The sequence below is a fragment of the Micrococcus sp. Alg238-R198 genome, assembly GCF_900537135.1.
GTDB classification, from domain to species: domain Bacteria; phylum Actinomycetota; class Actinomycetes; order Actinomycetales; family Micrococcaceae; genus Micrococcus; species Micrococcus luteus.
On the sequence record NZ_UNRH01000001.1, the window covers coordinates 113,207 to 228,549 of the forward strand.

A 115,343-nucleotide genomic window follows, 5' to 3' on the forward strand; every position below is an offset into this window, starting at 1 on the left:
CCGCCCAGGCCCGCACCGGCGTCGGCGCCGGCGGTGGCCTCCTCCTGGAGGGAGCGGCGCACCTGCTCCTTGTGGGCCTCCCAGCGGGCCTGAGCGTCGGCGTACTGCTGCTCCCAGGCGGCGCGCTCGGTCTCGAAGCCCTCCATCCACTCGTTGGTCTCGACGTCGAAGCCCTCGGGGTACTTGTAGTTGCCCTCCTCGTCGTACTCCGCGGCCATGCCGTAGAGCGCCGGGTCGAACTCGGTGCCCTCGGGGTCCACGCCCTCGTTGGCCTGCTTGAGGGACAGGGAGATGCGGCGACGCTCGAGGTCGATGTCGATGACCTTGACGAACAGCTCGTCGTTGACCGACACGACCTGCTCGGCGGTGTCGATGTGGCGCGAGGCCAGCTCCGAGATGTGCACGAGGCCCTCGATGCCGTCCTCCACGCGGACGAACGCACCGAACGGCACGAGCTTGGTGACCTTGCCCGGCACGACCTGGCCGAGGGCGTGGGTGCGGGCGAAGAGCTGCCACGGGTCCTCCTGGGTCGCCTTCAGCGACAGGGAGACACGCTCGCGGTCCATGTCCACCTCGAGGACCTCGACGGTGACCTCCTGGCCCACCTCGACGACCTCGGACGGGTGGTCGATGTGCTTCCAGGACAGCTCGGAGACGTGCACGAGGCCGTCCACGCCGCCCAGGTCCACGAAGGCGCCGAAGTTGACGATGGAGGACACGGTGCCGTTGCGGACCTGGCCCTTCTCCAGCTTGTGGAGGAAGTTGGAGCGGACCTCGGACTGGGTCTGCTCGAGCCAGGCGCGGCGGGACAGGACCACGTTGTTGCGGTTCTTGTCCAGCTCGATGATCTTCGCCTCGAGCTTCTGGCCGATGTAGGGGGCCAGGTCGCGCACGCGGCGCATCTCCACGAGGGAGGCCGGGAGGAAGCCGCGCAGGCCGATGTCGAGGATGAGGCCGCCCTTGACCACCTCGATGACGGTGCCCTCGACGACGCCGTCCTCCTCCTTGATCTTCTCGATGTCGCCCCAGGCGCGCTCGTACTGGGCGCGCTTCTTCGAGAGGATCAGGCGACCCTCCTTGTCCTCCTTGGTGAGGACCAGGGCCTCGACGGTGTCGCCCACGGCCACGACCTCGTCCGGGTCCACGTCGTGCTTGATGGACAGCTCGCGGGACGGGATGACGCCCTCGGTCTTGTAGCCGATGTCGAGCAGGACCTCGTCGCGGTCCACCTTGACGACGGTGCCCTCGACGAGGTCGCCATCGTTGAAGTACTTGATGGTCGCGTCGATGGCGGCGAGCAGGTCCTCGGCAGAGCCGATGTCGTTGATGGCGACCTGCGGGGCGTTGGAAGTGGTGGTCATGTAGGAGGGACTCCGTTGGGATCGGGGGTCACGTCGGGATCGATGCCGCCGGTGGGCGGCATCCGGGCACCAGAGGGGCCCCACCCGGCGTGGGTCGTGATGGACATGTATCAAACGCGCACGAATGTGCTCGTCCAGCGTATCAGAAGCCGACGAGGGTGTGCAGGGGTCGGCTGGGTCGCACAAGCCCGTCGAACGCCTCCGCCGCGCCGGCCCGCAGCTCCGCCACGACACCGGCCTCCGCCAGCACCGCGGCGCCGGCCCCGCGGGAGTGCCCGCCGAGCCAGAGCGCGGAGAACCGGGCCGCGTCGAGCCGGAGCCCCGCGCCCATGCGGACGGCGTCGGCCGCGGGGCCCAGCCGCTCGGCGGCGCCGCGCCCCTGGCGGACGGTGAGCCGCCACGTCCCGTCGATCGCGCCGAGCGCGTCCTCGACGGCGACGACGACCTCCCCGTCGCCCGCCCAGCCACGGGCCGCCATGGCGGCGGGCAGGTTCAGGACCCGCAGGTACAGGTCGTCGGAGCCGCGGTGCCGGCTCACCCGCCGCTCGTCGACGAAGAGCGCCTCGAGCCAACCGGGCTCGGGTGCGCGGCCCCACTCGATCCGCTCGACCAGGTCCAGCCGGGCCAGGTGGTGGACGAGCCCGCGCCGCGCGTCGGCGGTCGCCGCGAGGAACGCGGTGACGGTGATCGTGGGCGGCTCCTTCTCCCAGCCCTCGAACCGATACAGCGCGACGCCCTGGACCCGCCCGTCGTCGTCGCGGTGGACCGCCGCGTACAGCCCCGAGCCGCGCCCCTCGTTCCGACTCGCCTCGCGGTCCTCCCAGCGAGGCACGCTGAACGAGGTCCGCTGGACCGAGCCCGGGGTGGCCGGCAGCACCCGCCCGTACAGCTCGTCCACGAGGCCGGGGATCTCCCGCGGCTCCTCGACCGTGACCCGCCCGCCGGCCGGGGCGCCCGTGAACGCGGGGGCGCCCGAGACGTCGATCCGCACGGCGTGCCACCGGGTGGCGGCCCCGAAGCCGAAGCGGCCGTAGATGGCGGCCTCGGTCGCGGTCAGGGCGGCCGCGCACAGGCCGGCGTCGCGGGCGTCCGCGAGGGACCTGAGCATCATGGCCCGCAGCACGCCGCGCCGGCGGGCGTCCGGCGAGACGGTCACGTCGGTGATCAGCCAGGCGTCGACGGTGCGGCCGGGCGACGTGGTCAGCGGCTGCACGAAGTCCTCGAAGGTGGCGGCGGGGCGGCGGGCCGCCGGGTCGTCCCCCGGCGCGTAGACGCCGAGCCGGCGCCGTCCGTCGGCCGCGTGGGCCTCGAGCTGCTGGCGGAGCGCGGCGCCCGTGGGCACCGTCTCGTAGAAGCCCCGTTCGACCGCGGCCGCGAAGTGCGATGCGGCGGGGTCCTCGGGGCCGAGGACCCCGAGGTCACGCAGCGCGAGGCCGTGCTCGCCGAGCCGGTCCTCGGCGGCGTCGGCCAGCCGCCGCAGCGACGGACCCTCCGGCGCGTCAGTGTGCGGCGTCATGCCAGCTCCTTCCCTGGCCGACGTGCACGTCGAGCGGCACGGAGAGCTCGGCGGCCCGGCCCATCCGCTCCTTCAGGAGCGCCGTGGCCTTCTCGAGCTCGGCGGCCGGGACCTCGAGGATGAGCTCGTCGTGGACCTGCAGCAGCAGGCGCGAGGCCAGCCCGTGCTCCTCGAGGCCGGCCTGCACGTCGAGCATCGCGCGCTTGATGATGTCCGCGGCCGAGCCCTGGATGGGGGCGTTGAGCGCGGCGCGCTCGGCCATGTCCCGCAGCTGACGGTTGTCCGAGCTGAGGTCCGGGAGGTAGCGGCGGCGCCCCTCGATCGTCGAGGTGTACCCGTCCTGTCGGGCCTGCGCGACGACGTCGCGCAGGTAGTCGCGCACGCCGCCGAAGCGGTCGAAGTAGCCCTTCATGAGGCCGCGCGCCTCGTCCACCGAGATCTTCAGCTGCTTGGACAGCCCGAAGGAGGACAGCCCGTAGGCCAGGCCGTAGCTCATCGCCTTCACCTTGGCGCGCTGCTCGGCGGTGACGTCGTCCGGGTCCACGCCGAACACCTGCGAGCCGACGAACGAGTGCAGGTCCTCGCCCTCGCGGAAGGCCTGGATCAGCCCCTCGTCCTCGGACAGGTGCGCCATGATGCGCATCTCGATCTGGGAGTAGTCGGCCGAGAGCAGCACGGCCTGCTCGCCGGCCACCTCGTCCGCCACGAACACCTCACGGATGCGGCGGCCCGCCTCGGTGCGCACCGGGATGTTCTGGAGGTTCGGGTGCAGCGAAGACAGCCGGCCCGTGGCGGCGGCGGTCTGCGAGTAGGTGGTGTGGATGCGGCCGTCCGGGGCGACGGTCTCGAGCAGCCCCTCCACGGTCTGCCGGAGCTTCGTGGCGTCACGGTGGGCCATCAGGTTCTCGAGGAACGGGTGCCGGGTCTGCTCGAGCAGGTCCTGCAGCGAGTCCACGTCCGTGGAGTAGCCGGTCTTCGTCTTGCGCGTGCGCGGCATGTTGAGCCGCTCGAACAGCACCTCCTGCAGCTGCTTGGGCGAGCCGAGGTTGACCTGCATCCCGCCGGTCTCCTCCGCGACGGACGCCCACGCGGACTCCTTGGCGGCGTCGGCGGCGTCGGTGAAGTCCTCGCGCAGGCCGGTCAGGGCGTCGACGTCGACGGCGATGCCGGTCAGCTCCATCCGGGCGAGCAGCCGCGAGAGCGGGATCTCGAGCTCCTGCAGCAGCCGCTGGGCCCCGCGGTCGAGCACCTGGGGCGTGAACTGGGTCGAGAGACGGCGCACCACCCAGGCGGCCCGCACGGCGTCCGCGGCGCGGTCCGCCCGTTCGGCGGCGGCTTGACCTCCGTCGAGGTCGAACGACCCCTGCGCCCGCTGCTGAGCGGACTCGCGCGGGGCGGTGAGGGGGGTGTGCAGATGCGCCTCCGCCAGCGCCTCGAGCGAGGTGTCCCGCCGGTCCGGCTGGATCAGGTAGGCCGAGAGCAGCACGTCGTCCACCACGCCGTCCAGGGCCGCGTCCGGGCCGAGCCCGTCGCCCTCGGTGGGCGCGGCCAGCGCCTTGAGCGTGCGCTTGAGGTCGTGCACGGCCTTGGCCAGTCCGCCCTCGCCCAGGGCCTCGCGCACGGCGGCCACCAGCGCCGGGTCCGGGGCGTCGCCGTCGAGGGTGACGTGCAGGCCCGCGTGCTCGCCCACCAGCGCGACGCCGACGGGCGTGCCGAACGTGCCGGGCACGGGCACCTTGCGGCGGGGCAGCAGGGCCGGGCCCTCGACGTCCACGTGGACGCCGAGCAGGTTGCCGGCCTCGGCGGCGAGGAAGGATCGCACGTCCTCGGCCGTCGTCGCCTCGGTGAACTCCGGGGCGGCCTCGACCTCGGGGGGCGGCGCGTCCTCGCCCACCCGCTCGCCGAACACCTCGAACACGCGCTCCCGGATGCGGTTGAACTGCAGCGCGTCGAACAGCTCCTCCACGGGCTCGCGCTCGGGCATCTCGAGCCGCATTGCCTCGAGCCCGATCGGCAGGTCGAGGTCGCGCACGAGGGCGTTGAGGCGGCGGTTGCGGCGCACGTCCTCGAGATGCTCGCGCAGCGCCTCCCCCTTCTTGCCCGTGATCTCGTGCGCGTGTGCGAGCACGCCGTCGAGGTCCCCGTACTGCTTCAGCCATTTCGCGGCGAACCCGGGACCGACGCCGGGCACGCCGGGCAGGTTGTCCGCGGCCTCGCCGACGAGGGCCGCGAGCTCGGGGTACTGGGCGGGGGCGACCCCGTACTTGGCCATGACGGCGTCCGCATCCATCGGCGGGATGTCGGAGACGCCCTTCTTGGGGTAGAGCACGGTGGTGCGCTCGGAGATGAGCTGGAACGCGTCCCGGTCACCGGAGACGACGACGGCCTCCCACCCCGCCTCCTCGGCGCGCGCGGACAGAGTGGCCACGATGTCGTCGGCCTCGTAGCCCTCCAGCGTGAGCGTGGGGATGCCCAGGGCCTCCATGACCTTCACGGTCAGCTCGATCTGGCCCGCGAACTCCGCGGGCGTCTCGGAGCGGCCGGCCTTGTACTCACCGTACTCCTCGGAGCGGAACGTGGGCCCGGAGAGGTCGAACGCCACGGCCACGTGCGTGGGCCGCTGCTGCCGGATCATGGTCAGGAGCATGGCGGTGAAGCCGTACACGGCGTTCGTGTGCTGGCCCGTGTCCGTGGCGAAGTTCTCGGCGGGCAGCGCGTAGAACGCGCGGAACGCCATCGAGTGCCCGTCCAGGACCAGCAGCCGCTGCGGGGCCTCTGGGGTCGGATCTGCCGCCATGGGTGCTCACGTCTCCTCTCGGCGCGCGGCGCGGGGCGCGCCGGTCGCGTGTGCCAGCCTAGTGCTCATGAGTGAGCACACCGAGACCACCCCCGCCGCCTCCGAGCGCGTGTACCGCCCCGGCGTCACCCCCGAGCTGAGCCCCGCCGAGCTGGAGGCGGCCTGCGCCGAGGCCGGTCTGACGCCCGAGCTTGTCACCGCCCTCGGCGGCGCGGCGATCAGCCCCCTCGCCCAGAAGATGGGTCTGCGCTTCCTCGAGCTCACGGCCGAGCGAGCCGTCGCCACCCTGCCCGTGGCGGGCAACGAGCAGCCCGTCGGGCTGCTGCACGGCGGCGCCCACCTCGTGCTCGCCGAGTCCCTGGGCTCGATGGCCGCGAAGATCCACGCCGGGCCGGACCGCAACGTCGTCGGGGTCGAGATCAGCGCCACGCACCACCGGGCCGTCCGCTCGGGCCTCGTGACCGGCACCGCGACCGCCGTCCACCTGGGCGGCACCCTCGTCACCCATGAGGTGGTGATGACGGACGAGCAGGGCCGGCGGCTCTCGACCGCCCGCATCACCAACCTGGTCCTGGCGCCGCGCCCCTGAGGCGGCACGGCCCGCCCCGGGAGACGGGACGGGCCGGGCCGACGCCGCGTGCGGGCGGTCTCAGACCTCGTCCGGCGCGCGGGGAGCGGGCTCGCCGTGCTCGCGCCCCGGGGTGTCCTCGGCGAGCTCGTCGTAGTGCCCGGGGTTCATGGGCACCCCCGTGAGATAGGCCGAACGGGCCAGGGCCATCGTGGCCACCGAGGCCGAGCCCAGCTGCAGCACCACGATCAGGGCCACCTTCACGAACGCGGCCACCCCCGGGGCCAGTAGCAGGGCGCCCACCACGATCAGGATCATCCCGACGCCGCCGGCGGTGCCCACGGCGGAGACGCGGGTGTAGGGGTCGGGGAACCGGATCAGACCGAGTCCCGCGGTGACGAACGCAAGGGCTCCGATCACCACGAGCACGGAGCCGGCGGCGGTCAGGACGACGTCCACGGGTGCGACCTCCTCAACGCTTGCCGCGCGTGAGCGCGCGGGCCAGGGACATGCCGGACAGGAAGGCCACGACCGCGGCGATCAGGACCAAGTCGAACGTCCACGGGTTGTCCGCCCGGACGCCGAACAGCACGAGCATCCCGAGCACGCTGAACGTGAGCAGGTCGCCCGAGACCGCGCGGTCCGCGTCGAGCGGGCCCACCACGATCCGGTACGCGGACACGAGCGCCGACACGGTCAGCAGCGCGATGGCCAGGTCGATCCCCACCAGGGACCAGTCGTAGGCGAAGGGCATCATGCCACCCCCGTCTTCCGCATCGCGTGGAGCATGCGCGCCTCCATGTCGTGGATCTCCGCGCGCAGGGCGTCGGCGTCGTCAGCGTACAGGCCGTGCACGTAGAGCAGGCGCCGCGCGTCCGGGTCACCGTCCTCGTCACCGACGGCGCCGGCACGCCGGGTGCCCAGCGTCAACGTGCCGGGCGTCAGGGTGATCAGCGCCGAGAGCAGGGTGACCTCGGCGTCCGTGCGGCAGTTGCTGCGCACGCGGGCGATGCCCGAGCGCGCCTGGACGCCGGGGGTGACGAGGTCCTTGATGACCGCCTTCGAAGAGGTCACCAGGGCCCACGCGTACCAGCACCAGAACACGAGCCACCGCCAAGGCCAGGACACGGCGGAGGCCGTGCCGGGCGCCAGGTCGACGGTCCCGTCGGCGGGGGCGACGGTGTGCATGGGGGCGTCTCCTTCCGGAGGCTGCGGGAGTGCGGTGCTCATGGGTTGAGCACCGCCTCGATGTACCTGCTGGGGTCCATCAGGCCCTGAGCCGCGAGGTCGGTGACGGTCCACAGGGCCTGACCGCCGAGCCCGAGGGCGAGGGTGGCCATAGCTAGGACGACGGCGGGGGCGGCCAGCCGGCCTGGGATGCGGGAGCGCGTGACGTCCTCGTCCGGATCCACGGTCACCGGCAGCACGCCCGTGGGCGGATCGAGGGTTTCCTGCGAGGCCCACGACTCGGTGCGCTCGTGGTCGGTGCTCGAGCCGCGGCCGGAGGGCGACGGCACGGAGCCCGCCCGGCCCACGATGGGCATGGCCGCGGTGGCCAGGCGCTCGCGGTGCCCGTGTGGGGCCGTCGGAGCGCCCCAGAACCAGGCGTCCCACACCCGCAGCAGAGCCCACAGGCTCACCAGGGAGGCGCCCAGCACCAGCGCAGCGGTGACACCGCGGCCGGCGTCCAGGCCGGCGCTGACGAGCATGAGCTTGCCCACGAACCCGGAGAAGGGCGGGATGCCGACCAGGGAGAGCAGGCCCACGAAGAAGGCGACGGCGATCAGCGGCTCGCGCCGGGCCAGGCCCTGCAGGTCCGCGAGACGGCCGGTGCCGTAGCGCACCTCGATCGCGCCGGCCGCCATCAGGAGGCAGCCCATCGCCACCATGTGGTGCACGAGGTAGAACAGGCCCGCCGCGAGACCCAGGCGCGTGGAGAGCCCGAGTCCGACGAGGATGCCGCCGATGCCGCTCACCATCTGCCACGACAACACGGCGCGCACACCGTGCTCACCGACCGAGGCGAGCGCACCCACCACGAGGGTGGCGAGGGACAGGACCAGGATGAGCGGCAGCAGACGCGCATCGCCGTCGTACATGACGGAGTAGATCCGGTAGAGCCCGTACACGGCGACCTTGGTGTGCAGGGCGGCGAAGAGGGCCGTCACCGCCGGGGAGGTCGAGGAGTACGCCCAGGCCAGCCAGCCGTGCAGCGGGGCCACCGAGGCCTTGATGGACAGTGCGAACAGCACCATGCCCGCGGCGATCGCGATGCGTGGGTCCGCCGCGGCGGACCCGGCGAGCATCGCGAGGTTCACCGAGCCGGTCAGCCCGTAGACGAAGCCGACGCCGACCAGGAGGATCGTGGAGGTTAGCAGGTTGAGGGTGACGTACAGCCGCGCCCCGTCCACTCGGCGCAGGGGCTCACGGCGGTTGGCGGAGAGGACGTAGAGGCCGTAGCTGGGCACCAACATGACCTCGATGAACACGAACAGGTTGAACAGGTCCGCCGTCAGCAGGGCGCCGTTGACTCCGCCGATGAGGATCAGGAGCAGCGGGGCGAAGAACTGGGAGTTAGCGACGCGGGAGCCGTAGGCGAACGCCGCGCCCACGATCGTGAGGGCGCTCGTGAGCACGAGCATCAGGGCGGACAGCATGTCCGCTGCGAAGCCGATCCCGATGCCCCCGGGCCAGCCGCCCAGCGAGGTGGCGAGCACGGACCCGTCGAGGGCGTGGACGCCCAGGGCCAGCCCGCCGGTGGTGACGAGTCCGAGCACCGCGAACAGGACTGCCCGGTGGAGGCGGGGACGCTCCCCCGCCAGCACGAGCAGACCGGCGGACAGCAGCGGGACGGCGGCGAAGAGGGGCAGCAGCTGGCCCAGCGGGACGGCGCTCATCGACGCACCTCCGGGCCCTGGCCGGCGTAGTGCTGCGCGATCCGGCCGGCCGCGGCGTGCCGCTCCTCGCGCGGGAAGCGTGCGTCGGCGGCGGCCTGCTCCAGGGAGTCGCGGGTCTCCCCCGGCGAGGCCACCGCGTCGTCCGCGCGCCCGGTGACGGCCAGCGCGAGCAGCAGCACGGTGATCGCGAAGGCGATCACGATAGCGGTCAGGACGAAGGCCTGCGGCAGGGCATCGGCCTGCACCTCGACGTCTGAGGTCCCCGCGAAGGGCAGCCCGCGGCGGTCGGTGCCGCCCGCGGCGATGATGGCCAGGTTGGCGGCGTGGCCCAGCAGGACCATGCCGAGGATCACGCGCAGCAGCTCGCGCTTGGAGAACAGGTAGAACGCGCCGAAGGTCAGAAGTCCCACGGTAAGGGCGACGGTCATCGGGTGACCTCCTCTCGTGCAGTCGTGGTGGTCGGGGCCGAGGGATCGGAGGACGGGGCCGCCGGCGCGACGCCGGGGTCACGGCTCGAGGCGCGGAGCGGGTCCTCACCCGGCCGCTCGGGGCCGAGCAGGGAGAACGCGGCCACGATCAGGCCGATCACGGCCAGGTACACGCCCATGTCGAACGCGAGCGTGGTGGAGAGCCCGTAGTCCAGGACCTTCACTCCCGCGGCTCCGAGGAAGCCCTTGCCGGTGAGGTAACCGACGATCCCCGTCGCGGTGCCGACGGCGATGCCCGAGCCGATGAAGGCCAGGTACGGCCACCGCAACTCCGGGGCCGTGTCCGAGTCGGCGGCCAGGTAGAGCAGGGCGTAGCCGGCACCGGCGACCAGTGCGGCGATGAAGCCGCCGCCGGGCTCGTAGTGCCCGCGCAGCAGCAGGAACGCGGACAGCAGGATGATCAGCACGCCGAAGACACGGCCGAACACCCGGATGTGGACGAGGTTCTCGCGCACGTGGGCGAGTGGGGAGCGCATGTCCACGGCGGAGGGCTGTGGAGGCGTCGGCCGACGGTTGAGCAACAGGGCCGCGATGGTCAGCGCCGTCGCCCCGAGCACGGTCATCTCGCCCCACGTGTCCACGGCGCGGAAGTCCACGAGGATCACGTTCACCACGTTGGTCCCCCCAGCCTGGGCATAGCTCTGGGTCAGGTAGAAGTGGGCGATCTCCGACATGCTGGAGCGGCCGGTGAACGCGAGCACGCCCAGGGTCGCGGCGACGCCGGCGACGGAGGCGGCGAGGACCGCCTGCATCCTGCGCGGGGTCGGCTCGTCGCTGAAGCGGGCGGGCAGGCGGCGCAGCAGCAGCACCATGACGCACACCGTGAGCACCTCGACCATCAGCTGGGTCAGGGCCACGTCCACGGCGCCGAGGGTGAGGAACCACAGGGTCATGCCGAACCCTACGACGCCGACCACCACCATGGCGGCGATGCGCGTCTTGGCGCGGATGGTGGCGATCACGCCGGCACCCACCAAGACGACCAGCACCCAGTCGTGCCAGCGCGAGGGCTGGCCGACGACGGCGGGCAAATCCTCGATCGTGGCGACACCGGCCACGGCGAGGAGCCCCAGGACCAGGGCGGGGATGAGGAGGTGGGGGCGGGGAGCCAGGGTGCCGGAGGCGCGCGAGACGACCGCGCCGACGCCGATCAGCCGGTGCCGAACCTCGTCCACCGCATCCAGGGCGGAGAACGGCAGGGCGGCGTGGGAGGCCACGCGCTCCACCGGGCGGCGCAAGGCCACCAGCAGCAGACCGAGCACGATGATGGCGGCGGAGACGAGCAGGGCCGTGTTCACGCCGTGCCACAGCGCCAGGTGCGCGTGCACCTCCGCGCCGGAGGCGGCCTCGGCCGCGTAGGAGACGGGGGTGTCCAGCACACCGGGCAGCAGGCCCAGGGCCACGCCCGCGGCCGCGGCCAGCACGGGCACGCCCCAGAAGGTGGCAGGAGCCTCGTGGACCTCGTCCTCCCGGCCGGTCGGCCACGAATGGGCGGCCCCGTCCGGGCTTGGACCCCAGAGGCCCAGGGCGCCGAGCACGAGACGGCCGGAGTAGGCCACGGTGAACACGGAGGTCAGGGCGATGCCGGCGGTGACGAGGACGGGGAGCCATGCGGGACCGGGGGTCCCGAGAGCGGCCTCGACCAGGCCCTCCTTGGAGATGAAGCCGAACAGCGGCGGGATGCCCGCCATCGACAGGGCGGCGACGGCGATCGCCGTGCCGGTGACCGGCATGCGCACGTGGCGGGCCGCGAGCTCTCGCAGGTCGCGGGTGCCGGCCTCGTGGTCGACCACGCCGATCAGCATGAACAGCGCCGACTTGAACAGCGCGTGCGCCACGGTGTGCACGATCGCCGCGGTAAGCGCGACGGGGGTGCCGATGCCGATGGCGGTCACCAGCAGGCCCAACTGGCTCATCGTGGAGTAGGCCAGCAGACCCTTGAGGTCGTGGCGACGGATCGCGGAGACGGCGCCCAGCAGGGCCGTAATGAGGCCCGAGCCGATCAACAGCGCGGACCACACCGGGTTCCCGGCCAGGACCGGGCTGAACACCAGCAGCAGGAAGATGCCGGCCTTGACCATCGCCGCGGCGTGCAGGTAGGCGGAGACCGGGGAGATGGCCACCATGGAGTCCGGCAGCCACGCCTGGAACGGGAACTGGGCGGACTTGGTGAACGCGGCCACCGCCAGCAGGACGGCGACCGTGGTGGTGAAGCCCGCCTCGGACCACACGTCCGAGGCCAACACCCCGGACAGCGAGGCAGTGCCGGTCCGCACGGCCATGAGGGCGACGGCGGCCAGCAGCGCGAGGCCGCCGCCCACGGTCACGAGCAGGGTCCGGATCGCGGGGTCGCGGGCGTGGTCCCCCGAGCGCCCGATGAGGAAGAAGGAGGTGAAGGAGGTGAACTCCCACGCGACGAAGAGGACCACGATGTTGTCGGCGAGCACCAGCAGCAGCATCGACGCCGCGAACGCGGTCATCAGCAGGTAGAAGGAGCCGGGGCGGCTCTCCGCGCGGTCCCGGCTGAGGTACCGGCTGGAGTAGGCGAGGATCGCCGCGCCGATGACGAGGACGATCATGGCGAACACGAGGGCCAGGCCGTTCAGCCGGAGGTCGAGGTCCACCCCGACCGCGGGGATCCACGGATGGTGCTCCGTCCGGACGCCGCCCGTCCACGCCGCGATCAGCACGCCGGCCGCGGCCAGCAGGGGTGCGGCCAGGACCCAGCCCGCGTCCCTGCCCAGCGCCCGGGAGGCCGGGACGGCCGCCACCACCGAGAGGAGGGTCAGCAGGAGGCTGGTCAGGAGCACAGGACACCACTCATCTCGGGTCGATCGGTCACGGACACGGCGCCCACGGCGGGTGGCCGCGCGCCGACGGTGCCCGAAGTGGGACTCGAACCCACACGCCTCTCGGCACCGCATTTTGAGTGCGGCGTGTCTACCGATTCCACCATTCGGGCAGTGCCGCCCGGAGGCGGGACTCGATCACCCTATCAGCGCCCCGACCCGGCGTCCCCGGCCTTCCGGCGGGGGGTCCCCGCCGCCGCGCCCGCGCCGCGCCCATGGCGCACGGTAGCCTGGTGGACCACCAGCGGCGCCACACCGACGCCGTCCCGGCCCGCACGAAGGAGCTGCCGTGTCCACGCTGACGCCTCCCGAGGAGACCGGCCTGCGGGCCGTCGTCGCCGAGGACGAGACCCTGATCCGCCTCGACCTGGTGGAGGTGCTCACCGGGGCGGGATACCGGGTGGTCGCCGAGGCCGGCGACGGCCGCGCCGCCGTCGAGGCCGTGCGCGAGCACCGCCCGGACATCGTGGTGATGGACGTGAAGATGCCCGTGATGGACGGCATCGCGGCCGCGGGCGAGATCGCCGGGGAACGGCTCGCCCCCGTGGTCATGCTGACCGCCTTCAGCCAGCGCGAGCTGGTGGAGCGCGCCCGGACCGCCGGGGCCATGGCCTACGTGGTCAAGCCCTTCACCGAGGCCGACCTGGTCCCCGCCATCGAACTGGCCGTGGCCCGCTTCGACGAGCTGCGCAGCCTCGAGGCCGAGGTGCGGGACCTGGGCGACCGCCTGGAGACCCGCAAGATCGTGGACCGGGCCAAGGCGCTGCTCCAGGAGCGGATGCGCCTGACCGAGGCCGAGTCCTTCCGCTGGATCCAGAAGACCTCCATGGACCGGCGCCTGACCATGCGGGAGGTCGCGCAGGCCGTCATCGACCAGGTCGGCTGAGCGGCGCCCGCGCGCTCGTCAGAGCGGGGAGCGGGCCGGCCAGAAGCCGACCGGCTCGCGCGTCTGCGGCGAGGCGGCGGACGAGCCGCCCGCGGCGTCGTCGCCCACGCGGTGCACGCGCAGCGTGTTCGTGGAGCCCACGGCCCCGGGAGGGGACCCGGCGGCGATGACCACGAGGTCGCCGTGCTGGGCGATGCCCTCCGATGTGAGCGACTGCTCCACCTGGAGGGTCATCTTGTCCGTGGAGTCCTGGAACGGGACCATCTTCGGGTAGACGCCCCAGGTCAGGCACAGGATGTTGTGCGTGTGCTCGTGGTGGGTGAACGCGTAGATCGGCTGACGCGGCCGCAGGCGGCTGAGCCGACGGGCCGAGTCGCCGGACTCGGTGAACGTGGCGAGGAACGGGATCTCGAGCTGGTTCGCGACCTCGACGGCGGCCCGGGTGATCGCGCCGCCACGCGTGCGCGGACGCGAGCCGAGCGGGTGGATGAGCTCGAGGCCGTGGGTCTCGGTGGACTCGATGATCCGGGCCATCGTCTGGACCGTCTCGACCGGATACGCGCCCACTGAGGTCTCGCCCGAGAGCATGACGGCGTCCGCGCCGTCGAGCACGGCGTTGGCGCAGTCCGAGGCCTCGGCGCGCGTCGGGCGCGGGCTGTCGATCATCGACTCGAGCACCTGCGTGGCCACGATGACCGGCTTCGCCCAGCGGCGGGCGAGGTCCACCGCGCGCTTCTGCACCACGGGCACGTCCTCGAGCGGCAGCTCCACGCCGAGGTCGCCGCGGGCCACCATGACGGCGTCGAACGCGTCCACGATGGCCTCGAGGTTCTCCACCGCCTGGGGCTTCTCGATCTTCGCGATGACCGGGACCCGGCGCTCCTCCTCGTCCATGATCTCGTGCACCCGGTCCACGTCCGCGGCGTCCCGCACGAAGGACAGCGCCACCATGTCCACGCCGGTGCGCAGCGCCCAGCGCAGGTCCCGCTCGTCCTTCTCGGACAGGGCCGGCACGTTCACCGCCACGCCGGGCAGGTTGATCCCCTTGTTGTTCGAGACCATGCCCGGCACCTCGACCTCGGCCAGCACGTCCGTGTCCGTGACCTCGACGGCGCGCAGGCGCACCTTGCCGTCGTCCACCAGCAGCACGTCACCGGGGGCGACGTCCCCGGGCAGCCCCTTGTGGGTGGTGCCCACCAGCTCCCGGGTCCCGGGTACGTCCCGGGTGGTGATGGTGATCCGATCGCCCCTCTCGAGCAGATGCGGGCCGTCGGTGAAGCGGCCGAGGCGGATCTTGGGACCCTGGAGGTCGGCGAAGATCGCGACGGGGCGCCGCTCCTCCACGCTCAGCCGACGCACCCGCTCGTAGGACGTCTCATGCACCGCGTGGTCGCCGTGGCTCATGTTGAGGCGGACGACGTCCGCCCCCGCGCGGATGATGGCGCGGGTGGTCTCGTCGGAGTCGGTGGCGGGCCCAAAGGTGGCGATGATCTTCGCGTGTCGCATGCGACCCACGATAGGGGGCGGGCCCGCCCTCGGTGGAGGGCGGGCCCGCGTGGCGTCGGAAGATGAGACGGAGGACTCAGCCGAGGACGAGGCCGCGGTCGTCCGGGTCCACGGGGTGCGGCAGTCGGGACCAGCGCTCGAGCGACTCGTCGACCTCCTGCGCGCACGCACGCCCCTCGGCGATGGCCCAGACCACCAGGGAGGCGCCGCGCCCGGCGTCGCCGCACGCGAACACGCCCGGCTCGTCGGTCTCGTACCCGTCCTTCCGGGCCACGAGCCCGCGTGTCACGTGCACGCCGAGCTGCTGCGTGAGCAGCCCCTCCTCGATGCCGGTGAAGCCCAGCGCCAGCAGCACCAGGTCCGCCTGGACCTCGCGCTCGGTGCCCGCCTTGGGCCCGCGCGTGCCGTCCTCGCGGTACTCGGTCTCCGCCACGCGCAGGGCGCGCACGCGGCCGTGCTCGTCGCCGAGGAACTCGACCGTGGAGGCAAGGTGCGCGCGGGCGCCGCCCTCGGCGTCGGCCGTGGTCTGCTGGTGGACCTTGGGGATCGTGGGCCACGGCTGGTGGACGGGGCGCTCGACCGGCAGCTGCTGGCCGATCGCCAGCGTCGTCACGGACGCCGCCCCCTGGCGGTGCGCGGTGCCGATGCAGTCCGCGCCAGTGTCGCCGCCGCCGAGGATCACCACGTGGCGCCCCTCGGCGGAGATCTGGTCCGGGACCTCGTCGCCGGCGACCGCGCGGTTGGACTGCACGAGGTAGTCCATGGCGAGGTGGATCCCGTCGAGGCCGCGGCCGGGGACGGGCAGCTCGCGGGCCACGGGGGCGCCGGTCGCCACGATCACGGCGTCGAAGCGGGCCTTGAGCTGGTCCCAGGGCAGGTCGACGCCGATCTCCACGCCGGTGCGGAACCGGGTGCCCTCGGCCTCCATCTGCGCCAGGCGCCGGTCCAGGACGTCCTTCTCCAGCTTGAAGTCCGGGATGCCCAGCCGCAGCAGGCCGCCGAGGCGCTCGTCGCGCTCGTAGACCACCACGGTGAAGCCGGCGCGGGTGAGCTGCTGCGCCGCGGCCAGTCCCGCCGGGCCCGAGCCGACGACGGCCACGGTGTGGCCGTTCAGGCGGGCCGGCACGACCGGCTCGAGCCAGTCGTTGTCGAAGATCTGCTCCGCGATCGCCACCTCGGTCTGCTTGATGGTGACCGCGGGCTGGTTGATGCCCAGGGTGCAGGAGTCCTCGCACGGGGCGGGGCAGATCCGCCCGGTGACCTCGGGGAAGTTGTTGGTCGAGTGCAGTCGCGCGGCGGCCTCGTCCCAGCGTCTCCGCCGGACCAGGTCGTTCCACTCCGGGATGAGGTTGCCCAGCGGGCACCCGGAGTGGCAGAACGGGATGCCGCAGTCCATGCACCGGCCGGCCTGGGTGCGCACGATCGCCTCGTCCTGGCGGACGTACACGTCCTTGAAGTCCATGATGCGCACCGGCACCGGACGCGTGGGGCGCTCGACGCGCTCCCGGTTCTTCAGGAATCCGCGCGGATCAGCCACGGGTCACCTCCAGCAGTCGGTCCCAGACGGCCTCCCCGTCCGGGTCGAGTCCCTCGGCCGTCGCGGCCTGACGGGTGCGCAGCACGAGGTCGTACTGCCGGGGCAGGACGGTCGTGAAGCGGTCCCACGCGGCGTCGGCGGCGTCCCCGCCGGCCCGCAGGTCGGCGAGCAGCGCGGCGGCGACGGCGGAGCCCGTCTCCGCGCGGTGCAGCTCCAGCAGCTCGGCGATCCGCAGCCGGTCCTGCGCGGACGGCGCCTCGAGGATCAGGGCGTCCTCGCGGACGGCGAGTGGGTTCAGGTCCTCCCGGTCCAGGTCCAGCACCCAGGCCCGCCCGCCGGACATGCCGGCGGCGAGGTTGCGGCCGGTCTCGCCGAGGATCAGCGCCTCACCGCCGGTCATGTACTCCAAGCCGTGGTCGCCGATGCCCTCGGCCACCGCGGTGGCGCCGGAGTTGCGCACGAGGAACCGCTCCCCCACGCGGCCGCGCAGGAACAGCTGGCCCGAGGTGGCGCCGTAGCCGATCACGTTGCCGGCCACGGTGTTCTCCTCGGCCACGAACGGGGCCTCGGCGTCGGGGCGGACGATCACGCGTCCCCCCGACAGGCCCTTGCCGACGTAGTCGTTGGCGTCGCCCGAGAGCCGCAGGGTGACGCCGGCGGGCAGGAAGGCGCCGAGGGACTGGCCGGCCTCGCCCGTCAGGCGCACGGTGATCGTGTCGTCGTCCAGCTCGTCGGCGAGCCGCGTGCTCGTGACGTGGTAGCCCAGCAGCGTGCCCACGGACCGGTCCGTGTTCACGACGGCCTCGTCCATCACGACGGGCGTGCCCGTCGTGAGCGTGTCCCCCAGCCGGGCGATGAACCGGTGGTCGATGTGGGAGGCGAGGTCGTGGTCCTGCTCGGTGGTGCGGCGCATGGGCGCGTCCTCGTGGCCCGGACGCCGGCCGACGGAGGGGTCCGCGAGGATGCCCGAGAGGTCCAGGCCCTCGGACTTCCAGTGGTGCAGGGCCGCGTCCACGTCGAGCAGCTCGCGGTGGCCGATCGCCTCGTCGAGCGTGCGGAAGCCCAGCTGCGAGAGCAGCTCGCGGACCTCCTGCGCGATGAACTCGAAGAAGTTGACGACGAACTCGGGCTTGCCCGTGAAGCGCGCGCGCAGCTCGGGGTTCTGGGTGGCCACGCCCACGGGGCACGTGTCCAGGTGGCACACGCGCATCATGATGCAGCCGGAGACCACGAGCGGGGCGGTCGCGAAGCCGAACTCCTCGGCCCCGAGCAGTGCGGCGATCACGACGTCCCGGCCGGTCTTGAGCTGCCCGTCCACCTGGACGGTGACGCGCTCGCGCAGGCCGTTGAGCATGAGCGTCTGCTGCGCCTCGGCCAGGCCGATCTCCCACGGGGTGCCCGCGTGCTTGAGGGAGTTCAGCGGGGAGGCGCCCGTTCCGCCGTCGTGGCCGGAGATGAGCACGACGTCGGCGCGCGCCTTGGCGACGCCCGCGGCCACCGTGCCCACGCCGGACTCGGAGACGAGCTTGACGTGGACCCGCGCGGTCGGGTTGGCCCGCTTGAGGTCGTGGATCAGCTGCGCCAGGTCCTCGATCGAGTAGATGTCGTGGTGCGGCGGCGGCGACACCAGGGAGACGCCCGGGGTCGAGTGCCGCGTGCGGGCGACCCACGGGTACACCTTGGTCCCCATCAGCTGGCCGCCCTCGCCGGGTTTGGCGCCCTGGGCCATCTTGATCTGCAGGTCGGTCGCGGTGGCCAGGTACAGGCTGGTGACGCCGAACCGGCCCGAGGCGATCTGCTTGATCTTCGAGCGGCGCTCCGGGTCCAGCAGGCGCTCGGGGTCCTCGCCGCCCTCGCCCGAGTTCGAGCGGGCGCCGAGGCGGTTCATGGCGATCGCGAGGGTCTCGTGCGCCTCCTGCGAGATGGAGCCGTAGGACATCGCGCCGGTGGAGAAGCGGCGCACGATCGACTCGACGGGCTCCACCTCGGAGACGGGCACCGGCGGCCGCTCGCCCGTGCGCAGGCGCATGAGCCCGCGCAGGGTCATGAGCTCCTCCGCCTGGTCGTCCACGCGACGCGTGTAGTCCTTGAAGACGTCGTAGCGCCGCTCCCGCGTGGAGTGCTGGAGGCGGAACACGGTCTCGGGGTTGAACAGGTGCGGCGCGCCCTCGCGCCGCCACTGGTACTCGCCGCCCACCTCGAGCTCGCGGTACGGGTTGATGTCGTTGCCGTCCGGCGGATACGCGAACTCGTGGCGCGCCTGGATCTCGGCGGCGACGACGTCGATGCCCACGCCGTCGAGCGGGCTCGTGGTGCCCACGAAGTAGCGGTCCACGAAGCGCCGGGACAGGCCGAGCGCCTCGAACGTCTGGGCGCCGGTGTAGGAGGCGACCGTGGAGATGCCCATTTTGGACATGATCTTCTGGACGCCCTTGCCGAGCGCCTTGATCAGGTTCGCCACGGCCTGCTCGGCGGTGACGCCCGAGACCTCTCCCGTGCGCACGAGCTCCTCGGCGGACTCCATGGCCAGGTACGGGTTGACCGCGGAGGCCCCGTAGCCGAGCAGGACGGCCACATGGTGGACCTCGCGCACGTCGCCCGCCTCGACGATCAGCGAGCTCTTGGTGCGGTTGGCCGAGGCCAGCAGGTGGTGGTGCACGGCGGAGGTCAGCAGCAGGGACGGGATCGGCGCCCACTGGGCGGTGGCGCCGCGGTCGGACAGCACCACGTACTCCACGCCGCGGTTGACGGCGGCCGAGACCTGCTCGCAGATCGCCTTCAGCTGGGCGCGGAGCTCCTCGACGCCTCCGGCCACCCGGTACACGCCGTTCACCTTGAGGGTCAGGCGGGTGCCGTCGGCGTCGCGCAGGTGCTGGATGCGGGCCAGCTGGTCGTTGTCGATCACGGGGAACGGGACGTCGACCTGGCGGGTGCGCACCTGCTCGAGGGAGAGCACGTTGCCCTGCGGGCCGATCGCGGTGCGCATCGAGGTCACCTGCTCCTCGCGGATCGCGTCGAGCGGCGGGTTCGTCACCTGGGCGAAGGACTGCACGAAGTAGTCGAAGAGCAGCCGGGGCCGCTTGGCGAGGACGGCGATGGGCGTGTCCGTGCCCATCGCACCGAGCGGCTCGGCGCCCGTCTGGGCCATCGGCCCGACGAGGATGCGCAGCTCCTCCGAGGTGTACCCGAAGATGCGCTGACGCTGCAGGATCGACTCGGAGGTGTGGCGGACGTGCTCGCGCTCGGGGAGCGACTCCAGGTCCAGGAGGTTCTGGCGCACCCAGTCCTCCCACGGCTGGGCGGAGGCGACCTCGGCCTTGATCTCGTCGTCGCCGATGATCCGGCCCTGCTCGGTGTCCACGAGGAACATGCGCCCCGGGGCCACGCGCCCCTTGCGCACCACCGCCGAGGGCTCGATCGGCACGACGCCGACCTCGGAGGCCAGGACGACGAGGCCGTCGTCGGTGACCCACCAGCGGGCGGGGCGCAGGCCGTTGCGGTCCAGCACGGCGCCCACCTGGGTGCCGTCGGAGAAGGCGACGGCGGCCGGTCCGTCCCAGGGCTCCATGAGCATGGAGTGGTACTGGTAGAAGGCGCGGCGGGCCGGGTCCATGGTCGCGTGGTTCTCCCACGCCTCCGGGATCATCATCATGATCGCCTGGGTGAGCGGGCGCCCGGAGAGCATGAGCAGCTCCGCGACCTCGTCGAAGGAGGCCGAGTCCGAGCCGATGGGGCTGATCAGCGGGAACAGGTCCTCGGGGACCTCGCCGAGCATCGGGTGCTTGAGCTGGCCCTGACGGGCGCGCATCCAGTTGCGGTTGCCCTTGACCGTGTTGATCTCGCCGTTGTGCGCGATGGTGCGGAACGGCTGGGCCAGCGGCCACGAGGGGAAGGTGTTGGTGGAGAACCGCGAGTGGACCACGCCCAGCCGGGTGGTGAACCGCTCGTCGGAGAGGTCCGGGTAGAACGGCTCCAGCTGGGCCGTCGTCAGCATGCCCTTGTAGACGATCGTCTGGGACGAGAGCGAGGGGAAATAGACGCCGGCGCGGGACTGGGCGCGGCGGCGCACCCGCCACGCCCGCACGTCCAGCGACTGCCCCGGCTCGGTGCCGTCCTGACCGTCCGCCAGGGACAGGAACAGCTGCTCGAACGCGGGCATGGCCGCCCGGGAGCCGACGCCCAGGGCCGAGGGGTCGGTGGGCACCTCGCGCCACGCCAGGACCTGCAGCCCCTCCTCCTCGGCCAGCCGCTCGACGGCCTCCTTCGCCTCGGCGCGCTCGCCGTCGACGGGCGGCAGGAAGGCGGTGCCGGCGACGTACTCGCCCACGGGGGGCAGCTCGGCGTCGACGACGGCACGGAACAGCTCGTCGGGGATCTGGGTCAGCAGGCCGGCGCCGTCGCCGGTGCCCTCGTCGGCGCCCACCGCCCCGCGGTGCTCGAGCGCGCGCAGGGCGGTCAGCGCGTGCTGGACGATGTCGTGGCCCGGGGTGCCCCGCAGGGTGGCGATGACGGCGAGGCCGCAGTTCTCGGTCTCCCGGGACGGGTCGTAGAGGCCCTGGGCGGCGGGGACGTCCGCATAGCGGACGAAGGGATCCACCGGTCCCCCCGCGCGGGGGGCCGAGGCGGGCGAGGATGCCACGGGCATGGTGCCGTCCTTTCCGGAGAGCAGGGGCTCGGACGGGGACGGCGCTGGCCCCGACGCTCGGGGCCGACGGCCCCGAGGTGGAAGAGACGCTACCGGGCGCGACGTCCCACTGTGCGGAACCGGACGTTCTGTGACACGCCGAATGTCCACCATGTGGGACACCGGGGCCCCGGGCGCCCCTCGCGGGCGCGCCGGGGAGCGGGTCAGCGCCGGACGGCGTCGTCCTCCGCCGCGCCCACGGCGTGGGACCCGGAGCGGCCCGCGGCGACGGCGGCGCCGTCGTCGCCCTCGGGGGCGTGTCCGGCGCGCCACACGCTCTGGTGGGCGTGGGGGCCGGCGGCCGCGCCGCGATGGCGCAGCAGGATCCCGACGATGAACGCGAGGGCGATGACGAACACCAGCAGGGACGTCCACACGTTGAGCCGCTGGGTGACGCCGAAGAGCGTGACCATCTCGGCGTCGTCGATGCGCAGCATCTCGATCCACGTGCGGCCCGCGGTGTACCAGGCGACGTAGGACCACAGCATGAGGCCGTGGCGCAGGTGCAGCGCGCGGTCCACGAGGAGCAGCAGCGCGACCCCGGCCAGGTTCCACAGGCACTCGTAGAGGAACGTGGGGTGGAACAGCGTGTCCGGGGCGTAGCCGGCCGGGAAGTTCGGGCTGGCCGGGTCGACCTCGAGCCCCCAGGGCAGGGTCGTCGGGCCGCCGAAGAGCTCCTGGTTGAACCAGTTGCCCCACCGGCCGATGGCCTGGGCCAGCAGGATGCCCGGCGCGACGACGTCGCCGAAGGCCGTCAGCCGCAGCCCGTAGCGGCGGCACGCGATCCACGCGCCCACGGCGCCGAGGGCGATCGCGCCCCAGATGCCCAGTCCACCGTTCCACACGTACAGGATCTGGATCGGGTCGCCCGTGCCGTCGAAGCCGGGCCCGAAGTACCGGTCCGGTGAGGAGAACACGTGGTAGAGCCGACCGCCCACGAAGCCGAACGGGATGGCCCACAGGGCGATGTCGAGCACACGGTCCTCGGGGCCGCCGCGGGCGCGCCACCGACGCTCGGCGAGCCACAGCGCCAGGACGATGCCCAGGATGATGCACAGCGCGTACGCGTGGATCTTCACCGGGCCCAGCTGGAACCCGTCCCACCCGGGGGCGGGGAAGGCGGCGAGCGGGGCCAGGGCGGCGGTCACCCTCAGCCCTCTCGGACCGTGCCGGCGGCGAGCTCGCGGGTCAGCGTGCCCACGGCCTGCGGCCCGCCGTCCGTCAGCGCGCGCACCAGGGCCGTGCCGACGATCGCGCCGTCGGCGTAGGCGCCGATCTCGCGGACGTGCGCCGCCTGGGAGACGCCGAGGCCGACGCACACGTGCTCCGCCCCGGCATCCTGAGCCCGGCGGACCACGGTCTCGGCGACGGTGGACACCGCGTCGCGGGTGCCGGTGACGCCCATGACCGACACGGCGTACACGAAGCCGCGGGAGGAGTCGACGGTGAGGCGCACCCGCTCGTCCGTGGACGAGGGCGCGGTGAGGAACACGCGGTCCAGGCCGTGACGGTCCGAGGCCTCCATCCAGGCGCCGGCCTCCTCGGGCACGAGGTCAGGGGTGACGAGACCGGCGCCCCCGGCCTCCGCGAGGCGGCGCGCGAACTCGTCGACGCCCATGCGGTCCACGAGGTTCCAGTAGGTCATCACCAGCACCGCGGCGTCGGTGCGCTGGGTCACCCGTCGGATGATGTCGAAGACGTCGGCCACGCGGAAACCCGCCTGCAGCGCCGTCTGGGTCGCGGCCTGGATCACGGGGCCGTCCATCACGGGGTCCGTGTAGGGCAGGCCCAGCTCGATGACGTCGGCGCCGTTCTCCGCGGCGGCGACGACGGCCTCGACGCACTCGTCCACGGACGGGTAGCCGGCCGGCAGGAAGGCGACGAGGCCGGTGCGGCCGGCCGCCTTCGCGGCGTCCAGGGCCGCGGCGGTCTTGGAGTGCACGGTCATGCCGGTCACTGCTCCTCTCCGGGGGTCATCTCCTCGAGCGGGTCCTTCTCCTCCGCGGCCGTGCCGAGGCCGAACCAGGCCGCCGCCGTGGCGACGTCCTTGTCCCCGCGGCCGGAGAGGTTCACGATGATGATCCGCTCCTCCCCCTCCGGGGCGTCCGGCCCCACGAGGCCCTCGTCCGCCCAGCGGCGGGCCAGGCGCAGCGCACCGGCCAGGGCGTGGGCCGACTCGATGGCGGGCGTGATGCCCTCGGTGCGCGTGAGCCGGAGGAAGGCGTCCATGCACTCGGTGTCCGAGACCGGCTCGTAGACGGCGCGGCCCGTGTCGTGCAGGAAGGCGTGCTCCGGGCCGACGGCCGGGTAGTCCAGGCCGGCGGAGATCGAGTGGGAGTCGATCGTCTGCCCGTCCTCGTCCTGCATCAGGTACGTGCGGGCGCCGTGCAGCACGCCGGTGCGTCCGAGCGTGATGGACGCGGCGTGGCGACCGGTCTCGAGGCCCTCGCCCCCGGCCTCGAAGCCGTAGAGCTCCACCTCAGGGTCGTCGAGGAAGCCGTGGAACAGGCCCATCGCGTTGGACCCGCCGCCCACGCACGCCGCGACGGCGTCCGGCAGGCGGCCGGCCTGCGCCAGGATCTGCTCGCGGGCCTCTTCGCCGATCACGGAGTGGAAGTAGCGCACCATGGCGGGGAACGGGTGCGGGCCCGTGACCGTGCCCATCAGGTAATGCGTGTTGTCCACGGAGGCGACCCAGTCCCGCAGGGCCTCGTTGATCGCGTCCTTCAGGGTGCGGGCGCCGATCGCCACGGGCACCACCTCGGCGCCGAGCATCTGCATGCGCGCCACGTTCAGGGCCTGGCGGCGGGTGTCCTCCTCCCCCATGTACACGGTGCACTCCATGCCGAACAGCGCGGCCGCCGTCGCCGTGGCCACGCCGTGCTGGCCGGCGCCGGTCTCCGCGATCAGACGCGTCTTGCCCATGCGACGGGCGAGCAGCGCCTGGCCGATCACGTTGTTGATCTTGTGCGAGCCGGTGTGGTTGAGGTCCTCGCGCTTGAGGAAGATGCGCACCCCGGGGGTGTCCGCGGCGAACCGCGGCACCTCGCTCAGCAGGGAGGGCCGGTTCACGTAGTCCCGGAACAGGGTCCGCAGCTCGGCCTCGAAGGCGGGGTCCTGCCGCGCCTGCTCGTAGGTGCGGGTGAGCTCCTGCAGCGCGGCCATGAGGGACTCGGGCATCCACTGCCCGCCGTAGTCGCCGAAGTAGGGTCCGGCCTGACCCTGATAGGGCCCCTCGAACTCGATCGCGGGCTCGGTGCTCGGACGGTCGGCGCTCATGGCGACCACGCTCCTCGGGTCTGGTTCGGTCAGCGGACGGTGAGGGACGCGGCGCGGAACGCGCGCAGCGCCTCCTCGGGGGCGCCGTGGCGCACGAGGGCCTCGCCCACGAGCACGACGTCGGCGCCCGCGGCGGCGTAGGCCTTGATCTGCTCCTCGGACTCGACGCCCGACTCGGCGACCCGGACGACGTCCTCGGGCAGCCCGTCGGCCAGCGCTGCGTAGCGGGCCGGGTCGACGTCCAGGGTCTTGAGGTTGCGCACGTTGACGCCGAGGATGCGGGCGCCGGCGGCGACGCCGCGCTCGATCTCCTCGGGCGTGTGGGCCTCCACGAGGGCGTGCATGCCCAGGGACTCGGTGAGCTGCAGGAAGCCGGCCAGCTCGGCGTCGTCGAGGGCGGCCACGATCAGCAGGACCAGGTCGGCCCCGTGGGCGCGGGCCTCGTGGATCTGGTACTCGGTGACGGTGAAGTCCTTGCGCAGGACCGGCAGATCGACGGCGGCGCGCACGGCGTCCAGGTCGGCCAGGCTGCCGCCGAAGCGGCGGGCCTCGGTGAGCACGGAGACGGCGCTGGCGCCGCCGCGCTCGTACGCGCGGGCCAGGGTGGCCGGCTCGGGGATCTCGGCGAGCGCGCCCTTGGAGGGGCTCGCCCGCTTCACCTCGGAGATCACCCGGATCCCCGCGGGGTCGGTGCGTCCGCCGTGCAGGGCCGCGTGGGCGTCACGCGGCGCGGGGGCGGCGGCCACCAGCTCGGCCAGGCGCGCCTCGGGCAGGGCACGGCGACGTGGCTCGAGGTCCTCGCGGACGCCGTCGATGATCTCCTGGAGGACGGACACGCGGATCAGTGACCGTGCTGGCCGCGACCCGCGCCGGCCTTGCCGGCGACGATGCCCACGACGACGCCCACGGCCATCAGGGCGAGCCCGATCCACACGACGACGCTCCAGTCGGCGAGCAGGCCGACGCAGCCGGCCACGAAGCCGACGAGCACGAGCGCCACCATGGCCCACGCGCCGGGCGAGTTGCCGTGGCCCGGCAGCTCGAGGTGGGTCGGGTCGTTGAGCACCAGGCCGTCCTCGGTGACGACGACGTCCTCGACGGCGCCGCGGCGGGCGGCGCGACGGGTGGTGGGCTCGGTGTGCGCGGTGTTCGCGGTGTGGCTCATGGCTGTCCCTCACTGGTGCGTGGTGTACATGACGACTGTCCCTCATTGTGCCATGCGGGCACGGGACCGGGCCCGCGTGACCCGGGACGACCCGGGCGGTGCGGGGCGGTCCGAGAGACGGGCGCTCACGTGGGGTCGTTGCCGCGGGACAGCTCGTCCCACGCGTCCATCTGGTCCACGCGCCGGCGCTGGGCCGCCTCGCGGGCGGACTGCGCGGGCTGCTCCCCGGCGGCGGCCGGGCCGGGCTCGGAGGCCGCAGGCGCCTTCTCGTAGCGCCGGGACGAACGCCAGCCACGGCCCGCCAGTGCCGCCACGACGCCGCACAGCGCCGCGAGCACGCCGCCGGCCGCCGCGACCCACGGCCACGCCGTCACGGCGTAGTCCTGCGCGAGCGCAGTGGTCCCGGTCGCGTCGGCGACCGCGGCGGCCGCCGTCGTCGCCGGATCCAGGGCGGCGGTGACCGAGGTCGAGGCGATCACGACCCCAGCCAGCGCCATGAGCACGCCGACGATCACGGCGCCGAGGCGCCGGGCGGTGGTCAGGGCGAGGGCACCGGCCATCACGACCAGGGCCATGGCGGTGGCGACGGGCGCGGCGGCGCCGCCCGACGTCGTCGCCTCGGAGGCGATCCCGCCGGACAGGCCCGTGGCGGTCACCCAGGTGCGGCCCGCCGTGAGCAGCACGAGCCCGCCGGCGGCCAGCGCGGCGAGGACCACGGTGCGGCGGCGCATCACGCCTGCCCCAGCTCGCCCGCGGTCAGCACGGACCGCAGCGGCGCCGTCGCCTTGGTGACGGTCTCGGCGGTCTCGGCGTCGGGATCGGAGTCGGCGACGATGCCGGCGCCGGCCTGCACGTGCGCCTGGCCGCGGTGCAGCGTGGCCGAGCGGATGTTGATCGCCATGTCCATGTTGCCCGCCAGGTCGAAGTAGCCGACGACGCCGCCGTAGGGCCCGCGCTCGGTCGGCTCCCACTCGTCCAGCAGCTGCAGGGCGCGGGGCTTCGGGGCGCCGGACAGCGTGCCGGCGGGGAAGGCGGCGCGGAGGACGTCGAGCGCGTCGACATCGTCGCGCATGCGGCCCTCCACGTGGGAGACCAGGTGGAGGATGTGGCTGAACGCCTCGAGCTCCATGAACTGGGTGACCTCGACGGTGCCGGGGCGGCACACGCGCGAGAGGTCGTTGCGGGAGAGGTCCACGAGCATGAGGTGTTCGGCCCGCTCCTTCTCGTCCTCCAGCAGGTCCTTGCCGAGGAGGCGGTCGTCCTCCGCGGTGGCCCCGCGCCGCCGTGAGCCGGCGATCGGATGGGTGACCACGCGGCGGTCCCGCACGGTGACGAGCGCCTCGGGCGAGGAGCCCACGATCTCGTACGGCTCCCCGTCCGGGGTCTCGAAGGAGAAGAGGTACATGTAGGGGCTCGGGTTCACCATGCGCAGGACGCGGTACACGTCCAGACCGGTGGCGTCCGTGGTGACCGAGAGGCGGCGGGAGACGACGGCCTGGAACACCTCGCCGTCGCGGATCGCCCGCTGGGCCTTCCCGACGGCCTCCCGGAAGCCTTCGGCGCCCCACCGGTCCTCGGCCTGGGCGGCGACCTCGTCCGCGTCCGCCTCGAGCCAGCGGCGCGGGACGTCGCTGACCGGGTCCGCGGCCGGGGCGGTCAGGCGCTCGACCATGGCGTCCAGACGGGCGAGCGCGTCGTCGTAGGCGCGGTCCGCGCCGGTGGCCAGGCCGTTGCCGTTCACCGCGTTGGCGATCAGCGTCACGGTGCCGTCCAGGGCGTCGTGCACGGCCAGGTCGGTGACGAGGTTCATCGCGAGGTCGGGCAGGCCGAGGTGGTCCTCGGGCGGGTGCGGCAGGCGCTCCCACGCGCGGACCGTGTTCCACCCCAGGAAGCCGGCCATGCCGGAGACGAGATGCGGCAGGACGCCTCCGACCTCGGCGCGCACGTCCGTGCTCAGCAGGCGCAGGCACGCCGCGAGCACGTCCAGGGCGCGGCCCTGCGTGGGCAGCCCCTCGGGCGGGGTGCCCTGCCAGTGCGCCTCGCCGTCCCGCGAGGTCAGGGTGACGGCGGAGCCGGCCCCGATGAAGCTGTACCGGGACCACGCCGCGCCCGGGGTGGCGGACTCCATCAGGAAGGTGCCGGGGCGGGAGCCGGCCAGGCGCCGATGGATCGCCAGCGGCGTGAGGCCGTCCGCCAGCACCGTGCGGACCACGGGGATCACGCGGGCGGTGTCCGCCAGACGCAGGAACTCCGCACGGGAGGGAGTGGTGGCGGCGGTCATCGGGCGGCCTCCTCAGGGTCGACGGCGGCCGGCGGCATGACGAGCTCGCGGCCGGTGAAGCAGGTGCGGGTGCCCGTGTGGCAGGCGGGGCCGGTCTGGTCCACGGTGAGCAGCAGGGTGTCGCCGTCGCAGTCCGCGTGGACCGCGCGCACCCGCTGCAGGTGGCCCGAGGTCTCCCCCTTGCGCCACAGCTCGCCGCGCGAGCGGGACCAGTAGGTGGCCCAGCCGGTCTCGAGCGTCGCGCGCAGGGACTCCGCGTTCATCCACGCCATCATGAGCACCTCGCCGGTGCCCTCCTGCTGGGCGATGGCGGGCACCAGGCCCCGGTCGTCGAAGGTCACGGAGGCCACGAGGTCGTCGGGCGGGGAGATGCTCATGGAGGTCCAGTCTAGGGAGCCGGAGCGGGGCGTGGCCGCCGGGGTCAGCGGACGGTGTGCCCCGCCTGCCGCAGGGCGTCCTTGACGCGGGCGAGCATGTCGTCCGGGCCGAAGTGGAACAGGGAGGCGGCGAGCACCGCGTCCGCACCGGCCGCGACGGCGGGTGGGAAGTGCTCGGGCTCGCCGGCGCCGCCGGAGGCGATCAGCGGCACGCGCGTCACGGCGCGCACGTCCCGGATCATCTCCAGGTCGAAGCCCTCGCGCGTGCCGTCCGCGTCGATCGAGTTGAGCAGGATCTCCCCCACCCCGCGCTCGGAGGCCTCCCGGCACCAGGCGACGGTGTCGATGCCGGTGCCCCGGCGGCCGCCGTGGGTGGTGACCTCATAGCCGGAAGCGCATCCCGGGTCCTCCGTGCGCCGGGCGTCGAGGGAGAGCACGAGGACCTGGGACCCGAAGCGCCGGGTGATCTCCGTGATCACCTCGGGCCGGGCCACGGCCGCGGTGTTGACGGAGACCTTGTCCGCCCCCGTGCGCAGCAGCCGGTCCACGTCCTCGACGGTGCGCACGCCGCCGCCCACGGTCAGCGGGATGAAGACCTCCTCTGCCGTGCGGGTCACGACGTCGTAGGTCGTGGCGCGGTCCGAGGTGGAGGCGGTGACGTCGAGGAACGTGATCTCGTCGGCGCCCGCGGCGTTGTAGCGGCGAGCGAGCTCGACCGGGTCGCCCGCGTCCCTCAGGTTCTCGAAGTTCACGCCCTTGACCACGCGCCCGGCGTCCACGTCCAGGCAGGGGATGACACGCACGGCGAGGCTCACGTCGGCTCCTTCGTCTCGGGGGGCTCGGGCGGGACGGCGCGGGCCGTCAGAGGCGGATCGCGTGGATCGCGGAGATCAGGATGCCGCGGGCGCCCAGGGCGTACAGCTCGTCCATGACGCGGTTGGCGTCCGGCTTGCGGACCATGGAGCGCACGGCGACCATCGTCTCGTCCCGCAGCGGGGAGACCGTCGGTGACTCCAGCCCCGGGGTGACCGCGGTGGCCGCCTCCAGCAGGTCACGGCGGATGTCGTAGTCGATCATGACCCAGCGGCGGGCCACGAGCACGCCCTTGAGGCGGCGCAGCAACACGTCGAGGCCCTCGGGGCGCTCCCCTGCGCGGCCGATCAGCACGGCCTCCGAGTCGAGGATGGGCTCGCCGAAGACCTCCATGCCGGCGGCGCGCAGAGTGCTGCCGGTCTCCACGACGTCGGCGATCGCGTCCGCCACGCCGAGCTTGACGGAGGACTCCACGGCGCCGTCGAGGTGGACCACCGTGGCGTCCAGGCCGGTGCGGGCCAGGTAGTCGGAGAGCAGGCCGTCGTAGCTCGTGGCGATGCGCTTGCCGGCGAGCTGCTCGGCGGAGGTGAAGGAGCCGACGGGGGCAGCGAGACGGAACACGGAGCGGCCGAAGCCGAGCGCCATGATCTCCTCGGCGGTGTCCCCCACCTGCGCGTCGCAGAACAGGTCGCGGCCGGTCAGGCCGACGTCGAGGGTGCCCTGGCCGACGTAGACGGCGATGTCCCGGGGACGCAGGTAGAAGAACTCGACGTTGTTCTCGGGGTCCACGAGGACGAGCTCGCGGGAGTCCCGGCGTTGCCGGTAGCCGGCCTCGGTCAGGATCTCACGGGCGGACTCGGACAGGGCGCCCTTGTTGGGCACGGCGATGCGCAGCACGCGTCGGTCTCCTCGGGGATGCGGTGGGGCGGGCGGGGAACGGGGCCGGCGGCCTCAGAGGTGGCGGTAGACGTCGTCAAGGCTGATGCCGCGGGCGATCATCATGGTCTGCACGTGGTACAGCAGCTGCGAGATCTCCTCGGCGGCGGCCTCATCCGACTCGTACTCGGCGGCCATCCAGACCTCGGCCGCCTCCTCGACGACCTTCTTGCCGATCGCATGGACGCCGGCGTCGATCTGGGCCACGGTGCCGGAGCCCTCGGGGCGCTCCTGCACCTTGCGCGTCAGTTCCGCGTACAGCTCGTCGAAGGTCTTCACGGGACCACCCTAGCTGTTGTGGGTCATGAGGTTCTTGCCACGGGGTACGGGCTGAGATGAGACGAGCGGGCCCCTGCCGCAGGATGGAAGTTCCTACACCACCCACCTGCCCGAAAAGACCCACTCATGACTCACGCTAACGCACCCCTGACCCCCACCGGCCGTCTCAGGATGGTCCACCGCCACCTGCACGACGGGATCCCGCAGGCACACGTGGCCGCCGAGTTCCGCGTCAGTCGGCCCACGGTGGCCACCTGGGTCGCCCGCTACCGCGCCGAAGGCGAGGCAGGACTGCAAGACCGGTCGAGCCGGCCCCATCGCTCACCTGCCCGGCTCGACCCCGCGATCGTGGCCGAGCTGGAGGCCCTGCGCCGGGCCGAGAAGTGGTCCGCCCGGCGCATCCATCACCACCTCGTCTCCGAAGGCCACCAGCTGTGCTTGCGCACCGTGGGGAGGTGGATGCACCGGCTGGGCATCTCCCGGTTGCGAGACCTCGCGCCCACGGGTGAGGACCTGCGCCAACGACCACAGAAGATCACCGCCCGCGGCCCGGGGCACATGGTGCACCTGGACGTGAAGAAAATCGGACGCATCCCCGAGGGGGGAGGCTGGCGTGCTCACGGACGGGACTCCGAGAACGCGCGAGCAGCCAAACGCGGGCCTGGCCGACGGGTCGGCTACACCTACCTGCACTCGGCGATCGACGGGTACACCCGCCTGGCCTACACCGAGGCGTTGGAGGACGAGCGGGCGGCCACGACCGTGAGCTTCTACTGCCGGGCGCGGGCGTTCTTCGCCGCCCACGGCATCACCGTGGACCGGGTGATCACGGACAACGGGAACAACTATCGGGCTGCGGACTTCACCGCCAAGGTGGTCTCGCTCGGGGGCCGGCACCACCGGATCCGMCCCTACACCCCGCGCCATAACGGGAAGGTCGAACGCTACAACCGGCTGATGGTCGATGAGGTCCTCTACGCCCGCCCGTACTCCTCAGAGCAAGCTCGGCGTGAGGCCCTGGCGGTGTGGGTGAACCACTACAACTACCATCGGCCTCATACCTCCTGCGGAGACGCCCCGCCGGCCTCACTGGCCCCGACCCGAGTCAACAACGTCATGCCCTCCTACACCTAGTGCGCCCCGGACGCCGACGACGCGCCGCCGCCCGGCCCCTGCCCCGCATCCCGGGTTGAGTTGTCGCGGGTGCGCGGGCCCGTCACCCGCGACAACTCAACCCGCGTTGCGGGAGGGTGGGCCGATGGGCCTGCTCCGCGACCTCCTCACCCGCCGCCCCGCACGCGACCGCTCGTCCGACCCGACGGCGACGCTCGGCCGGCACCTCGACAACGCCGCGGCGATCGTGGCCGCCGCACGCCGGGCGGACGTGCCCCTCCCGGTGGCGGCGGCCCTGGCCGAGCTCGAGTCCGGTGGCCGGAACGTCTTCGGCCACGACGCCGGCGGCGTGCACAGCGCCCCGCGCGGGACGGACGTCCCCGTGACCCGTGAGCGCTACGAGGAGCTCGTGGCCCGGGTGGCGCAGGGGGAGACGTCCAACGGCGTGGGGCCCGCGCAGATCACGTGGCCGCCGTACTTCGCGCAGGCGGCGGAGCGCGGCCTCCGCCTGTGGGAGCCGGAGGACAACCTGGCCTTCGGGCTGGAGATCCTGCGCGGGCACCTGCGCGGCGACCTCTCCGCGGAGGGGATCGCCCGGGCGGGGACGGTCTACAACACCGGCACGCTCGACGCCGACGTCACCGCCTACGGCCGCCGCCTCGCCGCGGCGACCCGCGCGTGGGCCGAACGCCTGGGCGAACCCGCCCCGCCGCCGTCGGGAGCAGATACCGCACAGGGCACGGTGCCCCATCCACGAAACGCTGGTCGAGTGGGGCTGGTCCCGCGGCCCGGCTTCGCGACACGACAACCCGCCTTGCAGGGAAGACGGAGAGCCGCGGCGAACTCGCTCAGGTCAGGCTGGTTAATAAGACCTAGGCGCGCGTGCCGGCGGAAGTCGAGATGAGAGCCCGCTGGCCCAGCCTCGCGGGGCGACAACCCACCGAGTGTTTAGAAGCAACTACGAACGACTACCTCACCAGGCGCAAGCAGGGGCTGCGGAAAACCAGTACCTCGGCCATCAGCGAGCCCCATCATCGACGGCCAGGGCGCCATGTGCAGATCGCCCTTTCGAGTGCACTCAAAAGTGTCCGCCACCGCGTCGCCCACTCGTCCAAATCAGAGGATTGCTCCGCCCGGTCGCGTAGCCACGCACCGGCTTGCTTCTTTTTGGAATCTTCAAAGTCGATTGCCGTTACTTCGTCCGACGCATCAACGATAAAGTGACGAAACCAAGATGGATGTTCGGAGTGAAGCTCTCGAAGAAATTCGTCAGGAAATAAACCTTCGATAGCGAACCCGTTTCGCACGGTCACGTAATCTGCGTTTGGATCGAACCCAGACCCGATCCTTCCCAAGTGACCAGCCAACGCTTTAACAGCACGAACGCCCGCTTCGTCGCCGTCAAAGACTGAGATTGCTACTGTCTCTGGCCGAATGTGAGCGTAGTTAGCATGCAGAAATCCTTCCAGATTCTTTACACCGTCAAAAGAGCGGAAGTCTGCACGATCCAGTTCGGGGTAGTTGCTGGATCCAAGCACCTTGACTGCCCAGCGAATCATTTCAATATCAGAACGGCCTTCTGTAAAAATATTTACGGTTGACAATCCAAAAAAGTCGCCAAACTTGACGCCCAGCGACCCGCGAAGGACGTCCGTAGCTTCTCGGCTGGTCGAGAACCGTCGCACACGCGTATGGCCACTCTTATCTAGGTCAGTCGCCGCAATGGACCACTCAGTCCTCGGAACCATTGTTAGATCGTGAGTCGTTCGAACCACCTGTCCATTCAGCTCCAGGGAGCTGAGAAGCCCAAGAGCAGTCCCATATAGATCGGGATGAAGATATGATTCGGGTTCCTCAATTAACCACAGGGAGTTGAGACCCGCCTCTTTTTCCTTCTCGGCAATCCACACAAAACACGAAAGCATCGCCAGTGCCTGAATTCCGCGACCTTTCATGAACGTTGATGTTCGAGCAGGATCGGAAAGGTAGAAGTCCATGTCAGCCAAAAAAGCTCCCGGGATATGTCCGGGCAAACCGAAATCGACCTCGTAGCCTTCCAAGCCCGCAGAGCAGACAATACTTGTCAGCTTTTGAGACACATTTTTCAATGCGAGTTGGATCGCATCAATCTCCGATGACAGTTCCCTCGCTATAGCACTTTTCACCATGGGTGAGATATGCTCTCTAAAAATATCTTCACTGCTATTCGAAGACGGAATGAAATGTATGCTGGTACTTTCAATAACACTTTCTACCACCTCCTTTAAAAGCTGAGAGTGGCGCGCGCTATTTTCTCGAGGAACCCGGGTTGTTGAATCGGACGATAGTCTGTAGACCGGATTATCATTCCTGGAAAAGATCAACTGGAGAACAATTTCATCGATATCTCGGCTTCTTGGCGGGTCATAAAGAGAGAAGAGTTGATCATATTTTGCAAATACTTCAGCATCCTCTGCTCCAGTGAACTGAAACGTCGCGGTTAGTGTTGTCTGAGCGGAGCCAGAGCCAAACGTCAGGTCGCTAGCTGTAGGAGGGCATGACGTTGTTGACTCGGGCCGGGGCCAACGAGGCCGGCGGGGCGTTCCCGCAGGAGGTATGAGGCCGATGGTAGTTGTAGTGGTTCACCCACACGGCCAGCGCCTCACGCCGAGCTGTCTCTGAGGTATACGGGCGGGCGTAGAGGACCTCATCGACCATCAGCCGGTTGTACCTCTCCACCTTCCCGTTATGGCGCGGGGTGTAGGGCCGGATCCGGTGATGCCGGCCCCCGAGCGAGACCACCTTGGCGGTGAAGTCCGCAGCCCGGTAGTTGTTTCCGTTGTCCGTGATCACCCGGTCCACGGTGATGCCGTGGGCGGCGAAGAACGCCCTCGCCCGGCAGTAGAAGCTCACGGTCGTGGCCGCCCGCTCGTCCTCCAACGCCTCGGTGTACGCCAGGCGGGTGAACCCGTCGATCGCCGAGTGCAGATAGGTGTACCCGACCCGCCGGCCTGCACCACGCTTGGAAGCACGGCCTGCTTCACTTTCACGTCCGTGAGCACGCCAGCCGCCCCCGTCAGGGATCTTCCCGATCTTCTTCACGTCCAGGTGCACCATGTGCCCCGGGCCGCGGGCGGTGATCTTCTGCGGTCGTTGGCGCAGGTCCTCACCCGTGGGCGCGAGGTCTGGCAACCGGGAGATGCCCAGTCGGTGCAGCCACCTGCCCACAGTGCGCAGGCACAGCTGGTGGCCTTCAGAGACGAGGTGGTGATGGATGCGGCGGGCTGACCACTTCTCCCTGCGACGCAGGGTCTGGATCTGGGCCACCACCTCGGGGTCGAGCTGGGCAGGTGAACGGCGCGGACGGCTGGGCCGGTCGAGCAGCCCGGCCTCGCCCTCGGCGCGGTAGCGGGCCACCCAGGTGGCCACCGTGGGCCGGCTCACCCGGAACTCGGCGGCCACGTGCGCCTGCGGGATCCCGTCGTGCAGGTGGCGGTGGACCATCCTGAGACGGCCAGTGGGGGTCAGGGGTGCGTTAGCGTGAGTCATGAGCGGGTCTCTTCTGGCAGGTGGGTTGTTGAGGAACTTCCATCCTGCGGCAGGGGCCCGCTCGTCTCATCTCAGCCCGTACCCCGTGGCAAGAACCTCATGACCCACAACAGCTAGCACGGCTGTATCCATACTGGTTTCCATAACCCGTATAGAACATCCTGATCGCATTCAAAATATTCGTCTTTCCCGTACTGTTCGGGCCGACGATGGTGGCACTCAAGGGGAGATCAATAATCTGGTCTTCACCAATCGTCCTATAGTTTCTTATCCTCAGGCTCTTTAGTCGCAACGCACACTCCTTGGAAAACCAGCGGGCTTCAACTCCTGGCAAAGGGACCGAAATACACAGAAGCCACTGTGACGATCATTACGACGGAGTGTAATCAGGCTACGGCCAGGTTGACCAACAGCACGTAGGCCAGCGTGCCGGCCGCGATCGAGACCAGGGTCCGCCGCCCGGCCAGCAGATGCACGACGACTGTCACCGCCGCCGCGATCACCGCGTGGGCCACCCGCACCCCGTCCACGGGCTCTCCGGGGGCCAGCGCCGCGGCGTCGAGCAGCATCACCCGGGCCAGGATGGTCAGCACGCCGGCGGGCATCCACACCGCCAGCCGCGCGGCGAGCACGGACTCCCGCAACGGCTGCAGCAGGGCGAACGGCAACGCGCGCAGGCAGAAGGTCACGAGGCCCGCGACGACGGCCGCGGCCACCAGGTACGCGGCGCCGGTCATCGGGGGTCCTCCCCGGCGCCGGGCTCGGCATCCGTGCCGGCCCGCTCCCCCGTCGCGGCGACGACGGGCACCGGTCCGGTGACGGGCACGGGCTCGGGCAGCGGCAGGGCGGTCCCGCGTGCGGCGAGCACGTGGAACGCGATCAGCACCGCGGCGTAGAGGGCGAAGGCGACGACGAGCACCTGCGCCGGCGCCAGCAGCAGGGCCACCCCGACGGCGACCGCGGCCGCCAGCACGAGGGGCAGCTGGGCCCGCGTGCGGGCGGCGTCCATGGCGAGCACGATGAAGAGGGCGACGAGCGCGAACTCCAGGCCCTCCACCGGTCCGGGCAGCAGCCAGGCCACGGCCACCCCGGCGAGGCCCCCGAGCACCCAGTACGCATGCAGCGCGACCTGCATGGCGACCAGTCGGGGGCCGGTCCAGCCGCGGGGCTGGGCGGCGGCGATGGCGTAGGCCTCGTCGATCAGGGCGCCCATCGAGTAGATCCGCGCGAAGCGCCCCCGGACCACGCGCAGCGGGAAGCTGAACGCATAGAACACGTGGCGGAAGTTCACCAGGAACACCGTCACGGCGATCGTGAGCAGCGGGGTGCCCGCCACCACCAGCGAGACGAGCAGCAGCTCGACGGACCCGGCGAACACGACCACGGAGAACAGGGGTGCGACCCACGCGGGCAGCCCGGCCTGGACCACGAGCATCCCGAAGGCCATGCCCAGCGGGAACAGGCCGAGGCCGGCGCCCAGCGTCACGGCGACGCCGGAGCGCGCCTCGGCCCACCGCGAGGGCGTAACGGGGGCGCGCAAGGACTCTGTCGAGGAGCTCATGATGGTGAGCATGGTCTCACACGCGCTCGGCGGGCCAGCGACATGACGGGGCGGGGTGTCACGCCATGTCATGGCCGCGCGATCGGTGCACCCGGAGGGACTCGAACCCCCGACCCTCTCGGTGTAAACGAGATGCTCTGACCAACTGAGCTACAGGTGCCGGTGTCCGTCCAGGCTACCGGTGAGCGAGCAGGTCGCGCGTCGCCGCCTCGTGCTCGCCCCGGGTGCGTGCCTGTCCCGGGGCGGCGACCACGCGCGCGACCTCGACCCCGTCCGCGTCGAGCAGCACGGAGACGCGGCGGGGCCGCCCGGTCTCCACGTCGAAGACGTCGAGGGCACGGCAGGCCGCGCCGTGGGGCCAGAAATCGGAGAGCAGGGTGAGCGGCTCCGGCAGTGCCAGCTCCTCGCGGACGCGGCGCAGCACGGGGGCGGCATCACACGAGACCACGCGGACAGCCACATCGTCGACCGCCACGTCCTCGGCGAGCGCCCCGATCCAGCCGAGCTCGTCCGTGCACACCGGCGTGAACGCCCCGGGCAGGAAGACGAGCCACGTGCCCCGCGGCCCGGCGGCGTCCTGGGGCCCGCGCGTCGGCGGCCACGGCCACGTCTGGCCGTGGTCGTCGCGCAGCGCGGGGACGACGTCGGCGCCCCGCGTCCCGCCGGACGGGGGCTCAGCCACCGCGCTTCTGGACGAGCTTCTGAGCGGCCCAGTCCTCGGAGGCACCGGCCCCGGTGGTGGCGTGCAGGCCCGCGGTGGAGGCGGCCTCGGCGACGTCCGCCGGGCTGACGTGGCCGGGGCGCCCCTTGCGGGGGGTCATGATCCAGACGGGGCCGGCATCGAGGGAGCGCTGGGCGTCCACGAGGGCGTCCGCGAGATCCATGACGTCGCCGTCGTCCGCGCGCCACCAGAAGAGGACCGCGTCCGCCGGCTCCTGGTCGTCCTCGGTCAGCAGCTCCTCGCCGAGCGCGTCCTCGAGCGCGTCGCGGAAGGTGACGTCGACGTCGTCGTCGTACCCCCACTCCTGCACCAGGTCGCCCCTCGAGAGGGCGAGCTCCGCCAGCAGGGCGCTGTCCGTCGAGGTCGGCGTCGACCCAGCCTGCATAGTGTCCGGTCCTCCTTGATGGTGGCGGGCACTGCGGCCCGCGCCGTCGAGCGGGTGATGATGACCACCATACGCCGTGGACGCCGCCGTTCCGGGGCCTCCGGCCGGGCGGACGCGGCGGCTCCGGTCTACTCTGGGGAGGAACAGACGCACTCTCCGGGCGACGCGCCCGGCTCGGCGTCGCGGGCCCGGACCGGATCGTCTGCCCGCAGCCCACCGCGGAGCACCCCTCCGCACGAGAACCAGGAGGCACCGTGAGCGCAGCCGAAGAGAGCTCGCAGATCCGCAGCGGTCTGACCGACCAGCTCCCGGACAAGGATCCCCAGGAGACGTCGGAGTGGATCGAGTCCCTCGACGGACTCATCGAGGAGCGCGGCACGGAGCGGGCGCAGTACATCATGCGCTCCCTCATGCAGCGCGCGAGCGCCCAGTCCGTCGCCCTGCCCTACGTGACCACCACGGACTACGTGAACACGATCCCGGCGGACCAGGAGCCGGAGTACCCGGGCGACGAGGAGCTCGAGCGCCGCTACCGCAACTACCTGCGGTGGAACGCCATGGCCCTCGTGCAGCGCGCCCAGCGCGACGGCGTCGGCGTCGGCGGTCACATCTCCTCCTACGCAGGCCAGGCGACCCTCTACGAGGTGGGCCTGAACCACTTCTTCCGCGGCCAGGACCACCCGGGCGGCGGCGACCACATCTTCTTCCAGGGCCACTCCTCGCCGGGCAACTACGCCCGAGCCTTCCTCGAGGGCCGCCTGACCGAGGAGGACCTCGACGGCTTCCGCCAGGAGAAGTCCCGCCAGGGCCACGGCCTGCCCTCCTACCCGCACCCGCGGATGATGCCGCACTTCTGGCAGTACCCCACCGTGTCCATGGGCCTGGGGCCGATGAACGCCATCTTCCAGGCGCAGACCAACCGGTACCTGCACAACAACGGCATCAAGGACACCTCCGACCAGCACGTGTGGGCCTTCCTCGGCGACGGCGAGATGGACGAACCGGAGTCGCGCGGCCAGCTGCACATCGCGGCCAACGACAAGCTCGACAACCTCACCTTCGTCATCAACTGCAACCTGCAGCGTCTCGACGGGCCGGTGCGCGGCAACGGCAAGATCGTCCAGGAGCTGGAGTCCTACTTCCGGGGCGCCGGCTGGAACGTCATCAAGGTCCTGTGGGGCCGCGAGTGGGATCCGCTGCTCGAGGCCGACGACGAGGGCGAGCTCGTGCGCATCATGAACGAGACGCTCGACGGCGACTACCAGACCTACAAGGCCGAGTCCGGCGGCTTCGTGCGCGACCACTTCTTCGGCCGGTCCTCCGTCACCAAGGAGATGGTGGCGGACATGACCGACGACGAGATCTGGGGCCTCAAGCGCGGCGGCCACGACTACAAGAAGGTCTACGCCGCCTACAAGGCCGCCATGGAGCACAAGGGCCAGCCCACCGTCATCCTGGCCCACACCATCAAGGGCTACGGCCTGGGCAAGTCCTTCGAGGGCCGCAACGCCACCCACCAGATGAAGAAGCTGACGGTGGACGACCTCAAGGTGTTCCGGGACCGCCACCGCATCCCGATCTCGGACGAGCAGATCGAGAAGGACCCGTACGACATCCCGTACTACCACCCGGGTGCCGACGCCCCGGAGATCAGGTACATGATGGAGCGGCGCAAGGAGCTGGGCGGCTTCGTGCCGGAGCGGCGCAGCGACTACCACGCGATCCCGCTGCCCCCGGAGTCCGCGTACAAGCAGGCCCGCAAGGGATCGGGCAAGCAGCAGGCCGCCACGACCATGGCGTTCGTGCGCCTGCTCAAGGACCTGATGCGGGACAAGAACATGGGACCGCGCTTCGTGCCGATCATCCCGGACGAGGCCCGCACCTTCGGCATGGACTCGTTCTTCCCGACCGCGAAGATCTACAACCCCAAGGGCCAGAACTACCTGTCCGTGGACCGGGACCTGTTCCTGTCCTACAAGGAGTCCCCGCAGGGGAAGATCTACCACGTCGGCATCAACGAGGACGGCGCCACCGCGGCGTTCAACGCGATCGGCACGGCGTACTCCACGCACGGCGAGCCGATGATCCCGGTCTACATCTTCTACTCGATGTTCGGCTTCCAGCGGACCGCGGACAACATCTGGGCCGCAGGCGACCAGCTCGCGCGCGGCTTCATGATCGGCGCCACCGCCGGGCGCACCACCCTCGCCGGCGAGGGCACCCAGCACATGGACGGTCACTCCCCCGTCCTGGCGTCCACGAATCCGGCCGTGAAGCACTACGACCCGGCGTACTCGTACGAGATCGCCCACATCGTGCGCCAGGGCCTGGAGGACATGTACGGCGATCACGACCGCGGGGACGACGTCCGCAACGTCATCTACTACCTCACGGTGTACAACGAGCCGATCACCCACATCGAGGAGCCCGAGGGCCTCGACGTGGAGGGCCTGCTCAAGGGCATCTACCGTCTCTCCGAGGGCCAGGGCGACGGCCCGAAGGTCCAGCTCCTGGGCTCCGGCGTCTCCGTGCCGTGGGCGCTCGACGCCCAGCGGATCCTCTCCGAGGAGTGGGGCGTGAACGCCTCCGTGTGGTCGGTGACCTCCTACAACGAGCTGTACCGCGACGCCGTCGCGGCGGAGAAGGACGCCCTGAAGGACCCGTCCGCCACCCCGCGCGTGCCCTACGTGACGCAGGCGCTGCAGGGGGCCGAGGGCCCGATCGTGGCCACCTCGGACTACTCCACCTCGTGGACGAACCAGATCCGCCCGTTCGTGCCGAACCGCTTCTCGGCGCTCGGCGCCGACGAGTTCGGCTTCGCGGACACCCGCGCCGCCGCCCGTCGGTACTTCCTCATCGACACCCACTCGATGGTGGTCCGCGCGCTGCAGCTCCTCGAGGAGGAGGGCGAGGTCGAGCGGGGCACGGCCGCGAAGGCGCACGAGAAGTACCGCCTGGACGACGTCAACGCCGGCACCACCGGCATCGCGGGCGGCGACGCCTGACCCGCACGCCGCGGGGAGGCTGACGCCCTTCCGTCCCGACGCCGGCCGCCCGCCTCCGCCACGGAGGCGGGCGGTCGGCGTCGTCGCTGTAGGAACCCCACAACACGCGCCTAGGATGAAGCGCATGCCCGAGCCCCGCCCCGCCGCCCCTCGCCCCGTGAGCACCGACGGGCTGGCCCGCCTCAGGAGCCACCTGGGGGCCCTGAACACGGCGGTGCTGCAGCGGTTGGACGCCACCCTGCCCTGGTACCGCCGACTCACCCCGGACGAGCGCAGCGCCCTCGGGCTCGTGGCCCAGCGCGCCCTGCAGGGCTTCCTCACGTGGTTCGAGCGGCCCACCTCCACGGGCCACGTCCTGCAGGACGTCTTCGGGCCCGCGCCCACCGATCTCACCCGGGCGATCTCGCTGCAGCGGGCCCTCCAGCTCATCCGGACGATGGTGGACGTCGTCGAGACGCGGGTGCCGGAGCTGCTGGCCGAGCGCGACCAGGCGCCCGTCCGCGAGCACATCCTCCACTACTCGCGCGAGGTCGCGTTCGCGCTCGCAGACGTGTACGCCCGGGCCGCGGAGATGCGCGGTGCGATGGACTCGCGGCTCGAGTCGGTCCTGCTGGACGCGGTGCTGCGCGGGCAGGACCCGGACGAGATCCGGCATCGGGCCACGGCGCTGGGCTGGCGTGGGGACCACGACGTGATGGTCATGGCCGGTCTCGCCCCGGGGCAGGACAAGCCCGCGTTCATCCCGGACCTGCGGCGGGCCGCGGCGCGGCTCGACTGCGACCTGCTCGTGGGCGTGCAGTCCGAACGGCTCGTCCTCGTGGTCGGCTCGGTGCGGGACGCGCGGGCGGTGGGCGAGGCGCTCGCGCGCTGGTTCGCGCCGGGACCGGTGATCGTGGGACCCGTCGTGGACTCGCTGATCTCGGCGCACGTCTCGGCCCGGCACACCCTCGCCGGGCTCAGCGCGGCGGCCGCCCATCCCCGGGCGTGCCGGCCCACCCCGGCGGAGGACCTGCTGCCCGAGCGGGCGCTGCTGGGCGACCCCACGGCCCGGGAAGCCCTCGTGGACGGGGTGTTCACGCCCCTGGCCGACGCCGGCACCTCCCTGCTGGAGACCGTGGACGCGTACGGCGCGCTGGGCCACTCGCTCGAGGGCACGGCCCGCGAGCTGTTCGTCCACGCGAACACGGTGCGGTACCGCCTCAAGCGGGTGGCCGAGGTGACCGGCTGGGACCCGCTGGTCCCCCGCGACGCGTACGTCCTGCAGACCGCGATCACCCTGGGCCGGCTCGCGGGGGCGCGGCCGACGACCGGGACAGGCTCGGACTGAGCCGGGGCGGCGCCCCCCACTTGTAGAAACCCTCCAAACCGACTCGCCGTGCTTCGTGGCGCGATCTGTCCGGGATGGCGGCCGATCCTGACACGATGGAGGAATGCTTGCCATCGTGTGCCCCGGACAGGGGTCCCAGACGCCCGGCTTCCTCGCCCCCTGGCTCGAGCTGGACGGGACCCGCGACCTGCTCGCGTCCCTCTCCGACGCCGCGGGCGTGGACCTGATCCGCCACGGCACCGAGTCGGACGAGGAGACCATCAAGGACACCGCCGTCGCCCAGCCGCTGATCGTGGCGGCCGGCCTGGTGGCCGCCGCGGCCCTCGAGGCGGACGCCGCCGCACCGAAGTCGACCGTCGTGGCCGGCCACTCCGTGGGCGAGGTCACCGCGGCCGCCGTCACCGGCGTGCTGTCCCCCGCCGAGGCCCTCTCCCTGGTGCGCGTGCGCGCCACCGGCATGGCCCGGGCCGCCGCGGCCACGCCCACGGGCATGGCCGCCGTCGTGGGCGGGGACCAGGACGAGGTCCTCGCGGCCATCGACGCGGCGGGCCTGGCGCCCGCCAATGTCAACGGCGCCGGCCAGATCGTCGCCGCCGGCACCGCGGAGGCCCTCGGCGCGCTCGCCGAGTCCGCCCCCGCCCGCGCCCGCGTGATCCCGCTCAAGGTGGCCGGCGCGTTCCACACGGAGCACATGCGCCCCGCCGTGGACGACCTCGCGGCCCACGTCGCCGGCCTCTCCCCCTCGGACCCGCGCCTGCCCCTGCTGTCCAACCGGGACGGCGAGGCCGTCGAGTCCGGCACGGACGTGCTCGCCCGGATCGTGGACCAGGTCACCCGCCCGGTCCGCTGGGACCTGTGCATGGCGACCATGGCCACGCGGCAGGTCACGGGCGTCCTGGAGCTGCTGCCCGGTGGCACACTGACCGGACTGGCCAAGCGCGGTCTCAAGGGCACCGCGCAGCTCGCCGTGAAGACCCCCGAGGACCTGGACGCCGCGCGGGCGTTCCTGGCCGAGCACTCGGCCTGAACCCCGCGCACCGCCCGGCAGAGAGAAGCACCATGACCGTCACCCTGAAGCAGCACGAGCGCCCCGCGGCCAGCCGCATCGTGGCCGTGGGCGCCTACCGCCCGGCGAATTTGGTCCCCAACGAGGACCTCATCGGCCCCATCGACTCGTCGGACGAGTGGATCCGCCAGCGCACCGGCATCGTCACGCGCCAGCGCGCCACGGCGGAGGAGACCGTGCCCGTCATGGCCGTGGGCGCCGCCCGGGAGGCCCTCGAGCGGGCCGGCCTGCAGGGCTCGGACCTGGACGCCGTGATCGTCTCGACCGTCACCTTCCCGCACGCCACCCCCTCGGCCGCGGCCCTCGTGGCGCACGAGATCGGGGCCACCCCGGCGCCCGCCTACGACGTCTCCGCCGCGTGCGCCGGCTACTGCTACGGCGTGGCCCAGGCCGACGCGCTCGTGCGTTCCGGCACCGCGCGGCACGTGCTCGTGGTCGGCGTCGAGCGCCTCTCCGACGTCGTGGATCCCACGGACCGCTCCATCTCCTTCCTCCTGGGCGACGGCGCGGGCGCCGTGATCGTGTCGGCCTCGGACGAGCCGGGCATCTCCCCCTCGGTGTGGGGCTCGGACGGGGAGCGCTGGTCCACGATCTCCATGACGCACTCGCAGCTGGAGCTGCGCGACGCCGTGGAGCACGCCCGCACCACGGGCGACGCCTCGGCGATCACCGGCGCGGAGGGGATGCTCTGGCCCACGCTGCGCCAGGACGGGCCCTCCGTCTTCCGCTGGGCCGTGTGGTCGATGGCGAAGGTGGCCCGCGAGGCCCTCGACGCCGCGGGCGTGGAGCCCGAGGACCTCGCCGCGTTCATCCCGCACCAGGCCAACATGCGGATCATCGACGAGTTCGCCAAGCAGCTGAAGCTGCCGGAGTCCGTCGTCGTGGCCCGGGACATCGCGGACGCCGGCAACACGTCGGCCGCGTCCATCCCGCTGGCCATGCACCGTCTGCTGGAGGAGAACCCCGAGCTCTCCGGCGGCCTGGCCCTGCAGATCGGTTTCGGCGCCGGGCTGGTCTACGGAGCCCAGGTGGTCCGTCTCCCCTGAGGCGGCGCCGTCTGATTCACTGTCCACGTACACCCCACACCCCTACCGAAGGAGACGCCCCATGGCTTCCAAGGAAGAGATCCTCGCCGGCCTCGCCGAGATCGTGAACGAGGAGACCGGCCTCGACACCGCCGAGGTGCAGCCGGAGAAGTCCTTCACGGACGATCTGGACATCGACTCGATCTCGATGATGACCATCGTGGTCAACGCCGAGGACAAGTTCGGCGTGAAGATCCCGGACGAGGAGGTCAAGAACCTCAAGACCGTCCAGGACGCCGTCGACTTCATCGACGGCGCCCAGGCCTGATCGGCCCACGACGGCGGCGGTCCCGGCCCGCCCCGTCCCCTCGGTGAGCGCCGGGGGCGCGTGAGCGCCCCCGGCGCCCGACACCCTCGACTTCCGGCACCCCGGCGCGCGCCGCGCGTCGTGCCGACGACACCCCTCCGCCCGATCCCCACTCGAGACCCAGAGGCAGCAGACCCATGACCCGCACCGCAGTGATCACCGGCCTCGGCGCCACCACGCCCATCGGCGGCGACGTGCCCACCTTCTGGTCCCACGCCCTGCAGGGCGTCTCCGGTGCGCGCACCATGGAGCACGACTGGGTGGAGAAGTACGAGCTGCCCGTCACCTTCGCGGCCGAGCTGACCGTGCCCACCTCCGAGGTCCTCTCCAAGGTGGAGCAGAAGCGCCAGGACCCGGCCACCCAGATGGCGACCGTCGCCGCGCGCGAGGCCTGGAAGGACGCCGGCCTCGAGGGCGCGGAGGTCGACGGCGACCGGCTCGCCGTGGCCTTCGGCACCGGCATCGGCGGCGTGTGGACCCTCCTGGACGGCTGGGACACCCTGCGCGAGCGCGGCCCGCGCCGCGTGCTGCCCATGACCGTCCCGATGCTCATGCCCAACGGCGCCGCCGGCGCGCTCTCCCTCGAGTTCGGCGCCCGTGCCGGCGCCCGCACGGTGGTGTCCGCGTGCGCCGCCGGCACCGAGGCGCTCGAGACCGCGCTGCTGCTCGTCCGCTCCGGCCAGGCCGACGTCGTGATCTGCGGCGCCGCCGAGGCCGCCGTGCACCCGCTGCCGATGGCCGCGTTCGCCGCGATGCAGGCGCTGTCCAAGCGCAACGACGACCCACAGGCCGCGTCCCGCCCCTACGACGTGGACCGCGACGGCTTCGTCCTCGGTGAGGGCGCCGGCGTCATGGTGATCGAGTCGGAGGAGCACGCGAAGGCCCGCGGCGCGCGCGTGTACGCCGAGCTGGCCGGCGCGGGCGTCAGCTCCGACTCCCACCACATCACCGCGCCCGAGCCCGAGGGCCTGGGCGCGACCCGTGCGATGCGCGCCGCCCTGAGGTCGGCCGACATCACCCCCGAGGACGTGTGCCACGTGAACGCCCACGCGACGTCCACACCCAAGGGCGACGCCCCGGAGTACCTGGCCATGCGGGCCGTGTTCGGCGACCACCTGGACCAGGTGCAGGTCTCGGCCACGAAGTCCCAGACCGGCCACCTGCTGGGCGCCTCAGGCGCGATCGAGTCGATCCTGTCCGTGCTCGCCGTGCACCACGGCCAGGCGCCCGTGACCATCAACCTGGACCACCAGGACCCGGAGATCCCGCTGAACGTGGTCACCGGCTCCCCCGCCCGCCTGCCCGAGGGGCCGCGCGTGGCCGTGAAGAACTCGTTCGGGTTCGGCGGCCACAACGCGGTGGCCGTGTTCCGCAGCGTCTGAGCCGGAGCGCCGCCGGCCGGGCGAAGGCTCAGACAGCGCGGTGCAGCCAGCGCACGTTGGCGTGGGCGGCGGCCAGCCGGAACGGCTCGAGCTCATCGTCCCAGGCCTCGCCGAGCGCGAGGGAGAGTTCGTGCATCAGCACGCTGGGGTCGCCCGCACCGGCCTCGTAGGCGTACCGGATGCGGTCCTCGGAGACCATGATGTTGCCGGAGACGTCCGTGGTGGCGTGGAAGATGCCGAGGTCCGGGGTGTGGGACCAGCGCGAGCCGTCGACCCCGGCGGACGGCTCCTCCGTGATCTCGAAGCGCAGGTGCGGCCAGCCACGCAGGGCGGAGGCCAGACGCGCGCCGGTGCCGGCGGGCGCCGTCCAGTGCACCTCGGCGCGGTGCTGGCCGGGCGCGACCGGCTGACCCTCCCACTCCACCGAGGTCGCGGGGCCGAGCACGGAGCTCAGCGCCCACTCCACGTGGGGGCAGAGGGCGGTGGGGGCGGAGAGGATGTGGACCACGCCGCGGGTATGGGTGCTGGTCATGGATGCCTCCGAGGGTGCGATGCGGTGCGTCTTCCCCTACGACCACGTCGCGGCTCCGGTGGATCCTGGGGCCATTGTGCACCAGGGATGCTGGGCCGGCAACGAGGCGGCGCGGCGCCCTGCGTGTCGTGGCGGCGCAGGGGACGGGCCGGGGGTGCTCCGGGGAGGCGTCAGGCGCGTGGGTGGGCCTGCCGGTAGCCCTCGCGGAGGCGATCGATCGAGACGTGTGTGTAGACCTGCGTGGTGCGCAGGGACGCATGCCCCAGCAGCTCCTGCACGCTGCGCAGGTCGGCGCCGCCGTCGAGGAGGTGGGTCGCGGCCGTGTGGCGCAGCGCGTGCGGCCCGCGCGCCGCGGTGTCCCCCAGGCCCTCGAGTGCCCGGTCGACGACGGTGCGCGCCTGGCGCACCCCCAGCCGGCCGCCGCGCGCGCCGAGGAAGAGGGCGGGGCCGGAGTCCGGCCGGGCCAGGCGGGGGCGACCGAGCCGCTGCCACTCCTGGAGGGCGCGGCCCGCGGGTGCGCCGTAGGGGACGGTGCGCTGCCGGTCTCCCTTGCCGGTCAGCCGGACGACGCCGCGGCCGGCCTCGAGGTCGTCCACGTCCAGGGCGGAGAGTTCGGCCACCCGGGCGCCGGTGGCGTAGAGCAGCTCGAGCAGGGCGGCGTCCCGCAGGGCCAGCGCGTGGGCGGCAGGGTCGTCGCCCGCGGCGGCGGCGTCCACACGCTCCTGGGCAGCCGCGAGGAGCCGGGTCGCCTGCTGCTCCTGGAGCACGTGGGGCAGCGTCCCCTCGGGTCGGGGCGAGCGCAGCCGCAGGGCGGGGTCGTCCGAGCGCAGGCCCTCCCGGCGCAGCCAGGCCGTGAAGGTGCGGACGGCGGCCACCCGGCGGGCCAGGGTCGCGCGGGCGAGGCCGGCCCCGCTCATGGCCGCCAACCAGCCACGCAGGTCCTCGATGTCCAGCTCGGCGAGGACGTCCGGTGCGCTGGGCACGTGGCGAGCGGGGGCGTCGTCATCCACGGCGGGCGCCGCCGCGGTGCCGGCTGTGCCGGCGACGTGGTCGATGAGGGCGCGCAGATCGGCGAGGTACGCGCGCACGGTCTGGGGGCTGCGGTTCCGCTCGTGGCGCAGGTGCTCCTCGAACGCCTCGAGCCAGGCCGTGTCCCGGGGCGAGGGGGCGCGCGGGACCGGGACGGGACGGACGGAGGACGACGGGGTCATCCCCCCACTCTGCCATCCGCCCCAGGGCGGCGCCGCCCGGGAGCACGCGGCCGGAGGTCATCCCCGCCGCCACCGGTCCTCGACCCGTTCGGCCAGGCCCGCCCGCTGCAGCCGGGACAGGCACGCCAGGACGGTGGGCAGCGCGAGCCCGGCGCTGACGGTGATCCGGTCGACGGGCACCGCCTGGCGCAGGGGCAGCGCCTCGTGGACGAGGGCCTCCTCCATCGTGAGCCCGTCGGTGGGCCGCGCGGCGGACTCGGGAGCTGCCCGGGTGGAGATCCTCCCGCCCGCGCCGCCGCTCCGGGCGGGCCCCTGGCCGAGCAGGGCGAGGGCCTCCTGCTCGGTGGTCACGAGACGGGCGGGGCTCTCCTGCAGCAGACGGTGGCAACCGGCGGAGCTGGGCGAGGTCACGGGGCCGGGGACCACGCCCACCTCGCGGCCGAGGCCGAACGCGTGGCCCGCCGTGTTCTGCGCTCCCGACCGCCAGCGCGCCTCGACCACCAGCACGGCCCCCGCGAGCGCGGCGATGACCCGGTTGCGCTGCAGGAACCGGTACCGCGTGGGACTCGCACCGGGCGGCATCTCGGACACGAGCAGCCCGGCGGCCATCACCGCGCGAAGCAGGTCCTCGTGGCCGGCCGGGTAGAACCGGTCGAGGCCGCCGGCCAGCACCGCCACCGTGGGCGGGACGCCGTCGCGATCCGCCGCGTCTTCCGGTGCGGCGGGCGCCTGCAGCGCGGCCCGGTGGGCGGCGCCGTCGATGCCGTACGCACCGCCGGAGATCACGCACGCGCCCTGCTGGACGGCGTGGGCGGCGCAGCGGGCGGTCACGGTCCGTCCGTACGCGGTCGCCTCCCGGCTGCCGACGACGGCGAGCATCCGGTCCGCGGGAGGCAGCGTTCCGGAGCCGCGGAACCACAGGCCCAGGGGCGCCTCCTCGCCCAGGTCCGCCAGGGCGGCGGGCCAGGCGTCGTCCTCGGGGATCAGCAGGCCTCCCCCGAGCCGGTGCAGAGTCACGAGGTCACGCTCCGGCTCCAGCCGGGCGGCCCGGGGCGCCCAGCGGGCCAGCCCCGCGGCCCAGCGCCGGGGCAGCGTGTCGGGCGCGCCGGCGCGATCGGCGAGCAGATCGCGCTCGGCGGGCTGGATCGTCTCCCGGCCCGTGAGCAGGGCGAGCGCCCGCTCCGGCCCCAGCGCCGTGACGGTCTGCACCGCGAGCGCGTCCCCGGGCTCGACCAGCCGGGTCAGGGCGGCGCGGGCGAGCCGGGCGGCGTCCGGCCGGCGCGGCCCGGCGACGTGGTCTGCCGCCGGGGTGACGTAGGTGGTCATGCGTCCTCCTCGTTCTGGTGGCGCAGCGTGAGTGCCACGTCGGTGTCCTCGGGTGCGGGCCGTTCGGCGCCGCGCAGGTCTGCCAGGGTCCAGGCGAGGCGCAGGACGCGGGCGTGGCCGCGCGCGCTCAGCAGGCCCTGGTCGACGGCGTCGTCCGCGGGCCGGCGGGCCGCCCGGGGCACGGCGTACGGGCCGTGCCGCAGCACCCCGGCGGGGACGTGCGCGTTGCGGCGCAGCCCGGACGGGGCGAGCCCGCGCTCGGCGGCGGTGGCCCAGCGCCGGGCCTGGCGGTCGGCGGCCGCGGCGACCCGGGCGGCCACCTGCGACGTGGTCTCGGACGCGGGCGCCCCCGTGAGCTGCCGCGCTTCGACGGGCCGCACGGTGACCTGCAGGTCGACGCGGTCCAGCAGCGGCCCGGAGAGCCGCTGGGCGTAGCGGCGGCGTTCGGGCACGCTGCACCGGCACTCGACGCCCGTGCCACCGCCCTTGCCGCACGGGCAGGGGTTGGCGGCCAGCACGAGCTGGAACCGGGCCGGGTAGACGACGGCGCCGAGGGCCCGGTGCAGCAGCACCTCCCCGGACTCGAGGGGCTGGCGCAGCGCCTCGAGGGTGCGCCGTTCGAACTCGGGGGCCTCGTCCAGGAACAGCACGCCGCCGTGGGCGAGGGAGGCCGCTCCCGGCCGGGCGAGGCCGCTGCCGCCGCCCACGAGGGCCGAGCGGGACGCCGAGTGGTGGGGTGCCTCGAACGGCGGGGTCCGGTCGATGTCACCGTCGAACCCCTGGGCCGTCCCGCCCCTGCGCCGGACACGGGCGTCGCCGCCGCGGAGGGAGCGCAGGGCGGCGCACTCGAGCGCGGTGCGCCGGTCCAGGGGAGGCAGGATTCCGGGCAGGCGCTCGGCGAGCATGGTCTTGCCCGCCCCCGGGGCGCCCATGAGCAGCAGGTGGTGGGCGCCGGCGGCTGCGACCTCGAGCGCGAACCGGGCCTCGGCCTGTCCGGCGACCTCGGCGAGGTCGGGCACCGCACGGGCCGGCTCCGGTTCCGGGGCTGTCACCTGCCGTCGGGCCGGGCGGTGGGGCGGCTCTCCGTCCGGTTCCCCGCCGAAGGCGCGGATGACGTCGTGCAGATGGGCGAAGCCGCGGACCTCGGCGCCGGGGACCAGTCGGGCCTCGGCCTCCGCATCCTCGGCGACGACCACCTCGGAGCACCCCGCGTCGACGGCGGCCATCACCATCGCCACGGTCTCCGGCGAGCGGTGCAGGGCGCCGTCGAGGCCGAGCTCGGCCAGGAACACGGGCCCCTCGACGTTCCGCACCCGCCCGTCCGCGGCGTAGGCCGCCAGGACGATCGCCAGGTCGTGGCACGCACCCCGCTTGTGCACCCCCGCCGGCAGCAGGTTCACGGTCAGGTGCCGCCGGGTCAGGGGCAGTCCGGCGTTGCGCGCGGCGGAGCGGATGCGGTCCCGGCTCTCCTGCAGCGCCTGGTCCGGCAGGCCGAGGAGGGTGAACCCGGGCAGGGACTGGGCGATGTCCGCCTCGACGTGCACGACCTCCCCGCGCAGACCCGCCAGCGTGATGGAGCGGGTGCGTCCGATGCCGCTCACGGCCGCACGTCCTGCAGCAGATCGAAGCGGATCCCGCCCGTGCGCGGCACCAGCACGGCGACGGCGTCGACGCGCCAGGGCGTCCCCCGGCGGTCCGCGGCGTGGGCCCGCACCCACGCCGCGGTGAGGCGGTGCAGCCGGGTGAGCTTGCGCCGGTCGATCGACTCGAACGGGTCGCCGAAGGCCAGGCCCGAGCGGGTCTTCACCTCGACGCCCACCCACCAGCCCGCGTGGTGGGCCACGATGTCCAGCTCTCCGGCCTCGCCCCGCCAGTTGCGGTCGGCGATCACGTAACCGCGCTCGGCGAGCCAGCGCGCGGCGGCGTCCTCGCCGAACCGGCCCAGTGCCGTGTGCGCGCGGCTGGCGCGCCTGTCTCCGGGCGGCTGCGCCCCGATCCGTTCCGCGGTCCCCGTCATCCCGACCACCTCCTGGGCACCAGGGTGGTCCCGGGCGGGGTCGCCGGGTGGGTGGCGGCGGGGATTGTGCGGGGCCGGACGCCTGTGCAGGAGTGGACGTCGGCGTCCCGCCCTCGGGGCCGATCAGGGGTGGGTCAGCTCGGCAGCTGGCCGTCCGGCGGGACCGTCAGGTCCTCGGTGGGCAGCTCCTCGATGTTCACGTCCTTGAAGGTCAGCACCTTCACGCGCTTGATGAACCGCTGCGTGCGGTACACGTCCCACACCCACGCGTCCTCGAGCAGGATCTCGAAGAACACGTCCCCGTCCGCCTGGCGGGGCGTCAGCCGCACGTCGTTGGCGAGGTAGAAGCGCCGCTCGGTCTCCACGACGTAGCGGAACAGGCCCACCACGTCCCGGTACTCGCGGTAGAGCAGCAGCTCGGCCTCGGCCTCGAAGTCCTCGACGTCGTCTGCGCTCATGACATGCCTCCTCAGTGTTCCCCGCGCACCCGCGACAGTCCGGGCACGCACGGCCTCCATCCTCCCCCGTCCGGGGGTCGCACGTCGAACGGGCGGCCGCGCCCGGCCCCGGGGGCTCAGTCGAACAGCGTGGGCGGCGCCTGCGCGGGCGCGTCCGGCAGCCCGAGGTTCCAGCTGCGCCGGTGCTGCTCGCTCGCCCCGCGCTCGGCCAGGGCGGCCCGGTGCACGGCCGAGCCGTACCCCTTGTTCCCGGCCCACCCATACCCCGGGTGCGCCGCGTCGAGGGCGATCATGACGTCGTCGCGGGCCACCTTCGCGGCGATCGACGCGGCCGCCACCGTCGCGCACCGGTCCTCGGCCCGCACCAGCATCGTGGGCACGGGCGGCAGCGGGCGCGGCGCTGGCACGGGGCCGGCGTCGGGATCGGAGCGGCTCAGCCAGTCGTCCCGGCCGTCGAGCACGAGGGCGACCGGCTCCTGCCCCACCGCGGCGTACAGCGCCGCCCACGCCCGTCGCCCGGCGAGGCCGAGGGCCGCCGAGATCCCCAGCGCGTCGATCTCCGCGGGGCCGGCCTCGCCCAGCGCCACCCCGGCCGCCCAGTCCTCGATCTGCGGGACCAGGGCGCGCCGGCGTCGGTCCGTGAGCGCCTTGGAGTCGCGCACCGGAGGGATCTGCCCGGCGGCGGGCAGCCACGCGGCGCACACCCCGACGACGACGGGCCCGGCCAGCGCGCCCCGGCCCACCTCGTCCATGCCCGCCACCAGCACCCGGTCCGCTCCCCGCGCGGCGAGGGCCGGCGCGGCCAGCCCCGCCTCGACGTCCAGGCCGGCGCGCACCGTCGGCCGGCCACCGCCCCGGCGGGCGGTCACGTGCGAGCCTCCGGCGCGGGCGCGTCCGGCACGGTGGCGAACGCGTCGGGGTCGGTGCCGGCGCCGCCGATCCGGTCCAGCGGCCAGACCACGAACCGGGCGCGGCCCACCACGTCGTCGAGGGCCACGAACCCGCCCCCGGGCCCGGCGCGGTGCGCGCGGGAGTCCGCCGACGCCGAGCGATGGTCACCGAGCACCCACAGTCGCCCCGCAGGCACGGTCACCTCGAACGCCTCCTGCGCGGGCGTCTCCCCCGGCGCGAGGTACGGCTCCTCCACGGGCACCCCGTTCACGCGCAGCGTCTCCTCGCCGGGCGTCCAGGAGACGATGTCCCCCGGCAGCCCGACGGCCCGCTTGATCACGTGGCCGCCCCCGGGCAGCCAGCCCTTCGTGTCTTCGAACACCACCACGTCACCGCGGCGCACCGGGAACGGATCCGGGGTGAGCAGCGTGGCGACCACGCGGTCGCCGGCCCGCAGCCCGGGCTCCATGGACGAGGACGGGATGGCGTACATGCGCGCCAGGAAGGCCCACGCCAGCACGCAGGCGAGTACGGTCACGGCGGCCGCGATCAGCGCGGTGCGGCGCCCCGTCACGGCGTGTCCCCGGAGGGGGCGTCCACGGTCCCGCGGCGGGACAGGGGCCACACGATCTCCGCGGCCCGGCCCTCGACCCGCTCGAGCGGGATCAGCCCGCCGCCGGGGGCGCCCAGCAGTGCGCGGGAGTCCCGGGAGGCGGCGCGGTGGTCGCCCAGGACGACCATGCGCCCGTCGGGCACCTCGAAGGACCAGGTCCCCGCCGCGGCCGGCTCGTCTGCGGTCACGGGCCTGCCGAGATAGGGCTCGTCCAGCGGCTCGCCCTCGCGCAGCAGCCGCCCGTCCGGGGCGCAGCACTCGAGACGGTCCCCCGGCAGGGCCAGCACGCGCTTGACGAACACGTCCTCGGCCGCGCCGACGCCCCACCACCGGGCGACGTCCTCCAGACCGCGCTCCAGCGATCCGGCCGAACGGTACGGCGCCAGGCTGCCGGCACCGTCGAACACCACCACGTCCCCGCGTTGCAGTCCCTGCCCGCCGGCCGCGGCGGCGTCCACCCGCACGCGGTCACCGGGCTGCAGGGTCGGCTCCATCGACCCGGAGGGGATGAGGTAGACGGGCCCGGTGAGGGCGCGCAGCACCGCGGCCACCACGACGGCGGCCACCACGGTCAGGCCGAGCCACGCCCACCAGCGGCTCGCGCCGGAGGCGGGGGCCGCCGTCGTGCCCGGGGAGGAACCGGCCCCGGACGCGACGGAGCCCCGTGACCGGCGGGGGTCACGGGGCTCCGAGGTGCGCATGGGTCGATCACCGGCCGGCGGGGCCGACCGGGATGATCACTTGGCGTCGACGCGCTTCTCGCGGATGCGGGCGGCCTTGCCGTGGCGGTCGCGCATGTAGTACAGCTTCGCGCGGCGCACGTCGCCCTTGGTGACGACCTCGATCTTGTCGATGACCGGGGAGTGCACCGGGAACACGCGCTCCACGCCGACACCGAAGGACACCTTGCGGACGCGGAAGGTCTCGCGCACGCCGTAGCCCTGACGGCCCATGACGTAGCCCTGGAACACCTGGACGCGGGCAGTCTTGCCCTCGATGATGTTCACGTGCACCTTGACGGTGTCGCCGGGGGCGAACTCCGGGATGTCGTCGCGCAGCGTCTTCTTGTCGAACGAGTCGAGAATGTGCATGTCGTCTCTCCTGGCGGATGCCACAGGTCAACCGCGTAGTATGCGGGCGCACGGCCCGTCCACGTCCGCATGACGAGGGGGCCGGGTCCCGAGCCGAGGGCCGGGCTCCGCACGTGGGGTGCGGTCCCGGGGTCCGATCCGTTGACGCGCGCCCCCTGTGGCAGGTCGGGCGTCCGGCGGACACGAGGATCCATTATGCCACAGCCGATGACGCCGCGACGCCCCTCCGGCCCGTCGGGCGCGGCGGGTCAGTCCTCGGAGTCGTACGCCGCCCACAGGTCCGGTCGCCGCTCGCGCGTGCGCTCCTCCTGCTGGGCCCGACGCCAGGCCGCGACCTTGCCGTGGTCGCCCGAGAGCAGCACGGGCGGCACCGCACGGCCCCGCCAGTCCGCGGGCTTGGTGTAGACCGGGTACTCCAGCAGGCCGTCCTCGTGGGACTCCTCGACGAGCGAGGCCGGGTTGCCCACGACGCCCGGCACGAGGCGGCCGACGGCCTCGATCATCGCCAGCGCCGCGACCTCGCCGCCGTTGAGCACGTAGTCGCCCAGCGAGACCAGCCGCACCTCGAAGAGCTCCTCGGCCCAGCCGAAGACGCGCTCGTCGATCCCCTCGTAGCGGCCGCACGCGATCGCCACGTGCTCCCGGCCCGCCAGTTCCCGGGCGAACCGCTGGGTGAAGCGCTCCCCCGAGGGCGTCGGCACGAGCAGCACGGGGCGGTCCCCCGGCTCCGCCGACGACGACTCGGCGGGGGCCGGTGACACGGGCCCCTGGGCCGCCACGTGCTCGAGCGCGAGCGCCCACGGCTCCGGTTTCATCACCATGCCGGCGCCGCCGCCGTAGGGCGTGTCGTCCACGGTGCGGTGCCGGTCGACGGTGAAGTCGCGCAGGTCGTGGACGTGCACGTCCACGAGGCCCTCGCGGCGGGCACGGCCCAGCAGCGAGACGTCGAGCACCGCGAGGTACTCGGGGAAGATCGTGACGACGTCGAAGCGCACCGCTCAGTCCTCCGCATCCGCATCGGCGGGCCCGTCTACGGCGCCCTCGTCCTCGCCGGTGGCGAGCTCGAGCAGCCCCGGCGGCGGGGTCAGCACGAGCACCCCGGCCTCGGGGTCGATCTCCGGGACGATCTCCTCGACGAAGGGCACCAGGGCCTCCTCCTCGACGCCGTCCAACGCGACGTGCAGCAGATCCTGGACCGCCCCGGTGGTCAGGGCCGTGACGACGCCGACGCGCTCGCCGTCGACCCGCACCTCGAGGTCCACGAGGTCCTCCTCGTACCACTCGTCGGACTCCTCGGGCGCGGCGGGAACGGCGAACAGCTGGGCGCCGCGCAGGGTCTCGGCGACGTTGCGGTCCGGCGACTCCGCGAAGCCGACCACGAGGATCTGCTTGTTCCACCGGGCCCGGGTGACGGTGAGCTCCGCCGGCAGGCCCGGGGCGCCGTCGCGCACCACGAGTCGCTCCCCGGGGGCGAAGCGGGCGTCCGGGTCGTCGGTGAAGACCTGCACGGTCACCTCGCCGCGGATGCCGTGCGGCTTGCCGATGCGGGCGACGCGGACGAGGTCGTCCTGGGCTGCGGGACTCATGGGCTCTCCTGGGTGGGACGGTCGGTGGCGGGAGGGGGCGGGGCCGCAGACGACGACGGCCCGCCGGCCCGGTGAGGGGCGGGCGGGCCGTGCGTCACGGGCCGTCAGGAGCGGCGGTCGGTCTCCACCACGTCCACGCGGACGGGGTGGCCGGCCAGGCCGTCCAGCACGGTGCGCAGCGCGGTGGCGGTGCGACCCTGGCGGCCGATCACGCGACCCAGGTCCTCGGGGGCCACGCGGACCTCCAGCATGTCGCCGCGCCGCTGGGAGCGGGCGTCCACGCGGACCGCCTCGGGCGTGTCCACGATGCCGCGCACCAGGTGCTCGAGGGCCTCGGTCAGCATGGTCACTCGGACTTCTCGGCGTCCTCGGCCGGAGCCTCAGCGGCCTCCTCGGACTCGGCCGGGGCCTCCTCCTGCTTCGGCTCCTCCGGCAGGATGACCGAGCCCTTCTCGGGGGCCACGAAGGCCTCCTTCTCGGACTTGGACTTCAGGGTGCCCTCGGCGCCCGACTCGCCCTTGAACTTCTGCCAGTCACCGGTGACCTTCAGCAGCGCGGCGACCTGCTCGGTCGGCTGGGCGCCGACGGAGAGCCAGTACTGGGCGCGCTCCGAGTCGATCTCGATGAACGAGGGCTCCTCGGTGGGGTGGTACTTGCCGATCTCCTCGATGGCACGGCCATCGCGGCGGGTGCGCGAGTCCATGACGACGACGCGGTAGAACGGGGCGCGGATCTTGCCGAACCGCTTCAGACGAATCTTGACAGCCACGAGTGTGGTTCTCCTTCAGTGGATCTGGGGGGCCGGGGCACGACGCCGCGTGGGGGCAGCGGGCGTCGACGACCTGGCACACGGAACGGAGCGCAGCGGAGGATAGAGGGTCGTCCGGGCTCACGCTCAGTACCGTGCCATTCTGCCAGATCGGGCGGGCCGGTGCACACCCGGCGCGCCGCGACCGAGCAGCGGGCGGCTCAGCGGTCCTTGAGGTACTTCTCGAAGCCCGCCGGCAGGTTGAGGGTGGACGGGTCGAAGCCCTCCATGCCCGCGCCGTCGCGGCCGAACACCGCCCCGGCCTGCGCCTGGGCGGCGCGGGCGCGCCGCTCCTCGATCGCCTTGCGCTCGGCCGCGGCCTTGGCCGGGTTGCCGGACTTCACGCGATCGCGCTTCGCGTTCTTGCCCTTGCCCTTCGTCTTGCGGGAGGCGCCGCCCGGCATCCCGGGCATGCCCGGGATGCCACCGCCGGCGGCCATGCGCTTCATCATCTTCTGCGCCTCGGCGAAGCGCTCGAGCAGGCCGTTGACCTCGGACACGCTCACGCCCGAGCCGCGGGCGATGCGGGCACGGCGCGAGCCGTTGATGATCTTGGGGGCCACGCGCTCGTGCGGGGTCATCGAGTGGATGATCGCCTCGACGCGGCCGATCGACGACTCGTCGAACTGCTCGAGCTGCTGCCGCATGCCCTGGGCGCCCGGCATCATCATGAGCATCTTCTTCAGCGAGCCCATCTTCTTGAGCTGCTGCATCTGGGCGAGGAAGTCGTCGAGGGTGAAGTCCTCCTGGTCCGCGAACTTGCGGGCCATCTTCTCGGCCTCGCTGCGGTCCCAGTTCTGCTCGGCCTGCTCGATCAGGGAGAGCACGTCGCCCATGTCGAGGATGCGCGAGGCCATGCGGTCCGGGTGGAAGACCTCGAAGTCCTTCAGGCCCTCACCCGTGGAGGCGAACATGATCGGCTTGCCGGTCACGTGGCGGACGGACAGCGCGGCGCCGCCGCGCGCGTCGCCGTCGAGCTTGGTGAGCACGACGCCGGTGAAGCCGACGCCCTCGTTGAACGCCTGGGCCGTGGCGACGGCGTCCTGGCCGATCATCGCGTCGATGACGAAGAGCACCTCGTCCGGGTCCACGGCGGCGCGGATGTCCGCGGCCTGCTGCATGAGCTCGGCGTCCACGCCGAGGCGGCCGGCGGTGTCGATGATGACCACGTCGTGGTACTTGGTGTTGGCCTCGGCGACGCCGTCGCGGGCCACCTGCACCGGGTCGCCCGTGGCGGCCTCGAACTCGGAGGAGACGCCGGGGTGCGGCGCGTAGACCGGGACCCCGGCGCGCTCGCCGCCGACCTGCAGCTGCTTCACGGCGTTCGGACGCTGGAGGTCGCAGGCCACGAGCAGCGGGGTGTGGCCCTGGGACTTGAGCAGGTGGGCGAGCTTGCCGGCGAGGGTCGTCTTGCCGGCGCCCTGCAGGCCCACGAGCATGATGACGGTGGTGCCCGTCTTGGCGTGCTGGATGCGCCGGGTCTCGCCGCCGAGGATGCCCACGAGCTCCTCGTTGACGATCTTCACGACCTGCTGGCCCGGGTTCAGGGCCTGGGCCACCTCGGCTCCGAGGGCGCGCTCCTTGATCTGCGCGATGAACTGGCGGACCACGGGCACGGCGACGTCGGCGTCCAGGAGGGCGCGGCGGATCTCGCGTGCGGTGGCGTCGATGTCCGCCTCGCTCAGCCGCCCCTTGCCCTTGAGGCTGCGGAAGGTGGCTGTGAGGCGGTCGGACAGGGAGTTGAACACGGCGGGTGTGATCCTTCGAAGCGGGGTCGACTGATCCGGACGCGGTCGGTCGCGGGCGCCGCGGCATCCACCGCGGCGCCCGCCAAGCCTAGCAACCGACCGGCCTCACCCGTCCGCGGCGGCTCACCGCGCCTCCGCGGGGACGGGCACCCCGCCGAAGCCGACGTCGTAGGCCGACTCGTCGTGCAGGGTCAGATCGACGCCCCGCTCCTCGTCCTCCTTGCTCACTCGCAGGCCCATGGTCCCGCGCAGGACCAGGGCGATGACCGTGGTCACCACGGCGGTGAAGACCACGGCGACGAGCACGGCCACCGTCTGGGCCACCAGGAGACCGGCGTCTCCGCCGTAGAACAGGCCCGCCCGGCCCTCGTCCGGCAGGGCGAAGAAGCCGATCAGCACGGTGCCCAGGATGCCAGCGGTGAGGTGCACGCCGACGACGTCGAGCGAATCGTCGAAGCCGAGGCGGTACTTGAGGTTGACCGCGAGCGCGCTGGCCGCACCGGAGACCAGGCCGATCACCACGGCCCCCAGGGGGCTCACATAGGCGCACGCGGGCGTGATGGCGACCAGTCCCGAGACGATCCCGGACGCGGTGCCGATCGAGGTCGGCCGGCCGCGGCGCAGCCACTCCACGAACACCCAGCCGAGCATGCCGGCGGCGCCGGCGGCGAGGGTGTCCACCCAGATCAGTCCGAGCTCGTCGACACCGCCCGCCGCGCCCCCGTTGAACCCGAACCAGCCGAACCAGAGCAGGGCCGCACCGAGCATGGTGAACGGGACGTTGTGCGGCCGGTGGCCGGGGTCCACGCCGAAGCCGTGGCGCTTGCCCAGCAGCAGCGCGAGCACGAGGGCGGCCACGCCGGCGCTGATGTGCACCACGAGGCCACCGGCGAAGTCGAGGGCCTCCCCCAGGCGGGCGCCGATGGCGCCGTCCTCGGAGAGGAGCCCGCCGCCCCACACCATGTAGGCCAGCGGGGCGTAGACGACGGTGGTCCAGACGGGCACGAAGACGCACCACGTGACGAACTTGAACCGGTCGGCCACCGCGCCGGAGATGAGGGCGACCGCGATGATCGCGAAGGTGGCGCCGTAGGCCGCGGCGACGAGCCCGCCCTCGGCCATCGTGCCGGTCAGCCCGAGGTCACCGGCGGGGTTCCCCACCACCCCGGCCCACCCGTCGCCACCGGTCATCCCGTGGACCCACAGGACCCAGACGACTCCGACGAGGCCCATCGAGACGAAGGACATCATGATCATGTTGAGCGAGGACTTCGCGCGGGTCATGCCGCCGTAGAAGATGGCCAGTCCGGGTGTCATGAGCAGGACCATCGCCGCGCTCGTCACCATCCACACTGTCCCTGCGTCCAGGACGTTCGACTCCTCCATGGGGGTCTCCTTCGGTCCGGGCCGCGAGCCGGGGGCGAACGCCCGTCCCGCGGCGTCGCTGCCCGGCCCCGATCGGGGCCGATGGAGGGACGATACCGGAGAAGTGGGCCACGCCACACGTCGATGACGTCTCCGTGACAGAACAGGGCCCCTCCCGACGTCGTCGGGAGGGGCCCTGGACCGGGTGCGGGACGTCAGTCGGTCAGCAGCGCGTCCACGAAGCCCTCGGCGGTGAACGGCGCGAGGTCATCGGGGCCCTCGCCGAGGCCGATCAGCTTGACGGGCACGCCGAGCTGGCGCTGGATGGCGATCACGATGCCGCCCTTGGCGGTGCCGTCCAGCTTGGTCAGCACGATGCCGGTGACGTCCACGACCTCGGCGAACACCTTCGCCTGGGTCAGGCCGTTCTGGCCCGTGGTGGCGTCGAGCACGAGCAGGACCTCGTCCACCTCGGCCTGCTTCTCGATGACGCGCTTGATCTTGCCGAGCTCGTCCATGAGGTTGGCCTTGTTCTGCAGGCGGCCCGCGGTGTCCACGAGCACGACGTCGACGCCCTCGGCGATGCCGCGCTCCACGGCCTCGAAGGCGACGGACGCCGGGTCGGCGCCCTCCTTCTCGGAGCGGACGGTCTCGACGCCCACGCGGGCGCCCCACGTGGCGAGCTGCTCGGCGGCGGCGGCGCGGAAGGTATCCGCGGCGCCGAGCACGACGGTGCGGTCCTCCGCCACGAGCACACGGGCGAGCTTGCCCACGGTGGTGGTCTTGCCGACGCCGTTGACGCCCACGACCATGGTCACGGCGGGGCGGTCGCCCTTGCGGGTCGCGGCGAGACGGCGGTCCATCGAGGGGTCCACCATCGCCACGAGCTCCTCGCGCAGCAGGGTGCGCACCTGCTCCGGGTCCCGCGTGCCCTCGACCGTGACACGGGCCTTGAGGCGGTCGACGAGCTCCAGGGTGGGCTCGGTGCCGAGGTCCGCCATCAGCAGCGTCTCCTCGATCTCGTCCCACACGTCGTCGTCGATGCGGTCCTGGGACAGCAGCGCCAGCAGACCCTTGCCGAAGACGTTGTTGGACTTGAGCAGGCGGGCCCGCAGGCGGGCCAGGCGCGAGCCGGCGGCCTCGGGCCGCTCGTACACGGGCTTCGCCGGGGCGGTCTCCACCTCCTCGACGACGGCGGGCTCCGGCTCGGCGACGACGGGCGGCGCCTCGTCGACCTCGGGGCGTTCCAGGACGGCGGTGGAGCCCGACGGGGCCGCGTGTCGCGGACTCGGGCGCGGGTCGTCCGCGTCCCGCACTCCCTGGTACGAGCCCTTCGGCGGGGCGGGGCGCCGGTCCAGCAGGCCGACGAGCACGCCGCCCAGCAGCAGGGCGGCCACGACTGAGACTATGAGCACGATTTCCACGGGTCCAGTCTGTCACACGGGCCGTCGCCCGCCCCGGGCTGCACACCCGGCGCCGTGCGAAGATGGCGGTCATGCCGTTGTCGTCCGCCCGCTCCTCGCGGGTCCCCCTGCCCCGTGAGATCAAGGTCCTCGTCGCCGCCGCGTTCATCATCGCGATCGGCTTCGGGATCATCGCCCCGCTGCTGCCGCAGTACGCGAGCTCCTTCAACGCGTCCGCGACGGCCGTGGCCGCCGTCGTCTCCGCGTTCGGGCTGACGCGGCTCCTGTTCGCCCCGCTCTCCGGACGCCTGACGAACCGCCTCGGCGAGACGCCCGTGTACATGACCGGTGTGCTGATCGTGGCCGCGTCCATGTTCCTCATCGCCTTCGCGCAGACGTTCGAGCAGCTGCTGCTCTTCCGCGCCCTCGGCGGCGTCGGATCCACGCTGTTCACGGTGTCCGCCATGGCGTTCCTGGCGGCGAAGTCACCGCCGACGATGCGCGGACGCGTCTCCGGTGCGTACGCCTCCGCCTTCCTCATCGGCAACATCGTGGGGCCGATTGTGGGCTCCGCCCTGGCGGTCTTCGGCTTCCGTGCGCCGTTCCTGATCTACGGCACGTCGCTGGTGATCGCCGCGGGGATGGTGTTCGTCCTGCTGCGGGACACGCGGCGCGCGGACCGCGGCACCGGCGATCCCCGCCCGACGATGCCCCTGAAGGAGGCGTTCGGCCTGCCGTCCTACCGCGCGGCGCTCGCCTCGTTCTTCGCGAACGGCTGGGCGACGTTCGGTGTGCGCAACTCGGTGATGCCCCTGTTCGCGGCCACCGCCTTCGCCGGCACTGGGCTGCTGGGCTGGCAGGTGGACGGGGCCTTCATGGCCGGACTCGCCCTCTCCGTGTTCGCGCTGGGCAACGTGGTCGCCGTGACCTTCTCCTCGCGACTCTCCGACGTGCACGGCCGCAAGCCGCTGATCCTCACCGGCCTGCTCACCATGGCCGCCACCACCGGGGTGATCGGCTGGATGAGCTCGCCCGCGCTCTTCCTGCTCGCGTGCCTGCTGGCCGGCGCCGGCACGGGCACCCTCAACGCCCCGCAGCAGGCGGCCATCGCCGACGTCGTGGGCCAGGGACGGCGCTCCGGCGCTGTGATGTCCGCCGCCCAGATGTCCGCCGACCTGGGCGCCATCTCCGGCCCGCTGCTGGCCGGCCTCGTGGTGGACACCGCCGGCTACGGGTGGGCGTTCGTGCTCACCGGCGGCGTCATCCTGCTCGGCGCCCTCGCGTGGTGGCGTGCTCCGGAGACCAATCTGCCGATCGTGCCCGGCGGGCCCCGCACCGGGTCCCTGCCGCTGGTCCGCCCGGAGGACGCCCGGGTGACCCCGCGCGAGGACGGGTGAGGCCGGGGCACGCCACGAGGCCGCCGTCCCCGCGGGGACGGCGGCCTCGTGCGTGGACGGGGGTGTCCCCGTCCGGGAGTGCGATGCTGCTCAGGCGCCGTCGAAGGCCGGCAGCCGCTCGCCCACGCCGAGCAGCTCGGCGATCGCCGAGACCGTGCGCTCGGCCGCGCGGCCGTCGCCGTAGGGGTTCACCGCCTGGGACATCGCAGTGTACGCGGCCTCGTCCGTCACCAGGCGGGTGACCTCGGTGACCACGACCTCCTCGTCCGTGCCGATCAGGCGCACGGTGCCGGCGGTCACGGCCTCGGGACGCTCGGTGTTCTCGCGCATCACGAGGACGGGCTTGCCCAGCGACGGAGCCTCCTCCTGGACGCCACCGGAATCCGTCAGCACGACGGTGGCCACGGACAGCAGGTGGGTGAACTCGCCGTAGGCCAGGGGCTCGGTCACGAGCACGTTCTCGCGGCCCTCGATCTCGGGAAGGATCGCTTCGCGAACCACCGGGTTGCGATGCGCCGGCAGCACGAAGGTGACCTCCGGGTGGTCCGCGGCCAGGCGGGCCAGGGCGCGCCCGACGCCGCGCATCGCGTCGCCCTGGTTCTCGCGCCGGTGGGTCGTCACCAGGACGACGCGACGGCCGGACGCCTCCAGCTCGGCCAGACGCTCGTCCTCGAACGGCACCTGGTGGCTGACGGCCTCCAGCAGCGCGTCGATCACGGTGTTGCCCGTGACGTAGATATCCTCCGCGGCCACGGCCTCACGCAGCAGGTTGTCCCGGCTCACGGTGGTCGGGGGCAGGTGCAGCGCCGAGATCTGGCTGGTGATCTTGCGGTTGGCCTCCTCCGGGAACGGGGAGAGGATGTCGAAGCTGCGCAGGCCCGCCTCGGCGTGGACCACGGGGATGCCGCGGTTGAAGGCGGCGACGGCGCCCGCCGTCGAGGTCGTGGTGTCGCCCTGGACCACGACGGCGTCCGGCCGCTCCTGCTCCAGGACGGCGTCGAGCCCGTCCAGGGTGCGGGCAAACACGCCGTTGAGGGTCTGCCGGGGCTGGATGATGTTGAGGTCGTGGTCCGGGACGATGCCGAACAGCTCGTTGACCTGGTCCAGCATCTCGCGGTGTTGCCCCGTGACGGTCACCACGCACTCGAACCGCTCGTCGGCCTGCAGCGCCTTGACGATGGGGGCCACCTTGATCGCCTCCGGGCGGGTTCCGTAGATGGGCATGATTTTCTTCACGGTGTTCCTCGCTGCATCGACGACGGCTCAAAGGGGAGGAGATCAAGTCCAAGCGGCGGGACCTCCAGACGGCTTCACCATAGTCGAAGCCAACAATCCGACCCCCTCAGCAGCTGCGTTCCCGCGCCGCCGTCTCCTACACTAAGGAGGCGGTCGACGCGCCTCCCGCGCGCGGCATCGCCGTCGTGGGGCACCGTCAAGAGAAGTCCCGCATCGACGGCCGGTCCCCCACTCGGGTGGCCCACGCTCAGAAAGGCAGGCGCGAACCGATGACCACACGGCGACCAAGACGACCCTCCGAACCCGTCGCCAGCGCGTTCCGCGCCGCGGCCGTCCAGGCTTATGGTGACGCTTCGCACCTCTCACCTGTCACAGGTCGCCCTGCCCCTCGCCGCTATCTGGTGGAGCTCTGGCAACGCCGACACTTCATCTGGTGGCAGTCCCGAGGACGGCTCGTCACAGGAAACGACGACAGTCGTCTCGGGTCGGTATGGCTCATCCTTCGCCCAATGCTCGACGCGATCTTCTACTGGCTGATCTTCGGTTTGCTTTTGCGTTTCGACCACGGAATGGACAATTTCGTCGCCTTCGTCATCGTGGGTGTGTTCATGTTCCAGATGACCAGCGCCGCATTGACATCTGGCACGCGGACCATCGCGTCGAACCTGTCCTTGACCCGCGCCTTCCGGTTCCCACGCATGGCGCTGCCCTTGGCCGATCTCGTGTACGACGTGCTCCAGCGACTACCGGCGATCGCAGTGATGTTCATCCTCGTCATAGCGATCCCCCCGCATGAGACACCTGAGTGGTCCTGGCTGGTCTTCCCGGGTGTCCTGGGGCTGCACGTGATCCTAAACTTCGGCATCATGCTCCTGCTGGCGCGGCTCAGCACCCTCCTTCCGGATGTGAGCCGCATGGTGCCGTTCGTGTCCCGTCTCCTGATGTACGGCTCCGGAGTCATCTTCCCGATAACGCGTTTCACGGACAACCACCCCGCCCTCCATGCGATCATCCAACTCAACCCGTTGTATGTACTGATCACGATGTACCGTCAGGTCATCATCGAGGGGGTGACGCCGCCGGCGTCGAGCTGGGCGATGCTCGCCGCGTATGCAGTGTGCCTGACGATTGTCGGCGGCATTGTCTTCTGGCTCGGAGAGGAGTCGTACGGCCGTGACCAGTACCGCTAACCAGGACCATGCGCAGCCGCCGGAAGCGTTCGAGGGGGGGCACCTAGCTTCGACTGGCGGCCTCAACCTGCTCGCTACGGACATCATCCTCGATTACCCCGTGAGGATCGCTCGGGACGAGAAATCTCGCGGGCTCTTTTCTCGGGGCGGTGAACTGGACGTCGTCCATGCTGTGAGGGGGGTGTCCTTGGCCGCACGGAAGGGCGAATTCATCGGACTCGTCGGACGCAATGGGTCCGGCAAGAGTGCCCTGCTCCGCGTCCTGGCAGGCGTTGAGGCGCCAACATCTGGGGAGGTCTTTGCCGCTTCTGCGCCCCAATTGATGGGTGTGGGGGCAGCGCTCATGCCCAACCTCACCGGTCTAGACAACATTCGTATCGGTCTACTCGCGATGGGCTTGACCCCAGCCGAGGTCCACGACCGAATCCCACAAGTCGCTGAGTTGGCCGACATCGGAAAATCCATTCGCATGCCCATGCGTACATACTCCTCCGGCATGCGGGCCCGCCTGCGCTTCGCGATCTCAGTAGCGTCGCAACCCGACATCATCATGATTGACGAAGCACTTGCGACCGGCGACGACGCTTTCCGGGAGCGGTCCAATCAAGCAATGCGAGACCTGATCGCCCGGTCTGGCACAGGCTTCCTCGTCAACCATTCCGCCGGAGTGATCCGAGAGATGTGCACCCGCGTCGTCTGGATGGATGAGGGCGCAATCATCGAAGACGGAGACACCCTCGATGTCATGCAGCATTACAGCTATTTCATGAGCGCCCTACGCAAGCACGGGGAAGAGAAAGCGCTCGAAGCCCGGGCACGGTACGAGACGACCGAGGCAGAACGCATCGTTGCTCTCAAGGGCACCACGGGTCATTAAAAGAAGGGGACCGTCTCACACGAGAGACGGTCCCCTTCTTTCTCCGGCGCTACGTCACCGCCGACCCTCTACCACGGCCAGGATCTGGGCACCGATCTCCTCGGGCGAGAAACGCTCCCGCATGAATGCTTGGGCCCGCTCAGACTCCTCGAGGAAGAGGGCCGGGTCTGAAGAGTACCTGCGGATCCGGTCGGCCGCGTCGCGGACGCCCTCGACGACCCATCGATCGTCGTAAACGGCCTCAGCCCCCGCCCACGGAAAGATCACCGGCACACAGCCCGCTGCACCACCTTCCGCGATCGCCTGATGCGTTCCTTCGTGGTCGCTCGTGGACAAGATGATGCCTGGCTTGGCGCGGTACCACTCCGCGATGTCATAGGAGTGTCCGCCGAACCGGACGGCTTCGCGGAGCACCGCAGACGATTCAATCCGCAAATACTGCGCCTCAAAATAACTCCGCTCAGCAGTTCGCTTCATGAGCCACGCGTACTCGTGGTACTCCTTACCCATGACGTCGAGACGGTAAGTCGGGTCGTGCGACGCCAGCAGTTCGGTCACGTCGAGCGCGAGGTCCAGACGCTTCGAATGTGGCACGGAGCCAACAAGACCGAGGGCATGCGGATCCGGTGCGTTCCGAGGCGCCGCAAATCGCTCGAAGTCGAAGGTGTTGCCGATGACCACGGACCGATCCACCGGCACTCCGAAGAGCAACTGCGCCCGCCGCATGCCGACGGGTGACACGAACACGAAGGTGTCCACGGCGGACAGGTCGGCGTCCTTGAGGTAGCGAGTGCGAAGTTCCTGGGCGTGGAGGCGCACCACAAGCCGCTGGTCGTCCTGCTTGTGGTGGCTGTACCACTTCACGTTCCCGAGCGCCCACTCACAGAAGATGACATCCGCTTCGGCGAGGAGTCGGAGGCTGCGTTCCTCGTCGTGGATATCGTGCCCGTCCCACTGGTCGACGATGACACGGTGACCCGCGGCTTCGAGCTGCGCCATGATCTGCGGCAGGAACTTCAGGTCATGGCCAGCGACGAGGACGTTGAGAGGCACCGTCTGAGTCTCCCCTACGGGTGGCCCCGCCTCTCCAGACGCAACGGGCGGAAGGGGGTCTGCCTCCTCGTGGACGACCGCGGTGTCGATCGGGACAGCCGTCGAGTCCGTGTAGGTCACCTTGCCGACGTGTTCGACGACGTGCTGCCAGGCAAAGACCTCGTCATCGGCTAGGGCAGGTCGCTCCCCGAGAACAGAGCCGGCGTAGACGTCGGCGTCCACCAGTACAGTGCCCTCATCGATGTCCGCCGTCAGGGCAGCGATTCGCACGTGTGCGTCGCCCGGCGACCATTCGACGGTGCGAGTGCCCACGGCCTTCCAATGCCCGAAATGCAGAGCGAGCGAGAAGTCCTCCACGAGGTGCTCGTCCAGAGCAGGGGCGCCCTCACGGTGGATGACGACGTTCCGGATGCCGGCCTCTTGCAGCTTTGCCGCCCTCTCCGGAGGAGCGGCGAGGACGACGGGACTGGCGGCATCAACGCCCTCGGTTGTGTCGGTCACCAGGTACAAGGCAGGACGCATGGTCTGGGCCTCGAACAACGGTACGTCTGCGGCGGCGCACTCGACTGCGATCGGCGCGGCCTGCGGACTGCGGACTCGGAACCCAGCGACGCGCATCATGTACACCAAACGGTGAGCACACGTGTGCGTCTCGTAGACGTGGCGGAACGCCTCCCAAAGGCCGGCGTGCCGACGCTGCTCAGACGACTTCCAGCCCTCCAGATAGGCCGCAGCCTCATCGGGGGTGGTCACGGTCGGGACGGTGCCCGCCAACGTCTCGTCTACGCCACGGCCCGCAGAGCTGAGTACCGTCGACCCAGACGCGGTGATCTCCACGACCCGGCGAGAGAACATGCTCGGCGAGTCCACCACCGAATTGCCGTTCAGGTGGATCGGGTGGGCCTTATAGGCCTGGCACATCTCGGGATAGCTCAGGCTTCCTCGGGCGTACCGGCGGAAACGGTCCGGCAGGCGGTACGGCGAGTTGGGATCGTTGTGCACCCGCTCGTAGATCGCCAAGCCGTGTGGGGCAGACTCATAGAACAGGAAATCCAGCCCCTGTTTACGGGTCGCATACTTGTCCCCGTAGTAGGTCCCGCCATACGCGATAGCTTCGTCTTGTGCCCGGGTGCTGGGTAGCGGGTTGTGCAACAGAGGCTGCGCCGCGAACGGGGCCGAGGCGACGGTCGTGATCTGGTTGTCCGGAAGCGCGTTGTAATCAACAATGGTGCGCGCGTCCGTCGTGAACACGTAGTCGCACAGGGCTGCGGTGCGCTTGAACCGATTGAAATGGACCGGATCCTCCTTGTTCCAGAACATCACGGGGATTTCGTGAAGCCTGCAATGCGCGATCAGCTCGACCACCGGCGCGTGAGTCTCGTCATCGTAATACCCAATGATCCCGGTCCAGGCGCTGTCGTTGCCTCGCCAAGCGGACTCAATGAACAGCGCATCCACGCGGTGGTCTTCGAAGGTCTCGCGCCAGTCCTCAGGCCGCACACGCAAGGCGGTCAACTCGGGGACGAAGGTGTCCGTCGTGAATTCGTCGCCGATGAAGGCGACTGTGTAATCGGTGAGCGGGCGTTCTGCGTCGTCCAGTGAGGCCCGGAACTCCTCGGCCAAGGCCATTAGTGAAGCGGCGATGCGCTCGCCCGTGACTGGCCAGCGCCGATTCTCCTTGACCCAGCGTCGAGCACGAACCCCCATGGCGCGAGCAGCATCTGGGGCGGCGAGAGTTTCGCGCAGACGCTCGACGAGGCTCGCCAGGTCGTCCTTCTGGAAACTGACCGCAGTGTCTCCATCAGGCCCGCAGAACACCTTGTGCGGCGAGACATCGGAGAGGACCACCGCCCCGCCGACCGCCATCGCCTCCAGCGGCTTCAATGGCGAAACGAGCTCGGTCACCGGCAAGGACTTCCGGGCCAGGGGGAACACATCGATGCTCGAGAGGTACGCTGGCATGTCTGCGTTCGGAACGTTCATGACGAACCGCGTCTCAGGATCAAGACCGCGTGTGGCGATCCTCGCCTTCAACGTATCGAGATATGCGCCCCCGCCGATGATGAGGAAGTTGAACCGGACTCCCTCTGCCTTGAGTGTCGCGAGCGCGTCGGTGACGAGATCGAGGCCTTCGTAATCGGTGACGCTGCCCGCGAAACCCACGACTGGAGCCTCCGTATCGGTGAATCCCAGGCCGCGCAAGAGCGCGTGATCCTTGCCAAGAGGGGCGAACACCTCTGGGTCAACGCAGTTGGGCGCGACGGTGACCTTGTCCGCATCGATGCCGCGGGCAGCAAGGTCTTCACGCATCTCATCCGTGATGACGACCACTCGGTCGGCTTCGCGGGCGACGAGGTCTTCATAGCGGCGGTCAAGCCGATACTGGTCCGACTGCTCCCAGCCCGGCCGGACGGATGCCGCAGACACTTCCCAGAATCCGCGCATCTCATACACGAACGGCACCCCGAGCCGACGGGCTGCGATCAGGGCGGGCAGAGCGGACAGATAGTTCGAGGCGGCCAGGATGAACTCGGGCTTCTCGATCATGGCTTCGCGGACGTACGCATCGGCAGCCACCTGGAAGAAGACGTCGAGATCGCCCTCCCATGCAGGGAGACCAGGGTTGTGCACGTGGCGTACGCCGTCGATCTCCGACACATCACGACGCTGCTTGACAGGCACTCGCCGCCCGGGGACGACCGACTTCTTGTCCCAAGGCTTGCCTGGCAGGGGCGCTACGACCACGTCCAGCCCTTGGGCCACGAGCCCTGCGGCGACGCCCTTGGTCCGGGACGTGTAGCCATTGGTCACAGACACGGGTGACATGCCCACGGCGTAGAGCACCCGGCCTCGCACGGGGAGGTAATTGCAGGTGCGGTGACGTGCGGGAAGCGGGTAGTCCGCTTCAAGAAGGCGGTTGAGAGAGTCGACGCGACGAACGAAGTTCTCTTCAGAGTCGGTCAGGCCCGACTTTCCACGAAGCTGATCCAGCACCTCCCGCGCGCCACTGAGGTCCCCGCGTTCCTGGATGAGTTTGCGCGCCAGCGGCAGGCCCGCGGCGACGGTCCTCCGGCGGGCGAAAGCGGCCTGGAGCGAGTCGAGCGACTCTTGCGTCGATATTCGACGCCCCGTGGCGGGCCGCGTACCCCCGCGGCCCGCCACAGCGGAAGACCCCATGCGTGCAGCACGGGCGGTGCGGTTGATCTTTGCGTTGAGACGGCGGTGATACATGATCATTACGAACACCGCAGCGCACAACATCCAGAACAGCGCGACGATGAGGATCGCGTGGTCCACCAGGAAGGCGAGTACCGAACCCACGACAGCGAGCAGAATAAAAAGCCCCATGACGAGTTGCTGGCGTCGTGAGAAGCGAAGAAAGAGTTGGATCATGGGTGCGATTCCTCGGGTGCTGTAATCGGCGGGGCAGGTCTGGCGTCTCTGCGACGAGCAGTCAGGTGACGAGCCGGGGCGGGAAGTCGATGACGGACGTGACAATGTCATCGCGCGTATAACGTGCTACCCATCCGAGTTCCTTCTCAATGAGCGAGACGTTGGCTGTCAAGGCCCCCGGGTCACCCGGGCGGCGGGGCTGGATGTCGTAATCAAGATCCACGCCGGGGCGGCGGCGGAAGGCATCTACGACTTCGAGAACGCTGCTTCCGCTTCCGGTGCCCACGTTGTAGATCCGGGTCGCTGGGTCGGTGCTGCCCTGGACCGCCGGCAGGGCCGCCAGGTGCGCCTCGGCCAGGTCGACGACGTGGACGTAATCGCGTACACATGTGCCGTCGACGGTGGGGTAATCGTCGCCGAAGACCGAGAGACGCTGGCCGCGAGTGATGACATCACGGATCGCCGGCATGAGGTTCGTCGTCGTGGTATCGGCCAGAATGGCGTCTTCCGCGCCGGCGACATTGAAGTAGCGCAATGCCACCGCCCGGAGACCCCAGGCGCGGGAAGCGTTCGCGAGAGCTAGCTCACTCACGAGCTTGGACTGGCCGTACGGATTGATCGGCACCGTCGGGGTGTCCTCGAACACGATCGACGAGTCCGGCTCACCATAGACCGCTGCCGACGAGGAGAAGATCATCGACGCGGCTCCCGCAGCTCTCATGGCAGCCAGCACGTTTACAGTTGCACCGACGTTCGACCGAAAATAATCCTCCGGCTGCACGACGGAGTCCGCGACGACCTTCTTCGCGGCGAAGTGAACGACGACGTCAATCGACTCTTCTTTAAGGAGAGTGGTCAGCGCAGCTACGGCCGCGTCGCTCGCGAGGTCGATCGTGTACACGGGGACATCGGCCGGAACGCGCTGTCTGAGGCCTGTCGAGAAGTCGTCAACGACGACGATGTCGGCCCGGCCCTGTTGCCGTGCTACGGAGACGAAGTGAGACCCGATGTATCCGGCGCCGCCGGTCACGAGCAGGCGCATGTTGTCCTCCTTGGTCGTGGTACTGCCCGTCTGGGACATACGGGGCGGGGCAGCCGTCACCGACCGCCCCGCCACAGGTGCCGAGTTCGTGTCAGCGCCACTGGCCGCGCGTGTCGATGACCTTCTTGCCCTCGGTGGTGGCACCGAGGCTGGCGAACGCATCGTGGTCCACCAGTAGCAGGACGACGTCCGCCTCCCGAATGCCGTCCTCGGCCGGGACCAACTCCACGTTGTCACGGCCGGCCAGCGCAGCGGGCAGCTCCTCCACGTGCGGCTCCACGACGAGGATGCGCGAACCGGTGAACTGCTGCGCCACCTCGATCGCGATGTTCAGGGCAGGCGATTCACGCAGATCGTCGATGTTCGGCTTGAATGCCAGACCGAGGACGGCCACCACGGGGGCACGGCCGGTGGCCTGCTGCACGTCGAACGCGGCGGCCTTGGCCTGGTCCACGACCCACTTCGGCTTGCCGTCGTTGATCTCGCGGGCCGCACGGATGATGCGGGCCGTCTGCGGTGCGGCGTCGACGATGAACCACGGGTCCACAGCGATGCAGTGGCCGCCCACGCCGGGGCCCGGCTGGAGGATGTTGACACGGGGGTGGTGGTTGGCAAGCTCGATGAGCTCCCACACGTCGATCCCCAGGTCGGAGCAGATCAGGGACAGCTCGTTCGCGAAGGCGATGTTCACATCACGGAACGAATTCTCGACCAGCTTGGCCATCTCCGCGGTGACGCAGTCCGTCACGAGGATCTCCCCCTGACAGAACGCCTCATACAGCTGCTTGGCGCGCTGCGCGGCCTCCGGCGTGGACCCGCCCACGATGCGGTCGTTCGTGACGAGCTCGATCATGACCCGGCCGGGCAGCACCCGCTCCGGGCAGTGGGCGAAGTCCAGGGTGACGCCGTCCAGGTCCGGCCGTGCCTCGCGGATGACGGCGGCCATGTGCTCGGTGGCGCCGGGGGGCGAGGTGGACTCCAGGATCACGAGCTCGCCGCCGCGCAGCTGCGGGGCGAGACCGCGGGCCGCAGCCTCGATGTAGCCGAGGTCCGGCGAATGGCCGTCCTTGAAGGGCGTCGGGACCGCGACGATGTACGCGTCGGCCTGCGGCGTCTTCAGGGACGCGGACAGTCGACCGGCCTTGACGTTGCGCTCCACGAAGTCCGCCAGGTCCGGCTCCACGAAGGGCACGGTGCCTGCGTTGACCGCGTCCACGGTGCGCTGGCTGACGTCCACGCCGTGCACACGCACGCCGTTCTCGGCCAGGATGGCAGCTGTCGGCAGCCCGATGTAGCCCAGGCCGATCACGGCCACGTCCTTGATCTGCGTCGTCATCTAGAGGTCCTCGTTCGTCTAAGCGGTGGCAAGGGCAGAATCCGGCGCGGGCCGGACTCCCCGTGATGCTCTGTCGAGTATAAGGATTAGTTCAGGCAGACGGCGCCGTCACGCCCAGGCGCCGGTAGAGGGCGTCATAGCGCCGGGCGTTCGCCGCCCAGGTCCGATGCCCGAGCACCCACTCCCGCGCCCTGGCTCCGAGGCCGCGGGCCGCGGCGGGGTCGTCGAGTAGCGCCGCCAGGGCGGCGGCCCACGCCTCCGGTTCCTCGGCCGGCAGCACCCGTCCGGTCACGCCGTCCTCGACGATCTCGCTCAGCGCGGGCAGGTCCGAGACGAGGACGGGCCGGGACGTGGCCATGGCCTCCAGCGGCTTCATGGGCGTCACCGCCCGGGTCACGCCCGTGTCCTTGCGAGGCACGCAGAAGACGTCGAGGGCCTGGTGCCACACGGGAGCCAGGGAACGGTCCACCCGTCCCGGCGCGAGCAGCCGATCCTCGATCCCCAGGTCGGCCGCAAGCCGGCGCAGGGCCGGCAGGGCAACGCCGTCCCCCACCACGGCCAGCCGCAGGCGCGGCCTCTCGTCGACGAGCGCGGCGACGGCACGCACAAGGTCGTCGAGTCCCTCGTACGGCACCACGGAGGAGACGGTGCCGACGATCTCGTCGTCCATGGACAGCCCGAGACGGCGGCGAGCATCCTCGCGTGGGGCGGGCTCCTCCAGGAAGGCGCCCCCCACCCCGTTAGGGCTGAGCACGACGGCGTCCCGGTCCATGCCGGCCGCGGCGATGCGGCGGGCCATCTGCTCACCGAGCGTCACGACGCCGTCGGCAGAACGCACGGCGTCGTCCTCGCGGGCCGTGAACAGGGCGTAGCGGTCGGAGCGCAGCGCCTCGGGTCCGCGCGTCGAGGCCCAGGTGTCCGCCAGCTGCCCGCGCACCTCGTACACCCACGGGACGCCCACGGCCTCCGCGACCGCGCGGGTCACCACGGCGTTGACCCAGTGGGTGGTGGTGTGCAGGACCGCCGGGCGGCGCTCGAGGACCAGATCGAGGAGCATCCGCGCGTGCTGAGCCAGCCGTCCGTCGAATCCCCGGGCCAGGCTCGAGGGCAGGAGGCGGTGGTACACGATGCCGTCCACCATGTCGCGTCGGGCGGCGGTGAGCACGCCGGTCTGGACCGGCCAACCGAGCCGGGTGACGGCCTCTACGTGCCAGCCCTCGTCCCGCAGCGCGCACGCGAGGCTGTGGCTGCGTTGCGCGTATCCGGAACCGGTGTGGGGCAGGGAGTTGGTCAGGACGAACAGTGCCGAGCCCGGGCGGGGCCGATATCCAACGGCCCGGTCCCGGTCTGCCCGCGGCAACGGCAGGGCGCCCCCGCGCAGAGCACGCACCTCGGAGGCGAACCGGGCTCGCACGACACCGTCCCGGCCGGTGCCGCCGAGCAGGGAGATGGCCGCCTCGACGTCACCGCGGTGCCAGGCCACGCGGGCCCTTGCGGCGGCCAAGCCCGGCGTGTCGACGGGCACGGCGTCGAGGACGGCTTGGGCCCGGTCAGGCTCCTGCGCGGCCGTGAGCACGTCCGCCAGTCGCACCCGATCTGGCGCGCCGGCGGACGGCAGGACCGCCTCGACGTGCTCGAGGAGGTCCACGTGCCGGCCGGCGGCCGCGAGACCCATGGCGCCTAAGACCACGCCGGGGCGTGCGGGCAGGGACTCTGCCAGGCGCCCCAGGCCCACGCGTGCCGCGAGCGGCAGGCGACGGCTGATCTGCAGGCCCAGGACCGCCGGGTCGTCCCGCAGGTGGTCGACCACCGTCCGCAGGACGAGTGGCGCGTGGCCGAGTGCGCGGACGGAATCGAGGAGGATGGAGGTCATGCGTGTCTCCTGTAGTCGGGGACGAGCTGCCCCAGCAGCCGGACGTAACGCCGGGCGACGCTCGGCAGGTCCGCGTGCCGTCGGACCCACGGGCGGCCGCCCTCCCCCACATCAGTGCGAGCCGGATCGTCGGCGAGCGCGGTCAGATGCGCGACGAGGTCAGCTACCCGTGGGCCGATGACGTCGGCTCCCCCGGCGTCCTCGAGGGTGCGGGCCGCCTCGCCGGTGACCATCCCGGTGACGTGCCGGCCGACGGCGAGCACCTCGTAGGTCTTCGACGGCACCGTGTGGCGGAAGCTGGGCCAGTCAGGCCGCAGCGCCACGACGAGTGTGTCCGCCCAGGCGTACTGGGCCGCCGCATCCTCGCCGTAGCAGGCAGGAAGGATCTCGGCCGGGGAGCCGAGCTCCGCGTTACGCGCCTCGAGCTCGCCGCGCCGAGTGCCGGCGCCGACGAGCCGGACCCGCACCCCTGGCCGGCTCTGGCGGAGTTCGGCCGCCGCCTCCATGAGCCGTTCGAGCCCCTGGCTCTCACCCATGTTGCCGAGGTAGAGGACGTGCAGGTCCCCGGGCTCGCGCCTCCGAGCAGGTGCCCACGCCAGGCCTGCGAGTTCGACGCCGTTGCACAAGGTCTCGGCACGCTCGACCCCGCGCCCGCGCAGCGTCTCCGCGAAGCCGTCCGTGACGGTCACCACGAGTCGGGCCGCGCGCTGGCCGCCGGTCACGACGCGTTCCATTGCGGCGCCCAGCAGGCCCTGGTGGACCCCGGCCTCGTGGGCGAGATCCGGCCAGGCGTCGCGCATCTCCAGCACGAGGGGACGGCGCCAGAGACGGGAGAGCACGACGCCGGGCACCACCACGGGCAGGGCGGGCACGGTGGCCACCACCACGTCCGGGCGTCGGGTGGCCATCCCGCGCGGGATGGCGAGCAGCGCGTGCACCACCGCCTCGGCGAAACGACCGTTGCGGCCGGCCTCCCCCAGGGGCAGGCGAGGCGTGGGCAGGACACGTTCGCCGTCGGGCCCGGCGAAGGGGCGCACCCCCCCGGGCGCGACGACGTCGACGTCCCAGCCCGCCGACCGCAGCGCCGCCACGACCGCGCCCCAGCGACGCGCGGGCGGGGTGCGCTCGGGCCGGTAGGAGTGGGAGACCAGCAGGAGGCGGGGGCGGCGCGGCTCAGTCGTCACAGGGGTCCTCCCCGAGGGCGGGTGCGGGCGTGGTGCCGGTCAGCAGGGTCAGCACGGGGGCGGGACCGCCGGCGGCCTGGGCCTTCTTCTCCTTCGTGGGCTCGTGCTCGTCGACGTAGCGCTGGACGTCGTCGTCGGCGAGGGCGGAGCGCAGGTCCGCCAGCTTGTCCTCGTCGAGCTCGACGATGGCGTCGCCGTTCGGGCCCTCCGCGAAGCCCTTGCGCGGCACCGTGAACATCTCGACGTCCTCGCCGCGGACGTCGCGCAGCTGCCACGCGAGCGAGGCGATCACGCCGGACGTGAGCCCCTCGTCCACACCGAGGTGGTCGGAGAACGTGGCGACGACCTCGGTGGTGCGGGCGGGATTGCCCAGGATCTCCGGGCTGAGGAAGCGGTCCATCGCCCCGGCCAGGTAGCGCTGCTGGTTCTTCACGCGGGTGACGTCGCCGTCGTCGAAGGCGTGCCGTTCGCGCACGTAGCGCAGGGCGGCGGTGTCCTGCAGCAGGATGTGTCCGCGCGGGTAGTACGAGGGGTTGGCCTGACCGGAGGAGAAGGCCTGCGGGTTGCAGACCTCGACGCCGCCCAGCGCATTCGTCACGCCCCGGAAGCCCTGGAAGTCGACCTCGAGGACGTGGTGGATCGGCACTCCCAGCAGCAGCTCCACCGTGTCCACGGCGAGCGCGTAGCCGCCCGTGTCGAAGGCCGAGTTGATCTTCGCCTCACCGTGGCCGGGCACGGTGACCCACGAATCCCGCAGCACGGACATGACGTAGACCTGGCGTCGGTCCGCGGGGATGTGCACGAGCATCATGGTGTCCGAGCGCTGGCCCATGTCCTGCTCGCCCTCGCCCTCGCGGGAGTCGGAGCCCAGGACGAGCACGTTCAGCGGGCCGTTGCCGGCCGCCTGCTCGAGCGCCCCCACGTCCACCGTCTGCCGGTGGTCGTCGAAGGTGCGCCCGAGCGAGCCCGCGTACCAGGCGCCCAGACCGAGCAGCGCCGCGAGCAGGACGGCGAGCACGCCGACGACCCACGGCCAGCGCCGGCGGCGCCGCGCGACCGACGAGGCGTCGTCGCGCGGGGACTCGGGACGCGGCAGGGGCTCGGGCGTCCAGGACGCGGCCGGGGGATGGCTCACTCGTGTCTCCTGCTCGAGGTCGGGGGTCAGCCCAGTCTACGGACGCCCCGTCAGGCGTCGGCCACCGCGGCCCGGCGACGGCGCGGCCTGGGCTGGCAGCGCGGGCACAGGTGGCTCGCACGGTTCATGAACGGCTCGCGCACGATGCGGGAGTCGACCCCCTCGGCGGCGCAGCGGCGACACGGCTGCCCGGTGCGCCCGTAGGCCGCCAGGGAGCGGGCGAAGTAGCCCGATCGCCCGTCCACGTTGACGTAGAGCGCGTCGAAGCTCGTGCCCCCCACCTCCAGGGCCCGGCGCATCACGTCCTGGACGGCCGCCAGGAGGCGCAGCGTGTCAGCCCGGCGCATGCGCTCGGTCGGCCGCTCGGGGTGCAGGCGGGCGCCCCACAGGGCCTCGTCCGCGTAGATGTTGCCGATCCCGGAGACCAGCGACTGGTCCAGCAGCGCGCGCTTGAGGGTGGAGCGGCGCCGTGCCAGGCGCGCGTGCACGGCCACGGGGTCGAACAGCGGGTGCAGCGGGTCCAGGGCGATGTGGGCGGCCGTGGTGGGGATCCGCTCGCCGCCGGCGGCGTCGTCGGGCCGCAGCGCGTCGAGCCACCAGCCGCCGAAGATCCGCTGGTCCACGAACCGCAGCTCGCGGGCGGACCCGTCCGCGGCGGTGACGGGCAGGCGCAGGCGCAGGTGTCGCTGGTCGGCGGCCCCCGGTCCGTCCACGAGGATCTGCCCGCTCATCCCCAGGTGCACGACGACGGCGTCGTCGCCCTCGGCCAGGGGCAGCCAGAGGAACTTGCCGCGGCGAGCCGGCTCGGCCAGTCGGGCGCCTCGCAGCCGCTCCCGGAGGGCGTCCGCACCACCGGGGCTGCGACGCAGCGAGCGGGGGTCGAGGACCTCGAGCTCCGCGGCGACGGCGTCCGTGGCCCACCGGGCCAGGCCGCGCCGGACGACCTCGGCCTCGGGCAGCTCCGGCACGGGCTCAGCGCCCCGCGGCCGGCAGGCCCGCTTCGAGGGCGGGCCAGGAGGCGGCCGCGGCGTCCCGCTCGGCCTGCTTCTTGGAGCTGGCGACGGCGGAGCCGTACTCGCGCTCGCCGACGACGAGGGTGGCCCGGTAGCGGGGGTCGTGCGCGGGGCCCTGACCCTCGATCGCGTAGCGGACGGCGCCGAGACCGTGGCGGCTGGCGGCCTCGGCCACGACCGTCTTCCAGTCGGTGCTCTCGCGCAGCAGGTCCGGCTCGTCCAGCAGCGGCACCACGTGGCGGTGCACGAGGGCGGCCGCGGCCACGGCCCCGTGGTCCACGTAGACGGCGCCGATGAGCGCCTCGAGGGTGTCGGCGAGGATCGAGTCCTTGTCCGCCCCGCCGGTGCGGCGCTCCCCCGTGCCCAGGCGCACGAACGGGCCGATGCCGATCCGGCGCGCCACCTTCGCCAGGGCACGCGTGGACACGACGGCGGCCCGGCGGCGGGCGAGATCGCCCTCGGCCAGGTCCGGGTACACCGTGAAGATGTGGTCGGTGACCACGTAGCCCAGCACCGAGTCCCCGAGGAACTCGAGGCGCTCGTTGGTGGGCAGCCCGCCCTGCTCGTAGGCGAACGAGCGGTGCGTCAGAGCGCGTTCGAGCGTCCCGGCGGTGATGTGCACGCCGAGACGCTCGAACAGCTCTTCTGGCTCGGGCGCGGGCTCAGGCCCGCGGCGAGCCGATGGGGACGCCATCTCAGGCGTCGGCGACCTTGCGGCCCTTGTACTCGAAGAACAGGGGGGTGCCGGCGGCGTCGGTCTTCAGCTCGGCCTGGTGGGGCAGGCGGTACGAGACGCGACCGTTCTCGACGGACTTCACCAGGGCGGGCGCGGTGGCCTTCCACTGCGACCGGCGGGCACGGGTGTTGGCACGGGACATCTTCCGCTTCGGGACTGCCACGACTATCTCTCTTCTGTCTCGGTGATGGAGGTCTCTGAGGTGCCCGCGAGGTGGGCCAGGGCGGCCCAGCGCGGGTCCACGCGCTCGTGGGCGTGCCCCTCGGGCGCGTCCTCGAGGCGGATGCCGCAGTCGGCGCACAGGCCCTCGCAGTCCGGCCGGCACAGCGGCTGGAACGGGAGGGCGATGACCACGGCGTCCCGGAACACGGGTTCCAGGTCCACGGTCTCGCGCACCACGAGCGGCTGCTCGCCGGCGTCGTCCTCGGACGTGCCGGTGAGGTACAGCTCCTGCAGGTCCACGGTGATCCCCTCGTGCAGCGGGCGCAGGCAACGGCCGCACTCGCCCTTCAGGGTCGCGTCCGCGGTGCCGGTGACGAGGACGCCCTCGTGCACCGACTCCAGACGCAGGTCCAGTTCGACGGGGTCCCCCTCGGGGATCCCCAACAGCGGCGTGGAGACGCCCGCAGGGGCGCGCCACTCGGCCGTCAGCTCGCGCTGGACTCCGGCCCCGCGCGTCAGATCGCGCACGGGGATCACCCACGGCGAGTCGGCGCCGTGGTGCTGGATGCTGTCCATGGTCGCTCCTCTCGGCGGGTGGGACGGCGGGGGTACACGGCCCGTCCGCACGCCCTCTGCGGGGGTGCGATGCGGCCTGGACACGGGTCCAGCCACGACGGACCGACAGCCCATCCTACCGGGTGGGTCCGCCTCGGCCAAAGCCGGCGGCGGCCCGCGCGTCGCCTGCCCGGCTCAGAGCCCGGCGGTGAACTCCCGGAGCCAGGCCCGCAGGTCGGCCCCGAGGTCCTCGTGCCGCGTCCCGAACTCGATGACCGCCTGCAGATAGCCGAGCTTGTCCCCCGTGTCGTAGCGGCGGCCGTCGAAGACGACGGCGTGCACGCCGCGGCCCTCACCGTCCTCCGTGGCCAGCCTCTGCAGCGCATCGGTGAGCTGGATCTCCCCGCCGCGGCCGGGCGGGGTCTCGTCCAGCACGTCGAACACCTGGGGGGCCAGCACGTAGCGGCCGATGATCGCGAGGGTGGAGGGGGCGTCCTCGCGGGCCGGCTTCTCCACGAGGTCGGTGACGCGGACGACGTCGTCGCCCTCCCCCGGCACGGCCTGCACCGCGGCCACGCCGTAGGCCGAGACGGCCTCCTCCGGGACCTCCATGAGGGCGATCACGGAGCCGCCGAGGCGCTGCTGCACGTCGATCATGCGCTCGAGCAGAGCCTCGCCGTCGCCGATGATGTCATCGCCCAGCAGGACCGCGAACGGCTCCTCGCCGACGTGGCGGCGTGCGCAGTTCACCGCGTGGCCGAGCCCGAGGGCCTCGCCCTGACGGACGTAGTGGATGTCCCCCACCAGGTCCGACTCGTGGATCTGCGCGAGCCGCGTGGCGTCGCCCTTGTGCTCCAGCGCGGCCTCCAGCGCGGGATGGCGGTCGAAGTGGTCCTCGAGGGCCCGCTTGTTCCGGCCCGTGATCATCAGCACGTCCGCCAGGCCCGCACGCCGGGCCTCCGTCACCACGTACTCGATGGCCGGCCGGTCAACCACCGGCAGCATCTCCTTCGGCATGGCCTTGGTGGCCGGCAGGAAGCGGGTGCCCAGGCCGGCGGCCGGGATGACGGCCTTGCGGGTGCGGGGGCGGGAGGGGGGCGGGACGGTCATCGGCGGTTCTCCTGCGGTGGATGCGGTGGGACGAGCAGAAGGGTGGCCCGCGGGTGGGCCGGGCGGGGTCAGGCCCCGCCGTCGAGGCCGCGCAGGACCGCGGCCGGGACAAACTCGGCGACGTCGCCGCCGAGTCCGTGGACCTCCTTGATGAGCGAGGAGGACACATGGGTGTACCGGGCATCGGCTGGGAGGTAGACCGTCTCGACCCCGGTGAGGTGGCGGTTCATCGCGGCCATCGGGGCCTCGAACTCGAGGTCGGCGCCGCCGCGCAGCCCCTTGACGATCGCGTCCGCGCCGATCTGCCGGCAGAACTCGGCCAGCAGGCCCGGGCCCATGGGCCGGACCGCGACACCGGCGAGGGAGGACACCGTCGCCTCGATCATGGCGATGCGCTCGTCAACGCTGAAGCGGTACGTCTTGGCCGGGTTGGAGGATACGGCGACCACCACCTCCTCGAAGAGGTTCGCGGCTCGCGCGATCACCTCGACGTGCCCCTTGTGGAGGGGATCGAACGAACCAGGGCAGACGGCACGACGCATGGGTGCCAGCCTAGCGGGGGCCGCGCCGAGCGGCGACGGACGCCCGTCCGGTCCGGCTCCGGCGCGTCGCGGTCCTGCCGGGCGCGGCGTGCGCCGCCGTGTGCGGTCCGCGGCGATGGGTACAGTGCGGCCATGGACGGAACCCAGCCCACCCCCAGATCAGCACCGCACGACGTCGACGTGGACGCGCCGTGGCGTCGCACGGCGGCGGCCGCGGGCCTGCTCGGCGACGCCGGCCCCGTGCCCACCGTGTTCGAGACGATGACGGGCCTCGCCGTCGAGCACGGGGCCGTGAACCTCGGCCAGGGCTTCCCCGACGCCGACGGCCCCGACGCGCTGCTGCGGCTGGCGGCCGACGCCGTGCTGGCGGGCCCCAACCAGTACGCCCCCGGCACGGGCGACCCCGCGCTGCGGCGGGCCGTTGCAGAGCACCGCCGGCGCCACTGGGGCGTGACGGAGGACCCCGCCACGCAGGTCATGATCACCACGGGTGCCACCGAGGGCATCGCCGCGACGGTCCTGGCGTTCGTGCGCCCGGGCGACGAGGTCGTCACGGTCGAGCCGTTCTACGACTCGCACGCCGCCACGATCGCCCTGGCCGGCGGCCGGCACGTGAGCGTGCCGGTGGAGGCGCCGGACTTCCTGCCGGACCCGGCACGGGTGGCCGCGGCGATGACCGACCGCACGCGCCTGCTCATCGTGAACACGCCGCACAACCCCACGGGCGCGGTCTATCCGCGGGAGCTGCTCGAGGAGCTCGTGGCCCTGTGCCGGTCCCGGGGCGTGCTGATCCTCGCGGACGAGGTCTACGACCACCTCGTCTACGAGGGCGAGCATGTCGGCCTGCGCTCGGTCGCGGGCGCCGAGGACATCGCCCTGACGGTCTCCAGCGCGGGCAAGGCGTTCGCGGTCACCGGCTGGAAGGTCGGCTGGCTGACCGGCCCGGCCGAGCTCGTCGGGGCCGCGCGCGCCGTCAAGCAGTTCCTCACCTACTCCTCCGGCCCCGCCTTCCAGCGCGCGCTGGGTGCCTACCTGCCCACCGACGACGCCGAACGGCACCTCGCCGGCCAGCGCGAGCGGTACCGCGACGCCCGGGATCGGCTCGTGGCGGGCCTGCGGGAGGCGGGCCTGGACCCGGTCGTCCCGGCGGCGGGCTACTTCGTCGTCGTGGACCTGGCCCCGTGGGGTGTGACGGACGCGGCCGAGGCCGCGGTGCAGTGGACGCGTGAGGCCGGCGTCACGGGCATCCCCGTGGGCGCGCTCTGCCGCCCGGACGGGGGCCACCTGCGGTCGTGGCTGCGGCTGGCGTTCTGCAAGTCCCCGGATGCGATCGACGAGGCGATGCGCCGCCTGGCCGAGGCGGCCCCGCGGCTGCGCGCGGCCTGACCCCCGACGCTTTCGTTGACGAAACGGCGGCCCTCGGAGCACTTTCGTTCGGGAAACGGCGGCCCCCGGAGCATTTTCGTTCGGGAAACGGCGGCCGCCGTGCTCGCGGTTCCGTGCTGAGCCCAGTCCGTTCCGCCCTCCCGTCTCCCCGGTGAGAACGGGCCGAGACGCCGCCGTTTCCCGAACGAAAGCAGGCCGACACGCCGCCGTTTCCCGAACGAAAGCGGGTGGGCGGGGTCAGCGCTCGTCCTGCCAGAGGTACAGGGCGGTCTCGCCGTAGACGCGCACCTCGACCTCCTCGAGGCCGCGCGGCCGGCGCGGCGCCACGTCCCGGGCCGCCCGCTCGAGCACGAGCAGCCCGCCCGGGGCGAGCCGCCCGGCCGCCGCCTCCACCACGGCCTCGAGCGGCGGGCCGGCCACCGGGTACGGCGGGTCGGCCAGGATCAGGTCCACGGGCGCGGCCTCCGCCGCGAGCACCTGCTCCACGCTCCCGGCACGCACGCGCACGACGTCGGCCCCGCGCGCCCGGTTGACCAGCGCGGCGTTCGCGCGGCACGCGGTCACGGCCTTCCGGTCCCGCTCGACCAGCAGCACCGATGCCGCTCCGCGGCTGGCGGCCTCGCACCCCAGGGCGCCGGAGCCGGCGTAGAGGTCGAGCACGGCCGTCCCGTCCAGCCAGTCGCGGGCCTCGAGCCAGGAGAACAGGGCCTCCTTGGTGCGATCCGTGGTGGGGCGCGTGCCGGTGCCGGGGACGGCGGTCAGGGGCCGCCCGGCGGCCGCGCCGGCGATGATGCGGGACATGGCTCAGCCCTTCTCGAGGTAGTCGGCGGCGGTGAGGTGCTCGGCCTCCCAGCGGGCCACCTCGGCGGCGAGCGCCGGGTGGGCGGAGAGCCCCGGGCCGGCCGCCATGACCTGCGCGACGGCGTCGGCGGCCACGGCGATCAGCGGGGCGTCGGCGATGACGTCCACGTGGTGCAGCCCCGAGGCCAGCCCGGACTGGGCGGCGCCGAGCACGTCGCCGACACCGCGCTGGGCGAGGTCCTCCTGCGCGATGCGCATGCCGTCCTGCTCCTGGGCCAGGACCTCGAGCCGGCGCAGCGACGGGTGCCCGTCCGGCAGGCGCGTGGCCAGCAGGCAGACCGCCGCCCCGGGCCCGCGGCCCACGCGGCCGCGCAGCTGGTGCAGGGTGGACAGGCCGAAGTCGTCGGCGTCGAGGATCGCCATGACCGTCGCGTTGGGCACGTCCACGCCCACCTCCACGACGGTGGTCGCCACGAGCACGTCCGTCTCCCCGCGCGCGAAGGCCTGCATCGCCGCGTCCTGCTCGACCTGGTCCATGCGCCCGTGCACGGCGTCGATCCGCAGCCCCGCCAGCGCGGGGAGACCCCGCAGCCGGGGTGTCATCTCCTCCACGTTGGCGTGACCCGGGTCGGCGTCGTCGGGGTCGATGCGCGGGCACACCACGAACGCCTGGTGGCCGGCCGCCACGTGCTCGGCGATCAGCTCCCACACGCGCCCGATCATGCGCGGGCCGTGGGCCATCCGCGCCACGTGCGTGGTGACCGGCTGACGCCCCGAGGGCAGCCCCTCGAGCACCGAGAGGTCCAGGTCGCCGAACACCGTCATCGCCACGGAGCGCGGGATGGGCGTGGCGGACATGACGAGCAGGTGCGTGCCGGGGTTGGCCCGCCGCAGGGCCTCGCGCTGGTCCACGCCGAAGCGGTGCTGCTCGTCGACGACGGCCAGGGCCAGCTCGGCGAAGCCCACCTTCTCGGAGAGCAGGGCGTGCGTCCCCACGGCGATCCCGGCCTCGCCGGAGGCCAGGGCCAGCAGGGCCTCGCGGCGTGCGGCGGTCTTGAGCGAGCCGGTGACCAGCACGACCCTCGTGGCCGGGCCGTCGCCGGCCCCGAGGGTGCCGGCCTCGGCGAGGGGGCCCATCAGGCGCAGCAGGGCACGGTGGTGCTGCGCGGCGAGCACCTCGGTGGGTGCCACCAGGGCGGCCTGGCCGCCGGCGTCCACGACCTGCAGCATCGCCCGCAGGGCCACGAGCGTCTTGCCCGCGCCCACGTCCCCCTGCAGCAGCCGGCTCATCGGGGCGTCCCGGGCCAGCTCGGCGGACAGCTGCTCCCCCACCGCCACCTGGCCGGGCGTCAGCGCGAACGGCAGGCGGGCGTCCAGGGCTTCGAGCAGGCCCCCGGCCCGCGGCGGGCGGGGCACGGCGGGCACCGCCCGCTCCCGGTCCCGGCGCCAGGCGAGCGCGGCCTGGACGAGCAGCGCCTCACGCAGGGCGAGCGCGGTCCGCGCCGGGCCGGTGGCGGCGACGTCGTGCGGGGCGTGCAGGTCCCGGTATGCCTGGGCGGTGCCCGGCAGCGGCGCGTCCAGGTCGAGCGCCGCGGCGGCCTCCGCGCGGATCCGCTCGGTGAGCAGTTCCGGGATGCGGCCCAGGTCGACGGTCTCGAGCACCCGGGCGACGGCGGAGCGGACCGTCCACGACGGCAGCTTCCCCGTGGCCCGGTAGAGCGGGACCGGTCGCACGTCCACCTCCCCCGGGGCGACGTCGTCGTCCAGGAGGGCGAAGTCCGGGTTGTTCAGCGTGATCCGGCCGCGGTACTCGGTCGTGCGGCCCTGGAACATGGCGGTCATCCCGGGGGCGAGGCGGCGGCGGGCGTCGTGGCCGTTGAAGAAGGCCATGGACAGGCTCGCCCCCGGCACGCCGGCCACGGACGGGTCCGCGACGGTGACGTCCACGATGAACCCGGGCCGGCTGTGCATGCGCCGCGTGGTCACCGACTCCACGACGGCGACGACGGTCACCTCGGCGTCGTGCGGCAGCGCGGCGATGGGGGTGAGCTCGCCGCGCTCGATCCAGCGGCGCGGCACGTGGTCCAGCAGGTCCCCGACCGTGGTCAGCCCGAGCTCCTTCTCGAGGCGGGCGGGCAGCTTCCCGCCCAGCACCTCGGACAGGGGCAGGTCGGTGACGGGGGCCTCAGCGGCCATGGCACCCGTCCGGTGCGGCGTCGTCGCCGTGCGACGGCCCGGCCAGGTCGGTGACGGTCAGGCCCTCGACGTCGCCGGCGGCCCGCAGGGGGCCGATCGCGTCCTCGGCGCGGGGCACGTGCACGTGGACCCGCCACGGGACCCGGCCCTGCCCGTCACGGGCGGTCCCGAGGGGGGCCAGGATCACGGCGTCCCCCACGTCGGCCAGCCGTCGGCGCAGCTCGGCCGCGGCGAGCGGGGTCAGGGCCAGGGTGCCCATCACCTCGACGGCCCCCTCGGCCGGCGCCTCCGCCTCGGCGACGGACTCGCCCTCCGCGGCGTGGGCGCCCTCGACGTAGCCGGGGAGCGCGGTGGCCAACTCCTCGTCCACGGGCGTGCCCGTCACGACGGAGCGCAGCGCCTCGAACACCCAGAGCAGCCCGACGGCACCGGCGTCCACGACCTGCGCCCGGGTCAGCGGGGCGAGCAACGACTCGGTCTCCTCCACGGCCTGCACGCAGTCGGCCAGCATGACGGTCACGGCCGGGCCGAGCCGCACGGCCGGGTCCGCGTCCCCGGCCACCGCGGGGGTGTCGGGGGCCTGGGTGGACGAGCGCGCGAGGCTGCGGGCGGCCGCGGAGAGCACCGTGAGGATCGTCCCCTCGCGCGGATCCGACAGGGCCTGCCGGGCGGCCCGGTCGGCGGCCCCGAATGCCGCCGCCAGGGCGAACGCGTCGACACGCTCCCGGCCGCGCAGGGGCTCGGCCATCCCCGCCAGGCTGACCGCCAGCAGCATGCCCGAGTTGCCCCGGGCCGAGTCCAGCGCGGCCGCGCCCGCGTGCGCGAGCACGGCGCCGGCGTCGTCCTGTGCGGGGCAGGCGTCGGCCGCGGTGCGGGCCGCCGTCAGCGTGGCCAGCATGTTCGTGCCCGTGTCCGCGTCCGGGACCGGGAAGAGGTTCAGGGCGTCGAGCCGCGGCGCGGCCCGGCCCACGAGCTCCTCCGCGAGCGCGAGCCAGTGCGGCACCAGCGACGGCCGGGTCGGCGTGCTCACGGCGCCACGGCCTCCCCCAGGGTGCCGGTGCGGATGCCCTCGCCCAGGCGGGCGATCGCCGCCCAGTCCGGCCACACGACGTCCTCGCCGGTGTCCGTGTAGCCCACGCCCACGGACGGCACCGTGCTGGTCACGATCGGGGCGTCGCGCGCGTCGCGCAGGGACCACGCCAGGTTCGCGAGGGTGCTGGAGTCGAGCTCGTCGTCGAGGGTCAGGAAAGGGGCGAACTCCTCGACGGCGGCCTGCACGCGGCTCGGGTCCGAGAGGGTGTCGCGGGAGAGGAACGCGGCCACGATGGCCTTGACCAGGCGCTGCTGGTTCTCCACACGGTCGAAGTCGCTGCGCGGCAGGTTGTACCGCTCCCGCGCGTAGGCCAGGGCCTTGTCCCCGTCCATCTGCACGGTGCCCGCGGGGAAGTCGATGCCGCCGGTCGAGACGAAGGCGCTGGGGTTGTCCACGCTGACGCCGCCCAGGGCGTCCACGAGGCCCTTGAAGCCGGCGAGGTCCACGGCGATCACGTGGTCCACGCGTGCCTGGAACATGTTCTCCGCGGTGGCCACCGTCAGCGGGATGCCGCCGTACTGGTAGGCGGCGTTGACCTTGTGGTCCCCGTGTCCCGGGATCGGCACCCACATGTCGCGCATGATGGACATGACCTGGATCTCGCTGCGGTCCCCGGGCACGTGGACCCACATGAGGGTGTCCGACCGGCCGGCGGAGTCACGGCCCTCCGCGCCCGCGTCCTCGCCGACGAGCAGCACGTCGAGGGCCTGCTCGTCCGCCTTCTCGTCCGCGTCCGGGGCGACGGGGCCCTGGGCGCCTTCGGCGGCCTGGTCCGCGTCCATGCCGGGCGGCGGCGCGGTGGGCTGCTGGGCGGACGCCCCCGCGGCGCCCGGGCGGCCCGACTCGGCGGGGAACGCGCCGCCGTCGAAGCGCTGGGTGTCCTGGTCGATGATCCGGGCGATCCCGCCGACGTACACCGCCGCCGCGATGCCCACGGCCAGCAGCGCCACGAGCACCACCGCCAGGGCGATCAGCCACGGGCGGCGACGACGACGGCGCCGCCCGACGGCGACGTCCTCCTGCGGGGGGCGGGGGCGGGGGTCCGCGGTGCTGCTCACGTGGGCTCCTGAGGCGGGGACGGGAACGGTCCCGCCCATGCTAGGGCACGGGCCCCCGCGGGTCCCGGCGCCGCACGTATCCTGGGCGGATGGAATCCCGCCGTCTGCGTCGTCTCGTGCCCCTCCTGACCGCGATCGCCCTCGGCGCCACGGCCTGCACCGGACGGGTGGCCACGGTGGAGGCCGCGCCCCACGCCGCTGACCCGGCGTGTGCCCCGGCCATGGTGGCCATGCCCGACGTCCTGGGCGACCTCGACCTGCGCCCCACCGACAGCCAGGCGACGGCCGTGTGGGGTGACCCGGCCGCCGTCGTCCTGCGCTGCGGCGCCGAGGTCCCCGGCCCCACCACGGACCGCTGCATCTCCGTGGACGGGATCGACTGGGTCATCCGGGACGAGGACGAGAACTGGCGGATCACCACCTACGGCCGTGACCCGGCCGTGGAGGTGCTGTTCGGCAAGGACCAGGCCAGCTCGGACACCGTGATGGTGGGCCTGTCCTCGGCGGTCGCGCAGATCGAGCCCAGCGGCGGCTGCGTCGGCGTGCAGGACGCCACACCCGTCGGCTGAGACCGGCGCGGGCCGGCCGGCACGACCGCCGTGGCCCGGGCCGGCCGCGGGCCGCGTCAGTGCAGGCCGACGCCCCGCTCGAGGGCGAGGTCCAGCAGCTCCGAGATCAGATCGTCGTAGGACAGGCCCGTCCGCTCCCACATGGCCGGGTACATGCTGATGGGAGTGAAGCCCGGCATGGTGTTGATCTCGTTGACCACCCAGCGCCCATCCGGGGTGAAGAAGAAGTCGCAGCGACCCAGGCCGGATCCGTCCACGGCCTCGAAGGCGCGGATCGCCAGGGCGCGCAGCCGCTCGATCTCCTCCTCCGGCAGCTCGGCCGGGCAGGACAGCTGGGTGGTGCCGGTGTCCTGGTACTTCGACTCGAAGTCGTAGAACTGCGTCTCACCCTCGTCCTGGGCCACGACGATCTCCCCCGGCAGCGAGGCGCGCGGGGCGGCGGAGCCGTGCCCGTCGAGGACGGCGCACTCGATCTCGCGGCCGACGATGCCCGCCTCCACCACGACCTTGGGGTCGAAGCGACGGGCCTCCTCGACGGCGGCGCGCAGACCCGCGGGCTCGGTGACGCGGGTGATGCCGAAGGACGAGCCGGCGCGGGCGGGCTTGACGAACAGCGGGTAGGCGAGCGCCCCGGCGCGGGCGAGGGCCGCCTCCGGATCGCGCGCCCAGTCGCGGGCGGTGATGGTCTCCCACGGGCCGACCTCGAGGCCGGCGGCCTGGAAGGCGACCTTCATGAAGTGCTTGTCCATGCCGACCGCGGAGGCGAGCACGCCGCAGCCGACGTAGGGCAGACCCAGCGACTCGAACATGCCCTGGAGGGTGCCGTCCTCACCCCAGGGGCCGTGCAGCAGCGGGAACACGACGTCCACGGGGCCCAGCGAGGAGCCGTCGGCCGCGGTCAGCTCGACGGTGCCGTCCGGCAGGGCGCGCAGGCTCACCGGGGCCTCGGGCTCCGGCACCTCCGGCAGGACGTCGCCGTCCAGGCGGAACGAGGCCACGTCCAGCTCGTCGTGCGACCACAGGCCGGAGCGGGCCACACCCACCGGCACGACGTCCCAGCGCTGACGGTCGGCCGCGTGCAGCACGCCCGCCGCGGTCACGCAGCTGATGGGGTGCTCGCTCGAGCGGCCGCCGAAGAGCAGGAGCACGCGGGGACGCGCGCCGGCGGCGGCCTTCGGGGCGGGGGTGGCGGTCATGCGGTGCGTCCTTCCGACTTCAGGTCACGGGCGAGCAGCAGCTCGGCGAGGCGGTCCACGGCCACGTCCCCGGCGACCACCCGGTCCATCAGCTCGCTGATGGGCATCTCCACACCGTGGGCGCGGGCGGCGTGCACGATGGCGGAGACGGACTTGATGCCCTCGGCCGTCTGGCTCATGGCGGCCACCGCCTCCTCCGCGCTGAGGCCGGTGCCGATGTGGCGGCCGGCCGTGCGGTTGCGGGAGAGGGGCGAGGCGCACGTGGCGACGAGGTCGCCCAGGCCGGCGAGCCCGGCCATGGTGGCCGGGTCGCCGCCGAGCGCGACGGCCAGCCGGGTGGTCTCGGCCAGGCCCCGGGTGATGACGGAGGCCTTGGAGTTGTCCCCCAGCCCCTGCCCGTCGCAGATGCCCACGGCGAGCGCGATGACGTTCTTCACCACGCCGCCGATCTCCACGCCCACGACGTCCGTGTTCGTGTAGGGCCGGAAGGTCCGGCCGGCCGTGAGGGCGGCGATGCGCTCCGCCGTCGCGCGCGAGGCCGAGGCGACCACCGTGGCGGTGGGCTCGCCGCGCGCGATCTCAAGGGCGAGGTTGGGTCCGGAGACCACCGCGAACCGGTCCGGGCTGAGGCCCAGCTCCGCCGCGCAGACCTGCGACATCCGCGCGTCGGTGCCGCGCTCGAGGCCCTTGACGAGGGAGACCACGACGGCGTCCGGGGCCAGGTCGGCGCGCACGGTGCGCAGCGTCTCGCGCACGTGCTGCGCGGGCACGGCCACCACCACGACGCCGGCGCCCCGGACCGCCTCGGCGGCGTCGGTGACGGCGCGCACGCAGGTGGGCAGCGTGATGCCGGGCAGGTACTCGGGGTTCTCGTGTCGCTCGGTGATGGCCTCGGCGACCTCGGCCCGCCGGGACCACATCACGATCTCGGACGCGCGGGCGGACTCGGGACTGGTGCTCAGGCCCAGGACGCGGGCGAAGGCCGACCCCCAGCTGCCGGCCCCGAGGACGGCGACGGTGCGCGGATCGCTCATGCCCCGGTCACCCGCCGTCCCGTCGTGGGGTCCCAGCGGCCCTCCGGGGCCGGTTCTCCGCGCAGCTCGGCGACCAGGTCGGTGATCGCGGCCATCATGCGGCCGGTGCCCTCGCGCAGGGTCGCCGCCGTCACGGGGCGGTCCCGCAGGTCCGCGAGGTCGACGGGCGCGCCGACCCGGATCCGGGCGGTCTTGCGCGGGAGGACGCGGAGGGAGCGGCCGCCGTACGGCAGCAGTTCCTGGATGCCCCACTGACCGACGGGGATGAGCGGGGCGCCGGTCTGCAGGGCGAGGCGCACGGCCCCGTTGCGCCCGGCCATGGGCCAGCCGTCGGGATCGCGGGTGACGGTGCCCTCCGGGTAGACGATGATCGCCCGGCCCGTGGCGACGGCCTCGCGGGCGGCGGCGAGCGAGCGGCCGCCGTCGCGGGTGCGCTCGACCGGGATCATGCGGGTGGCCTCGAGGACCTGCTTGAGCACGGGCACCTTCCAGAGCTCGGCCTTGGCGAGGAAGGTCGGCAGCAGGCCCTGGTTGTAGACCATGTGGGCCACGGAGAGCGGGTCCACCTCCGAGATGTGGTTGACGGCGAGGATCGCGCCGGTCTCGGGCAGGTGCTCGGTCCCCTCCCACACCTGGCGGACGAGGGCCCGCATCGCCGGTCGCACGATCACCCCCGGGATCACGTAGGGGGCCCGCGCGGTACGCGTCGGACGACCCCCCGCGGCGGCAGGGCTCTGCGCGTCCACGCCGCTCACCGGTCGCGTTCGGTCAGCTCGACGTCGGCGCCGAGGCCCTCGAGCTTCGCCATGAAGTGCTCGTAGCCGCGGTTGATGATCTCCAGGCCCGTCGCCGTGGAGGTGCCCTCGGCGGTGAGGGCGGCGATCAGGTGGGAGAAGCCGCCGCGCAGGTCCGGGATGTCGAACTCGACGCCATGCAGCGGCGTCGGGCCGGAGATCACGGCCGAGTGCAGGAAGTTGCGCTGACCGAAGCGGCACGGCACGGAGCCGAGGCACTCGCGGTGCAGCTGGATGGAGGCGCCCATCCGCACGAGGGCGTCGGTGAAGCCGAAGCGGTTCTCGTACACGGTCTCGTGCACGATGGAGACCCCCTTGGCCTGGGTCAGCGCCACCACGAGGGGCTGCTGCCAGTCGGTCATGAAGCCGGGGTGCACGTCCGTCTCGAGCACGAGCGGGTTGAGATCGCCGCCGGCGTGCCAGAACCGGATGCCGTCGTCGACGACGTCGAACTCGCCGCCGATCTTGCGGTAGGTGTTCAGGAACGCCGTCAGGTCGCGCTGCTCGGCGCCGCGGACGTAGATGTCCCCCCGGGTGGCCAGGGCGGCGGAGGCCCACGAGGCGGACTCGTTGCGGTCGGGCAGCGCGATGTGGTTGTAGCCGCGCATCTCGCTCACGCCCTCGATGCGGATGGTGCGGTCCGTCTGCACGGTGATGATCGCGCCCATCTTCTGCAGGACGGCGATGAGGTCGTGGATCTCCGGCTCGACGGCGGCGCCCTTGAGCTCGGTGATGCCCTCGGCCTTCACAGCGGTCAGCAGCACCTGCTCGGTGGCTCCGACGGAGGGGTACGGCAGCTCGAGCTTGGCGCCGTGCAGGCCCTTGGGGGCGGAGATGGAGATGCCGCCCGGGCGCTTGTCCACGACGGCGCCGAAGTTGCGCAGCACGGCCAGGTGGTAGTCGATCGGGCGGTCGCCGATCTTGCAGCCGCCGAGGTCGGGGATGAAGGCCTCCCCGATCGCGTGCATGAGCGGGCCGCAGAAGAGGATCGGGATGCGCGAGTCGCCGGCGTGGGCGTCGATCTCGGCGGTCAGGGCCGACTTCACCCCGGCCGGGTCCATCGTGATCCGCCCGGTCTCCTTGTCCCACTCCACGGACACGCCGTGGATCTCGAGGAGGGAGCTGACGACGTCCACGTCCTTGATCTCGGGGATGTTCCGGAGCACGGACGGCGAGTTGCCGAGCAGGGCGGCCACCATGGCCTTGGGCACCAGGTTCTTGGCGCCGCGCACGGTCACCTCACCGGTCAGCGGCTTGCCGCCATGGATGGTCAAGAGCTTCGCCATGCGCGTCCTTCCTCAGCGCGGCCGCAGGGCCACGGTCTCGGCCACTCCGCCGGAGCGGGGAGGTCTCTGAACGGGACCGCCCGCCGTGTGCGGCGGGCGGTCCCGGAATCGCCTCCCAGCATAGGGCGTCGCCGGGCACGCGCGGCAATGGTGCGCTCCCGGCGGCGGCCGGTCAGCCGGCCGTGCGGGCCGGCAGGGTGGTGGGCTTGTACGCGGGGCGGTCCGCCTCGTAGGCGTCGATCTCGGCCTGGTGCCCCAGGGTGACGGCGATGTCGTCCAGGCCCTCGAGCAGCCGGTGACGGGTGTCGTCGTCGATCTGGAAGGGGGCGGTCACATCCCCGCACTCGACGGTGCGTGTGACGAGGTCCACGGTGACCGGGGTCCCGGGACGGTTCTCCAGCTCCTTCCAGATGCGCTCGACGTCCTCCTGCTCCACCTGGGCCGCGACGAGCCCCTGTTTGGCGGAGTTGCCGCGGAAGATGTCCGCGAAGCGCGGGGAGATCACGGCGCGGAAGCCGTAGTCCTTGAGCGCCCACACGGCGTGTTCGCGCGAGGAGCCGGTGCCGAAGTCCGAGCCCGCCACGAGCACGGTGCCTCCGCTGAACGGCTCGGTGTTCAGGATGAAGTCGGGGTCCTGGCGCCAGCCGGCGAACAGGGCGTCCTCGAAGCCCGTGCGGGAGATCCGCTTGAGGTACACGGCCGGGATGATCTGGTCCGTGTCCACGTTCGAGGCGCGCAGCGGCACGCCGACGCCGGTGTGGGTGGTGAACTTCTCCATGGCTCAGGCCTCCTGGGGGGTGAGGGCGGGCAGGTCGGACGGGCTGGCGAGGCGGCCCAGCACGGCGGTGGCCGCGGCGACCACCGGGGACACCAGGTGGGTGCGCCCGCCCTTGCCCTGCCGGCCCTCGAAGTTGCGGTTGGAGGTGGACGCGCAGCGCTCCCCCGGGGAGAGCTGGTCCGGGTTCATGCCCAGGCACATGGAGCAGCCGGCGAACCGCCACTCGGCCCCGAAGTCCTCGAACACCCTGTCCAGGCCCTCGTCCATGGCCTGCAGACGCACGCGCGCCGAGCCCGGCACGACCATGACGCGCAGCCCCTCGGCCTTGCGTCGGCCCCGGACGACCTCGGCGAACGCCCGCAGGTCCTCGATGCGGGAGTTGGTGCACGAGCCCATGAACACGGTGTCGACCTCGACCTGCTTCATCGGGGTGCCGGGGGCCAGGTCCATGTAGGACAGTGCCTTGCGGGCCGCCTCCTGGGCCACCGGGTCGGCGAAGTCCTCGGGCGCGGGGACGGTGTCGTTCAGGCTCACGCCCTGCCCCGGGTTGGTGCCCCACGTGACGAACGGCTCCAGCGTGTCCGCGTCGATGACCACCTCGGCGTCGAACTCGGCACCCTCGTCCGTGGCGAGGGTGCGCCAGTGCTCGACGGCGGCATCCCAGTCGTCGCCCTCGGGGGCATGGGGACGGCCCTTCAGGTAGGCGAAGGTGGTCTCGTCCGGGGCGACCATGCCGGCGCGGGCGCCGGCCTCGATGGACATGTTGCAGATGGTCATCCGGCCCTCCATGGAGAGGTTCCGGATGGCCTCACCGCGGTACTCGAGCACGAAGCCCTGGCCCCCGCCCGTGCCGATCTTCGCGATGACCGCGAGGATGATGTCCTTGGCCGTCACACCCGGGCGCAGCGTGCCGTCCACGGTGACCGCCATGGTCTTGAAGGGCTTCAGCGGCAGGGTCTGGGTGGCCAGGACGTGCTCGACCTCGGAGGTGCCGATGCCGAACGCCAGGGCGCCGAACGCGCCGTGGGTGGAGGTGTGGGAATCGCCGCAGACCACGGTGAGGCCGGGCTGGGTCAGACCCAGCTGGGGGCCGACGACGTGGACGATGCCCTGCTCGGCGTCGCCCAACGGGTGCAGGCGGACGCCGAACTCGGCGCAGTTGGCCCGCAGGGTCTCGATCTGCGTGCGCGAGGTGGCATCCGCGATCGGCTGGTCGATGTCCAGCGTCGGGGTGTTGTGGTCCTCCGTGGCGATGGTCAGGTCGGGCCGGCGCACCGGACGCCCGGCCAGACGCAGCCCCTCGAAGGCCTGCGGGCTCGTCACCTCGTGCACGAGGTGCAGGTCGATGTAGAGCAGGTCGGGGGTGCGGGAGGCGCCCTCGCCCTCGCCACGCACCACCACGTGTTCGTCCCAGACCTTCTCGGCCAGCGTCCTGGGCCGCGTCGTCGCCGTCGTCATGTGCCGCACCTTCCTGCTCACGCACCTGTCGGTCGTCGCCCGGCGCGGGGCGCCGGTGCTCACGGACCACTGTGGGGCGCGGCGGGGCCGTTCTCGACCACGCGGCGCGATATTCCATATCGTGAGATTTCGTCTCACATGCCGGACCTGGCCCCGGCCGGCCCGGTCACATGCGACGCACACCGACACCCCCGGTCCGTCCGAGCAGTGAGACGACTACGATCACCCCATGACCACCGAGCCCGTGCGCCCGCCCACCGAGGACGACCTCATCGGCCCCTCGCTCCACCGGCATCCCAGCGGCGTCGGCGTGGTGGACAAGTCGGTGGCGATCCTCGACGCGCTCGAGTCCGGCCCGGCCACGCTCGCCCAGCTCGTCACCGCCACCGGGATCGCGCGGCCCACGCTGCACCGGCTCGCGGCCGCCCTCACGCACCACCGCATGGTGGGCAAGGACCTGCAGGGCCGCTACGTGCTGGGCACCCGCCTGGCCGAGCTCGCCTCCGCCGCCGGCGAGGACCGGCTCACCACGGCCTCCGGTCCGGTGCTGCTGTGGCTGCGCGACGCCACGGGAGAGAGTGCCCAGGTGTTCCGTCGGCAGGCGGACTCCCGCGTGTGCGTGGCCAGCGCGGAGCGGCCCTGGGGCCTGCGCGACACCATCCCCGTGGGCGCCCGCATGTCCATGAAGGCCGGCTCCGCCGCGCAGGTGCTCCTGGCCTGGGAGGACCACGAGCGGCTCGTCGAGGGGCTGGCCGGCGCCGTGTTCACACCCACCGTCCTCGCGGCGGTGCGGCGGCGCGGCTGGGCCCAGTCCCTGGCCGAGCGCGAGCCCGGGGTCGCCTCGGTGTCCGCACCGGTGCGCGGCCCCAGCGGACGCGTCATCGCGGCGGTCTCGATCTCCGGCCCCCTCGAACGGCTCTCCCGGCAGCCGGGCCGGCTGCACGCGGACGCCGTCGTCTCCGCCGCGACGCGGCTCACCGAGCTCATCCGCGCCGGCGAGGCCTGAGGCCCGCCCGCGCCACCGACGGGACGCGCCGCGGAGACACCCCGTTCTTCCCGCGTTCACCCGCGGGGCCTAGCGTCAACCAGGTCCCCGACCGCCGCCCCCCGCACCACCGAGGAGTCCGCTGTGACCGAGACGACCGCGCCCGCCGCCCCCGCCGAGCAGGAGGCCGCGCCGCGGCTGTCCGTGATCGGCACGGGCTATCTGGGCGCCACACACGCCGCCTGCATGGCCGAGCTGGGCTTCGAGGTCCTCGGCGTGGACGTGGACCCGGCCAAGATCGAGCGCCTGGCCCGCGGCGAGGTGCCCTTCCACGAACCCGGCCTGCCCGAGCTGCTGCGCACCCACGTCGCCTCCGGGCGGCTGCGCTTCACCACCGACGTCGCGGAGGCGGCCCGCTGGGCGGACGTCCACTTCATCGGCGTCGGCACCCCGCAGAAGGTGGGCGAGACCGCGGCGGACCTGAGCTATGTGGACGCCGCCGTCGCCTCCCTCGCCGCGGCGATCGACCGCGACGCGCTGATCGTCGGCAAGTCGACCGTGCCCGTGGGCACCGCGCGCCGCCTGGCCGAGCTCGTGCGCACCGTGCGCGCCGAGGCCGGACTGCCGGGCGAGGTCGAGCTCGCCTGGAACCCCGAGTTCCTCCGGGAGGGCTTCGCCGTGAGGGACACGCTCACCCCGGACCGCCTCGTCATCGGCACGCACGGGCCCCGCGCCGAGGGCATCCTGCGCCGCGTCTACGCGCGGCAGCTCGCGGCCGACACCCCGTGGATCAGCACGGACCTCGAGACGGCCGAGCTGGTGAAGGTGGCCGCCAACGCCTTCCTGGCCACGAAGATCTCGTTCATCAACGCGTTCTCGGAGATCACCGAGAACGTGGGCGGGGACATCGGCACCCTCGCGGACGCGATCGGCCACGACGCGCGGATCGGACGCCGGTTCCTCAACGCGGGCGTGGGCTTCGGGGGCGGCTGCCTGCCCAAGGACATCCGAGCGCTCCAGGCCCGCGTCTCCGAGCTGGGCCTGGACCGGACCATGCGGTTCCTGGCGGAGGTGGACGACATCAACCTGCGCCGCCGTGACCGCGTGGTGGACCTGGCGGTGCAGGTGCTCTCCGCGGCTCGCGACGGCCGCGTCCGCCGGGCCGACGCCTCCGGGACCGCCCCCACCCCCGCGAGCGTGCAGGTGCTCAACGGCACGCGGATCGCCGTGCTGGGCGTCACGTTCAAGCCGGACTCCGACGACGTCCGGGACTCCCCCGCCCTCGACGTCGCCAACCGTCTCTACACGGCCGGCGCCGACGTCCGGGTGTACGACCCGGAGGGCAACGCCAACGCGGCCGCCCGCTTCCCGCGGCTCGACTACGTGGACTCGCTCGAGGCGGCCGTGGACGGCGCCGAGCTGACCCTGCTGCTGACCGAGTGGCGCCAGTTCCGCGAGATGGATCCGGACGCCGTGGGCGCACGCGTGGCCTCCCGCCTGCTGATCGACGGGCGCAACGTCCTGGACGTCGCCGCGTGGCGCGAGCACGGGTGGGACGTCATCGGCCTCGGCCACCGCTTCGACCCGGAGCGACTCCTCCGCGCGGCCTGACCCGCCCGCGGACCCCGGCCCGGGCGTTCAGCCGGCGAACGGGTCCCAGCCGGACTCGGACAGGGGCCGGTGCCCGGCCGGCGGCCGGGCCCCGGCCGGCACGAGCCGGCCGATCCGCGTGAACCCCCGGGGCAGCTCGGTCTCGGGCCACGCCAGCCCCAGGAGGCCGTAGTCCTCGCCCCCGCCGGTCACGAGCGCCTCCGGGCTGGCCCCGGCCAGGGCGGCCACGCGGCGCAGGGGTGCGGCGGCCTCCGCCAGCCAGGCCTCGTCCAGCCACGGTGCCGGCGCGGGGCCGGTCCCGCCGGTGGCGGCCGCCATGCGGTGCGCGTCCTTGCCCAGGCCGTCGGAGACGTCCATGAGGGTGAGCAGGCCGGCCGTCACCGCGGCGGGCCCGAGGGCCAGCGGCGGGCGGGGTCGCAGCTGGGCGCGGACGGCGCGGGCGAGCTCCCGCGGTGACGGCCGGTCGGCGGCGGGGAGGGCGTCCGCCCGTCGCTCCAGCTCCGCGCGGTCGGTGAGCAGCAGGGTGAGCCCGGCGGCGGCCCACCCCGGCCCCGGAGGCGCGGCGGCCCGGGGACCGTCCGGCACCGCCTGGGCATGGACGAGGTCGGCGCCCTCGGCGAGCACGCGGTCCCGGTCCGCCGCGGCCGGCGTGCGGCACAGCACTCCGCCGGGGTGCGGGTCCCCGAGCACCGTCACCGCGGCGTGGACCCGTCCGCCGGTGCCCAGGTCGCCCCCGGCCACCCGGCAGTCCGGCGCGCCGAGGTGACGCACCGCGCCCACGATGCCCGCGGCGAACGACCGCACCCAGGCGACCGGCGTCGTCGGCGGCAGGGTGAGGGCGGTGACGAGCGCGGAGGCGGTCCCGCCCATCGCGTTGACGTCCGAGAGGTTCTGGGCGACGGCCTTCCAGCCGGCGTCGTGGCCGCGGGTGCGGGGACCGGCGGGCCAGCGGGGCAGGAAGTCCGTGCCCTCCCCCATCGCGTCCGTGGAGATGAGCGTCCCGCCGCGGGGCGCGGGCACGAGGGCGGCGTCGTCGCCCGGGGCGACGGTGCCGGCGGGCCAGTGGCCGTCCCGGGCGGCGGGGGCGAGCCCGGTCAGGACGACCTCCAGCAGCTCGGCCTCCGTGAGGTCGCCGACGGCCGCCCCCGCCGCAGCCGCGGGGTCGCGCACCGTCATCGGCGGCCCCGCCGGACCGGGACGCCGGAGGCCCGGGCGAGGGCGCCGCGGAAGGCGTGGAAGCGGTCCACCTCGGCGCGCACCGGGTCGACGACGAGCCGTCGGCCGACGTCCGTGGTCGCCTCCTCGAGGCGGCGGCGCGCGCGGCGTCCCCGCGCCGCGGCGGTCCACCGGGTCAGGGGGATCGCCAGCAGGGCCAGGAGCACGCCGAGCGCGAGGCCGCCGACGAGCAGCAGCGTCGGGAGGGGGAAGCCCTCGACCGTGGGGGCGGGCGGCAGGGGGAACTGCAGGTACCCGGCCAGGGCGAGGACGCCCAGCCAGCCGGCGCCGACGACGGCGGTGAGGAGGGCGAGCCACTGCAGCACGTCCAGCACGGGGTGCCACCAGCTGCCCCGACCGGCCCCGAGGTCGGTGGCGGCGATCGCCTGGTCCACGGCGCCGGGGAGCTCCTCGGCGTGCTCCCGGCCCGCGCGGCGGATGGCGGCGGCCCACGGCTCGGAGGCTCCCGCGCCGGCCGCGGCGGCCAGCGTGCGGACCGCGCCGTCGACGACGGCCCGCTGGGTGCCCGAGCGCTCGGGCAGGGAGGTGCGGTGCAGCGCGGGGTCGCGGGCGACCTCGTCCCGGTCGCGGCGGGGGGCGGCGCTCTCGGGCATCAGGTGCAGGCGCCGCAGGGGGTCCGCGCGGAAGGAGTGCATCCAGCGCAGCACGGGCCAGCTGGTGCGCTTGGCCGAGCGCAGCCGGTACGAGCCCTCCACCGCCCGGACGACGGCCGGCACGCCGCCGGCCACGGCCAGCTCGCGCCCGAGCCGCTGCTCGTCCCCGGGCCCGACGCCGGCCGGCTCGCCCTCGCCCGAGGCGGCGGCGAGGTCCGCGGCACGGGCCGCGACGTCCGCGCCCAGGCGTTCGGCGGCCGCGCCGCGCTGGGCGACGATCGCCGCGACCTGCCGGCCGACCTCCTCGAGGCCCTCCCCCGTGCGCGCGGACACGGGCAGCACCCGGACGTCGCCGAGGCCGTGGCCGGAGAGCATCCGGCGCAGCGAGGCCAGCACGACGTCCCGGTCACGCACCGAGAGCCGGTCCACCTGGTTGAGCAGCACGAGGGTCACGGCCGCGTGCGAGCCCATGGTCGCCAGGAACTCGCGGTGCAGCACGGCGTCCGCGTACTTCTCCGGGTCCACGACCCACACCAGCACGTCCACGTGGCCGGCCAGCCGGGAGGTGATCTCGCGGTTGCCCCGCTCGACCGAGTCGATGTCCGGCAGGTCCAGCAGGATCAGACCGGTGGCGTCGGCGCCGTCACGGCGGCCGAAGCCGAGGAAGCCGGGGCGGCCGTCGTCGAGCACGGGGGCCTCGTCCAGCAGGTGGCGGCGGCGCACGCCGAGCCAGTCGAGCAGGGCGGCCGCACCGCCGCCCTCGCCGGTGCCGTCGCCGTGCTCCGCGTCCGGGTCCAGCCCCTGTCCCCGGCCCACGCCCCAGACCGCGGCGAGCGGCTCGGACGTGGTGGGCCGGGTGGCGGCCACGCGGGCCAGGTCGCGGCCGGTGAGCGCGTTGAACAGGGAGGACTTGCCGGAGCCCGTCGCCCCGAAGAACCCGACCACGGTGTGCTCCGCGGAGAGTGCCTGGCGCTCCCCGGCCGCGCGCACGACGGCGTCGGCCCCGGCCACGACGTCCTCGGGCAGGCGGCCCGCGGCCAGCTCGGCGGCCTCGCCGAGGGCGTCCAGGCGGGGGGCCAGGGCGGGGGTGTCGCGGCGGCTCATCGGGGCTCCTCCCCCGCCTCGGCGGCGGACGGGGCGTGCTCGGGCCCGGTCGGGCCGTCGACGCCGGCGGCCACCCCGCGGCGCAGCACCGGCACGAGGGCGCGCAGCTCCTCGGTGGCCTGCGGCTCGCGCTCGAGGTGGAGCAGCGGCAGGAAGCGGTCCGCGAGCACGGTCTCGAGGAAGGCCCGCACTCGGTGCTCGAGCAGCTCATCGGCACGCCGGGCCATGCGGCGCACGGCGTCCTCGCCGAAGATCGACTCGAGCAGCTTCTGACCGACGACGGCGGCGCCGCCGGCGATGCCGACCTCGATGCCCGCGAGTCCGCCGGTGGAGGCGAACGAGATGATCATGAGGGCCACGGCCGCGCCGTTCACGCCGGTGGCCGCCAGGCGGGCGCGCGTGCGCTTGCCCGCGCCCTCCTCCTGGATCAGCGCCAGCACGTCCGACTGCCAGTCCCGCACGACGTCGGCCGCCCGCGCCGACGTGTCCGGCGCCAGGGCGCCCAGGTCGCGCCCGGCCACGAGGGCCCGGCCCGCCGGCTCGGACGCCCAACGCCGCTCGATCTGCTCGGCGGCCGCGGCGGCCGCCTCGACCATCACGGCGTGCAGGCCGGTCTCGAGCGCGGTCTCGACCTCTTCGGGCGGGGCCGGGCGCCCGCGCACCAGGGCGCCGAGGCGGTCCCGCAGCCGGCCGATCGTGGTCTCGACGCCGCGGAAGAACTCCCCCGTGCCGACAAAGTCCTGCCAGCGGGAGAGCACCTCGCCGCGCAGCAGCGTGCCGTCCGAGGTGGCCTCGCGGACCCGGCCGACGGCCTGGTCCGTGGAGTCCCCCACGATCCGGGTGAGCAGGTCCGCGGCGTGCCGCTGCTCCTCCTCGGCGCGGGCCAGGTCGGCGACGCGGGCGGCCAGCTGGCCCAGCACGCCGTCCACGGTCCGGCGGGCGACGGCGCCGCGCGCCTGGGCGTCGGCGGCGAGGGTCTCGAGCCAGGCGCGCAGGCCCGCGACGTGCTCCTGCGGGAGCAGACCGCGCTCGTCGAAGCGGGTCTCGGGGATCACGTGGATCCGGGCGTCGGCGAGGCCGCGCTCGGTGAGCATGCGCCGCAGGTCCGGGGTGATGTCCTCCGCCGCGCCCTCGGGCACGCGGCCGAGCACGACGGCCACGGTGATGTCGCGGGCGGCGGCCTCGTCCAGCAGCTGCCAGGGCACGGCGTCGGCGTAGCGGTGCGCCGTCGTCGTGAAGATCCACAGGTCGGCGGCTTCGAGGAGCTGCCGGGCCAGCGCGCGGTTCTGGTCCGCCACGGAGTCGATGTCCGGGGCGTCCACGAGGGCGATGCCTGACGGCAGTGCGGGCTCGGCCACGAGCGCGACCGTGTCCATCGCGGACTGGTCGGGTTCGACGGGGCCGGCGGCCGCGTCGCGGTGCACGCTGACGCGGGCGAGGTCGGGCAGCACCCGCGGGCCCGTAAACCAGTGGGCGTCGGCGGGGTTGTGCAGCAGCAGCGGCTGCCGCGTGGTGGGCCGCAGGGCGGAGGAGCGGGAGACCTCGTGGCCGACGAGCGCGTTCACCAGCGTGGACTTGCCCGCACCGGTGGAGCCGCCGACGACGGCCAGCAGCGGCGCGTCGAGCGAGTCGAGGCGGGGCAGCACGTAGTCGTCGATCTGGTGCAGGGTGCGCTCGCGCTCGGCGCGGTCCTGCCCCGCAGTGACGGTCTCGAAGGGCAGCTCGAGCGCGGCGAGGTGCTCGCGCACGCGGCGGACGGCCGTGTCGACACCGAGGTCTGGGGCGTTCTGATCCGTGTGTGGCACGTGGGCCATCGTCTCACGGGCGCGCACCGGCCGCCCATCCCGCCGGCCCGGCGGACGGAAACGACGGAAGCCCGGTCCGCAGGGACCGGGCCTCCTGTCACTCGGGTGACCCCAGCGGGATTTGAACCCGCGTTACCGCCGTGAGAGGGCGGCGTACTAGGCCGCTATACGATGGGGCCGAGCGCGCTGTCCGCGTGTGCGGAAGCGATGCCGTGGAGACCTTCTTCTGCGCCTGCGTCTCCTGTTCAGGCGGCGGATGCGTTCATCCGCCCGTGCCGTTCCGGTCCGAGGACCGGGCGACGACTGCGTGACCCCAGCGGGATTTGAACCCGCGTTACCGCCGTGAGAGGGCGGCGTACTAGGCCGCTATACGATGGGGCCGTGCGCCACGTCCGAGCGTCTCCGCCCGTGCGCGTTCACTGAGTCCGAAGACTCGCTGGGGTACCAGGACTCGAACCTAGAATGACGGTACCAGAAACCGTTGTGTTGCCAATTACACCATACCCCACTGTCGGTCAAGCATGCCTGACCGATGTGCATCATATTCATGAGCTCGGTGTTCCCGGATCTCTCCGGCAACGAGTAAGAACTCTACACCCTCCGGGCGACGTGTGCAAAATCGGCGGGTCAGGCCGCCAGCCAGGTCCGCAGCCCGCCGATCGCCCGCATCCGCCAGCATGCGTGCTCCTCGTCCCAGAGCGGCTCCTCCGCCCCGCCGTGGGCGGGGGCGTCGGGGCTCATCCACACCGGAACGAGCCCCGCCGACCGGGCCCCCTCGACGTCGTGACGCAGGCTGTCCCCCACCATGAGGGTGCGTCCCGGGTCCGTGCCCAGGCGGGAGCAGCCGGCCAGGAAGGGGGCCGGGTCCGGCTTCGGGGCCCCGGCCGTGTCCGAGCCGATCAGCACCTCGACCCACTCCAGACCGAGGGCGTCGGCCTTGCCGCGCTGGTAGGCCTCCACGTTGTTCGTGACGATCCCCACGCCACGGCCTGTTCCCCGCACCTCGGCGAGGACGTCGACGGTCGCGGGGAACAGCGCCCAGTGCCCGCGCACGACCTCTTCGTAGTCGGTGGTCCACAGGCCGTCGAGCGGGGTCGCCGCGTCCTCGGGCACGCCGAGCGCGCGCAGGGCGTCGGCCACGCGGGCCAGCCGCTGCTCCTCGAACGTCAGCTCCCCGGCCACGTAGCGCCCGTAGTGGCCGCCGGCGTCGGACGCGAAGGCGTCGGTGGCCTCAGCCAGCACCGCCGGGTCGACGTCGGCGGCCCCGGCCCACTGCCGGCGCACCGTCGCGTCGAACGCGGCGTGCTGGGCGGAGCGCAGATCCAGCAGCGTGTCGTCCAGGTCGAAGAGGACGGCGTCCCAGGCCGGCGGCGCGGGCGCGCCCGCGGACCCGCCGGCCGGCGTCGTGCTCACGCCCCGGCTCATGCGTCGGCGGGCTGGTCCTGGTCCAGGCCCTGTTCCGCGGCGAAGCGGTCCAGACGGGCGAGCGCGGAGTCCCGGCCCAGGATCTCGAGCGACTCGAAGAGCGGCGGGGACACCTTGCGGCCGGTCACCGCGACGCGCACCGGGCCGAACGCCTGGCGCGGCTTGAGGCCCAGGCCGTCGATGAGGGCGGACCGCAGCGCCGCCTCGATGCGCTCGGTGGTGAACTCGTCCTCGGGCAGGGCGGCCAGCGCCTCCCGGGCCGCGGCGACGGCGGCCCCCAGGTCCGCCGGCATCCCCTTGAGGGCGCCCTCGGCCGTCCGGACGTCCCGGTCCGCCGTGAAGAGGAAGGCGAGCATCTCGACGGCCTCGCCGAGCAGCTGCACACGCTCCTGCACGAGCGGGGCCGCGGCGGTGAGGATCTGCATCTCCCGCTCCGTCAGGTGCTCGCCCACGAGGCCGGCCGCGTGCAGGTAGGGCACGAGACGGTCACGGAAGTCGGCCACGTCGAGCATGCGCACGTGCGTGCCGTTGATCGCGATCGCCTTCTTCTCGTCGAAGCGGGCGGGGTTGGCCAGCACCTTGTGCACGTCGAAGTGCTCCACGAACTGCTGCGGGGTGAAGATGTCCTCGTCCGCGGAGAGGGACCAGCCCAGCAGGCCGAGGTAGTTCAGCAGGCCCTCCGGGATGAAGCCGTTGTCCCGGTGCAGGAACAGGTTGGCCTGCGGGTCGCGCTTGGAGAGCTTCTTGTTGCCCTCGCCCATCACGTAGGGCAGGTGGCCGAACACCGGCATGTACCGGGCGACGCCGATCGCGTGCAGGGCGCGGTAGAGCGCGATCTGGCGCGGAGTCGAGGAGAGCAGGTCCTCACCGCGCAGCACGTGGGTGATGCCCATGAGCGCGTCGTCCACCGGGTTCACGAGGGTGTACAGCGGCGAGCCGTCCGCGCGCACCACCACGAAGTCCGGCACGGAGCCGGCCTTGAAGGTGATCTCCCCGCGCACCAGGTCGGTGAAGGTGATGTCCTCGTCCGGCATGCGCAGCCGCCAGACCGGCGCGCGGCCCTCGGCCTCGAAGGCGGCGATCTGCTCGTCCGTGAGGTCGCGGTCGTGGCCGTCGTAGCCGAGCTTGGGGTCGCGGCCGGCGGCCCGGTGACGGGCCTCGGTCTCCTCGGGGCTCGAGTAGGACGGGTAGATGTGTCCGCCGGCCTTGAGCTTCTCGATCACGTCCGCGTAGATCTGCCCGCGCTGGGACTGACGGTACGGCTCGTGCGGGCCGCCGACCTCGACGCCCTCGTCCCAGTCGATCCCGAGCCAGCGCATCGCCTCGACCAGCTGCTGGTAGGACTCCTCCGAGTCGCGCTTGGCATCCGTGTCCTCGATGCGGAACACGAGGGTGCCGCCGGTGTGCCGCGCCCAGCCCCAGTTGAACAGGACGGTGCGGATCAGCCCCACGTGGGGGGTGCCGGTGGGCGAGGGGGCGAAGCGCACGCGCACGGGGGTCTCGGCGTCCACCTGGGGGACGTCGGCGAAGGGGGCGGGGGCGTTCTCGGACACGGGAGCGGTGGCGTCAGTCATGATGCCCCGAGTCTACGCGGGGGCCCGGACGCCGTCGTCGGGCGCCTGCGTCAGCGGCGGAAGACGGTGGCGAGGACGCCGATGCCCTCGACCTCGGCCTCGACGCGCTGGCCCTCCTGGACCGTCCCGACCCCGCCCGGGGTGCCGGTCAGGATCACGTCGCCGGGCAGGAGGGTGAACATCTCCGAGGCCGCGGCCACGAGCTCGCGGACGCCGAAGACCATATCCGCGGTCGTGCCGTCCTGGCGGGTCTCACCGTCGAGGCGGGACGTGATGCGCAGGCCGCCGGTCGGCTCCACGTCCAGCTCGGTCTCGATCCACGGGCCCAGCGGGCAGGCGCCGTCGAAGCCCTTGGCGCGGGCCCACTGCAGGTCGGTGCGCTGGGCGTCGCGGGCGGTGAGGTCGTTGCCCACGGTGTAGCCGAACACGACGTCGTCCACGCGGCTCACCGGCACGTCCTTGCAGATGGTGCCGATCACGACGGCGAGCTCGGCCTCGTAGGAGACCTCCTCCGACCAGCTGGGCAGGGTGACCGGCTCGTTCGGACCCACCACGGAGGTGTTCGGCTTGAGGAAGAACTGCGGGGACGTGGGCACCTCGTTGCCGAGCTCCTTGGCGTGGTCCGCCCAGTTGCGGCCCACGCCCACGATCTTGGAGCGCGGGATGATCGGCGCGACCAGCCGCACGTCCTCGAGGCGGTGGGTCGTGCCGGTCGGCTGGATCCCATGGAAGAACGGGTCCCCCTGCAGGGCGGTGATGCTCAGCTCGGAGAGGTCGGCGTCCGCCGGGCCCTCCACGATGCCGTAGGTCGGTTCGGCCTGGTCCACGAAACGGGCGATGCGCATGGGGGTCAGCGTAGTGGGTGAGCGGCGGTCGCCGTCGCCGGACACCCCACCCGATGCCGACTGCGCTGACGCCGCGAGCCAGACGATTCGGCCGCGCCCGACGGCCCGGGGCGACCGATTCGTCTGGCTCGCGGGCGGATTCGTCTGGCTCAGCGCGGTGCAGCGCGGTGCGGAGCGGGGCGGGTCCAGGCCGCTCAGCAGCAGCGGCTGCCCGGATTCTCCTCCTGGCGGGCGTACTCGGCCCGCCAGAACTCCCGCTCGGTCATCGGCGCGCGCTCCGGATGGTGGGCCCGGTGGTGGGCCACGTACGCGTCGTACTTCCCCTCTCCGGAGAGCTGGCGGACCCACCAGCGCACCCGGGCCCACACCCCGGGCCGAGACGGGCCGGCCGGGCCCTCCGCGGTGGAGGGCCCGGCCGGCGTCGCGCGCGGATCGGCCACGTCAGTGACCCCGCACCGGCTGCCGGTCCGCCGGCAGGGCGTCCCACTGCCGCTGCAGCTCCTTCTCCTCGGCCGTGGCGAACAGCCCGGCCGGGGCGAAGCGCTGCGAGGGCACGTACGGGTCCTGGTGATCGATGACCTCGGTGCCGCGGAAGGCGCGCACCGTGGCGAGCACCGACGTCGTGATGACCACGAGCGCCAGCACGAGGAACACGATGGACAGCGTGCCCTGGATGAAGGTGTTGCGGACCACGGCCTCCATCGCCGGCACGGACTTCGCGGCGCCGAAGCTCGTGGCGCCCGAGGCCAGCGCGTCCTTGAACGCGTTGTGCTGCGCCCAGTAGCCCACCGCCGGGACCGACGAGAAGATCTTCTGGAAGCTCGCCACCGTGGTGACCACGGTGATGAAGCCCAGCGGCAGCGCCACGATCCACAGGCCCCGGAAGTGCCGGCGGCCGGCCACGATCGCCAGGACCACCGCGAGCGCGATGGCCGCCAGCAGCTGGTTGGCGATGCCGAACAGCGGGAACAGCGTGTTGATGCCGCCCAGCGGGTCGGTCACGCCCATGATCAGCACGGCGCCCCACGCGGCCACCATGATGCCGGTGCACACCCAGGCGCCCACGCGCCAGCCGGTGTCCTTGAAGCGCGGGACCACGTTGCCCAGGGAATCCTGGAGCATGAAGCGGGCCACGCGGGTGCCGGCGTCCACGGCGGTGAGGATGAACAGCGCCTCGAACATGATGGCGAAGTGGTACCAGAAGCCCATGAGGGCCTCGCCGCCGATCAGCTGGCCCATGATGATCGAGAGCCCGACGGCGAGCGTCGGGGCGCCACCCGTGCGGGAGACGACCGTGTCCTCGCCCACGAGGTTCGCCAGCGCGGTGAGCTGCTCGGGCGTGACGTCCACGCCGGCCAGGCCCAGGCTCATCACCCAGGCGGCCGCCGTCTCGGGGGTGCCGCCGGTGAGCGCGGCGGGGGCGTTCATGGCGAAGTAGATGCCGCGGTCGATGGACACGGCCGCCACGAGCGCCATGACCGCCACGAAGGCCTCCATGAGCATGCCGCCGTAGCCGATGAAGCGGGTCTGGCGCTCCTTCTCCACCATCTTCGGGGTGGTGCCCGAGGCGATCAGCGCGTGGAAGCCGGACAGGGCGCCGCACGCGATGGTCACGAACAGGAACGGGAACAGGGAGCCCGGCCACACCGGACCGGTCTGGCCCGAGGCGAACTCGGAGATCGCCGGGGCGGTGATCTGCGGCTGCACGATCACGATGGCCACGGCGAGGCCGGCGATCACGCCGATCTTCATGAAGGTGGAGAGGTAGTCGCGGGGCGCGAGCAGCAGCCACACGGGCAGCACGGCGGCCACGAAGCCGTAGATGATGATGCCCCACGCGATGGTCACGCGGTCCAGGGTGAACAGGGCCACGCCCCAGTCGGTCTCGGCGACCCAGCCGCCGCCGATGATGGCGGCCATGAGCAGCACGAAGCCGATGATCGAGACCTCGGTGATCCGGCCCGGGCGCAGGTAGCGCAGGTACAGGCCCATGAAGATCGCGATCGGGATGGTCAGGGCCACGGAGAACACGCCCCACGGGGACTCGCCGAGGGCGTTGACCACCACGAGCGCGAGGATCGCGGTGATGATCACCATGATCAGCAGGGTGGCCACGATCGCGGCGGTGCCCCCGACGCGGCCCAGCTCGTCCCGGGCCATCTGGCCGAGCGAGCGGCCGCCGCGGCGCATCGAGAAGAACAGGACGAGGTAGTCCTGGACCGCGCCGGCCAGGATCACGCCGACGATGATCCAGATGGTGCCGGGCAGGTAGCCCATCTGCGCGGCGAGCACGGGGCCCACGAGCGGACCGGCGCCGGCGATGGCCGCGAAGTGGTGGCCGTAGAGCACGCGGCGGTCGGTGGCCACGTAGTCCCGGCCGTCGGCCCGGTACTCGGCCGGGGTGGCGCGGGTGTCGTCCGGGTGGACGATCATGCGCTCGACGTACTTCGAGTAGAAGCGGTAGCCGATCGCGAACGTCGCCACGGCGGCGAACACGAACCAGATCGCGTTGATCGTCTCGCCGCGGTGCAGGGCGAGCATGGTCCAGGCGACGCCGCCGAGCAGGGCGACGGCCACCCAGACGGCGATCTTCACGGGCGTCCAGCGGGGCCGGCCGGCGGCCTCGGTGGGCGGGAGGTCTTCCGGCGTCGTGGCCGGGAGTGGGGCGCCCTCGGCGGCCGCGGAGGAGCGGTGCGAGCTCACGGGGGTCTCCGTTCGTGGGGTGGGGTCAGACGAGGCGGTGCAGCCAGCCGTGGCGGTCCTCGACGCGCCCGGTCTGGATGCCCTCGAGCTCGGTGCGGATCTTGAGGGCCACGTCGGCCCCGCCGGCGGACTCGATCACGTCGTCGCCGTCGAGCAGACGGCCGATCGGGGTCACGACGGCGGCGGTGCCGCACGCGAAGACCTCGGTGATCTCGCCCGAGCGGACGCCCTCGGCCCACTCGGCGAGGGTGACGCGACGCTCCTCGACGGTCAGGCCCATGTCCCGGCCGAGCTGGAGGATCGAGGAGCGGGTGACGCCCTCGAGGATCGTGCCGGTGAGCGCCGGGGTGACGAGGCGGCCGTCGGCGTGCACGAAGAACACGTTCATGCCGCCGAGCTCCTCGATCGCGTCGTCGTGGTACTGGTCGAGGAACACGACCTGGTCGGCGCCCTGGGCCGCGGCCTGCAGCTGGGGCAGCAGCGAGGCGGCGTAGTTGCCGCCGGTCTTGGCCGCGCCCATGCCGCCCTTGCCGGCGCGGGCGTAGTCGCGCGAGACCCAGATGGTCACCGGCTTGAGCTCGCCGCCGAAGTAGTTGCCGGCCGGGGAGGCGATCACCATGTACCGCACCTGCCGGGCCGGGCGGACGCCGAGGAACGCCTCGGAGGCGAACATGAAGGGGCGCAGGTAGAGGGACTGGCCCGGGCCGGTGGGCACCCAGGCCCGGTCCGCCTCGAGCTGGGCCTGCAGCGAGCCGAGGAACAGCTCCTCGGGCAGCTCCGGCAGGGCCAGGCGGCGGGCGGAGCGGTTCAGGCGGGCCGCGTTGGCCTCGGGGCGGAACGTCCACACCGACCCGTCCTCGTGCCGGTAGGCCTTCAGGCCCTCGAAGATCTCCTGGCCGTAGTGCAGCACGGCGGCCGCGGGGTCCAGGGACAGCGGGCCGTAGGGCTCCACGCGGGCGTCATGCCACGCGCCGCCGTCCTCGTCCCAGGTCCAGTCGATCGAGACCATGTGGTCCGTGAAGACGTTGCCGAAACCGGGGTCCTGGAGGATCTCGACGCGCTGCTGATCGGACATCGGGGACAGATGTGGTTGCCGCGTGAACACGGTCTCGGACACGGTGGGATCACTCCTCGTGACGGGTGACGGATGGGGACGGCTCCGGTGCCGGGCACGACGCGCGGGGGGCCACGGCGCCGGGCGTGGCACACGCCACAGGCCGTCGCCCCATCCTAGACCCGGCGTCGACGCGCCGGGCCCGCGCGTCAGACCCGCGCGGCGACGTCGGCGCCCACCTCGGCGGTGGTGCCCCGCGCGCCGTCCACCCGGTCCTTCAGGTGCGCCCACACCGCGGTGCGCACGCGCGCCGCGGCGCCGGTCTCGCCCACGTGCTCGAGCAGCAGGGCGGCGGAGAGGATGGCGGCCACGGGGTCGGCGATCCCCTGGCCCGCGATGTCCGGAGCGGAGCCGTGGACCGGCTCGAACATCGACGGCGCCGTGCCCTCGACGTTGATGTTGCCGGAGGCGGCGAGCCCGATGCCGCCGGTCACGGCCGCGGCGAGGTCCGTGATGATGTCCCCGAACAGGTTGTCCGTCACGATCACGTCGAAGCGGGCCGGGTCCGTCGCCAGGAAGATCATGGCGGCGTCGACGTGCATGTAGTCCCAGGTGACCGCGGGGAAGTCGGCCGCCACGGACTCCACGGTGCGGCGCCACAGGTGGCCGGCGTGGACCAGGACGTTGTGCTTGTGCACGAGCGTGAGGCGCTTGCGCTCGCCCGCGTCGGCGCGACGGAAGGCGTCCTCGACGACGCGGCGCACGCCGAACGCCGTGTTCACGGAGACCTCCGTGGCGATCTCGTGCGGGGTGTCCACGCGGATCGCACCGCCGTTGCCCACGTACGGCCCCTCCGTGCCCTCGCGCACCACGGTGAAGTCGATCTCGCCGGGCGCGGCCAGGGGGCTGACGGCGCCGGGCAGCAGGGTGGCCGGGCGCAGGTTCACGCCGTGGTCCAGCGCGAAGCGCAGCTTGAGCAGCATGCCGCGCTCGATCAGCCCGGACGGGATGCGCTCGTCCCCGGGCGCGGCGCCGACGGCCCCGAACAGGATCGCGTCGTGGCGGCGAAGGGACTCGAGGACCTCGTCCGTGAGCGCCTCGCCGGTCTCGAGCCAGTGCTCCGCACCCAGCGGATACGGGGTGAGCCGGGCCTCCGGACGCCCCTCGGCACGCAGCGCCGCCTGCAGGACGGCGGCGGCCTGGTCGGTGACCTCGGGGCCGATGCCGTCGCCGCCGATGACGGCGATGTCCAAGGGGTCTGCGGAGCTGCGTGTGGTCTCGGTCATGGCCCTCAGGCTACGCGCGGCACGCGTGAGGACCACATCGTGTGACACCCGGTCTCACCCTCCGGACGGACTCAGTCCTCGGCGGGCTCCTCGTGCCGCGGGAAGACCGGCTGCGGGGCGGGCAGCGGGGTGCCGGGGACCAGGTCCTCGTGGAACGCGGCGAAGGACCGCGGGCCGGTGCCGGACGCGCCGGTGCGGCCGGCGTCGCCCTCGGCGGGGACGCCGAGCAGGTCCAGCAGCCGCGAGGCCGAGCCGGGCATCACCGGCTGCGCGAGCAGGGCCACCCGGCGCACGGCCTGCAACGTCACGTACAGCACCGTGCGCATGCGCGGCTCGTCCGTCTTGCGCAGCACCCACGGGGCCTGGTCCGCGAAGTAGGCGTTGATCTCACCGAGCACGCGCCAGGTCTCCTCGAGCGCGTCGTGGAAGTCCTGCACCGCGTACGCGGACCGGGAGCGCTCCAGCAGGGCGTCGACCTGGGCCAGGACGGCGCGGTCCGCCTCGGTGAGCTCGCCCGGCTCGGGCACGGCGGCGCCGCAGTTCTTGGCCACCATGGACAGCGAGCGCTGGGCGAGGTTGCCGAGGTTGTTGGCCAGGTCCGCGTTCTTGCGGCTCACCACGGCCTCGTGGCTGTAGGAGCCGTCCGCGCCGAACGGGAACTCGCGCAGCAGGAAGAAGCGAATGGCGTCCAGGCCGTACCGGGCCACCCATTCCCGCGGGTGCACCACGTTGCCCAGGGACTTGGACATCTTGGCCCCGTTGTTGTTCAGGAAGCCATGGATCATGACGCGGCGCGGCAGCTCGAGGCCGGCCGACATGAGGAACGCGGGCCAGAAGATGCAGTGGAACCGGGAGATGTCCTTGCCGATCACGTGCAGGTCCGCCGGCCAGTAGCGCGCGAACGCCTCCGGGTCCTCCGCCGGCCAGCCCGCGCCGGTGAGGTAGTTCGTCAACGCGTCGACCCAGACGTAGGTGACGTGGTCGGCGCGCCGGTCGGCGTCGGCGGCGTCGGGGTCCGCGGGCGCCGGCAGGTCGATGCCCCACTGGAAGGAGGTCCGGGAGATGGACAGGTCCTCGAGCCCGGCCTCCACGAAGCGGATGACCTCGTTGAAGCGGTACCGGGGGGCGGCGAAGTCCGGGTGCTCGCGGTAGTGGTCCAGCAGCGGCTGCTGGTACTTGGACAGGCGGAAGAAATAGGACTCCTCCTCCGTCCACGTCACCTCGGTGCCGGTCTCGACGGCGCGGCGCACCCCGTCCTGACCCACCTCGGTCTCGTCCTCGCCGAAGTAGCGTTCGTCCCGCACGGAGTACCAGCCGGCGTAGGAGCCGAGGTAGATGTCCCCGTTGGCCTCCATCCGCCGCCAGATCTCGCGGACGGCCTCGGCGTGGTCCGTGTCCGTGGTGCGGATGAAGCGGTCGTAGGAGATGTCCAGGACGTCGTCGTCCATCTCCTTGAAGACGGCGGCGTTGCGCGTGGCCAGCTCGAGGGCGCTCACGCCCTGCTGCTGCGCCGTCTGCTCCATCTTCTGGCCGTGCTCGTCCGTGCCGGTCAGGAAGCGCACATCCCGCCCGTCGAGCCGCTGGAAGCGGGCCATCGCGTCCGAGGCGATGTACTCGTAGGCGTGGCCGATGTGCGGCTCGCCGTTCGGGTAGGAGATGGCCGTGGTCAGGTAGTACGGGGCGCGGGCGTCAGTCACAGTCGTCGAGTCTAGCGGCGGGCCCGGGGCCCGCGCCGAGGACGACGTCGTCCGCGCCGACGTCCGGGACGCCGTCGGCGGTCACCTGCAGATGGCCCGGCGCAGGCCGCAGGTGGAGGTGGGCCCACGGGGCCACCACGAGCACGGACGCCCCGATCATCTCGGTCAGCTCCTCCGCGTGCGTCGCCACGTGGTAGGCCAGGGTGCTGCGCCCGATCCCGAAGACGAGCGGCACCGCCTCGAGGACGATCGCGCCGAAGAAGAACACCGCGCCGCCCGCCACCGTCAGCGCTCGGGTCCGGCGGGGCAGGGCGACGGTGCACAGCGCGAGCAGCCCGAGGACGACGATCGCGGCCGGCGCGCCGAGGATCAGCCACTGGAACGCGGGCAGCGGGTTCTCCCCCGCGAACGGCAGGGCCTCCCACAGCTGGCCGGCCTGCTCGTGGATCTGCGTCGATTCGTCCAGGCTCATGGCCGCCAGCAGGGCCGCGGGGGTCAACCACGCGAGCAGGCTCCGCCGCCGATCCGCCCCCAGCGCGCGACGCACGAGACCCACCGTGGTGAAGCCCGCGGCCCCCAGCAGGAGCAGGCCCGAGCTCCACCACGCCGTGAGGTTGGCCTCGTGGTTCACGTCGAAGACCTCGCGCCACCACGGCACCTGCCGCGGGCCCAGCCCGAACACGAAGGGGAGGGCGAACGACCAGGCGGCGAGCAGGACACTGACGCCGATCAGCCCGCCCGCCGCGCGCCGGGCCCAGCGGCCCTGCACGCCCGGAGGCGTGGCGGGGCGGGCCGCTGCGGCGCGCGCGGTCGGGGCGGGTGCGGGGCGGGGCGGGGCTCGGCTGGACGCGACATGGACACCATCTCAACACAGGGCGACGCGCGCCGGCCCGGCGCGACACGGGGCGGTGGGCCCGGCCGGGTGGGATGCCACCCGCCGGCGTCGACGGGTCAGGCGGACAGGTCCACCTCGGCCGCCCGTGCGGCGCCGATCGCGGCGGCCAGCGTGGCCGCGGTGTCTCCGGACAGCGCCCCGTCCAGGGTCAGCACGGCCAGGGCGGCGCCCTCGTCGTCGCGCGAGACGTCCATGCCGGCGATGTTCACGCCCTGCACCCCGAGGGCCTGGCCCAGGACGCCGATGACGCCCGGGCGGTCCTGATAGGCGAACACGAGCAGGTGGTCGGCCAGCGGCACCTCGAGCTCGTGCCGGTCCACGCCCACGAGCTTCTGCACCTGGCGCGGGCCGGTGAGTGTGCCGGTGACGGCGGTCTGGGCGCCCTGCGCGGTCGCGGCGCGCACCGTGACGGTGTTGCGGTAGGACTCGGACACCGCGGTGGTGGTGAGGCGGCACTCGACGCCGCGCTGCTCGGCCAGCACGGGGGCGTTCACGTAGGAGACCTGGTCCGAGACGATGTCCGTGAACACGCCCTTCAGGGCGGCCAGGCGCATCGCGGAGACGTCGTGCTCGGCGATCTCACCGGCGATCTCCACCTCGACGGCCGTGATGGACTGCTCGCCCACCAGCGCGGTGAGCACGCGGCCCAGCTTCTCGGCCAGCGGCAGGCCGGGGCGCACGTCCTCGTGGATCGCGCCGCCGGTCACGTTCACGGCGTCCGGCACGAGCTCGCCGGAGAGGGCCAGGCGCACGGAGCCGGCGACGGCGACGCCCGCCTTCTCCTGGGCCTCGGCGGTCGAGGCGCCCAGGTGGGGGGTGACGACGGCGGAGTCGTGGGCGAAGAACGCCAGGTCCGTGGCCGGCTCGGAGCTGAAGACGTCGATGCCGGCACCCCCGATGGTCCCGGCCTCGAGCGCGCGGGCGAGGGCGTCCTCGTCCACGAGGCCGCCGCGGGCCACGTTCACGATGATCGCGGTGTCCTTCATGCGGGCGAACTGCTCATCGCCGATCATGCCGACCGTCTCGGGGGTCTTGGGCATGTGGATCGTGACCACGTCGGCGCGCTCGAGCAGCTCGTCCAGCTCGACGAGGCTCGCGCCGAGCTGCTGCGCGCGGGCGGTGGTCACGTAGGGGTCGTAGGCGAGGATCTCCATGCCGAACGCCTTCATGCGCTCGGCCACGAGCGCGCCGATGCGGCCCAGGCCGATCACGCCCAGCCGCTTGCCGTACAGCTCGACGCCCGTGTACTTCGAACGCTTCCACTCCCCCGCCTTCAGCGAGCCGTGGGCGGCCGCGATGTTGCGGGCGGCGGCCAGGATGTGGCCGCAGGTGAGCTCGGCGGCGGAGATGATGTTCGACGTCGGCGCGTTGACGACCATGACGCCGGCCTCGGTGGCGGCGGGCACGTCCACGTTGTCCAGTCCGACGCCGGCGCGCGCGATGACCTTCAGCTGCGGCGCGGCGGCGATCGCCTCGGCGTCCATCTGGGTGGCCGAGCGGATCAGCACCGCGTCGACGTCGCGCAGGTCCTCGAGGAGGCGGGCGCGGTCGGCGCCGTCCGTGCGGCGGATCTCGAAGTCGGGGCCGAGGGCCTCGACGGTGGCGGGCGAGAGTTCCTCGGCGATCAGGACGACGGGCTGGGCTGCGCTCACGGGTGCTCCTGGAGGTGTGGTGCGGTGGGATGGAAGGCGGGCCGGCCCGCGCTCCGGTCCGAGCCTAGACGCGTGACCGGACCGTGGCCGGAATGCGACGCCGGCCCCGAAGCGCGATGCCCGGGGCCGGCGTCGGGGGCTCAGGCGGCTCAGCGGGCCGCAGTGCCCTCGGTGTAGTCGTCGTCCGCGTCCTTGAGCCAGGAGAACATCTGGCGCAGCTCGCGGCCGGTCTTCTCGATCGGGTGGGCCTCGCCCCGGGCGCGCAGCTCCTTGAACTCGGGCGCACCGGCCTTCTGGTCGTCCATGAAGCGCTGCGCGAAGGCGCCGGACTGGATGTCGGCGAGGACCGCCTTCATGTTCTCCTTCACGTCGGGGGTGATGACGCGGGGGCCGGAGACGTAGTCGCCGTACTCCGCGGTGTCGGAGATGGACCAGCGCTGCTTGGCGATGCCGCCCTCGACCATGAGGTCGACGATGAGCTTCAGCTCGTGCAGCACCTCGAAGTAGGCGATCTCGGGCTGGTAGCCGGCCTCGGTGAGGGTCTCGAAGCCGTACTGCACGAGCTGGGAGGCGCCGCCGCAGAGCACGGCCTGCTCGCCGAACAGGTCGGTCTCGGTCTCCTCGGTGAAGGTCGTCTCGATGACACC

At 72.7% G+C, this 115,343-nt stretch carries 100 protein-coding genes and 5 tRNA genes (2 of these 105 running past the window's edge); 17 read left to right on the top strand and 88 right to left on the bottom strand.

Going from position 1 to position 115,343, the window contains the following annotated elements; translation table 11 throughout:
* From rpsA to polA, 3 genes are all read right to left on the bottom strand, one after another.
* Positions 1 to 1,361, bottom strand: the 5' portion of a protein-coding gene (rpsA, locus tag G6R13_RS00505) for a 30S ribosomal protein S1 (RefSeq protein WP_036315338.1). It extends 97 nt beyond the left edge of the window; only the first 1,361 of its 1,458 coding nucleotides appear in the window; the start codon lies at positions 1,359 to 1,361; its stop codon lies off the left edge, out of view.
* A 142-nt stretch (positions 1,362 to 1,503) separates the two neighbouring features.
* The gene (locus tag G6R13_RS00510) at positions 1,504 to 2,877 is read right to left on the bottom strand and encodes a GNAT family N-acetyltransferase (RefSeq protein ID WP_123243861.1); all 1,374 of its coding nucleotides are present in this window, start codon (positions 2,875 to 2,877) and stop codon (positions 1,504 to 1,506) included.
* Positions 2,861 to 5,674 carry a DNA polymerase I gene (polA, locus tag G6R13_RS00515; protein WP_123243862.1) on the bottom strand — a complete coding sequence of 938 codons (2,814 nt, stop codon included), beginning with the start codon at positions 5,672 to 5,674 and terminating at the stop codon, positions 2,861 to 2,863. The genes G6R13_RS00510 and polA overlap by 17 nt, the downstream gene beginning before the upstream one ends.
* Before the next feature lie 67 nt (positions 5,675 to 5,741).
* Here polA and G6R13_RS00520 point away from each other — a divergent pair, with 67 nt between their 5' ends.
* Positions 5,742 to 6,263, top strand: a complete 522-nt coding sequence (locus tag G6R13_RS00520; RefSeq protein WP_036382804.1) for a hotdog fold thioesterase — start codon at positions 5,742 to 5,744, stop codon at positions 6,261 to 6,263.
* Between the two features lie 60 nt (positions 6,264 to 6,323).
* On the opposite strand, the gene G6R13_RS00525 is transcribed toward G6R13_RS00520, so the two are convergent.
* The 7 genes from G6R13_RS00525 to G6R13_RS00555 all read right to left on the bottom strand — a co-directional run bounded on the left by G6R13_RS00525 (position 6,324) and on the right by G6R13_RS00555 (position 12,589).
* A complete protein-coding gene (locus tag G6R13_RS00525) occupies positions 6,324 to 6,701 on the bottom strand; it encodes a monovalent cation/H(+) antiporter subunit G (RefSeq protein ID WP_123243863.1) in 378 nt (125 codons plus the stop codon).
* Between the two features lie 13 nt (positions 6,702 to 6,714).
* A complete protein-coding gene (locus G6R13_RS00530; RefSeq protein WP_010078747.1) occupies positions 6,715 to 6,999 on the bottom strand; it encodes a monovalent cation/H+ antiporter complex subunit F in 285 nt (94 codons plus the stop codon).
* Positions 6,996 to 7,430, bottom strand: coding sequence for a Na+/H+ antiporter subunit E (locus G6R13_RS00535; protein ID WP_010078748.1), 435 nt, complete (start codon positions 7,428 to 7,430; stop codon positions 6,996 to 6,998). Before G6R13_RS00535 ends, G6R13_RS00530 begins: the two co-directional genes overlap by 4 nt.
* A 38-nt stretch (positions 7,431 to 7,468) precedes the next feature.
* The gene (locus G6R13_RS00540; RefSeq protein WP_010078749.1) at positions 7,469 to 9,139 is read right to left on the bottom strand and encodes a monovalent cation/H+ antiporter subunit D family protein; all 1,671 of its coding nucleotides are present in this window, start codon (positions 9,137 to 9,139) and stop codon (positions 7,469 to 7,471) included.
* Complete coding sequence (locus G6R13_RS00545; protein WP_010078750.1) at positions 9,136 to 9,567, bottom strand: cation:proton antiporter subunit C; 432 nt, start codon at positions 9,565 to 9,567, stop codon at positions 9,136 to 9,138. Before G6R13_RS00545 ends, G6R13_RS00540 begins: the two co-directional genes overlap by 4 nt.
* Entirely contained in the window at positions 9,564 to 12,437 is a 2,874-nt protein-coding gene (locus G6R13_RS00550; protein WP_060973953.1) for a DUF4040 family protein, read from the bottom strand. Before G6R13_RS00550 ends, G6R13_RS00545 begins: the two co-directional genes overlap by 4 nt.
* A 70-nt stretch (positions 12,438 to 12,507) precedes the next feature.
* Positions 12,508 to 12,589 (bottom strand) — tRNA-Leu (locus tag G6R13_RS00555).
* Between the two features lie 176 nt (positions 12,590 to 12,765).
* On the opposite strand from G6R13_RS00555, the gene G6R13_RS00560 reads away from it, so the two are divergent.
* Positions 12,766 to 13,362, top strand: a complete 597-nt coding sequence (locus G6R13_RS00560; RefSeq protein WP_010078752.1) for a response regulator — start codon at positions 12,766 to 12,768, stop codon at positions 13,360 to 13,362.
* 18 nt (positions 13,363 to 13,380) lie between these two features.
* On the opposite strand, the gene pyk is transcribed toward G6R13_RS00560, so the two are convergent.
* The 14 genes from pyk to G6R13_RS00630 all read right to left on the bottom strand — a co-directional run bounded on the left by pyk (position 13,381) and on the right by G6R13_RS00630 (position 30,219).
* The gene (gene pyk, locus G6R13_RS00565; RefSeq protein WP_060973954.1) at positions 13,381 to 14,868 is read right to left on the bottom strand and encodes a pyruvate kinase; all 1,488 of its coding nucleotides are present in this window, start codon (positions 14,866 to 14,868) and stop codon (positions 13,381 to 13,383) included.
* A 76-nt stretch (positions 14,869 to 14,944) separates the two neighbouring features.
* Entirely contained in the window at positions 14,945 to 16,405 is a 1,461-nt protein-coding gene (locus G6R13_RS00570; protein WP_020624213.1) for a glutamate synthase subunit beta, read from the bottom strand.
* Positions 16,398 to 21,050 (bottom strand): glutamate synthase large subunit, encoded by a 4,653-nt coding sequence (gene gltB, locus G6R13_RS00575; protein WP_049147614.1) that lies wholly within the window; start codon positions 21,048 to 21,050, stop codon positions 16,398 to 16,400. Before gltB ends, G6R13_RS00570 begins: the two co-directional genes overlap by 8 nt.
* Before the next feature lie 203 nt (positions 21,051 to 21,253).
* Positions 21,254 to 22,237 (bottom strand): prolipoprotein diacylglyceryl transferase, encoded by a 984-nt coding sequence (gene lgt, locus G6R13_RS00580; RefSeq protein ID WP_010078757.1) that lies wholly within the window; start codon positions 22,235 to 22,237, stop codon positions 21,254 to 21,256.
* 2 nt (positions 22,238 to 22,239) lie between these two features.
* Positions 22,240 to 23,046: a tryptophan synthase subunit alpha gene (trpA, locus tag G6R13_RS00585; protein ID WP_073116851.1), complete on the bottom strand. Its 807-nt coding sequence runs from the start codon at positions 23,044 to 23,046 to the stop codon at positions 22,240 to 22,242.
* Entirely contained in the window at positions 23,043 to 24,368 is a 1,326-nt protein-coding gene (gene trpB, locus G6R13_RS00590; protein ID WP_122054299.1) for a tryptophan synthase subunit beta, read from the bottom strand. The genes trpA and trpB overlap by 4 nt, the downstream gene beginning before the upstream one ends.
* A 29-nt stretch (positions 24,369 to 24,397) precedes the next feature.
* Entirely contained in the window at positions 24,398 to 25,204 is an 807-nt protein-coding gene (gene trpC, locus G6R13_RS00595; protein WP_049146874.1) for an indole-3-glycerol phosphate synthase TrpC, read from the bottom strand.
* Positions 25,205 to 25,209: 5 nt separating this feature from the next.
* Positions 25,210 to 25,533, bottom strand: a complete 324-nt coding sequence (locus tag G6R13_RS00600; RefSeq protein ID WP_010078761.1) for an HGxxPAAW family protein — start codon at positions 25,531 to 25,533, stop codon at positions 25,210 to 25,212.
* Between the two features lie 125 nt (positions 25,534 to 25,658).
* The gene (locus G6R13_RS00605) at positions 25,659 to 26,264 is read right to left on the bottom strand and encodes a Trp biosynthesis-associated membrane protein (protein WP_044658968.1); all 606 of its coding nucleotides are present in this window, start codon (positions 26,262 to 26,264) and stop codon (positions 25,659 to 25,661) included.
* Positions 26,264 to 27,814 carry a chorismate-binding protein gene (locus G6R13_RS00610; RefSeq protein ID WP_049146872.1) on the bottom strand — a complete coding sequence of 517 codons (1,551 nt, stop codon included), beginning with the start codon at positions 27,812 to 27,814 and terminating at the stop codon, positions 26,264 to 26,266. Before G6R13_RS00610 ends, G6R13_RS00605 begins: the two co-directional genes overlap by 1 nt.
* Positions 27,811 to 28,191 carry a phosphoribosyl-AMP cyclohydrolase gene (hisI, locus tag G6R13_RS00615; protein WP_010078764.1) on the bottom strand — a complete coding sequence of 127 codons (381 nt, stop codon included), beginning with the start codon at positions 28,189 to 28,191 and terminating at the stop codon, positions 27,811 to 27,813. The genes G6R13_RS00610 and hisI overlap by 4 nt, the downstream gene beginning before the upstream one ends.
* Before the next feature lie 44 nt (positions 28,192 to 28,235).
* Positions 28,236 to 29,006: an imidazole glycerol phosphate synthase subunit HisF gene (gene hisF / locus G6R13_RS00620; protein WP_049146869.1), complete on the bottom strand. Its 771-nt coding sequence runs from the start codon at positions 29,004 to 29,006 to the stop codon at positions 28,236 to 28,238.
* A 46-nt stretch (positions 29,007 to 29,052) separates the two neighbouring features.
* Complete coding sequence (gene hisG, locus G6R13_RS00625; RefSeq protein WP_036315380.1) at positions 29,053 to 29,901, bottom strand: ATP phosphoribosyltransferase; 849 nt, start codon at positions 29,899 to 29,901, stop codon at positions 29,053 to 29,055.
* 54 nt (positions 29,902 to 29,955) lie between these two features.
* The gene (locus tag G6R13_RS00630) at positions 29,956 to 30,219 is read right to left on the bottom strand and encodes a phosphoribosyl-ATP diphosphatase (protein ID WP_036382784.1); all 264 of its coding nucleotides are present in this window, start codon (positions 30,217 to 30,219) and stop codon (positions 29,956 to 29,958) included.
* A gap of 126 nt (positions 30,220 to 30,345) precedes the next feature.
* On the opposite strand from G6R13_RS00630, the gene G6R13_RS00635 reads away from it, so the two are divergent.
* A complete protein-coding gene (locus tag G6R13_RS00635; protein WP_163720860.1) occupies positions 30,346 to 31,353 on the top strand; it encodes an IS481 family transposase in 1,008 nt (335 codons plus the stop codon).
* A 124-nt stretch (positions 31,354 to 31,477) separates the two neighbouring features.
* Entirely contained in the window at positions 31,478 to 32,236 is a 759-nt protein-coding gene (locus tag G6R13_RS00640) for a hypothetical protein (RefSeq protein WP_236557136.1), read from the top strand.
* 127 nt (positions 32,237 to 32,363) lie between these two features.
* On the opposite strand, the gene G6R13_RS00645 is transcribed toward G6R13_RS00640, so the two are convergent.
* From G6R13_RS00645 to G6R13_RS00680, 7 genes are all read right to left on the bottom strand, one after another.
* On the bottom strand, positions 32,364 to 33,590 hold the full coding sequence (locus G6R13_RS00645; RefSeq protein WP_159833085.1) for an AAA family ATPase: 1,227 nt from the start codon (positions 33,588 to 33,590) through the stop codon (positions 32,364 to 32,366).
* Positions 33,591 to 33,852: 262 nt separating this feature from the next.
* On the bottom strand, positions 33,853 to 34,860 hold the full coding sequence (locus G6R13_RS00650; protein WP_163720861.1) for an IS481 family transposase: 1,008 nt from the start codon (positions 34,858 to 34,860) through the stop codon (positions 33,853 to 33,855).
* A 386-nt stretch (positions 34,861 to 35,246) separates the two neighbouring features.
* Positions 35,247 to 35,597 carry an AzlD domain-containing protein gene (locus G6R13_RS00660; RefSeq protein ID WP_163720862.1) on the bottom strand — a complete coding sequence of 117 codons (351 nt, stop codon included), beginning with the start codon at positions 35,595 to 35,597 and terminating at the stop codon, positions 35,247 to 35,249.
* The gene (locus G6R13_RS00665; protein ID WP_236557135.1) at positions 35,594 to 36,421 is read right to left on the bottom strand and encodes an AzlC family ABC transporter permease; all 828 of its coding nucleotides are present in this window, start codon (positions 36,419 to 36,421) and stop codon (positions 35,594 to 35,596) included. Before G6R13_RS00665 ends, G6R13_RS00660 begins: the two co-directional genes overlap by 4 nt.
* Before the next feature lie 86 nt (positions 36,422 to 36,507).
* Positions 36,508 to 36,581: transfer RNA gene (locus G6R13_RS00670), tRNA-Val, on the bottom strand.
* A gap of 15 nt (positions 36,582 to 36,596) precedes the next feature.
* Positions 36,597 to 37,103 (bottom strand): redoxin domain-containing protein, encoded by a 507-nt coding sequence (locus tag G6R13_RS00675; protein WP_159833075.1) that lies wholly within the window; start codon positions 37,101 to 37,103, stop codon positions 36,597 to 36,599.
* The gene (locus G6R13_RS00680) at positions 37,096 to 37,527 is read right to left on the bottom strand and encodes a DUF3052 domain-containing protein (protein ID WP_036340159.1); all 432 of its coding nucleotides are present in this window, start codon (positions 37,525 to 37,527) and stop codon (positions 37,096 to 37,098) included. The genes G6R13_RS00675 and G6R13_RS00680 overlap by 8 nt, the downstream gene beginning before the upstream one ends.
* Before the next feature lie 254 nt (positions 37,528 to 37,781).
* On the opposite strand from G6R13_RS00680, the gene aceE reads away from it, so the two are divergent.
* The 6 genes from aceE to fabF all read left to right on the top strand — a co-directional run bounded on the left by aceE (position 37,782) and on the right by fabF (position 45,699).
* Positions 37,782 to 40,532 carry a pyruvate dehydrogenase (acetyl-transferring), homodimeric type gene (aceE, locus tag G6R13_RS00685; RefSeq protein ID WP_159833073.1) on the top strand — a complete coding sequence of 917 codons (2,751 nt, stop codon included), beginning with the start codon at positions 37,782 to 37,784 and terminating at the stop codon, positions 40,530 to 40,532.
* Positions 40,533 to 40,656: 124 nt separating this feature from the next.
* On the top strand, positions 40,657 to 41,859 hold the full coding sequence (locus tag G6R13_RS12405) for a helix-turn-helix domain-containing protein (protein WP_036340225.1): 1,203 nt from the start codon (positions 40,657 to 40,659) through the stop codon (positions 41,857 to 41,859).
* Between the two features lie 103 nt (positions 41,860 to 41,962).
* Complete coding sequence (locus tag G6R13_RS00695; RefSeq protein WP_036312804.1) at positions 41,963 to 42,886, top strand: ACP S-malonyltransferase; 924 nt, start codon at positions 41,963 to 41,965, stop codon at positions 42,884 to 42,886.
* A gap of 32 nt (positions 42,887 to 42,918) precedes the next feature.
* Entirely contained in the window at positions 42,919 to 43,971 is a 1,053-nt protein-coding gene (locus G6R13_RS00700) for a beta-ketoacyl-ACP synthase III (protein WP_070709699.1), read from the top strand.
* A gap of 61 nt (positions 43,972 to 44,032) precedes the next feature.
* Positions 44,033 to 44,278: an acyl carrier protein gene (locus tag G6R13_RS00705; RefSeq protein ID WP_010078906.1), complete on the top strand. Its 246-nt coding sequence runs from the start codon at positions 44,033 to 44,035 to the stop codon at positions 44,276 to 44,278.
* A 176-nt stretch (positions 44,279 to 44,454) separates the two neighbouring features.
* Positions 44,455 to 45,699, top strand: coding sequence for a beta-ketoacyl-ACP synthase II (gene fabF / locus G6R13_RS00710; RefSeq protein WP_119217372.1), 1,245 nt, complete (start codon positions 44,455 to 44,457; stop codon positions 45,697 to 45,699).
* A gap of 28 nt (positions 45,700 to 45,727) precedes the next feature.
* On the opposite strand, the gene G6R13_RS00715 is transcribed toward fabF, so the two are convergent.
* The 17 genes from G6R13_RS00715 to ftsY form a co-directional block, all read right to left on the bottom strand.
* Entirely contained in the window at positions 45,728 to 46,231 is a 504-nt protein-coding gene (locus tag G6R13_RS00715) for a DUF3145 domain-containing protein (protein ID WP_036340144.1), read from the bottom strand.
* A 170-nt stretch (positions 46,232 to 46,401) separates the two neighbouring features.
* Positions 46,402 to 47,442, bottom strand: a complete 1,041-nt coding sequence (locus tag G6R13_RS00720; RefSeq protein WP_036312815.1) for a tyrosine recombinase XerC — start codon at positions 47,440 to 47,442, stop codon at positions 46,402 to 46,404.
* A gap of 57 nt (positions 47,443 to 47,499) precedes the next feature.
* Positions 47,500 to 48,768: a DNA-processing protein DprA gene (locus G6R13_RS00725; RefSeq protein WP_236557134.1), complete on the bottom strand. Its 1,269-nt coding sequence runs from the start codon at positions 48,766 to 48,768 to the stop codon at positions 47,500 to 47,502.
* Positions 48,765 to 50,369 (bottom strand): YifB family Mg chelatase-like AAA ATPase, encoded by a 1,605-nt coding sequence (locus G6R13_RS00730; RefSeq protein WP_101965521.1) that lies wholly within the window; start codon positions 50,367 to 50,369, stop codon positions 48,765 to 48,767. The genes G6R13_RS00725 and G6R13_RS00730 overlap by 4 nt, the downstream gene beginning before the upstream one ends.
* On the bottom strand, positions 50,366 to 50,785 hold the full coding sequence (locus G6R13_RS00735) for a YraN family protein (RefSeq protein WP_002853815.1): 420 nt from the start codon (positions 50,783 to 50,785) through the stop codon (positions 50,366 to 50,368). The genes G6R13_RS00730 and G6R13_RS00735 overlap by 4 nt, the downstream gene beginning before the upstream one ends.
* A 134-nt stretch (positions 50,786 to 50,919) precedes the next feature.
* Positions 50,920 to 51,243 (bottom strand): DUF2469 domain-containing protein, encoded by a 324-nt coding sequence (locus G6R13_RS00740; protein ID WP_002853817.1) that lies wholly within the window; start codon positions 51,241 to 51,243, stop codon positions 50,920 to 50,922.
* A 116-nt stretch (positions 51,244 to 51,359) separates the two neighbouring features.
* Positions 51,360 to 52,112, bottom strand: a complete 753-nt coding sequence (locus G6R13_RS00745; RefSeq protein WP_145950777.1) for a ribonuclease HII — start codon at positions 52,110 to 52,112, stop codon at positions 51,360 to 51,362.
* Entirely contained in the window at positions 52,109 to 52,708 is a 600-nt protein-coding gene (lepB, locus tag G6R13_RS00750; RefSeq protein ID WP_036312832.1) for a signal peptidase I, read from the bottom strand. The genes G6R13_RS00745 and lepB (G6R13_RS00750) overlap by 4 nt, the downstream gene beginning before the upstream one ends.
* Positions 52,705 to 53,448, bottom strand: a complete 744-nt coding sequence (gene lepB / locus G6R13_RS00755; protein WP_163720863.1) for a signal peptidase I — start codon at positions 53,446 to 53,448, stop codon at positions 52,705 to 52,707. The genes lepB (G6R13_RS00750) and lepB (G6R13_RS00755) overlap by 4 nt, the downstream gene beginning before the upstream one ends.
* A gap of 36 nt (positions 53,449 to 53,484) precedes the next feature.
* Entirely contained in the window at positions 53,485 to 53,838 is a 354-nt protein-coding gene (gene rplS / locus G6R13_RS00760; protein WP_036340124.1) for a 50S ribosomal protein L19, read from the bottom strand.
* Between the two features lie 248 nt (positions 53,839 to 54,086).
* A complete protein-coding gene (gene trmD, locus G6R13_RS00765) occupies positions 54,087 to 54,833 on the bottom strand; it encodes a tRNA (guanosine(37)-N1)-methyltransferase TrmD (RefSeq protein ID WP_036312840.1) in 747 nt (248 codons plus the stop codon).
* A gap of 3 nt (positions 54,834 to 54,836) precedes the next feature.
* Positions 54,837 to 55,424, bottom strand: a complete 588-nt coding sequence (gene rimM, locus G6R13_RS00770) for a ribosome maturation factor RimM (RefSeq protein WP_163720864.1) — start codon at positions 55,422 to 55,424, stop codon at positions 54,837 to 54,839.
* Between the two features lie 104 nt (positions 55,425 to 55,528).
* Positions 55,529 to 55,768 carry an RNA-binding protein gene (locus tag G6R13_RS00775; RefSeq protein WP_029248213.1) on the bottom strand — a complete coding sequence of 80 codons (240 nt, stop codon included), beginning with the start codon at positions 55,766 to 55,768 and terminating at the stop codon, positions 55,529 to 55,531.
* A 2-nt stretch (positions 55,769 to 55,770) separates the two neighbouring features.
* Complete coding sequence (gene rpsP, locus G6R13_RS00780) at positions 55,771 to 56,193, bottom strand: 30S ribosomal protein S16 (RefSeq protein ID WP_049146048.1); 423 nt, start codon at positions 56,191 to 56,193, stop codon at positions 55,771 to 55,773.
* A 200-nt stretch (positions 56,194 to 56,393) separates the two neighbouring features.
* Entirely contained in the window at positions 56,394 to 57,980 is a 1,587-nt protein-coding gene (gene ffh, locus G6R13_RS00785) for a signal recognition particle protein (RefSeq protein WP_020628323.1), read from the bottom strand.
* A gap of 123 nt (positions 57,981 to 58,103) precedes the next feature.
* Positions 58,104 to 59,366: an ammonium transporter gene (locus G6R13_RS00790; RefSeq protein ID WP_163720867.1), complete on the bottom strand. Its 1,263-nt coding sequence runs from the start codon at positions 59,364 to 59,366 to the stop codon at positions 58,104 to 58,106.
* A gap of 194 nt (positions 59,367 to 59,560) precedes the next feature.
* Complete coding sequence (gene ftsY / locus G6R13_RS00795; protein WP_205521327.1) at positions 59,561 to 60,769, bottom strand: signal recognition particle-docking protein FtsY; 1,209 nt, start codon at positions 60,767 to 60,769, stop codon at positions 59,561 to 59,563.
* Positions 60,770 to 60,840: 71 nt separating this feature from the next.
* On the opposite strand from ftsY, the gene G6R13_RS00800 reads away from it, so the two are divergent.
* The gene (locus tag G6R13_RS00800; RefSeq protein WP_240335696.1) at positions 60,841 to 62,145 is read left to right on the top strand and encodes an MFS transporter; all 1,305 of its coding nucleotides are present in this window, start codon (positions 60,841 to 60,843) and stop codon (positions 62,143 to 62,145) included.
* A 90-nt stretch (positions 62,146 to 62,235) separates the two neighbouring features.
* Here G6R13_RS00800 and wecB read toward each other — a convergent pair whose 3' ends face one another.
* The gene (gene wecB / locus G6R13_RS00805) at positions 62,236 to 63,381 is read right to left on the bottom strand and encodes a UDP-N-acetylglucosamine 2-epimerase (non-hydrolyzing) (RefSeq protein WP_163720871.1); all 1,146 of its coding nucleotides are present in this window, start codon (positions 63,379 to 63,381) and stop codon (positions 62,236 to 62,238) included.
* A 269-nt stretch (positions 63,382 to 63,650) separates the two neighbouring features.
* Here wecB and G6R13_RS00810 point away from each other — a divergent pair, with 269 nt between their 5' ends.
* Together G6R13_RS00810 and G6R13_RS00815 are read left to right on the top strand one after the other, a co-directional pair.
* Entirely contained in the window at positions 63,651 to 64,571 is a 921-nt protein-coding gene (locus G6R13_RS00810; protein ID WP_044659147.1) for an ABC transporter permease, read from the top strand.
* Positions 64,555 to 65,448, top strand: coding sequence for an ABC transporter ATP-binding protein (locus G6R13_RS00815; protein WP_061867850.1), 894 nt, complete (start codon positions 64,555 to 64,557; stop codon positions 65,446 to 65,448). Before G6R13_RS00810 ends, G6R13_RS00815 begins: the two co-directional genes overlap by 17 nt.
* A gap of 54 nt (positions 65,449 to 65,502) precedes the next feature.
* On the opposite strand, the gene G6R13_RS00820 is transcribed toward G6R13_RS00815, so the two are convergent.
* The 12 genes from G6R13_RS00820 to coaD all read right to left on the bottom strand — a co-directional run bounded on the left by G6R13_RS00820 (position 65,503) and on the right by coaD (position 80,582).
* A complete protein-coding gene (locus G6R13_RS00820) occupies positions 65,503 to 69,894 on the bottom strand; it encodes a glycosyltransferase (protein WP_061873168.1) in 4,392 nt (1,463 codons plus the stop codon).
* Between the two features lie 61 nt (positions 69,895 to 69,955).
* Positions 69,956 to 70,936, bottom strand: coding sequence for a UDP-glucose 4-epimerase GalE (gene galE / locus G6R13_RS00825; RefSeq protein ID WP_041103153.1), 981 nt, complete (start codon positions 70,934 to 70,936; stop codon positions 69,956 to 69,958).
* Between the two features lie 91 nt (positions 70,937 to 71,027).
* Complete coding sequence (wecC, locus tag G6R13_RS00830; protein ID WP_061867852.1) at positions 71,028 to 72,272, bottom strand: UDP-N-acetyl-D-mannosamine dehydrogenase; 1,245 nt, start codon at positions 72,270 to 72,272, stop codon at positions 71,028 to 71,030.
* Between the two features lie 91 nt (positions 72,273 to 72,363).
* Positions 72,364 to 74,145: a glycosyltransferase gene (locus G6R13_RS00835; protein ID WP_084776597.1), complete on the bottom strand. Its 1,782-nt coding sequence runs from the start codon at positions 74,143 to 74,145 to the stop codon at positions 72,364 to 72,366.
* On the bottom strand, positions 74,142 to 75,329 hold the full coding sequence (locus tag G6R13_RS00840) for a glycosyltransferase family 4 protein (RefSeq protein WP_061867853.1): 1,188 nt from the start codon (positions 75,327 to 75,329) through the stop codon (positions 74,142 to 74,144). The genes G6R13_RS00835 and G6R13_RS00840 overlap by 4 nt, the downstream gene beginning before the upstream one ends.
* Positions 75,319 to 76,464 (bottom strand): LCP family protein, encoded by a 1,146-nt coding sequence (locus G6R13_RS00845; RefSeq protein ID WP_061867854.1) that lies wholly within the window; start codon positions 76,462 to 76,464, stop codon positions 75,319 to 75,321. The genes G6R13_RS00840 and G6R13_RS00845 overlap by 11 nt, the downstream gene beginning before the upstream one ends.
* 50 nt (positions 76,465 to 76,514) lie before the next feature.
* Positions 76,515 to 77,432 (bottom strand): bifunctional DNA-formamidopyrimidine glycosylase/DNA-(apurinic or apyrimidinic site) lyase, encoded by a 918-nt coding sequence (mutM, locus tag G6R13_RS00850; protein ID WP_044659151.1) that lies wholly within the window; start codon positions 77,430 to 77,432, stop codon positions 76,515 to 76,517.
* 4 nt (positions 77,433 to 77,436) lie between these two features.
* Entirely contained in the window at positions 77,437 to 78,099 is a 663-nt protein-coding gene (gene rnc, locus G6R13_RS00855; protein ID WP_020621711.1) for a ribonuclease III, read from the bottom strand.
* Between the two features lie 73 nt (positions 78,100 to 78,172).
* Positions 78,173 to 78,376 (bottom strand): 50S ribosomal protein L32, encoded by a 204-nt coding sequence (gene rpmF / locus G6R13_RS00860; protein WP_002856390.1) that lies wholly within the window; start codon positions 78,374 to 78,376, stop codon positions 78,173 to 78,175.
* Between the two features lie 2 nt (positions 78,377 to 78,378).
* Positions 78,379 to 78,951, bottom strand: a complete 573-nt coding sequence (locus G6R13_RS00865; protein WP_098093088.1) for a YceD family protein — start codon at positions 78,949 to 78,951, stop codon at positions 78,379 to 78,381.
* 174 nt (positions 78,952 to 79,125) lie between these two features.
* The gene (galU, locus tag G6R13_RS00870; protein WP_163720873.1) at positions 79,126 to 80,040 is read right to left on the bottom strand and encodes a UTP--glucose-1-phosphate uridylyltransferase GalU; all 915 of its coding nucleotides are present in this window, start codon (positions 80,038 to 80,040) and stop codon (positions 79,126 to 79,128) included.
* A 68-nt stretch (positions 80,041 to 80,108) separates the two neighbouring features.
* Positions 80,109 to 80,582, bottom strand: a complete 474-nt coding sequence (gene coaD, locus G6R13_RS00875) for a pantetheine-phosphate adenylyltransferase (RefSeq protein ID WP_036338106.1) — start codon at positions 80,580 to 80,582, stop codon at positions 80,109 to 80,111.
* A 132-nt stretch (positions 80,583 to 80,714) separates the two neighbouring features.
* Here coaD and G6R13_RS00880 point away from each other — a divergent pair, with 132 nt between their 5' ends.
* Positions 80,715 to 81,968 (top strand): aminotransferase class I/II-fold pyridoxal phosphate-dependent enzyme, encoded by a 1,254-nt coding sequence (locus G6R13_RS00880; RefSeq protein ID WP_163720875.1) that lies wholly within the window; start codon positions 80,715 to 80,717, stop codon positions 81,966 to 81,968.
* A 237-nt stretch (positions 81,969 to 82,205) separates the two neighbouring features.
* Here G6R13_RS00880 and rsmD read toward each other — a convergent pair whose 3' ends face one another.
* From rsmD to G6R13_RS00900, 4 genes are read right to left on the bottom strand one after another with little or no spacing between them, the layout of a single operon-like run.
* Positions 82,206 to 82,769 (bottom strand): 16S rRNA (guanine(966)-N(2))-methyltransferase RsmD, encoded by a 564-nt coding sequence (rsmD, locus tag G6R13_RS00885; RefSeq protein ID WP_163720877.1) that lies wholly within the window; start codon positions 82,767 to 82,769, stop codon positions 82,206 to 82,208.
* Between the two features lie 3 nt (positions 82,770 to 82,772).
* Positions 82,773 to 84,965 (bottom strand): ATP-dependent DNA helicase RecG, encoded by a 2,193-nt coding sequence (locus G6R13_RS00890; protein WP_163720879.1) that lies wholly within the window; start codon positions 84,963 to 84,965, stop codon positions 82,773 to 82,775.
* Positions 84,955 to 85,995: a DAK2 domain-containing protein gene (locus G6R13_RS00895; RefSeq protein WP_163720881.1), complete on the bottom strand. Its 1,041-nt coding sequence runs from the start codon at positions 85,993 to 85,995 to the stop codon at positions 84,955 to 84,957. The genes G6R13_RS00890 and G6R13_RS00895 overlap by 11 nt, the downstream gene beginning before the upstream one ends.
* Positions 85,992 to 87,116 (bottom strand): LCP family protein, encoded by a 1,125-nt coding sequence (locus tag G6R13_RS00900; protein WP_036338094.1) that lies wholly within the window; start codon positions 87,114 to 87,116, stop codon positions 85,992 to 85,994. The genes G6R13_RS00895 and G6R13_RS00900 overlap by 4 nt, the downstream gene beginning before the upstream one ends.
* Before the next feature lie 89 nt (positions 87,117 to 87,205).
* On the opposite strand from G6R13_RS00900, the gene G6R13_RS00905 reads away from it, so the two are divergent.
* Entirely contained in the window at positions 87,206 to 87,685 is a 480-nt protein-coding gene (locus G6R13_RS00905) for a DUF3515 family protein (RefSeq protein ID WP_163720882.1), read from the top strand.
* Between the two features lie 56 nt (positions 87,686 to 87,741).
* On the opposite strand, the gene G6R13_RS00910 is transcribed toward G6R13_RS00905, so the two are convergent.
* The 6 genes from G6R13_RS00910 to leuC form a co-directional block, all read right to left on the bottom strand.
* The gene (locus G6R13_RS00910) at positions 87,742 to 88,881 is read right to left on the bottom strand and encodes a D-alanine--D-alanine ligase family protein (protein WP_163720884.1); all 1,140 of its coding nucleotides are present in this window, start codon (positions 88,879 to 88,881) and stop codon (positions 87,742 to 87,744) included.
* Positions 88,878 to 89,915, bottom strand: a complete 1,038-nt coding sequence (locus G6R13_RS00915) for an NAD(P)H-dependent glycerol-3-phosphate dehydrogenase (RefSeq protein WP_163720886.1) — start codon at positions 89,913 to 89,915, stop codon at positions 88,878 to 88,880. The genes G6R13_RS00910 and G6R13_RS00915 overlap by 4 nt, the downstream gene beginning before the upstream one ends.
* A complete protein-coding gene (locus G6R13_RS00920; protein ID WP_010078961.1) occupies positions 89,912 to 90,586 on the bottom strand; it encodes a lysophospholipid acyltransferase family protein in 675 nt (224 codons plus the stop codon). Before G6R13_RS00920 ends, G6R13_RS00915 begins: the two co-directional genes overlap by 4 nt.
* Positions 90,587 to 90,666: 80 nt before the next feature.
* Positions 90,667 to 91,995, bottom strand: coding sequence for a UDP-N-acetylglucosamine 1-carboxyvinyltransferase (gene murA / locus G6R13_RS00925; protein ID WP_002856412.1), 1,329 nt, complete (start codon positions 91,993 to 91,995; stop codon positions 90,667 to 90,669).
* Between the two features lie 172 nt (positions 91,996 to 92,167).
* Positions 92,168 to 92,773 (bottom strand): 3-isopropylmalate dehydratase small subunit, encoded by a 606-nt coding sequence (leuD, locus tag G6R13_RS00930; RefSeq protein ID WP_036338085.1) that lies wholly within the window; start codon positions 92,771 to 92,773, stop codon positions 92,168 to 92,170.
* A gap of 3 nt (positions 92,774 to 92,776) precedes the next feature.
* On the bottom strand, positions 92,777 to 94,231 hold the full coding sequence (gene leuC, locus G6R13_RS00935) for a 3-isopropylmalate dehydratase large subunit (RefSeq protein WP_036338082.1): 1,455 nt from the start codon (positions 94,229 to 94,231) through the stop codon (positions 92,777 to 92,779).
* A 229-nt stretch (positions 94,232 to 94,460) separates the two neighbouring features.
* On the opposite strand from leuC, the gene G6R13_RS00940 reads away from it, so the two are divergent.
* Positions 94,461 to 95,237: an IclR family transcriptional regulator gene (locus G6R13_RS00940; protein ID WP_002856418.1), complete on the top strand. Its 777-nt coding sequence runs from the start codon at positions 94,461 to 94,463 to the stop codon at positions 95,235 to 95,237.
* A 123-nt stretch (positions 95,238 to 95,360) separates the two neighbouring features.
* Positions 95,361 to 96,827: a UDP-glucose/GDP-mannose dehydrogenase family protein gene (locus tag G6R13_RS00945; RefSeq protein ID WP_163720888.1), complete on the top strand. Its 1,467-nt coding sequence runs from the start codon at positions 95,361 to 95,363 to the stop codon at positions 96,825 to 96,827.
* 27 nt (positions 96,828 to 96,854) lie between these two features.
* On the opposite strand, the gene G6R13_RS00950 is transcribed toward G6R13_RS00945, so the two are convergent.
* The 17 genes from G6R13_RS00950 to ilvC all read right to left on the bottom strand — a co-directional run.
* Positions 96,855 to 98,003, bottom strand: coding sequence for a thiamine-phosphate kinase (locus tag G6R13_RS00950; protein ID WP_163720890.1), 1,149 nt, complete (start codon positions 98,001 to 98,003; stop codon positions 96,855 to 96,857).
* On the bottom strand, positions 98,000 to 99,760 hold the full coding sequence (locus G6R13_RS00955; protein WP_073115665.1) for a GTPase: 1,761 nt from the start codon (positions 99,758 to 99,760) through the stop codon (positions 98,000 to 98,002). The genes G6R13_RS00950 and G6R13_RS00955 overlap by 4 nt, the downstream gene beginning before the upstream one ends.
* Positions 99,757 to 101,565 carry a dynamin family protein gene (locus G6R13_RS00960; RefSeq protein ID WP_101967226.1) on the bottom strand — a complete coding sequence of 603 codons (1,809 nt, stop codon included), beginning with the start codon at positions 101,563 to 101,565 and terminating at the stop codon, positions 99,757 to 99,759. The genes G6R13_RS00955 and G6R13_RS00960 overlap by 4 nt, the downstream gene beginning before the upstream one ends.
* Before the next feature lie 106 nt (positions 101,566 to 101,671).
* Positions 101,672 to 101,744 (bottom strand) — tRNA-Glu (locus G6R13_RS00965).
* 129 nt (positions 101,745 to 101,873) lie between these two features.
* Positions 101,874 to 101,946 (bottom strand) — tRNA-Glu (locus G6R13_RS00970).
* A gap of 55 nt (positions 101,947 to 102,001) precedes the next feature.
* Positions 102,002 to 102,073 (bottom strand) — tRNA-Gln (locus G6R13_RS00975).
* A 119-nt stretch (positions 102,074 to 102,192) separates the two neighbouring features.
* Positions 102,193 to 102,978 (bottom strand): HAD family hydrolase, encoded by a 786-nt coding sequence (locus G6R13_RS00980; protein WP_041103180.1) that lies wholly within the window; start codon positions 102,976 to 102,978, stop codon positions 102,193 to 102,195.
* Between the two features lie 8 nt (positions 102,979 to 102,986).
* Entirely contained in the window at positions 102,987 to 104,564 is a 1,578-nt protein-coding gene (gltX, locus tag G6R13_RS00985) for a glutamate--tRNA ligase (RefSeq protein WP_163720892.1), read from the bottom strand.
* Positions 104,565 to 104,614: 50 nt separating this feature from the next.
* Positions 104,615 to 105,409 carry a fumarylacetoacetate hydrolase family protein gene (locus tag G6R13_RS00990; protein ID WP_100058773.1) on the bottom strand — a complete coding sequence of 265 codons (795 nt, stop codon included), beginning with the start codon at positions 105,407 to 105,409 and terminating at the stop codon, positions 104,615 to 104,617.
* Positions 105,410 to 105,603: 194 nt separating this feature from the next.
* Entirely contained in the window at positions 105,604 to 105,849 is a 246-nt protein-coding gene (locus G6R13_RS00995) for a YbdD/YjiX family protein (RefSeq protein WP_101967181.1), read from the bottom strand.
* Between the two features lies 1 nt (position 105,850).
* Positions 105,851 to 108,112 carry a carbon starvation CstA family protein gene (locus G6R13_RS01000; RefSeq protein ID WP_100058583.1) on the bottom strand — a complete coding sequence of 754 codons (2,262 nt, stop codon included), beginning with the start codon at positions 108,110 to 108,112 and terminating at the stop codon, positions 105,851 to 105,853.
* Between the two features lie 25 nt (positions 108,113 to 108,137).
* Entirely contained in the window at positions 108,138 to 109,229 is a 1,092-nt protein-coding gene (locus G6R13_RS01005; protein WP_080981678.1) for a branched-chain amino acid aminotransferase, read from the bottom strand.
* Between the two features lie 146 nt (positions 109,230 to 109,375).
* Complete coding sequence (locus G6R13_RS01010) at positions 109,376 to 110,452, bottom strand: 3-isopropylmalate dehydrogenase (protein WP_069941572.1); 1,077 nt, start codon at positions 110,450 to 110,452, stop codon at positions 109,376 to 109,378.
* 71 nt (positions 110,453 to 110,523) lie between these two features.
* Positions 110,524 to 112,149 (bottom strand): methionine--tRNA ligase, encoded by a 1,626-nt coding sequence (gene metG, locus G6R13_RS01015; protein WP_049145187.1) that lies wholly within the window; start codon positions 112,147 to 112,149, stop codon positions 110,524 to 110,526.
* Positions 112,142 to 112,918 (bottom strand): hypothetical protein, encoded by a 777-nt coding sequence (locus tag G6R13_RS01020; protein WP_049160431.1) that lies wholly within the window; start codon positions 112,916 to 112,918, stop codon positions 112,142 to 112,144. The genes metG and G6R13_RS01020 overlap by 8 nt, the downstream gene beginning before the upstream one ends.
* Before the next feature lie 182 nt (positions 112,919 to 113,100).
* Positions 113,101 to 114,696 (bottom strand): phosphoglycerate dehydrogenase, encoded by a 1,596-nt coding sequence (gene serA, locus G6R13_RS01025; protein WP_100058409.1) that lies wholly within the window; start codon positions 114,694 to 114,696, stop codon positions 113,101 to 113,103.
* A 149-nt stretch (positions 114,697 to 114,845) separates the two neighbouring features.
* A protein-coding gene (ilvC, locus tag G6R13_RS01030; protein ID WP_100058408.1) for a ketol-acid reductoisomerase crosses the window boundary here: on the bottom strand, positions 114,846 to 115,343 show its end. 534 nt of this gene lie beyond the right edge of the window; the window shows 498 of its 1,032 coding nt (coding positions 535-1,032); the start codon falls outside the window, past its right edge — the gene reads right to left on this strand; it ends in the stop codon at positions 114,846 to 114,848.

Bases quoted from the DNA above. Each gene is read 5' to 3' on its own strand.
- G6R13_RS00520 (WP_036382804.1), top strand. From the start codon at position 5,742: ATGAGTGAGCACACCGAGACCACCCCCGCCGCCTCCGAGCGCGTGTAC.
- G6R13_RS00915 (WP_163720886.1), bottom strand. From the start codon at position 89,915: ATGAGCGATCCGCGCACCGTCGCCGTCCTCGGGGCCGGCAGCTGGGGG.
- G6R13_RS00880 (WP_163720875.1), top strand. From the start codon at position 80,715: ATGGACGGAACCCAGCCCACCCCCAGATCAGCACCGCACGACGTCGAC.
- fabF (WP_119217372.1), top strand. From the start codon at position 44,455: ATGACCCGCACCGCAGTGATCACCGGCCTCGGCGCCACCACGCCCATC.
- G6R13_RS00910 (WP_163720884.1), bottom strand. From the start codon at position 88,881: ATGACCGCCACCCCCGCCCCGAAGGCCGCCGCCGGCGCGCGTCCCCGC.
- G6R13_RS00820 (WP_061873168.1), bottom strand. From the start codon at position 69,894: ATGATCCAACTCTTTCTTCGCTTCTCACGACGCCAGCAACTCGTCATG.
- G6R13_RS12405 (WP_036340225.1), top strand. From the start codon at position 40,657: ATGCCCGAGCCCCGCCCCGCCGCCCCTCGCCCCGTGAGCACCGACGGG.
- G6R13_RS00510 (WP_123243861.1), bottom strand. From the start codon at position 2,877: ATGACGCCGCACACTGACGCGCCGGAGGGTCCGTCGCTGCGGCGGCTG.
- G6R13_RS00740 (WP_002853817.1), bottom strand. From the start codon at position 51,243: ATGAGCGCAGACGACGTCGAGGACTTCGAGGCCGAGGCCGAGCTGCTG.
- G6R13_RS00665 (WP_236557135.1), bottom strand. From the start codon at position 36,421: ATGAGCTCCTCGACAGAGTCCTTGCGCGCCCCCGTTACGCCCTCGCGG.
- G6R13_RS00720 (WP_036312815.1), bottom strand. From the start codon at position 47,442: ATGACCCCGTCGTCCTCCGTCCGTCCCGTCCCGGTCCCGCGCGCCCCC.
- leuD (WP_036338085.1), bottom strand. From the start codon at position 92,773: ATGGAGAAGTTCACCACCCACACCGGCGTCGGCGTGCCGCTGCGCGCC.
- G6R13_RS00800 (WP_240335696.1), top strand. From the start codon at position 60,841: ATGCCGTTGTCGTCCGCCCGCTCCTCGCGGGTCCCCCTGCCCCGTGAG.
- murA (WP_002856412.1), bottom strand. From the start codon at position 91,995: ATGGCGAAGCTCTTGACCATCCATGGCGGCAAGCCGCTGACCGGTGAG.
- pyk (WP_060973954.1), bottom strand. From the start codon at position 14,868: ATGCGACACGCGAAGATCATCGCCACCTTTGGGCCCGCCACCGACTCC.
- galE (WP_041103153.1), bottom strand. From the start codon at position 70,936: ATGCGCCTGCTCGTGACCGGCGGCGCCGGATACATCGGGTCTCACTTC.
- G6R13_RS00940 (WP_002856418.1), top strand. From the start codon at position 94,461: ATGACCACCGAGCCCGTGCGCCCGCCCACCGAGGACGACCTCATCGGC.
- G6R13_RS00810 (WP_044659147.1), top strand. From the start codon at position 63,651: ATGACCACACGGCGACCAAGACGACCCTCCGAACCCGTCGCCAGCGCG.
- G6R13_RS00955 (WP_073115665.1), bottom strand. From the start codon at position 99,760: ATGAGCCGCCGCGACACCCCCGCCCTGGCCCCCCGCCTGGACGCCCTC.
- gltB (WP_049147614.1), bottom strand. From the start codon at position 21,050: ATGCCCGTGGCATCCTCGCCCGCCTCGGCCCCCCGCGCGGGGGGACCG.
- G6R13_RS00725 (WP_236557134.1), bottom strand. From the start codon at position 48,768: ATGACCACCTACGTCACCCCGGCGGCAGACCACGTCGCCGGGCCGCGC.
- gltX (WP_163720892.1), bottom strand. From the start codon at position 104,564: ATGACTGACGCCACCGCTCCCGTGTCCGAGAACGCCCCCGCCCCCTTC.
- leuC (WP_036338082.1), bottom strand. From the start codon at position 94,231: ATGACGACGGCGACGACGCGGCCCAGGACGCTGGCCGAGAAGGTCTGG.
- G6R13_RS01010 (WP_069941572.1), bottom strand. From the start codon at position 110,452: ATGACCGAGACCACACGCAGCTCCGCAGACCCCTTGGACATCGCCGTC.
- G6R13_RS00535 (WP_010078748.1), bottom strand. From the start codon at position 7,430: ATGCACACCGTCGCCCCCGCCGACGGGACCGTCGACCTGGCGCCCGGC.
- G6R13_RS00680 (WP_036340159.1), bottom strand. From the start codon at position 37,527: ATGCAGGCTGGGTCGACGCCGACCTCGACGGACAGCGCCCTGCTGGCG.
- G6R13_RS00545 (WP_010078750.1), bottom strand. From the start codon at position 9,567: ATGACCGTCGCCCTTACCGTGGGACTTCTGACCTTCGGCGCGTTCTAC.
- G6R13_RS00660 (WP_163720862.1), bottom strand. From the start codon at position 35,597: ATGACCGGCGCCGCGTACCTGGTGGCCGCGGCCGTCGTCGCGGGCCTC.
- rimM (WP_163720864.1), bottom strand. From the start codon at position 55,424: ATGAGTCCCGCAGCCCAGGACGACCTCGTCCGCGTCGCCCGCATCGGC.
- trpB (WP_122054299.1), bottom strand. From the start codon at position 24,368: ATGAGCGCCGACCGTCCGAGCACCGAGCCCGCGATCGAGTTCGAGGGG.
- polA (WP_123243862.1), bottom strand. From the start codon at position 5,674: ATGGCGGCAGATCCGACCCCAGAGGCCCCGCAGCGGCTGCTGGTCCTG.
- G6R13_RS00715 (WP_036340144.1), bottom strand. From the start codon at position 46,231: ATGACCAGCACCCATACCCGCGGCGTGGTCCACATCCTCTCCGCCCCC.
- G6R13_RS00700 (WP_070709699.1), top strand. From the start codon at position 42,919: ATGACCGTCACCCTGAAGCAGCACGAGCGCCCCGCGGCCAGCCGCATC.
- G6R13_RS00950 (WP_163720890.1), bottom strand. From the start codon at position 98,003: ATGACGGTGCGCGACCCCGCGGCTGCGGCGGGGGCGGCCGTCGGCGAC.
- G6R13_RS00905 (WP_163720882.1), top strand. From the start codon at position 87,206: ATGGAATCCCGCCGTCTGCGTCGTCTCGTGCCCCTCCTGACCGCGATC.
- rsmD (WP_163720877.1), bottom strand. From the start codon at position 82,769: ATGTCCCGCATCATCGCCGGCGCGGCCGCCGGGCGGCCCCTGACCGCC.
- galU (WP_163720873.1), bottom strand. From the start codon at position 80,040: ATGACCGTCCCGCCCCCCTCCCGCCCCCGCACCCGCAAGGCCGTCATC.
- rplS (WP_036340124.1), bottom strand. From the start codon at position 53,838: ATGCACATTCTCGACTCGTTCGACAAGAAGACGCTGCGCGACGACATC.
- G6R13_RS00600 (WP_010078761.1), bottom strand. From the start codon at position 25,533: ATGAGCCACACCGCGAACACCGCGCACACCGAGCCCACCACCCGTCGC.
- G6R13_RS00605 (WP_044658968.1), bottom strand. From the start codon at position 26,264: ATGCGCCGCCGCACCGTGGTCCTCGCCGCGCTGGCCGCCGGCGGGCTC.
- G6R13_RS00865 (WP_098093088.1), bottom strand. From the start codon at position 78,951: ATGGACAGCATCCAGCACCACGGCGCCGACTCGCCGTGGGTGATCCCC.
- G6R13_RS00695 (WP_036312804.1), top strand. From the start codon at position 41,963: ATGCTTGCCATCGTGTGCCCCGGACAGGGGTCCCAGACGCCCGGCTTC.
- lepB (WP_163720863.1), bottom strand. From the start codon at position 53,448: ATGCGCACCTCGGAGCCCCGTGACCCCCGCCGGTCACGGGGCTCCGTC.
- G6R13_RS00835 (WP_084776597.1), bottom strand. From the start codon at position 74,145: ATGACCTCCATCCTCCTCGATTCCGTCCGCGCACTCGGCCACGCGCCA.
- hisI (WP_010078764.1), bottom strand. From the start codon at position 28,191: ATGAGCATCTCCCCGCCCGACGACCTCGTGGCCTCCGTGACCTTCGAC.
- G6R13_RS00990 (WP_100058773.1), bottom strand. From the start codon at position 105,409: ATGCGCATCGCCCGTTTCGTGGACCAGGCCGAACCGACCTACGGCATC.
- coaD (WP_036338106.1), bottom strand. From the start codon at position 80,582: ATGCGTCGTGCCGTCTGCCCTGGTTCGTTCGATCCCCTCCACAAGGGG.
- G6R13_RS00610 (WP_049146872.1), bottom strand. From the start codon at position 27,814: ATGACCGCCGCCACCACTCCCTCCCGTGCGGAGTTCCTGCGTCTGGCG.
- wecC (WP_061867852.1), bottom strand. From the start codon at position 72,272: ATGACGACGCAGATCAAGGACGTGGCCGTGATCGGCCTGGGCTACATC.
- G6R13_RS00530 (WP_010078747.1), bottom strand. From the start codon at position 6,999: ATGATGCCCTTCGCCTACGACTGGTCCCTGGTGGGGATCGACCTGGCC.
- G6R13_RS00790 (WP_163720867.1), bottom strand. From the start codon at position 59,366: ATGGAGGAGTCGAACGTCCTGGACGCAGGGACAGTGTGGATGGTGACG.
- G6R13_RS00775 (WP_029248213.1), bottom strand. From the start codon at position 55,768: ATGCTGACCGAGGCCCTCGAGCACCTGGTGCGCGGCATCGTGGACACG.
- G6R13_RS00735 (WP_002853815.1), bottom strand. From the start codon at position 50,785: ATGACGGGGACCGCGGAACGGATCGGGGCGCAGCCGCCCGGAGACAGG.
- G6R13_RS00650 (WP_163720861.1), bottom strand. From the start codon at position 34,860: ATGACTCACGCTAACGCACCCCTGACCCCCACTGGCCGTCTCAGGATG.
- G6R13_RS00705 (WP_010078906.1), top strand. From the start codon at position 44,033: ATGGCTTCCAAGGAAGAGATCCTCGCCGGCCTCGCCGAGATCGTGAAC.
- G6R13_RS00640 (WP_236557136.1), top strand. From the start codon at position 31,478: ATGGGCCTGCTCCGCGACCTCCTCACCCGCCGCCCCGCACGCGACCGC.
- G6R13_RS00890 (WP_163720879.1), bottom strand. From the start codon at position 84,965: ATGGCCGCTGAGGCCCCCGTCACCGACCTGCCCCTGTCCGAGGTGCTG.
- G6R13_RS00540 (WP_010078749.1), bottom strand. From the start codon at position 9,139: ATGAGCGCCGTCCCGCTGGGCCAGCTGCTGCCCCTCTTCGCCGCCGTC.